The 115343-nt window shown below is 60.3% G+C and carries 94 protein-coding genes and 2 pseudogenes (2 of these 96 cut by a window edge); 39 read left to right on the forward strand and 57 right to left on the reverse strand.

Annotated features, from left to right (window positions below; translation table 11 throughout):
* The 6 genes from CKW11_RS06650 to CKW11_RS27670 all read right to left on the reverse strand — a co-directional run.
* Positions 1 to 416, reverse strand: partial view of a hypothetical protein gene (locus CKW11_RS06650; RefSeq protein ID WP_095136917.1) — the 5' portion only. 13 nt of this gene lie to the left of the window's left edge; the window shows 416 of its 429 coding nt (coding positions 1-416); the start codon lies at positions 414 to 416; its stop codon lies beyond the left edge, outside the window.
* 179 nt (positions 417 to 595) lie between these two features.
* Positions 596 to 3013, reverse strand: coding sequence for an endopeptidase La (gene lon / locus CKW11_RS06655; RefSeq protein ID WP_095136918.1), 2418 nt, complete (start codon positions 3011 to 3013; stop codon positions 596 to 598).
* Positions 3014 to 3915: 902 nt separating this feature from the next.
* Positions 3916 to 4281, reverse strand: coding sequence for a DUF6124 family protein (locus tag CKW11_RS06660; RefSeq protein WP_095136919.1), 366 nt, complete (start codon positions 4279 to 4281; stop codon positions 3916 to 3918).
* A gap of 507 nt (positions 4282 to 4788) precedes the next feature.
* Entirely contained in the window at positions 4789 to 7200 is a 2412-nt protein-coding gene (locus tag CKW11_RS06665; RefSeq protein WP_095136920.1) for a glucose/quinate/shikimate family membrane-bound PQQ-dependent dehydrogenase, read from the reverse strand.
* Positions 7201 to 7425: 225 nt separating this feature from the next.
* Entirely contained in the window at positions 7426 to 8787 is a 1362-nt protein-coding gene (locus CKW11_RS06670) for a carbohydrate porin (RefSeq protein WP_095136921.1), read from the reverse strand.
* 3 nt (positions 8788 to 8790) lie between these two features.
* Positions 8791 to 9057: a hypothetical protein gene (locus tag CKW11_RS27670; protein ID WP_143499939.1), complete on the reverse strand. Its 267-nt coding sequence runs from the start codon at positions 9055 to 9057 to the stop codon at positions 8791 to 8793.
* Positions 9058 to 9119: 62 nt separating this feature from the next.
* Here CKW11_RS27670 and CKW11_RS06675 point away from each other — a divergent pair, with 62 nt between their 5' ends.
* Both CKW11_RS06675 and CKW11_RS06680 read left to right on the forward strand, forming a co-directional pair.
* Entirely contained in the window at positions 9120 to 9350 is a 231-nt protein-coding gene (locus CKW11_RS06675) for a VF530 family DNA-binding protein (protein WP_027612109.1), read from the forward strand.
* Between the two features lies 1 nt (position 9351).
* Entirely contained in the window at positions 9352 to 9990 is a 639-nt protein-coding gene (locus tag CKW11_RS06680) for a Pr6Pr family membrane protein (RefSeq protein ID WP_095136922.1), read from the forward strand.
* A 106-nt stretch (positions 9991 to 10096) separates the two neighbouring features.
* Here CKW11_RS06680 and CKW11_RS06685 read toward each other — a convergent pair whose 3' ends face one another.
* Positions 10097 to 10882, reverse strand: a complete 786-nt coding sequence (locus CKW11_RS06685; protein ID WP_095136923.1) for a siderophore-interacting protein — start codon at positions 10880 to 10882, stop codon at positions 10097 to 10099.
* Complete coding sequence (locus CKW11_RS06690; RefSeq protein ID WP_047599328.1) at positions 10879 to 11460, reverse strand: PadR family transcriptional regulator; 582 nt, start codon at positions 11458 to 11460, stop codon at positions 10879 to 10881. The genes CKW11_RS06685 and CKW11_RS06690 overlap by 4 nt, the downstream gene beginning before the upstream one ends.
* Positions 11461 to 11975: 515 nt before the next feature.
* On the opposite strand from CKW11_RS06690, the gene CKW11_RS06695 reads away from it, so the two are divergent.
* The 5 genes from CKW11_RS06695 to CKW11_RS06715 all read left to right on the forward strand — a co-directional run bounded on the left by CKW11_RS06695 (position 11976) and on the right by CKW11_RS06715 (position 17677).
* A complete protein-coding gene (locus CKW11_RS06695) occupies positions 11976 to 12452 on the forward strand; it encodes a CS1 type fimbrial major subunit (protein ID WP_027612105.1) in 477 nt (158 codons plus the stop codon).
* A 105-nt stretch (positions 12453 to 12557) separates the two neighbouring features.
* On the forward strand, positions 12558 to 15080 hold the full coding sequence (locus CKW11_RS06700; RefSeq protein ID WP_095136924.1) for a CS1-pili formation C-terminal domain-containing protein: 2523 nt from the start codon (positions 12558 to 12560) through the stop codon (positions 15078 to 15080).
* A gap of 28 nt (positions 15081 to 15108) precedes the next feature.
* The gene (locus CKW11_RS06705; RefSeq protein WP_095136925.1) at positions 15109 to 16365 is read left to right on the forward strand and encodes a hypothetical protein; all 1257 of its coding nucleotides are present in this window, start codon (positions 15109 to 15111) and stop codon (positions 16363 to 16365) included.
* Between the two features lie 59 nt (positions 16366 to 16424).
* Positions 16425 to 17189 carry a pilus assembly protein gene (locus tag CKW11_RS06710; protein WP_095137386.1) on the forward strand — a complete coding sequence of 255 codons (765 nt, stop codon included), beginning with the start codon at positions 16425 to 16427 and terminating at the stop codon, positions 17187 to 17189.
* Entirely contained in the window at positions 17186 to 17677 is a 492-nt protein-coding gene (locus CKW11_RS06715) for a CS1 type fimbrial major subunit (protein ID WP_095136926.1), read from the forward strand. The genes CKW11_RS06710 and CKW11_RS06715 overlap by 4 nt, the downstream gene beginning before the upstream one ends.
* Before the next feature lie 48 nt (positions 17678 to 17725).
* Here the strand turns inward: CKW11_RS06715 and CKW11_RS06720 are convergent, their stop codons facing one another.
* The 3 genes and pseudogenes from CKW11_RS06720 to CKW11_RS06730 form a co-directional block, all read right to left on the reverse strand.
* Complete coding sequence (locus tag CKW11_RS06720) at positions 17726 to 22408, reverse strand: dermonecrotic toxin domain-containing protein (protein ID WP_095136927.1); 4683 nt, start codon at positions 22406 to 22408, stop codon at positions 17726 to 17728.
* A 165-nt stretch (positions 22409 to 22573) separates the two neighbouring features.
* Entirely contained in the window at positions 22574 to 25687 is a 3114-nt protein-coding gene (locus CKW11_RS06725; RefSeq protein ID WP_095136928.1) for a transglycosylase domain-containing protein, read from the reverse strand.
* Between the two features lie 341 nt (positions 25688 to 26028).
* Positions 26029 to 26486 (reverse strand): annotated as a pseudogene (locus tag CKW11_RS06730) (transposase).
* Positions 26487 to 26992: 506 nt separating this feature from the next.
* Here CKW11_RS06730 and CKW11_RS06735 point away from each other — a divergent pair.
* Positions 26993 to 28411 carry an amino acid permease gene (locus CKW11_RS06735; protein WP_095136929.1) on the forward strand — a complete coding sequence of 473 codons (1419 nt, stop codon included), beginning with the start codon at positions 26993 to 26995 and terminating at the stop codon, positions 28409 to 28411.
* Positions 28412 to 28656: 245 nt separating this feature from the next.
* A pseudogene (locus CKW11_RS06740) lies at positions 28657 to 29021 on the forward strand (GtrA family protein).
* A gap of 36 nt (positions 29022 to 29057) precedes the next feature.
* On the opposite strand, the gene CKW11_RS06745 reads toward CKW11_RS06740, so the two are convergent.
* Both CKW11_RS06745 and CKW11_RS06750 read right to left on the reverse strand, forming a co-directional pair.
* The gene (locus CKW11_RS06745) at positions 29058 to 30677 is read right to left on the reverse strand and encodes an FMN-binding glutamate synthase family protein (RefSeq protein WP_095136930.1); all 1620 of its coding nucleotides are present in this window, start codon (positions 30675 to 30677) and stop codon (positions 29058 to 29060) included.
* A 156-nt stretch (positions 30678 to 30833) separates the two neighbouring features.
* Positions 30834 to 31634 (reverse strand): LuxR C-terminal-related transcriptional regulator, encoded by an 801-nt coding sequence (locus CKW11_RS06750; RefSeq protein ID WP_095136931.1) that lies wholly within the window; start codon positions 31632 to 31634, stop codon positions 30834 to 30836.
* A 125-nt stretch (positions 31635 to 31759) separates the two neighbouring features.
* On the opposite strand from CKW11_RS06750, the gene CKW11_RS06755 reads away from it, so the two are divergent.
* From CKW11_RS06755 to CKW11_RS06775, 5 genes are all read left to right on the forward strand, one after another.
* Positions 31760 to 32581 (forward strand): carbon-nitrogen hydrolase family protein, encoded by an 822-nt coding sequence (locus tag CKW11_RS06755; RefSeq protein ID WP_095136932.1) that lies wholly within the window; start codon positions 31760 to 31762, stop codon positions 32579 to 32581.
* A gap of 206 nt (positions 32582 to 32787) precedes the next feature.
* Positions 32788 to 34113, forward strand: a complete 1326-nt coding sequence (locus tag CKW11_RS06760; RefSeq protein WP_095136933.1) for an APC family permease — start codon at positions 32788 to 32790, stop codon at positions 34111 to 34113.
* A 76-nt stretch (positions 34114 to 34189) separates the two neighbouring features.
* Complete coding sequence (locus CKW11_RS06765) at positions 34190 to 34624, forward strand: NUDIX domain-containing protein (RefSeq protein WP_095136934.1); 435 nt, start codon at positions 34190 to 34192, stop codon at positions 34622 to 34624.
* A gap of 24 nt (positions 34625 to 34648) precedes the next feature.
* On the forward strand, positions 34649 to 35287 hold the full coding sequence (locus CKW11_RS06770; RefSeq protein ID WP_095136935.1) for a LysE family translocator: 639 nt from the start codon (positions 34649 to 34651) through the stop codon (positions 35285 to 35287).
* Between the two features lie 2 nt (positions 35288 to 35289).
* Positions 35290 to 35787 carry a GNAT family N-acetyltransferase gene (locus CKW11_RS06775; protein ID WP_095136936.1) on the forward strand — a complete coding sequence of 166 codons (498 nt, stop codon included), beginning with the start codon at positions 35290 to 35292 and terminating at the stop codon, positions 35785 to 35787.
* Positions 35788 to 35899: 112 nt separating this feature from the next.
* Here CKW11_RS06775 and metR read toward each other — a convergent pair whose 3' ends face one another.
* Positions 35900 to 36817 (reverse strand): transcriptional regulator MetR, encoded by a 918-nt coding sequence (gene metR, locus CKW11_RS06780; protein ID WP_007968856.1) that lies wholly within the window; start codon positions 36815 to 36817, stop codon positions 35900 to 35902.
* Between the two features lie 120 nt (positions 36818 to 36937).
* Positions 36938 to 42103 carry a dermonecrotic toxin domain-containing protein gene (locus CKW11_RS06785; protein ID WP_095136937.1) on the reverse strand — a complete coding sequence of 1722 codons (5166 nt, stop codon included), beginning with the start codon at positions 42101 to 42103 and terminating at the stop codon, positions 36938 to 36940.
* 257 nt (positions 42104 to 42360) lie between these two features.
* On the opposite strand from CKW11_RS06785, the gene CKW11_RS06790 reads away from it, so the two are divergent.
* On the forward strand, positions 42361 to 43395 hold the full coding sequence (locus CKW11_RS06790; protein ID WP_095136938.1) for an alpha/beta fold hydrolase: 1035 nt from the start codon (positions 42361 to 42363) through the stop codon (positions 43393 to 43395).
* Between the two features lie 176 nt (positions 43396 to 43571).
* Here the strand turns inward: CKW11_RS06790 and CKW11_RS06795 are convergent, their stop codons facing one another.
* The 11 genes from CKW11_RS06795 to CKW11_RS06845 form a co-directional block, all read right to left on the reverse strand.
* Entirely contained in the window at positions 43572 to 43901 is a 330-nt protein-coding gene (locus CKW11_RS06795; protein WP_177439989.1) for a GlpM family protein, read from the reverse strand.
* Between the two features lie 8 nt (positions 43902 to 43909).
* A complete protein-coding gene (locus CKW11_RS06800; protein ID WP_095136940.1) occupies positions 43910 to 45238 on the reverse strand; it encodes a sigma-54 dependent transcriptional regulator in 1329 nt (442 codons plus the stop codon).
* On the reverse strand, positions 45235 to 47136 hold the full coding sequence (locus CKW11_RS06805; protein ID WP_095136941.1) for a sensor histidine kinase: 1902 nt from the start codon (positions 47134 to 47136) through the stop codon (positions 45235 to 45237). Before CKW11_RS06805 ends, CKW11_RS06800 begins: the two co-directional genes overlap by 4 nt.
* A gap of 219 nt (positions 47137 to 47355) precedes the next feature.
* Positions 47356 to 48090 carry an amino acid ABC transporter ATP-binding protein gene (locus tag CKW11_RS06810; RefSeq protein WP_095136942.1) on the reverse strand — a complete coding sequence of 245 codons (735 nt, stop codon included), beginning with the start codon at positions 48088 to 48090 and terminating at the stop codon, positions 47356 to 47358.
* Complete coding sequence (locus tag CKW11_RS06815) at positions 48087 to 48758, reverse strand: amino acid ABC transporter permease (RefSeq protein WP_003227756.1); 672 nt, start codon at positions 48756 to 48758, stop codon at positions 48087 to 48089. Before CKW11_RS06815 ends, CKW11_RS06810 begins: the two co-directional genes overlap by 4 nt.
* Positions 48758 to 49504: an amino acid ABC transporter permease gene (locus CKW11_RS06820; protein ID WP_095136943.1), complete on the reverse strand. Its 747-nt coding sequence runs from the start codon at positions 49502 to 49504 to the stop codon at positions 48758 to 48760. Before CKW11_RS06820 ends, CKW11_RS06815 begins: the two co-directional genes overlap by 1 nt.
* 190 nt (positions 49505 to 49694) lie before the next feature.
* Positions 49695 to 50621 (reverse strand): glutamate/aspartate ABC transporter substrate-binding protein, encoded by a 927-nt coding sequence (locus CKW11_RS06825; protein WP_095136944.1) that lies wholly within the window; start codon positions 50619 to 50621, stop codon positions 49695 to 49697.
* 464 nt (positions 50622 to 51085) lie between these two features.
* A complete protein-coding gene (gene glpD, locus CKW11_RS06830; protein WP_095136945.1) occupies positions 51086 to 52621 on the reverse strand; it encodes a glycerol-3-phosphate dehydrogenase in 1536 nt (511 codons plus the stop codon).
* A gap of 321 nt (positions 52622 to 52942) precedes the next feature.
* The gene (locus CKW11_RS06835; RefSeq protein WP_007916700.1) at positions 52943 to 53698 is read right to left on the reverse strand and encodes a DeoR/GlpR family transcriptional regulator; all 756 of its coding nucleotides are present in this window, start codon (positions 53696 to 53698) and stop codon (positions 52943 to 52945) included.
* A 95-nt stretch (positions 53699 to 53793) separates the two neighbouring features.
* A complete protein-coding gene (gene glpK / locus CKW11_RS06840) occupies positions 53794 to 55296 on the reverse strand; it encodes a glycerol kinase GlpK (protein ID WP_095136946.1) in 1503 nt (500 codons plus the stop codon).
* A gap of 77 nt (positions 55297 to 55373) precedes the next feature.
* A complete protein-coding gene (locus tag CKW11_RS06845) occupies positions 55374 to 56225 on the reverse strand; it encodes an MIP/aquaporin family protein (RefSeq protein ID WP_027612073.1) in 852 nt (283 codons plus the stop codon).
* A 361-nt stretch (positions 56226 to 56586) separates the two neighbouring features.
* Between CKW11_RS06845 and ybaK the strand changes: the two genes are divergently transcribed.
* Together ybaK and CKW11_RS06855 are read left to right on the forward strand one after the other, a co-directional pair.
* Positions 56587 to 57057, forward strand: a complete 471-nt coding sequence (gene ybaK, locus CKW11_RS06850) for a Cys-tRNA(Pro) deacylase (protein ID WP_003227741.1) — start codon at positions 56587 to 56589, stop codon at positions 57055 to 57057.
* 95 nt (positions 57058 to 57152) lie between these two features.
* Positions 57153 to 57935 carry a PhzF family phenazine biosynthesis protein gene (locus CKW11_RS06855; protein WP_095136947.1) on the forward strand — a complete coding sequence of 261 codons (783 nt, stop codon included), beginning with the start codon at positions 57153 to 57155 and terminating at the stop codon, positions 57933 to 57935.
* Positions 57936 to 58056: 121 nt separating this feature from the next.
* Here the strand turns inward: CKW11_RS06855 and CKW11_RS06860 are convergent, their stop codons facing one another.
* On the reverse strand, positions 58057 to 59166 hold the full coding sequence (locus CKW11_RS06860) for an ABC transporter ATP-binding protein (RefSeq protein WP_095136948.1): 1110 nt from the start codon (positions 59164 to 59166) through the stop codon (positions 58057 to 58059).
* Positions 59163 to 60083: an ornithine carbamoyltransferase gene (argF, locus tag CKW11_RS06865; RefSeq protein ID WP_095136949.1), complete on the reverse strand. Its 921-nt coding sequence runs from the start codon at positions 60081 to 60083 to the stop codon at positions 59163 to 59165. The genes CKW11_RS06860 and argF overlap by 4 nt, the downstream gene beginning before the upstream one ends.
* 404 nt (positions 60084 to 60487) lie before the next feature.
* Between argF and CKW11_RS06870 the strand changes: the two genes are divergently transcribed.
* The 3 genes from CKW11_RS06870 (at position 60488) to grxD (ending at position 63457) form a co-directional block, all read left to right on the forward strand.
* Positions 60488 to 60778, forward strand: coding sequence for a hypothetical protein (locus CKW11_RS06870; RefSeq protein ID WP_027612069.1), 291 nt, complete (start codon positions 60488 to 60490; stop codon positions 60776 to 60778).
* A gap of 134 nt (positions 60779 to 60912) precedes the next feature.
* Complete coding sequence (locus CKW11_RS06875; protein ID WP_095136950.1) at positions 60913 to 63018, forward strand: molybdopterin oxidoreductase family protein; 2106 nt, start codon at positions 60913 to 60915, stop codon at positions 63016 to 63018.
* Positions 63019 to 63115: 97 nt separating this feature from the next.
* On the forward strand, positions 63116 to 63457 hold the full coding sequence (gene grxD / locus CKW11_RS06880; protein WP_016773402.1) for a Grx4 family monothiol glutaredoxin: 342 nt from the start codon (positions 63116 to 63118) through the stop codon (positions 63455 to 63457).
* 184 nt (positions 63458 to 63641) lie between these two features.
* Here grxD and bfr read toward each other — a convergent pair whose 3' ends face one another.
* Together bfr and CKW11_RS06890 are read right to left on the reverse strand one after the other, a co-directional pair.
* Positions 63642 to 64115 (reverse strand): bacterioferritin, encoded by a 474-nt coding sequence (gene bfr, locus CKW11_RS06885; RefSeq protein ID WP_007963971.1) that lies wholly within the window; start codon positions 64113 to 64115, stop codon positions 63642 to 63644.
* Between the two features lie 200 nt (positions 64116 to 64315).
* A complete protein-coding gene (locus CKW11_RS06890) occupies positions 64316 to 64534 on the reverse strand; it encodes a bacterioferritin-associated ferredoxin (RefSeq protein ID WP_003227725.1) in 219 nt (72 codons plus the stop codon).
* 313 nt (positions 64535 to 64847) lie between these two features.
* Here CKW11_RS06890 and CKW11_RS06895 point away from each other — a divergent pair, with 313 nt between their 5' ends.
* Positions 64848 to 65450 (forward strand): peroxiredoxin, encoded by a 603-nt coding sequence (locus tag CKW11_RS06895; RefSeq protein ID WP_007963972.1) that lies wholly within the window; start codon positions 64848 to 64850, stop codon positions 65448 to 65450.
* Positions 65451 to 65525: 75 nt separating this feature from the next.
* On the opposite strand, the gene rnt is transcribed toward CKW11_RS06895, so the two are convergent.
* Positions 65526 to 66200 carry a ribonuclease T gene (gene rnt / locus CKW11_RS06900; protein ID WP_095136951.1) on the reverse strand — a complete coding sequence of 225 codons (675 nt, stop codon included), beginning with the start codon at positions 66198 to 66200 and terminating at the stop codon, positions 65526 to 65528.
* On the reverse strand, positions 66197 to 67243 hold the full coding sequence (gene pyrC, locus CKW11_RS06905) for a dihydroorotase (RefSeq protein ID WP_095136952.1): 1047 nt from the start codon (positions 67241 to 67243) through the stop codon (positions 66197 to 66199). Before pyrC ends, rnt begins: the two co-directional genes overlap by 4 nt.
* A 160-nt stretch (positions 67244 to 67403) precedes the next feature.
* On the opposite strand from pyrC, the gene CKW11_RS06910 reads away from it, so the two are divergent.
* Both CKW11_RS06910 and CKW11_RS06915 read left to right on the forward strand, forming a co-directional pair.
* Positions 67404 to 68312, forward strand: coding sequence for an OmpA family protein (locus CKW11_RS06910; RefSeq protein WP_095136953.1), 909 nt, complete (start codon positions 67404 to 67406; stop codon positions 68310 to 68312).
* A gap of 129 nt (positions 68313 to 68441) precedes the next feature.
* Entirely contained in the window at positions 68442 to 69659 is a 1218-nt protein-coding gene (locus CKW11_RS06915) for an argininosuccinate synthase (RefSeq protein ID WP_027612065.1), read from the forward strand.
* 150 nt (positions 69660 to 69809) lie between these two features.
* Here the strand turns inward: CKW11_RS06915 and CKW11_RS06920 are convergent, their stop codons facing one another.
* Positions 69810 to 70517 carry a hypothetical protein gene (locus CKW11_RS06920; RefSeq protein WP_095136954.1) on the reverse strand — a complete coding sequence of 236 codons (708 nt, stop codon included), beginning with the start codon at positions 70515 to 70517 and terminating at the stop codon, positions 69810 to 69812.
* A gap of 504 nt (positions 70518 to 71021) precedes the next feature.
* Here CKW11_RS06920 and CKW11_RS06925 point away from each other — a divergent pair.
* On the forward strand, positions 71022 to 71648 hold the full coding sequence (locus CKW11_RS06925) for a response regulator transcription factor (RefSeq protein ID WP_003227711.1): 627 nt from the start codon (positions 71022 to 71024) through the stop codon (positions 71646 to 71648).
* An 87-nt stretch (positions 71649 to 71735) separates the two neighbouring features.
* Here the strand turns inward: CKW11_RS06925 and CKW11_RS06930 are convergent, their stop codons facing one another.
* The 8 genes from CKW11_RS06930 to metG form a co-directional block, all read right to left on the reverse strand.
* A complete protein-coding gene (locus CKW11_RS06930; protein ID WP_095136955.1) occupies positions 71736 to 71915 on the reverse strand; it encodes a PA3496 family putative envelope integrity protein in 180 nt (59 codons plus the stop codon).
* Between the two features lie 107 nt (positions 71916 to 72022).
* A complete protein-coding gene (gene nth / locus CKW11_RS06935) occupies positions 72023 to 72661 on the reverse strand; it encodes an endonuclease III (RefSeq protein ID WP_095136956.1) in 639 nt (212 codons plus the stop codon).
* Entirely contained in the window at positions 72658 to 73239 is a 582-nt protein-coding gene (locus CKW11_RS06940; RefSeq protein WP_095136957.1) for an Rnf-Nqr domain containing protein, read from the reverse strand. The genes nth and CKW11_RS06940 overlap by 4 nt, the downstream gene beginning before the upstream one ends.
* Positions 73236 to 73841, reverse strand: coding sequence for an RnfABCDGE type electron transport complex subunit G (locus CKW11_RS06945; protein ID WP_095136958.1), 606 nt, complete (start codon positions 73839 to 73841; stop codon positions 73236 to 73238). Before CKW11_RS06945 ends, CKW11_RS06940 begins: the two co-directional genes overlap by 4 nt.
* Positions 73838 to 74821, reverse strand: a complete 984-nt coding sequence (locus CKW11_RS06950; protein ID WP_095136959.1) for an RnfABCDGE type electron transport complex subunit D — start codon at positions 74819 to 74821, stop codon at positions 73838 to 73840. Before CKW11_RS06950 ends, CKW11_RS06945 begins: the two co-directional genes overlap by 4 nt.
* Positions 74808 to 76022: an electron transport complex subunit RsxB gene (rsxB, locus tag CKW11_RS06955; protein ID WP_095136960.1), complete on the reverse strand. Its 1215-nt coding sequence runs from the start codon at positions 76020 to 76022 to the stop codon at positions 74808 to 74810. Before rsxB ends, CKW11_RS06950 begins: the two co-directional genes overlap by 14 nt.
* Entirely contained in the window at positions 76019 to 76588 is a 570-nt protein-coding gene (locus tag CKW11_RS06960; RefSeq protein WP_095136961.1) for an Rnf-Nqr domain containing protein, read from the reverse strand. The genes rsxB and CKW11_RS06960 overlap by 4 nt, the downstream gene beginning before the upstream one ends.
* A gap of 132 nt (positions 76589 to 76720) precedes the next feature.
* Positions 76721 to 78772 carry a methionine--tRNA ligase gene (gene metG / locus CKW11_RS06965; protein WP_095136962.1) on the reverse strand — a complete coding sequence of 684 codons (2052 nt, stop codon included), beginning with the start codon at positions 78770 to 78772 and terminating at the stop codon, positions 76721 to 76723.
* Positions 78773 to 79105: 333 nt separating this feature from the next.
* Here metG and apbC point away from each other — a divergent pair, with 333 nt between their 5' ends.
* Entirely contained in the window at positions 79106 to 80200 is a 1095-nt protein-coding gene (gene apbC / locus CKW11_RS06970) for an iron-sulfur cluster carrier protein ApbC (RefSeq protein WP_027612056.1), read from the forward strand.
* Between the two features lie 131 nt (positions 80201 to 80331).
* Here the strand turns inward: apbC and CKW11_RS06975 are convergent, their stop codons facing one another.
* Positions 80332 to 81090 carry an SDR family oxidoreductase gene (locus tag CKW11_RS06975; RefSeq protein ID WP_095136963.1) on the reverse strand — a complete coding sequence of 253 codons (759 nt, stop codon included), beginning with the start codon at positions 81088 to 81090 and terminating at the stop codon, positions 80332 to 80334.
* 164 nt (positions 81091 to 81254) lie between these two features.
* Here CKW11_RS06975 and CKW11_RS06980 point away from each other — a divergent pair, with 164 nt between their 5' ends.
* From CKW11_RS06980 to groL, 4 genes are all read left to right on the forward strand, one after another.
* Positions 81255 to 81986, forward strand: a complete 732-nt coding sequence (locus tag CKW11_RS06980; protein WP_095136964.1) for a HugZ family protein — start codon at positions 81255 to 81257, stop codon at positions 81984 to 81986.
* Positions 81987 to 82051: 65 nt separating this feature from the next.
* Positions 82052 to 82537, forward strand: a complete 486-nt coding sequence (locus tag CKW11_RS06985; protein WP_095136965.1) for an FxsA family protein — start codon at positions 82052 to 82054, stop codon at positions 82535 to 82537.
* A 258-nt stretch (positions 82538 to 82795) separates the two neighbouring features.
* Positions 82796 to 83089 carry a co-chaperone GroES gene (locus CKW11_RS06990; RefSeq protein WP_007916610.1) on the forward strand — a complete coding sequence of 98 codons (294 nt, stop codon included), beginning with the start codon at positions 82796 to 82798 and terminating at the stop codon, positions 83087 to 83089.
* Positions 83090 to 83139: 50 nt separating this feature from the next.
* Positions 83140 to 84786, forward strand: coding sequence for a chaperonin GroEL (gene groL / locus CKW11_RS06995; protein ID WP_007964008.1), 1647 nt, complete (start codon positions 83140 to 83142; stop codon positions 84784 to 84786).
* Positions 84787 to 84971: 185 nt separating this feature from the next.
* On the opposite strand, the gene CKW11_RS07000 is transcribed toward groL, so the two are convergent.
* Positions 84972 to 86921, reverse strand: a complete 1950-nt coding sequence (locus CKW11_RS07000) for an LTA synthase family protein (protein ID WP_095136966.1) — start codon at positions 86919 to 86921, stop codon at positions 84972 to 84974.
* A 204-nt stretch (positions 86922 to 87125) separates the two neighbouring features.
* On the opposite strand from CKW11_RS07000, the gene colR reads away from it, so the two are divergent.
* From colR to CKW11_RS07025, 5 genes are all read left to right on the forward strand, one after another.
* Positions 87126 to 87809, forward strand: a complete 684-nt coding sequence (colR, locus tag CKW11_RS07005; RefSeq protein ID WP_041068401.1) for a two-component system response regulator ColR — start codon at positions 87126 to 87128, stop codon at positions 87807 to 87809.
* The gene (locus CKW11_RS07010) at positions 87799 to 89073 is read left to right on the forward strand and encodes a HAMP domain-containing sensor histidine kinase (RefSeq protein WP_095136967.1); all 1275 of its coding nucleotides are present in this window, start codon (positions 87799 to 87801) and stop codon (positions 89071 to 89073) included. The genes colR and CKW11_RS07010 overlap by 11 nt, the downstream gene beginning before the upstream one ends.
* A gap of 150 nt (positions 89074 to 89223) precedes the next feature.
* Positions 89224 to 89892, forward strand: coding sequence for a class I SAM-dependent methyltransferase (locus CKW11_RS07015; protein ID WP_095136968.1), 669 nt, complete (start codon positions 89224 to 89226; stop codon positions 89890 to 89892).
* A gap of 4 nt (positions 89893 to 89896) precedes the next feature.
* Complete coding sequence (locus CKW11_RS07020) at positions 89897 to 90610, forward strand: lipopolysaccharide kinase InaA family protein (protein ID WP_095136969.1); 714 nt, start codon at positions 89897 to 89899, stop codon at positions 90608 to 90610.
* A 2-nt stretch (positions 90611 to 90612) separates the two neighbouring features.
* Complete coding sequence (locus CKW11_RS07025; protein ID WP_095136970.1) at positions 90613 to 90840, forward strand: hypothetical protein; 228 nt, start codon at positions 90613 to 90615, stop codon at positions 90838 to 90840.
* 1761 nt (positions 90841 to 92601) lie between these two features.
* Here the strand turns inward: CKW11_RS07025 and CKW11_RS07035 are convergent.
* The 10 genes from CKW11_RS07035 to CKW11_RS07080 all read right to left on the reverse strand — a co-directional run bounded on the left by CKW11_RS07035 (position 92602) and on the right by CKW11_RS07080 (position 106757).
* Entirely contained in the window at positions 92602 to 95628 is a 3027-nt protein-coding gene (locus CKW11_RS07035) for a multidrug efflux RND transporter permease subunit (protein WP_095136972.1), read from the reverse strand.
* Positions 95629 to 95641: 13 nt separating this feature from the next.
* The gene (locus tag CKW11_RS07040; protein WP_095136973.1) at positions 95642 to 96790 is read right to left on the reverse strand and encodes an efflux RND transporter periplasmic adaptor subunit; all 1149 of its coding nucleotides are present in this window, start codon (positions 96788 to 96790) and stop codon (positions 95642 to 95644) included.
* Between the two features lie 225 nt (positions 96791 to 97015).
* Positions 97016 to 98116: a DUF1513 domain-containing protein gene (locus tag CKW11_RS07045; protein ID WP_095136974.1), complete on the reverse strand. Its 1101-nt coding sequence runs from the start codon at positions 98114 to 98116 to the stop codon at positions 97016 to 97018.
* Between the two features lie 14 nt (positions 98117 to 98130).
* A complete protein-coding gene (locus CKW11_RS07050) occupies positions 98131 to 99195 on the reverse strand; it encodes an imelysin family protein (RefSeq protein WP_095136975.1) in 1065 nt (354 codons plus the stop codon).
* Between the two features lie 26 nt (positions 99196 to 99221).
* Entirely contained in the window at positions 99222 to 100649 is a 1428-nt protein-coding gene (locus CKW11_RS07055; protein WP_095136976.1) for a di-heme oxidoredictase family protein, read from the reverse strand.
* A 278-nt stretch (positions 100650 to 100927) separates the two neighbouring features.
* Complete coding sequence (locus CKW11_RS07060; RefSeq protein WP_095136977.1) at positions 100928 to 102271, reverse strand: imelysin family protein; 1344 nt, start codon at positions 102269 to 102271, stop codon at positions 100928 to 100930.
* A 230-nt stretch (positions 102272 to 102501) separates the two neighbouring features.
* Complete coding sequence (locus tag CKW11_RS07065) at positions 102502 to 104553, reverse strand: bifunctional diguanylate cyclase/phosphodiesterase (protein WP_027612474.1); 2052 nt, start codon at positions 104551 to 104553, stop codon at positions 102502 to 102504.
* A 420-nt stretch (positions 104554 to 104973) separates the two neighbouring features.
* The gene (locus tag CKW11_RS07070) at positions 104974 to 105570 is read right to left on the reverse strand and encodes a superoxide dismutase (RefSeq protein ID WP_003227660.1); all 597 of its coding nucleotides are present in this window, start codon (positions 105568 to 105570) and stop codon (positions 104974 to 104976) included.
* A 176-nt stretch (positions 105571 to 105746) separates the two neighbouring features.
* Entirely contained in the window at positions 105747 to 106349 is a 603-nt protein-coding gene (locus CKW11_RS07075; RefSeq protein WP_027612476.1) for a LysE/ArgO family amino acid transporter, read from the reverse strand.
* Between the two features lie 6 nt (positions 106350 to 106355).
* Positions 106356 to 106757, reverse strand: coding sequence for an ACT domain-containing protein (locus CKW11_RS07080; RefSeq protein ID WP_095136978.1), 402 nt, complete (start codon positions 106755 to 106757; stop codon positions 106356 to 106358).
* A 96-nt stretch (positions 106758 to 106853) separates the two neighbouring features.
* On the opposite strand from CKW11_RS07080, the gene CKW11_RS07085 reads away from it, so the two are divergent.
* The 4 genes from CKW11_RS07085 to CKW11_RS07100 all read left to right on the forward strand — a co-directional run bounded on the left by CKW11_RS07085 (position 106854) and on the right by CKW11_RS07100 (position 110844).
* Positions 106854 to 107747: a LysR family transcriptional regulator ArgP gene (locus tag CKW11_RS07085; RefSeq protein ID WP_095136979.1), complete on the forward strand. Its 894-nt coding sequence runs from the start codon at positions 106854 to 106856 to the stop codon at positions 107745 to 107747.
* A gap of 53 nt (positions 107748 to 107800) precedes the next feature.
* Positions 107801 to 108793 (forward strand): NAD(P)-dependent oxidoreductase, encoded by a 993-nt coding sequence (locus CKW11_RS07090; protein WP_095136980.1) that lies wholly within the window; start codon positions 107801 to 107803, stop codon positions 108791 to 108793.
* A gap of 116 nt (positions 108794 to 108909) precedes the next feature.
* Complete coding sequence (locus tag CKW11_RS07095) at positions 108910 to 109764, forward strand: ATPase (protein WP_095136981.1); 855 nt, start codon at positions 108910 to 108912, stop codon at positions 109762 to 109764.
* A gap of 234 nt (positions 109765 to 109998) precedes the next feature.
* The gene (locus CKW11_RS07100) at positions 109999 to 110844 is read left to right on the forward strand and encodes a cache domain-containing protein (RefSeq protein ID WP_095136982.1); all 846 of its coding nucleotides are present in this window, start codon (positions 109999 to 110001) and stop codon (positions 110842 to 110844) included.
* Between the two features lie 125 nt (positions 110845 to 110969).
* On the opposite strand, the gene CKW11_RS07105 is transcribed toward CKW11_RS07100, so the two are convergent.
* Complete coding sequence (locus CKW11_RS07105; protein WP_095136983.1) at positions 110970 to 112487, reverse strand: MDR family MFS transporter; 1518 nt, start codon at positions 112485 to 112487, stop codon at positions 110970 to 110972.
* A gap of 79 nt (positions 112488 to 112566) precedes the next feature.
* Positions 112567 to 113760, reverse strand: a complete 1194-nt coding sequence (pobA, locus tag CKW11_RS07110) for a 4-hydroxybenzoate 3-monooxygenase (RefSeq protein WP_095136984.1) — start codon at positions 113758 to 113760, stop codon at positions 112567 to 112569.
* 177 nt (positions 113761 to 113937) lie between these two features.
* On the opposite strand from pobA, the gene CKW11_RS07115 reads away from it, so the two are divergent.
* Complete coding sequence (locus tag CKW11_RS07115; RefSeq protein ID WP_095136985.1) at positions 113938 to 114822, forward strand: helix-turn-helix domain-containing protein; 885 nt, start codon at positions 113938 to 113940, stop codon at positions 114820 to 114822.
* Positions 114823 to 114958: 136 nt separating this feature from the next.
* Here CKW11_RS07115 and CKW11_RS28640 read toward each other — a convergent pair whose 3' ends face one another.
* Together CKW11_RS28640 and CKW11_RS07125 are read right to left on the reverse strand one after the other, a co-directional pair.
* Positions 114959 to 115135, reverse strand: coding sequence for a hypothetical protein (locus tag CKW11_RS28640; RefSeq protein ID WP_007964044.1), 177 nt, complete (start codon positions 115133 to 115135; stop codon positions 114959 to 114961).
* A 130-nt stretch (positions 115136 to 115265) separates the two neighbouring features.
* A protein-coding gene (locus CKW11_RS07125) for a LysR family transcriptional regulator (RefSeq protein ID WP_218235247.1) crosses the window boundary here: on the reverse strand, positions 115266 to 115343 show its 3' portion. 828 nt of this gene lie beyond the right edge of the window; 78 of the gene's 906 nt are visible here — the last part of the coding sequence; its start codon lies off the right edge, out of view; it ends in the stop codon at positions 115266 to 115268.

Here is a 115343-nt window from a genome sequence, read left to right on the forward strand (position 1 = left end):
ATTGTAGATGAGCAGATAACATGAAAACTTTCGTTACTGTCCTCTTTTGTGAAACTTATATCCATAGCATAGGAGTAGCAATGGGTGGCAGGGTCAAGGTTGAGAAAAATAACGCCTTCTCCCGGAATGGTCCTAAAAAAATCGGCGTTAAAATTTCCGTCATATTCGACTCTGATGTTTTCTGCAGGAAATTTATGCCAGCCATTGCGTGGATACTTCTGGTCATCTTTTGTCAGGAAAACCCTGACGTTTCTTGAAAAGTTCGGTTGCTCAGGACGGAGGTAGATTCCTTCCAGGGCCAGGGTTTCTTCATGAATATTTATGATTAGTTTATCGGTCGAGAAGTTGACGTCCTCTGGAATGTAGGCCACCAAAACACCGATAGCAGACGTCCTTGCATCTTTTGAATTACTCATCTTGAAGCTCCTGTGTCTAACTTGGGGGGAGAAACAAGGTAGAGCTTATTCAAGATGGAAAACTTCGGAACTGTCAGAAATGTCAGTTTTTTATATCGCTTGGCAATTAAGAAGTGCTCGGCTATGCGAAGAAGTATTGGTCGTTATCGTTGTTTGATTGATAACGACCAATGTCTGAATCAGAACAAAACTTTCGCTACATCCGCAAAGCGCTTGGCGAAGTGCACGGTAATGCCTTCCTTCAGATAATCCGGCAACTCTTCGAAGTTACCCCGGTTCGGCTCCGGCAGGATCAGTTCGAAGATCTTCTGTCGCCGCGCCGCAATCACCTTCTCGCGTACTCCACCAATCGGCAGTACGTGCCCGGTCAGCGTCAGTTCGCCGGTCATGGCCACGCCTTTTTTCGGTGGCTGATTGCGGGCGAGCGAGAGCAGGGCGCTGGCCATGGTCACGCCGGCGCTCGGGCCGTCTTTCGGTGTGGCACCTTCCGGTACGTGCAGGTGGACGAAGGCTTCGTCGAAGAATTTCGCATCGCCACCGAACTGTTTGAGGTGCGAGCTGACGTAGCTGTAGGCGATCTCCGCCGACTCTTTCATCACATCGCCCAGTTGTCCGGTGAGTTTGAAGCCGCGATTGAGCGTATGGATCCGCGTGGCTTCGATCGGCAGGGTCGCGCCGCCCATGCTGGTCCACGCCAGACCGGTGATCACACCGGTGCCGGACAGCACTTGTTCATTGCGGAACACCGGATGACCCAGCGAGGCTTCGAGGTCTTTCGGGCCGAGCTTGATCACCGCTTTCGGGTCTTCGATGAGTTTCATCACCGCTTTGCGCACCAGTTTGCCCATCTGTTTTTCCAGTTGGCGCACCCCGGCTTCACGGGCGTAACCGTCGATCAAGGCCTTGAGCGCGCTGTCGCTGATGCTCAGGCTGCCCTTGGACACGCCGGCCTTCTCCAGCAGCTTCGGCCACAGGTGGCGCTTGGCGATGGCGACCTTTTCTTCGGTGATGTAACCCGACAGGCGAATCACTTCCATCCGATCGAGCAACGGCCCGGGAATCGAATCCAGGGTGTTGGCGGTGCACACGAACAGGACTTTAGACAGGTCCATGCGCAGGTCGAGATAGTGATCGAGGAATTCGACGTTCTGTTCCGGGTCGAGGGTTTCCAGCAGCGCCGATGCCGGGTCGCCCTGGTAGCTCTGGCCCATCTTGTCGATCTCGTCGAGCATGATCACCGGGTTCATCACTTCGACGTCTTTCAGCGCCTGCACCAGTTTGCCCGGCTGCGCGCCAATGTAAGTGCGGCGGTGGCCCTTGATCTCGGCTTCGTCACGCATGCCGCCGAGGCTGAAGCGGTAAAACGGGCGGCCGAGGGATTCGGCGATGGATTTGCCGACGCTGGTTTTACCCACACCCGGCGGGCCGACCAGCAGCACGATCGAACCGCTGATTTCGCCTTTGTAAGCACCGACCGCGAGAAATTCGAGGATGCGGTCCTTGATGTCGTCGAGGCCGGCGTGGTGTTTGTCGAGAACCTTGCGCGCGTACTTGAGGTCGAGTTTGTCCTCGCCGTACACGCCCCACGGCACCGAGGTCGCCCAGTCGAGGTAGTTGCGGGTGACCGCGTACTCTGGCGATCCGGTTTCGAGGATCGACAGTTTGTTCATTTCCTCTTCGAGGCGTTTCTGCACCTGTGCCGGCAGGACTTTGCCTTCCAGGCGTTGTTCGAACTGTTCGAGATCGGCGCTGCGGTCGTCCTTGGTCAGGCCGAGCTCCTGCTGGATCACCTTGAGTTGTTCTTTCAGGAAGAACTCGCGCTGATGCTCGCCGATCTTGCGGTTGACCTCGGCGGAGATTTCTTTTTGCAGGCGCGCGACTTCGACTTCCTTGCGCAGCATCGGCAGGACTTTTTCCATGCGCTTGAGCATTGGCACGCAGTCGAGCACTTCTTGCAGCTCATTACCTGTCGCCGAAGTGAGGGCGGCGGCGAAGTCGGTGAGTGGCGATGGATCGTTGGGGCTGAAGCGGTTGAGGTAGTTCTTCAGCTCTTCGCTGTACAGCGGATTGAGCGGCAGCAGTTCCTTGATCGCGTTGATCAGCGCCATGCCGTAGGCCTTGACCTCGTCGGTCGGCTCGGTCGGCTGGTGCGGGTATTCGACTTCGACCAGGTACGGCGGGCGGTGGTGTTTGAGCCAGGTCTTGATGCGCACGCGGCTCAGACCCTGGGCGACGAACTGCAGTTTGCCGTTTTCGCGGCTGGCGTGATGGACTTTGACCAGGGTGCCGTATTCGGGAAGGGCGCCGGTGTTGAAGTGGCGCGGGTCTTCCTGGGGCGTGTCCATGAAGAACAGGGCCAGGGAGTGGTGGTCGGATTTGCTCACCAGATCGAGGGTTTCGGCCCAGGGTTCTTCGTTGACGATGACCGGCAGCACTTGGGCCGGGAAGAACGGGCGGTTGTGGATCGGGATGACGTAGACCTTGTCCGGCAGGTTCTGGCCGGGCAGGGCCAGGCCTTTGCCGGAGGAGGTGTGTTCGATGTGTTCCGCTTCGGTGTAGTCGTCTGGGTTGTCCGGGAATTCTTGCTGGTCGCTCATTGGGGCACCTGCGCAATGGAGTATGGGTCTTAGATGGGGCAGGCTTTGGGTGGTTTCAATGGGGGGCGGTGTTTCTGCTTGTGCGTTCAGGGTTTTGACAGGAGCTGCTCTGGATCTTGGCGGCCTTTGGGCCGACCAGGTTCTTGGTTTTTTTGTGTACATATCCGTTTTTTCGGTAACGGCTACTTAGGGTTTCGCCCTTACGGCGAGTCACCTTTTCCAGACGCCGAAAAGGTAACCGAAAAGGCTTGCTCCTGCGTGCGGCCCGCTCGCTGGGGCTCGGGGTTCCTTCGCTCCGGGACTGATCCGTGGGGCAGCGCCTCCGGTTTGCTTCGCTGCACCTCCTCTCGCTGTGTTTGGCTGCGCCAAACGGTCGCTGCGCTCCCAGCCCCGGATCAATCCCGGAACGAAGCCTTCCGACGTCGCCCGTGGATCAAGATCAAGAGCGGTACTCGAGCTTGCGCTCATTGTTTTGAGTGGGGCGGCTGCGCCGCATGGGGCATGCACAAATCAAAACTGTGGGAGCTGGCTTGCCGGCGATGGCGGCCTGACAGCCGACCAATCTCTACCTGAATGCACCGGGTTCAAACTGTAGGAGTGAGCCTGCTCGCGATGGCGGCCTGACAGCCGACCAATCTCTACCTGAATGCACCGGGTTCAAACTGTAGGAGTGAGCCTGCTCGCGATGGCGGCCTGACAGCCGGCCAATCTCTACCTGAATGCACCGGGTTCAAACTGTAGGAGTGAGCCTGCTCGCGATGGCGGCCTACGAGCCGACCAATCTCCACCTGACTCACCCAATTCCACTGTGGGAGCGGGCTTGCTCGCGAAAGCGGTGTGTCAGTCACCGCAAGTGTTGGATGTGCTGACGCTTTCGCGAGCAAGCCCGCTCCCACTATGGCTCAGCTGTGTGCCGCAGATTGGGTGATTTCCACATTATCCAGCACTCGGTTCACCGCCAGTTCGGCGAGCATGATGATTTGCTGAATGGCCAGTATCGTCCGGCGCTGCGGGATGTCGATGTACGCGGCGATGTCGCTGGTCATGAGGCTGGCTTGGGCCAGCGATTCGCAGGCGTGGACCAGCAGGCTTTCGTTGTCCATGTCCGGGGCGACCTGGAACATGCTGCTGGGTTTGTGGAATCTCACCGTGGCCGCGGAGGGTTTCAGGTAGTGATCCAGCGCACGCTCGGCGGCGTCGTGGAGTTTTCTGGAATCGAGGGATTCGTAGGGCGAGGTTTCTGGGGGATTGGGTGTGGGTTTGATCATGATGAATTCTCAGTTGGTGAAGTGGAGCTACCTTCAATTGCCGCGACGCAATCTGAGGTGGCAGCTGTACGCGGGTTCGCGGACCGATAACTGAGGAATCGGCATACCCCCAAAGAAGGTATCCCGCGCACAGCCGCCATGACACAACCAACAGGCATCCGAGGTGCTGTCAGGTTGGCGATTATGCATCAGTTATCAGGCCGCGACGCCCGGCCGCTGAATTTCCAGCGACCACCAGAGCCTATCCAGCCAACTTCCGAGGCACAACCGACGCGACTTGTCGGAAAACTCCCGCGTATAACGCGCTTCTGTAGGACGAACACCGTCCAGTGTGGGAGCGGGCTTGCTCGCGAAGGCGGTGTGTCAGCCGGCAAATTAATTGGCTGATACACCGCTTTCGCGAGCAAGCTCGCTCCCACAGGTTTCTCCGGTGGAATCAGAAATGGTGTGCACAAAAAAGGCGATGCCCCTCACGGAGCATCGCCTTTCCTTTACCGCCGCTAAAACTTATTCCGGCAGTTTGTACGCAATCACATAGTCACCCATCTTGGTGCCCAGCGAGCCGTGACCGCCAACAACCAGCAGCACGTATTGCTTGCCGTCCTTGCCGGTGTAGGTCATCGGGGTCGCTTGGCCGCCTGCAGGCAGACGCGATTTCCACAGCTCTTCACCGGTGTTCACGTCGTAGGCGCGCAGGTACTGGTCGAGGGTGCCGCTGAGGAAGCCGACGCCGCCGGCAGTGACCATCGAGCCGCCCATGCTTGGTACGCCCAGGGTGAAGCCGATCGGGATTGGCGAGCTGTCGCGGCTGGTGCCGTTTTTGCGTTTCCACACGACTTTGCCAGTGGTCAGGTCGATACCGGCGACGTAGCCCCAGGCCGGGGCCTGGCACGGAACGCCCAGTGGCGACATGAACGGGTGCATGATCACCGCGTATGGCGCGCCGGTGTTCGGTTGCACGCCAGCGGTTTCGCTCTCGCGTTTGCTGCCGGCGGCGACTTTCTCGCGTGGCACCATTTTCGAGACGAAGGCCATGTAGTTCGGGCTGGTGAACAGCATCTGGCGAACCGGGTCGACCGAGACGCCGCCCCAGTTGAACACGCCGACGTTACCCGGATAGATCAGGCTGCCCTGTTCCGACGGAGGCGTGTATTGGCCTTCGTAGCGCAGTTCCTTGAACTGGATGCGGCACAGCATCTGGTCGAACGGGCTAGCGCCCCACATGGCTTTTTCGGTCAGTTCCGGGGCCAGCAGGTTGAGGTCCGAACGGGCCTGGGTCGGTGCGGTGTGGTCGCCTTTCACGGCGCCTTGCGGAACCGGGATTTCCTTGATCGGGATGATCGGCGTGCCGTCACGACGGTCGAGGACGTACAGGCTGCCCTGTTTGGTCGGGGCGATCAGCGCCGGTTTCACGCCGTCGGCGGTTTTCATGTCGAGCAGGGTTGGCTGGCTGCCAACGTCCATGTCCCACAGGTCGTGGTGGGTGAACTGGTAGTTCCAGCGCACTTTACCGGTGGCCAGGTCCAGGGCGACGATGCCGGCGCTGAATTTCTCGGCGCCTGGAGTGCGGTCGGCGCCCCACTGGTCTGGAGTCTGGTTGCCCAGTGGCAGGTAAACCATGCCGAGTTTTTCGTCGACGCTGGCCAGCGACCACATGTTGGCCGAGTTGCGGCTGTAGGTTTCGCCCGGCGCCAATGGCTCGGTGGCGTCCGGCTTGTCGCTGTCCCAGTTCCACACCAGGTGACCGTCGCGCACGTCGAAAGCGCGGATCACGCCCGATGGCTCGTTGGTCGACTCGTTGTCAGTGACGTGACCGCCCATGATCACCAGATCACGAGTAATCGCCGCCGGCGAGGTGGAGTAGTAGCCACCGGCGGTGAACGGGCCGATGCCTTGGGTCAGGTCGACCACGCCGTTTTTGCCGAAGCCTTCGCAGATCTTGCCGGTGTCGGCGTTCAGGGCGATCAGACGGGCATCGGCGGTTGGCAGGTACAGGCGACGCGGGCAAGCCTGAGCAACGGCTTTGCCAGCTTCGGAGATAACGGCCGAGGCAGCGTTCTCAGACTTGGCGTAAGCGGCTTCGTCGTAGTACGACACGCCACGGCAGGTCATGTGGGCGAAGCCCTTGAAGCCCACCGGGCTCTTGATCTGCGGGTCGAAGCGCCACAGTTCCTTGCCGGTGTCCGGATCCAGCGCCAGAACTTTGCTGTGCGCGGTGCAGGCATAGAGCATGCCGTTGGCTTTGAGCGGGGTGTTTTCGTTGGTCAGCTCGACCGGGTCATCTGCGGTTGGCAGGTCGCCGGTCTGGATGCGCCAGGCTTCTTGCAGCTTGCCGACGTTGGCCGGAGTGATCTGCTTCAGCGGCGAGTAGCGGTCACCGAATTCGGTGCGGCCATAGGCCTGCCAGTCGCCTTCAGGCATTTGCGGTGCGGTACTGGTCATGTCCGCGGTGTCGCGGCCCAGTTCGCCAAAGGTTTCGCCCGGGTGGGTGAACAAGCTGGCCAGGGCAGTCACACCGGCCAGCACCACGGCCACGGTCAGGCCGCCCGTGCCCATCGGCGCAGGGCCTGCGAGCAGCAGCGGACGACGGAACCACGGCAGCAACATCACGAGGCCGAGAACGAACCACAGGGCCAGACGCGGTACCAGTTGCCACCAGTCCAGACCGACTTCCCACAGGGCCCAGACCGTGCTGGCGAACAGCACGATGGCGTACAGGCCCAGCGCTGCACGACGACGCAGCAGCAACAGAATGCCGCTCAGCGCAATGCCGATACCGGCCAGCAGGTAGTACAGCGAGCCGCCGAGCATGCTCAGCTTGACTCCCCCGGCCAGCATGGCCAGGCCCATCAGTAGAAGCAGAATGCCGAGCAGGCTCGGTAGCAGACGGCCCCGACTCGAAGCACTTTCGGTGCTCATAGTGTGATTCTCCGTGACGTTTATGTAGTCCCGCGCTGTAGTCACTTTAGATGACGATTGGGCACAGGTATGGTTCAGATAAAAACTTGTCTGGCTAACGAATTTCATCAATCCCTGTGGGAGCGGGCTTGCTCGCGAAGGCGTCGTGTCAGTCGATGCATCCGTCTCCTGACACACCGCTTTCGCGAGCAAGCCCGCTCCCACATTTGGGATTTGCGTAGATCTTTAGAACGAGGACTGGATCTTGATCCCGCCGATCAGGGCGTCGTCGACGTTGTTCACGCCACCGGGATGGCGGATGTACTGCAGGTTCGGGCGCACGGTCAGCCAGTTGGCGAGGTGCACGCCGTAATAGAGCTCGGCACTGTATTCGGTGTCCTGCGGTGGCAGGAAGGACGGGTCGTCGTAGTCGTAGACCGCCTGCGCCTGATTGCTCGCTTCGGCGTTTTTGCGAAAGGCCGGGTTGACGTGCACGCGGGCCAGGGCGAAACCGATGTCGTCTTTGGCGCGGGCATCGAACGGGCCTTTGTAGACGACGCCGGCCTGCACGTAGTTGTCGATCGCGTTGGTTTTCTTGTCGTGCATCGTCGCGTTGGCGAACACGCTCAAGCCGCGCGAATGGTCGCTGGCGATGCTGGTGACTTGCTGCTGGGCACCGAACCACATGCCGTGTTTGCTCGACGCGCTACGGTAGGCTTCACCGCTCAGCGCGGCAGGCTGGCCGTTCTGGTCTTTATAGACGTCAGAGGCCTTGGCACTGCTGTAGTAGTAACCGGCGCGGTATTCACCCGGTAGGTCGTTGAGTTTCGGCGTCCACACCAGCTCCACTGGCAGCACGGCGCCCTGGGTGCCGCTGCCGCTAAGTTTGAAGCCGTTGCCGCGATCGAGGTTTGACGGGTTCTGCTCGTAGGCGCCGACCTGCGCGTACAACTCTGGGGTCAGGTGATATTTGACCCGCAGCGCCCATTGGCTGACCGGCCAGTTGTACCAGATGCCGCCGACCCAGTTGCCGACCTGCGAGCCGCAGAACGCCAGGTTCTGGAAGTCGCACGGGAAGCTGTTGAAGTCTTCGCCTTCACCAAAGCGGCCGACCTTAATGTCGAGCTTCTGGTCGAAGAATTTTTGCTGGTACCACATCTGCGTCAGGCGCGTGGTCTGGCCACGGCCCCAGACTTCCTGGGCCGAAGTGAAGCCGCCCACGCGCGGATCGTTGATCCGGTCGTTGCTGATGTTGTTGCCACTGCGCTTGGTGATGGTCAGTTGAAATTCGGCATCGTCCCAGCCGAGGATTTTTTGCAGGTCCAGGTGCGTGCCCAGGCCGAACTGATCGCTGTAGCGCGCAGTGCGATCGTGGTCGTAGCCGCCGTGCAGATTGCTGCCCATTTCGCCGGTGTAGTCGAGTTTGAAGTCGTAGCCTTTTTCCGCCAGTTCGGTACGCGTGCCGTTCCAGTCACCGAGCATCCACGGTGAGTCGCTGTCGAAGGCGGGGGTCGCCTGGGCGTAGGTGGCGAAGCCGAGCGCGGTGCAGCCGCCGAGCAGGCGCAGGGCTGAGATAGCGCTGTCTCTGGAGAAGGAAAAATCAGGCATGGGTCAGTCTTTTTTTGGTGTTTTCCGGGGGTAAACCGAGCGCTTCAATTTGACGCAGGCAGTGAAGCGATTCAGCTGAAGGGCGGCAGGATAATGATCTGTAACAAAAAGACAAAGGGCTTTTGCAGACATGCAGCTTTTCGCAATCTGTAACAGTGGCAAAAGATCGCAGCCTTCGGCAGCTCCTACAGGTGTGCGCGTTCCAATGTAGGAGCTGCGGAACGCTGCGATCTTTTGACCTTGACCTACATTTGAAGGAAGGCCTTCCACCTGACCGGCCCCTCGGCTAAGGTGCGCGGCTTGTGCATTTTCACTCCGTCCAAAGGCCTGGCATGAACGACCACACTCCCGATCCGCTGCATGGCGTAACCCTCGAACAGATCCTCAATGCGCTGGTGGCGCATTACGAGTGGTCGGGGTTGGCCGAGCGCATCGATATCCGTTGCTTCAAGAGCGATCCGAGCATCAAGTCGAGCCTGACCTTCCTGCGCAAAACCCCGTGGGCGCGGGAAAAGGTCGAGCGCTTGTACGTGAAACTGATGCGCACCAAGCGACCGGTCTGAGATGGACGCCGTTGCGCGGCGACGCCTGATCACTGTCATCGCCAGCCTCGGCTGGGCCGGGCTGAGTATTCAGCTGTACCTGATTTTCCTCGCGCGACTGAGTGTCGATGCCAGCCTGTTGGGGGGGCTGGTGAGTTTCTTCAGTTACTTCACGGTACTCACCAACACCCTGGTGGCGACCGTGCTGACCTGCGCTGCCACCCGGCGTGAATCCGCCGCACAGCGCTGGTTTCTCCAGCCGTGGGTCAGCAGCGGGATTGCGGTCAGCATCGCGGTGGTCGGCCTGGCCTACAGCATTTTGCTGCGGCATTTGTGGCACCCGCAGGGCTGGCAGTTTGTTGCCGACGAATTACTCCACGACGTGATGCCGCTGCTGTTTCTTGGCTATTGGTGGTGCTGCGTGCCCAAAGGGACGTTGCGCCTGTGGCACCTGCCGCTGTGGCTGATTTACCCGTTGGTATATTTCATTTACGCGTTGCTGCGCGGGCATCTGCTCGGTGCGTATGCGTATCCGTTCATTGATGTGGCAATGCTCGGTTATGCACAGGTGTTCATCAATGCCGGAGGGATATTGGTGGGGTTTGTGCTGATTGGCTTGCTGGTGATCGGGATCGACCGCTGGCAGTCAGGACGAAGTTAAAAGGTCAATGTGGGAGCGGGCTTGCTCGCGAAGGCGTCAGGTCAGTCAACATCATGGTTGAATGATCGACCGCATTCGCGAGCAAGCCCGCTCCCACAAGGGCAAATCACTCTTCTGCGGAACCTTCGGCGCGCCAGTAGCCGACGGCTTTGACGAACTGCTCATTGAGCCCATGCTCATCCAGCAGCACCCGGCGAATCTGTCGCGAGACCTTGGTCTCGGTCGCCACCCATGCATACAGATTGCCCTTGGGCACCTGCAACTGTTTGACCGTGGTCAGCAGGTTGTCCTTGCTGCCCTCGCGCAGTACCCAGATCACATTGACCTGCGCTGCACTTTCCAGCACCTGTTGCTCGGCACCGTTTTCCACTTCGATGACCACCAGCGCCTTGCGATTGGCCGCCAGACCTTCGAGGCGGCGGGCGATGGCGGGCAGGGCGGTTTCATCGCCAATCAGCAGGTAGCTGTCGAAGATGTCCGGCACGATCATCGAGCCGCGTGGCCCACCGATGTGCAGGAATTGCCCCGGCGTGGCTTGTTCGGCCCAGGTCGAGGCAGGGCCGTCGCCATGCAGGACAAAGTCGATGTCCAGCTCGAGTTTTTCCAGGTCATAGCGACGCGGGGTGTAGTCGCGCATCTCGGGCAGCGGGCCGTTGTCCTTGCCGGCGCCGAGCACCATGGTCTCCAGTGTTGCAGCCTGTTCGGCGTTCTGGGGGAACAGCAGCTTCACGTGATCGTCGGTGCCCAGGCTGATGAACCCGGCCAGCTCCGGCCCGCCGAGGGTGATGCGGCGCATGCGCGGGGTCAGGTCGACCACGCGCAGGACTTCGAGTTTGCGGCGTTTGATTTCGTGCATCACACGATGGATGGTTTGGGTATCGACTGCAGTCATTCGGCTTTCTCCGGGGCAGTTTGAACGGCGGGGCCGTCGACGATGGCTTTGGCGGTGTCGTTGAGCAGCGTGGCAACCCGCTGGATTTCTTCCGCGCTCCAGCGTCCATGGTGCAGTTGCAGGGCGTGGCGCAGGTTGTGCACCGCCTCGTGGATTTCCGGCGGCCGGTCATGGCCACGCAACGAGCGTTTGCTGACGTCGATGCGCATGCGCACGCCATCCAGCGCTACCGCTTGCTCGCTTAGGGACAAACGACCGGCGTCGGTCACGCTGTAGCGTTTTTTGCCGGCCTCGGCGTCGCCGCTGATCAAGTCGCTTTCTTCAAGGAAGGTCAGGGTCGGGTAGATCACCCCGGGGCTTGGGCTGTAGGCACCGTCGAACATGCCTTCGATCTGGCGGATCAGGTCATAGCCGTGGCACGGCTGCTCGGCGATCAGCGCCAGCAGCAACAATTTCAGATCACCGGGGGCGAACACCCGTGGGCCGCGTCCGCCGCGTTCACGCCCGGGGCGTTTTTCGAAGCCGTCACGGCCGTCGCCGTGTTCGCGGTGATGATGGGGGGAATGATGGTCTCTCATTTTCCTGCTCTCTCGTCGTGTTTAGATACAACTTAAGATATATCTTTACGCGCTGACAAGGGCTCCTGACCAACGGCGCACACCTGACCGATCGAATCTGCGGTCGAAAAAACCGGAAAATGATCAAGAAAACGCAGTATTAAATCCCCCGGCAAAGGCGCAGATTAGTGCTGATTCTCTAATATTCCGTTTCGCCCTTTATTTCCGGGAAAGTGTGGTACATGTCTTACGGAAGTTGCTGTGAAGTTGTGGCGCGTGCAGTCATTAGGCTGGCGCGCTGTAGTCTGTATCTTACAGTTGGACTGGAACTTTCCTGAATTTCGCGGTTTTTTCTTTCTCATCTAATGGCGTCCAGGCTACAAGGTCGCAGGACGTTGCCTGCTTACTTTAAAGATAAATTGGTTGAACATTCTTCGGCGTTGAAAGTTAACGGTGAGCACTGACTGCTCGTGACTGTTCTGTTCGCCTTGACTGCTCGACGACTCAACTAATTTATATAAGACAGGTATTCAATGATGCTCAAGAAACTCGCCTTTGCCGCCCCTCTGACTGTCCTGGCCATGAGCGCCTCGATGGCGTTTGCCGCCACTGAAGCCAAGCACTCCATCAGTCTCGTGGCGCACGTACCGGCTGACGACTTCTATGCGGTGCCGGTGGATGCCGATCTGGTCAACAAGGATCAGGACATGAGCTACAACCCGGCCACCAATTCGATGCGCGAAGTCAACGGGCACTTCGACGTGCTGCACACGGCCGGCAAGGTTCATGCACGTCTGGAAGGGGTTCCGAAGCTGATTGGGGGTAGCAACACCATCGACCTGAAAGTCGAACTCAACGGCAAGACGCTGACCACCACCTCGCAGGAAGTAGTGGGTGATACCGAGTCCAATACGCGTTATCGCGCGCCCTTCAAGATCAGCGCTACCGGTGCCAAACCGGCCGCTGGCGACTACACCGGTGTGGTCATGCTGGTCGTCGAACCTTCGGTTTGATTCATAACGGCAATACCTGACGTTACTTGTCCAGTAACGTAACCGGCCGGCAACTTTGAAGTTGCCCGGCCGGGCTTTTACTTCCGGTAATCAGAGTATTAATCCATGTATCCGATGACGCCCATCGCGGCTGCGCTTGCGTTGCTTTTGAGCAGCAGCGTACTGGCGGCGCCGCCTCCAGTCGATAATACCCCGCGAAGTTTGCTGGCTCAGGCGAAAGGTCTTCCGGCGGACTTTGAAGAGCATTTCTTTGATGTGCCTTTGGCGGTTCGTGTCGAACTTGATCAACAACCGCTGGGCGAGGCAATGATTATATTGTCGCGCGATGATCGCATTACCTTGCTCGACTTCACCGACACCAGTGACAGCCGTATCAGCGCCGTCGAGCGCGAAACCTGGGCCAGTCTCCTCAAATCCGGCGTAGCGCTTGGCAGCTGCAGCGGGCAATGCCCCGAGCAACTGCTGGCGGTGCATTACAACCTGGAAAACTCACTGCTCTCGATCGCCACCGAAAATGCCGAGCGCGATCTGCAGACGCAACGCTTCCATGAGCAGCCCGAGGGGGGCAGCAGCGGTCTGATGCTGCGCAATCAACTGAACCTCAATGGCGGCCAGAATCAGGATCTGGGCGGACGTTTCGGTCTGGAAGCCAGTGCCAGTCTCGGCAACTGGAGCCAGGCCTTCAATATGCAACTGGCGCGCCTCGGCGGGCCGGACACCAAGACCTATCATGCGGTACACGAGCTCTACACTCAGCGCGAACTGCAGGGCAGTTTTTTCCGCCTGGGCTATTTCACCCCCAATTCCGAAGGCCTGACCCGCCAGCCCCGGTCGTTCGGCACCAGCCCGGACACGGCGGTGGGCGTGATGTATGGCAGCTCCGACAGCCTGGCGGTCGACAGCCCGCGACCCAGCGTCTACCCGATTTTCGTCACGGCCAATCGCCAGGCGTCGGTGGAGATCTATCGCGATGGCCTGTTGATCAACACGCAAGCCGTGCCGGCCGGTTTACAGACGCTGGATACCCGGCCCTTGCCCGGCGGCATCTACGAAGTCGAAGTGCGCCTGATTGAGGATGGCCAGACCACCGCGACCACTCAGGAGCTGGTCTACAAACCGGTGAACTGGCAAAACCTCGACCAGCGCTGGCGCTATAACGTGTTCGCCGGGCAGGAAAGCAAACTGCTGAGCAATTGGGAGGAACAGCAAAGCGGTGATCTCACTGCCGGCGCCGCGCTCAACTACCTGCTGCACCCGCGGGTGATCCTTGGCCTGTCGGCGCGTCAGGTACGCGACACCTTGCAGTACGGCACCTCGATCGACTGGAGCCTGGCCGACAGCATCAGCCTCTTCGCCAACCTCTATCAGACCGAAGACCATGGCACCGGCGCCGATGTGCAGGGCCTGTACAACTACGGCGCCGGCAGCCTGGTGGTCAGCCATAACCGCAGCTGGCTCGACACCCGCAACACTTACGACACGCTGCCCGACGGCACTCGCGTACGGCAGCGCAATGTGTTCACCGGCGAAACCAGCAACTCGTCGCTGGCGCTCAACCATCGCATCAGTCGCAAGAACTCGCTGAGTGCGCGGGTCTCGCACAGCACCGGCAACGTCGAAGGCGTGGGCATGGACCTGGGCTGGACGCAACGCACCGAGCTGTTTGGCAGCGATACCAACTGGCGCTTGTCGCTGTTCGACCGGCCGGGCAGTTACAGCAGCGGCGAGGCGCGTAATCGCGGGATCGACCTGAGCATCAACATGGCGCTGGGCGGCCCGGGCCAGCAGATTTCCGGCAGCATCGGCAGCCGCACCGCCCGCGATGGCGGGCGCGACAACAATGGCTCGATCGGCTACCGCAAGGATCTGCAGGATCACATTCTGCAAAGCGTTTCGGTCACGGCGCTGACCGACACCTACGGCGTCGGTCTTTCGAGCCTGGCCAACTTTCGTACCGACTGGGTCAATGGCGACGGCTTCGTGCAGCGCTCGTCCTACAACGGCAACTTCACCGGTGGCGTGAACCTCGACAGCAGCGTGATCGTCGGCGGTCAGCAACTGCTCATGACCAGCCAGCATCAGGGCCGCGGTGCCGGGATGATCGTCGATGTCGAGTCGGATATCGCCGGCATCGCCCTGCGCGCCGACGACCTCAGCGGTGGCAGTTCAGCGCTGCGCCCGGGGCGCAATTTCATCCCGCTCACGGCGTACCGCAACAGCTCGGTGGGCTTCGATTTCGTAGGCAATCACGTTCCGGCCGCCAGCATCGAACCGTCCCGTACCCGCTACCACCTGAACAAGGGCGGTGTGGAGTACCGCAAGGTGCGGGTGATGAAAACCGTCACCGTACTCGGACGCCTGCTTGACCCGCAGGGCCAGCCGCTCAAGGGCCATCACGTGATCAATCACGCCAGCCGCGGGGTCAGCGAAGTCGACGGGTTTTTCTCGATGGAAATGCACGCCGGCTCACCGACCCTCGAAGTGCGCTACGCCGATCAACTGCTATGCCAGTTCCGGCTCGACCCCGACCAACACCGTAGCGAAAACAACGTGCTGATGATCGGCGATTTGCGCTGCTCGCCGGACACGTTGGCCGACGTCACCCAAAAGGCCCACACCGCGGGTTGATGCGGCCTGCTTCAGGAGATTTGCAGACATGAACGTCTCACCCTTGGCTACATACCTGCGTCGCGGGCTGGCCGCTGTTGTGCTGGTCGCCGGCACGTTATCTGCGGCTCATGCCGAACAGGTGTCGATCACCGCCGAGTTCAAGCCGGACTCGTCTTATCCGCACCGCAACAAGTTCCAGAACACCACGCCCTCCAGTGGTTACTGCACCTACGATCCGGCGCAGTGCGAGCAGCACGAAATATTCAGCTTGCAGGTGCCGATTCAGTTCAACGCTCGTGCGCCGATTGCGGCGAATCACCCTTCACCGCGGCAAGGGGCAACGTTTCAGGTACCCGTGCAGTGGCGTGAGCTGACGGTCTATCACGAGACCACCCACGAGCCAAAAATCGTCAAGGTGCGGATCGTCGGTATCGGTTCGCGCTATGTGACCGACAAGGTGATGAAACTGGTGGAGGGCGCCGAAGACGATCGCAGCGCCCACAACCTGTTGTGGGGCTTGAGTTGGGTCTATGCACCCGCACCCTGTCAGTACAGCGGTGTGGGTTGGTATTCCCCCGATTCATACTCGTTTTTCTGGAAGACTCCCGCGGCCGCTGCCTGTACCAAACAGGCGAAGTTCGATGTGCCGTGGTTGCGTCTTGAGCACCTCGATTTTGCCTATGAACTGGTCACCCCAGATCCGCTGGGCATGTCGTCGGGGGACTACAGCGGTTCGCTGACCTACAGCGTCGGGCCGAATGCGGATTTCGATTTTGGCGATGTGATGTTGCCGTCGAGCTCGTCTCTGACCTTGAATTTCAATCTGAATGTGCAGCACACCCTCAAGGTTGAAATTCCTCCCGGTGGTGAAAAGATCCGCATGGTCCCCGTCGGTGGCTGGCAGAGCTGGCTGCAGGCCGGACGGCGGCCGGTCGGGCTGTTCCGCGACCAGACCTTCAACATCTCGGCGTCATCGCGTTTCAAGATGTCGATAGGCTGCGGCCCAGGATTGAATGGCGAATGCGCGTTGGAGGACCGTGAAGCTAACCGTCGAGTGGAGCTGTTCGTCAGCGTCAGCCTGCCCAACGGGATAACCGACCTTGCCGGCCAGCCTGTGAGGCGCTTGCGACTGAGGCCAGGACCAGGGAATGAGCAGTATTTCAAACCGGGTTTCTACGTGGATCGAACGCCGGGAACCCTGCACTTCGAAGTTCCGCCATATTCGATGGCCGGGATGCTGCAACCCGGTGCGGGAGGCTCGTATTCCGGCATCGTCATTGTGATCTGGGACTCGGATATCTGATGGGCTGCGTATCGATGAGTCGATTCGGCATTGTGTTCAACGACCAAGGAATCAAGGTGATGAAGCGTCTGGTGTTAGCAATGGTTTTGAGCGGGCTGCCCTTTGCCCTGCAGGCCGGCCCGCAGATCAATGTCGGGACGGTCTACGACTACCTCGACGGCGACAAGAGCACGTACCTGAAACGGGTATTCAACAGCGGCGACAGCACCGCATTCGTCAAGGTCAACATCCTCGAAATCCTCTACGACGCCGACGGCACCTCGCGGGAAATCGAGGTCAAGAGCCAGGCCGACATGAGCAGTCGAGACGGCCTGATGGCCAGCCCCGCGCGACTGATCGTGCCGGCCAACGGCATGCAGGGTACGCGTCTGTTGATGATGGGCGAGCGTGACCGGGAGCGCTATTTCCGCGTGCGGTTCATCCCCGTTGTCCCGGAAAAGGAAGACGAATTCGCCGTGTCCGCCGAGGAGCGTGAGCAATACAAAACCACGCTGTCGGCCGGGGTCAACGTCATGACCGGTTTCGGTACGGTGTTCTTTGTGCGCCCGAAAGACAGCCGTTTCGACAGCGTGATCGAAGACACCCCGACAACCTATCGAGTGCGCAATAACGGCAACACCGTGGTGTTGATTGACGAGTTCCGCAATTGTGCGCTGAAAGACGAAACCGCTTGCCAGCCGACCACCAAACACCACATCCGCGCAGGCAACAGTTTCGAGTTCGACAAGCAGGCCGGACGTGAATACCGCTTCAATCTGGTGGAGGGCGACAGCAAGAAGTCCCTGCGCGTAGCCGGCCTCTCATCACGGGGTGACCTGAGATGATCAAGCCATCGTTGATGACTCTGTGTGCGGGCGTTCTGACCCTGTTCAGTGCAGAATCGTTTGCGGCACGCGAAGAGCACCGGTTCGAGGTGTCGGTGGATATTCCGACGCTGGGTTTTTATGTGATACCGGCCGAAACGGACTGGATTCATCGTGCGCAGATTCTGCCGTGGAATATCAGCACCAAGAGCCTCGGCGGAATGCGCAAACACTTCGACCTCAGGCACGACACCAGTGCCATCGAGGCCCGCCTGGAGAACGTAGCGTTTCTGTCCAATGGTCGCGAGGAGCAGAACATTTATCTGCGCGTCAGCTTCGCCGATACCGTGCTGACTCACGAGACGCCACGTCAGGTGGTTTCTGCGGAGCAGGCCAGGGCCGGCGGACGTTATGCGCTGGAGATCCAGCCGATCACGCCCGCCGGCGGCTACAAGCCCGGGAGTTACTACGGCAACGTGCACCTGATCTTCAATGCGGCGGCGCCCTGAGGTCGCCCGGCCTGCCCGATGTGCAACGGGCAGACCGGCGCGCCGTTATCAAAGCCCGGCGCGGGTCAGGGCTTCACGGGTCAGGCGACGCGCGAGCTCTTTTTCGTCATCCGCCAGATCGACCAGCAGCCGCTCGAACAGCGTGTCGCTGATCGGCTCCTCATTGAACACCACGGTAGCCGGCGCCGGCAGATCGTTCATCAACGTCTTGAGCTGTTCGCGCAAGGCTGCGCGTTCCTCGGCCACGGTCGATTGCACCCACTGGAGCTGGATTTCGCGCAGCGATTCAAGGGCTTCGTAGCGGTGCTGGAACAGACGCTTGTTGCTTTCCAGGCGCACGGGATAGCGCTCGCTCAGGTACTCTTTCCAGAAGTCGAGCTCAAGCATCTGGTTGACCAGGCCATCGCCTTCACCCAGCGCCAGTACCGTGTCGCAGGCCTGATCGATCATCACGTCAGTGACGCCGGACACCGGCCGGTACAGCATGCCCTCGGACTGCCAGGGCAAGCCGAGACGTTTGGCCAGGCCGGTCTGGTAGGCCAGATAAACCTCCACGTCGTCGGGGTTGCCGCCACGGCTGGCGACATCGGCCCGGGCGATTTCGTTGACCTGTTCCAGGCGCGCCGCGCCTTTGGCCAGCGTCACCAGTTTCAGTTCCAGTTCCTTCGGCTCGACCGAATAGGTATGCGCCTCGTAGGCCAGCACGTTCACCCCCATGTGGTTGAACAGCTGCGCACCGGCATCGGCGCAGTCCACCGGCGCCACCACCATGGTGAACAGTTTTTCGCGCAAGCGACTGTCGACGTGCACGGCGTCGAGCATGCGCCAGACGCGTTGCATCAACTGCTCGCGCGCCGTTCCGCCAGCGCGGAAATCGGCAAACTCACGCACGCTGAGCAACGTCGCCATGAACGGTTCGGCCATGGGATCTTCCACCAGTTCTGTCCACGGTGTTTCGCGATCAACGCCCCAGCCGGGCACGTCGGACCAGTAGTCGGCGCCGTAGTTGGAAATGATCGAGGTACCCGGGATGGCGACCGGCATGATCGGCTCCGGTGGCAGTGCCATCGAACGGCGACTGTCCTGGTAACGCAACTGGTTGAGATCAGACAGGGCGGCGACGTCCAGACGCGTGCGCGCCACCAGCCATTGCGCATCGGAACCGCTCGGCACGTCGGGGATTACGGTCAGCGGGTTGCCGCGCAGATCGAGCAGCAAACCGCGTGGCCGTGGCTTGGCCAGAATGCCGTCCGGCCAGGTGGTCAGCCCGGTGTTCTTCAGCGCCACCACCTTGAGGCGCGGCATGCGTGACAGATCAGGCGACAGCCCCAGCGGGTTGTCGTCCATTCTCAGCACTTCGAGGTAGGTCAGGTTGCCCAGCCGTTCGACGGCGGCGCGGTCCAGCACAATGTGGTTGTTGTTCAGGCGCAGGCGTTCGAGGCGGCGCATCGTGGTTCCGATGCGATCCGGCAAGCGCGTCAGCTCGCAGTATTTGGCACTCAGCTCGACCACGTTCGGAAAATCCTTGAGCAGGCCGTTGGCGTCGGGGGAAAACCGCGCGTTGTCGAGATTGAGCAGCGTGACCTTGTCGAGAAACTTCTTCAGCGGCGGACGTTTCGCCCACCAGGTTTCCAGATCCGTGGAGAGCAGCTCCCGCGACAGGTCCAGCGCATAGGCCGACGGATCGGCACGGTTGCCCAGGTGCGCGTTCTTGCGTTCGAAGCAGTTCAGCAGACTTTCGTAAATATGCAGCCCGCCACCGTCACGGAACCCCTGACTGCCTGGCCCCCAGCTCTCCGGTTGCTGATAGCGCCAGCGATGGACGATGACCCGCAGTTCATCAAGTTCGTCTTCATGTGCCTCGATGGCCTTGAGCGGCTCGCCGCGTTCGGTCAGGGCATTGGCAAACACTTCGACCTCGCTCGGGCTGAAATGCGGATGCAGATCCTGGATGCGTTGCTCCAGTGTGGCGGCATTGCGGCTCAGGCCCGGGCCGCGCACCAGAAACAGGGTGTTGTATTCAGCGATCGGGCGGATCGGCGGGCTGGCGAGTAGCGTGCGCCGCTCGCTGGGGGCCTGGGTTCTGGCGATGATCCACTGCTTGAACGGTTCGACGTCGTCGGTTCGATACCCCAGGGCACTGCGGCCATCGTGATTGATCGCCTGCAGAATTGCCTCGTACAAGCCACTGGCGGGGTGGATCGGCAGGTCCGCGCCATCGCGCACTTGATAGCGATCGGCAGCGACCCGCACCAGCACCCGCACGCGCTCGGCGACCGGTGCTCCGGCCTCGCAACGCAACTCGCCGTCGAACGTGCCTTCACGGATTTCGATCCGCAGCGCCCCGAAGGTATCGCTGTAATGCCGCAGTGCGCCGAGGATCAGCCGTTCGCTGTCGATGTTGCTCAGGGCTTCCTGCTGCAGACCCTGGGCGGCGCGCACGGACTGCAATTCAAACTGCACCTCGCGGGCGCTCGTGCGCAAACGCAAGGGCAAACGGCGTTGCGTCGTGGCTTGCTGCTGTTCCATTGGCCGGGCATGGGACACCACCCGTTCGGCGAGAACCGGCGTCAACTGTGGACAATCCACCAGCACCTGGCTGGCCGCCGGCGACAGTGGCGCGTCGGGCTGCACCGCGCTCGCCGGGCCGAGACGCTCCAGTGTGTCGCTGAGCAACGGTGGCGGCGGGGTGTTGTCGACATGCATGCGACGCAGCATGTCCTCGTCGGTGCCGGTCAGCAGGCGCATGTGCTCCAGTTGCGCGTCGCTGAAACCATCGGTGCGATGACCGATGCGCCGCATCAGTTTTCGCCCGTCCCACAGACGCGGGTCTTCCGTTTCACAGACCCAGGCCCCGTCGGCGTTGTGCGTAAGCGTCGGCGCGTAGGCCCGGGGACGTCGCGGATGGCGCAGGCGGTGTTTCCCGGAAACCGGATCCTTGGTCACCTCGAACAGGTGTTGATCCAGGCGCAGCAGCTGTTTGTCCCCCAGCGTATGAACGCCGTGCGCATCGGGGCGGGCCGGGCTCGGCAGGGTCTGTTCCGGCAGACGATAGGGCGCCAGATCCGGATTCCACAGGCGGGTCTGGCCATCGGCCAACTGCACCGGTTTCAGGCCTTCGACAAACGACGACAGCTTGACCCGTGCGACGCGTCCCAGGCTGGCGCCAGCGGCGAAGGCACCGAGCTGGACGATGCTTTGCAGCACGCCGATGGCTTGCTCACCCGCTTCGGCCAAGTGCCCTTCGGCCATGTCGACGATGCCTTCAAAGACGCCATCGAGCAGTTGATACGTGGTGTACGCCAGCATCAACTCGCCGAGCCCCGGCACCAGCGGGGTCACCACCAGCAGCGCCACGTTGAAGATATCCGAGAGGATTTTCCCCAGGTTGTCCCACCAGGCCCAACGGGCCATGCGGTCGGCATACTCGGTCGAAATGGCGATCTCCCGCGCGTCATTGAAAATCTTGTTGAGCTTCTGCTGATGGAAGTAAGCCCAGAGACTGCCGGTGTAACGGGTATCGCGGTCGTCCTGGATTTTCGTCAGGCGAAAGCGCAGGTCGGGGTGATCCACAGGCGTTTCGCGCCAACTGGGCAGGTTGGTTCCCGGCGGTACGGCGTGCCATTTCACGGTGCTCAGGCGGGCGTTCAAGCCTGCAAAAAAATGCCCGCGCTGCTGATGGTTGACGAACTGGCTGAAAAACCGCTGATAGCTGCCGGCAGCGTCGCGGTCGCGCAGTTGCCGCGTCAGTTCCGCCATGAAGTCCAGCGCCGAGGCGTATTGTCTGAGCGGATGCTCCGGGTCATGGGGCACATAGGCAATCACCGGAACCGGGGCATTGGCGGAGTCCACGTCAGGGGCGATGAGGGTGATGCCGGTCAGCGCCGTATCCATCATGGCGAGGTTGTAGTAGTTGATCGCACGCCCGCGCCAGCGCAGGTTGCGGCGATCATCGAGCATGCCCTGGATGACCTCGTAGGCATCGCGGTCAATGTCCTTTTTCGCCAGGGCCAACTGGGCACAGACGCTCAATGTACTTTTCTGACTGAAGATGATCCGGTACTGCAAAACCTGGCGGGCCACGCGGTTGCCCGAGCGCAGAAACTCGTGCAGATGCTGCTCGTATCGGGCGCCGATATTCAGCTCGCGGCACAGTGACTTGAACTGCTCGATACTCAGTTTGTGCTTGAGCGGCCTGACCGTGAAGTGGCCGTTGGCATCGGGGCGGGTGATGAACTCCGAGTCGGGACTGAACGCTTCATCACGGGAGAAATTATGTAATGCAGCGTCGAGCAGCGAGACAGTCCGGCTGGTGGTTGCGCCGGCAAAGTCATGGGCCCACCACGCGCTGTTGACGGGGGCGTACAGGCGCAGCCAGGTGTTCTCGACATCGTCCTCGACGCCGAAACGCTGGTGCAGTGCCTGCTGTAATAACGGTTTGGCAAAGGCGTAGACGTCTTGCAGACTGCTCAGGGCCTTATCCACTTCGTTTTGTGCTTTCCAGGCATTCTGCATCTGCTGTTGCAGACGCAGATGCTCGGCGTCCGATACCTCTTGATACCAGGCCGGCAGCTTCAGTCGGTGCAGCTGCAATTCATTGACCCGCTTGGCTGAGCTTGCGCGCAGCCAGGCCGGGATGGCTTTTTCGATCGTCTGATAATGAACACTGACATCCGGTGAGACGAGGTGCGCCGTGCGTGGCGGTTGCCCCTGCGGGGAAAGGGTGGGCATTGCTGGATCGTCCTTGATCAAAAATGGAGCGATCAGCCTAGGCAAGGACAGTGGGTGAAAAAAGCGCAAATACCCGGTTGAAACCGCCGGGGTTGCGCATGGAGGCTTCGAAAAACAGGGAGTGAAAAATACACAGTTACCACCACGTCACAGTGCTTTCGTGGCTTAGCGGGCGGCGGTGACCTCCGGCGCCTGGCACATCGTGTGCGTACCCGGTTGCAGGTACGGCGAAAGGATCGGCGCCATGCCCTTGAGCACTTGCACCGGCAGCGCCGAGGTGAACTTGAAGTTCTCCGCCGAGCGTCCGGGGACGAACGCGGTGAGCGTGCCGAAGTGGTTGTTGCCGATGTAGAACACGAATGTCGCGGTACGGTTGATCGACTTCGAACTGAGGATGCGCCCGCCGGAGCCGATGGCTTCGATGCGGTTGTCGCCGGTGCCGGTCTTGCCGCCCATGACCAGCGGTGTGCCGTCGGCGATTTTGAAACTGCCGGAAACGCGTTTCGCTGTGCCCGAGTCCACCACTTGCGAAAGGGCTTCGCGCAATGCCGTGGCGACCTCCGATGGCATTACCCGTTTGCCCACGTGCGGGTCGTTGGTCAGGCGTGTTTCATACGGAGTTCCAGCGGCAAAGTGCAGGCTGTCGATGCGCAGGGTGGGCATGCGCACGCCATCGTTGAGGATGGTGCCGATCAGCTCCGCCAGTGCCGCCGGGCGGTCGCCGGAACTGCCGATGGCGGTGGCCAGCGACGGTACCAGGTGGTCGAACGGATAGCCGACTTTCTGCCAGCGCTGGTGAATTTCCAGGAACGCCTCGATCTCCAGCATGGTGCGGATGCGGCTGTCACGGGCGCCCTTGTGTTTGCTTTTGAACAGCCAGCTGTAGACCTCCTGACGCTCGAACTGGCTGGCCTTGACCACCTGACTGAAGGTGGCGTCCGGGTTGTGCAGCAGGTAGCCCATCAGCCACAGGTCCAGCGGGTGGACCTTGGCAATGAAGCCCTGATCCGGCAGATCGTAGGTACCCGGGCCGTAAGCGTCGTATAGCCGGATCAGACGGTCGTCGGTGAGTTTCTCGTTGAGCTTGGCGCCTTTGAGGTGCGCGCGCACGAAGCTGTTGAAATCTTCCTGACTGGCATCGGGCAGCAGATAACGGTGCACGGCGGCCATGCGGATCGGCGTTGGGCGCATGCTGTCGAGGAAGGTGTCGAGGCGCGCCTGGGTGTCCTTGTTCCTGTACTTCTTCCAGAACTTGAGCAGGAACGAAGTGCCCTCGCGATCGGCAAAACTGGCGAGGTATTCCTGACGTCGCGGGTCACGGTCGTCCTTGAGCAACTCGGCGCTGCTGTTGGGGCCGGAGTAGGTGACGTAGCGCACCACGTCGCGCATCAGGCGAATGAATGGCAGGTTGATCGACTCGCGCAACGCATCGCGCAGGGTCGGCAGGCGGCCGTTGTCTTCCTTGCGGAAGTTGTTGAACACGTGCAGGCCGCCACCGGTGAAAAACGCCTCGCCGGGGCTGGCCGAGTACTTGCGGTCGAGCGCGGCGCCGAGCATTTTCGACAGATCGTGATCCTTGTTCTGGATCAGGTAATCGATTACCCATTGGCTCAAGCGATCCTGATCCGGCACTTCGATTTTCTTCAGTTCCGGCACACTCATGGCGCCGTACTTGTCGTGCAGCTCAGAGATGATCTGCAGATAAGTGGTGAGCACGCGCATCTTCGCCGTCGAACCGAGTTCCAGTTTGCTGCCTTCGTTGATGTCGAACGGCTGGTCGGTGCTGTCGGTCTGCACGCGTACGCGCGAACCGTCCGGGGTCAGTTCGAACAGGGTGAAGCTGTAGCGCACCTGGGTGGTGCTGGTGGGGGTGAGCAGGCGTTCGCCGATCAAACCGATCTGCCCGGCAAACGTGGGGTCGGCGAGTTTTTTCAGGTAGTCGGTGGCCTGGGTCTGCAATTCGCCCTGCAAGGTGCTGGTGGCCGACAGGTCGAGGCGATCGAGGTCATACAGCGGACGGTTGAGCATACTCGCCAGACGGCTGCGGGCGACGCTGATGCCCTTGTTGGTTTCGATCGGCTGGATGGTCGGCTGGGTCTGCCAGTCGCGGTAGGTGACCTTGCTCGCCAGTGCGGCATCGGCCAGCGCAGCGTCGATCACGCCGTTCTGCTTGAGCAGGCGCAAGTGGCTGTCGGTGAGGTTGGCGAGTTCTTCACGGCCCTTGTTCAGGTAATGCGAAGGGCGACGCTGGGCGATCATCAGCGAGAGCATTTCGCGCAGGGCCAGACCTTTGTCGGCCATGGCTTGCGGATCAGTGGCCGGGCTGTTCAGCTGTGCATTGGCCTGGTTGAAATCGCTGCCGTACCAGACCCGCAAACCTTCGGCCATGCCGTGTACTTCGCCATGCCCCGGCACGGCGGAGAGGGGCACGCTGTTGAGGTAGTCGCGGATGATGTTCTGCCGCGCGCCGAGGGTTTCCGGCCCCGGCTGATAGGCGCGCACGCTGGCGGAAATCATCTGACGGATCTTCTCGGCGCCGGACACCGTCAGGCCATCGGGCGAGTGCCGGTACTTTTCCAGTTGCGTCGCCAGGGTGCTGCCCCCCGCCGATTGCCCCGGCAGGCTCAATAACTTCGCCACCTGCGACCAGGCGGCCATGCCGAAGCGCGGCCAGTCCACCGCCGGGTTGGCCAACGGTTGTCTGGGGTCGAGCAGAAAGCGGTTTTCGATGAACAGCAGACTGCTGACCACCACCGGCGGAATCGCCGCGAAACTCGAATACAGCTGCTGCGGGTACTTGTACTGATACAACGGCGCAGCGCGGCAATCGGTAATCGACAGCCCGGCCTGGATTTTTTCCGAATAGGGCACGAACAGGCCCTTGTCGGTGTAGCTCAGCAGCGCGGGCGAAAACCGGGACTGCTCGGTGATCACGTAATTGCGCTTGAGCAGACGCGGCAGGAATTCGTCGAGGGAGCTGTAGCCCAGACGCAAATCGAACGGCCCATTGCCCGGATAGCGGATCGCTTCGCTGGGGCCGGGTTCCAGCTGATATTTGAGCGAGGCGGCGTATTGGCTGAGCTCACGGGACTGGAAGCGCGAGGTGCGCATTTCCTTGCTCGCGGCCAGACCCACCACGATGGCGATAATCAGCAGCAACAACCAGAACGCCTTCCAGCCATGTCGGCTGCGGCGTTTTTGGGGGGGAACAGGCGCTTCATCCACACGTTCAGTCGGAACCACGGCTTTACTCGAATCGGTTTGCCACAAAGCGCCCATAGTCGATTGATCCATTCACGCAGATTGATCGGACTTGACTGAAGCTTAGACGGTGGTTGGTGATGGGGGAAAAAAAGTACGGGGAAGCCATCTGAACAAAACTGAAGTCGCTGGCTATTTTGAGTAGGGGGTTAACTGTGGTGAGGGGACTTATCTGTGGTGAGGGGATTTGAATGTGGTGAGGGGATTTATCCCCGATGGGGCGCGAAGCGGCCCCTGAACAAGGGGCTACGCATTTTAATAGCTGGGCCTGCTGCGCAGTCCATCGGGGATAAATCCCCTCGCCACAGATAAATCTCCTCACCACAGATGAATTTACATGTTGAGTTTCGGTAATGGATCTAGAGCCAGCAGGCGTCCCAAAGCGGGTAGTCGCCAATCCGCTCTACCAATCCCGCCCGTAGCGGATTGGCGATGATGTACCGGGCGAATGGCTTCAAGTCTTCACCATCACGGATAGCGCGGTCGTGGAAACCGGCTTGCCACAATTGACGCGACGACCGGTTTTCCTGTTAACGGCTTGGGTGCAGCGCGCCTTTACCGCGCCAATGACTGTCCCAAGGTTGTCGCTTTTCAACTGCATCAACCAATGAAAGTGATCAAGCATGACCACCCAGGCGATGGACTCCACTAAGCCTTGTTCATGGGCGTGGCGGAACTCTGTAACCAATAAACGGCCTGTGCGCCAGTCGGAAAATACGGGTTGGCGGTCATACACAACTGAAGTGACGAAATAGGCTCGGCCTGTTTCGGAATGTCGGCCTAATCGAAGACGGTAAGTATTTGGTTTGACTGGCATGTTCGCTCCCTGCGTTCAGTAATCAGGTCTGAAGGCTAGTAGCGCATTACTTGAGCCGGATCTGTAAATGCCGTAGGAATTTTCGGTTTGCGAGGGGGAGGGAGTCCTTCTGACACAAGAAATTTGAATCTGATCTGAGCAGGTTGGCGTAGATGGCCGGACTAGAGCCGTCCCCCACGCAATACCACCAAAGCAGGGCCATGACGGTGCACCATCATCGTGCAATACTCGCCGGCCTTTTTTGTGGTGAATATTCCTACGCATATCAGGTAATATCTCTCCGCAAAGCGGCTTTTTGCCGAGACTTCTAACTGAATGTTGTTGATTATAGAGTGAAAAGCCCTGTATCAAGCTTTCTATACTGCACGCCCCGCTGATCTTGCAGGCAGGGTCCTGCATGACGCGTCTGCCCACGAAGCAGGCGCGGTGTCGGGAAGCTGAGGCCTATCGGTCGAGGCTTCGACACACGGTGGTCATATCCAATAACAAGACGAGGTTGTATCCCTATGCCAGTCGGCAATCACCTGCCCCATGGCGAGACCGCTCACGGCGGCCCGCTTAAACGCGAACTCGGCGAACGGCATATTCGCCTGATGGCACTCGGTGCCTGTATCGGCGTCGGCCTGTTCCTCGGCTCGGCCAAGGCCATTGAAATGGCCGGCCCGGCGATCATGCTGTCTTACATTCTCGGCGGTCTGGCGATCCTGGTGATCATGCGCGCCCTCGGTGAAATGGCCGTACACAACCCGGTGGCCGGCTCGTTCAGCCGCTACGCCCAGGACTACCTCGGCCCGTTGGCGGGCTTTCTCACCGGCTGGAACTACTGGTTCCTGTGGCTGGTGACCTGCGTCGCGGAAATCACCGCCGTCGCCGTGTACATGGGCATCTGGTTCCCCGATGTACCGCGCTGGATCTGGGCCCTCGCGGCGCTGATCAGCATGGGCTCGATCAACCTGATCGCGGTAAAAGCCTTCGGTGAATTCGAGTTCTGGTTCGCCCTGATCAAGATCGTCACCATCATCGCCATGGTCATTGGCGGCGTCGGCATCATCGCTTTCGGTTTCGGCAACGACGGCGTGGCGCTGGGGATTTCCAACCTGTGGGCCCACGGCGGCTTCATGCCCAACGGCGTGACCGGTGTGCTGATGTCCCTGCAAATGGTCATGTTCGCCTACCTCGGTGTCGAGATGATCGGCCTGACCGCCGGTGAAGCGAAGAACCCGCAGAAGACCATTCCCGATGCCATCGGCTCGGTGTTCTGGCGCATTCTGCTGTTCTACGTCGGCGCGCTGTTCGTGATCCTGTCGATCTACCCGTGGAACGAAATCGGCACTCAGGGCAGCCCGTTCGTGATGACCTTCGAGCGTCTGGGGATCAAGACCGCCGCCGGCATCATCAACTTCGTGGTGATTACTGCGGCGCTGTCGTCGTGCAACGGTGGCATCTTCAGCACCGGGCGCATGCTCTACAGCCTGGCGCAGAACGGCCAGGCTCCGGCCGGGTTTGCCAAGACCTCCAACGGCGTGCCACGCCGCGCGCTGCTGCTGTCGATTTTCGCGCTGCTGATCGGCGTGCTGCTCAACTACCTGGTGCCGGAGAAAGTCTTCGTCTGGGTCACTTCGATCGCCACCTTCGGCGCGATCTGGACCTGGGTGATGATCCTGCTGGCGCAACTGAAATTCCGCAAAGGCCTGAGCGCCAGCGAACGTGCCGGCCTGAAATACAAGATGTGGTTGTACCCGGTCAGCTCGTACTTCGCGCTGGCGTTCCTGGTGCTGGTCGTCGGCCTGATGGCGTACTTCCCGGACACGCGCGTGGCGCTGTATGTGGGGCCGGTGTTCCTGGTGCTGCTGACCGTGTTGTTCTACGTGTTCAAGTTGCAGCCGACCGGCGAAACGCAGGGTGCGGTGCGTTCGGCTTCGTAAGCTGAAAGTGCGGTCATGAAGAAGCCTCGGCCCATTGGTCGGGGCTTTTTTCATGGACGCTACAGGGGCTTTAACCACGGGTCTGAAAGAGCGATACAACCTCTCAGCAAGACAGATTGCTGGAGTGGTGAACCTGACCGTTTGTCGCAATCCACCCTGTACCTGTAATTTCTGACAGTAGACCGCTCAAGCGCCTTGCCCTAGCTTCAAAAGTCAGCCGAACGAAGCCATGGCAAGGAATGAACATGAAAGGATTTCCAGCGCTGACAGTGATTGGAATTGCCGATGCATTTATCCACTGGCAGATGTTTTTTGTTTTGTGCAGCGCCGTCGCGGGTTGACCCAGGCGGCCAGTAACTTCGCCGCGTTTTGCGTGGCGGCGGCGTTCTCGTTTTACGTGAATATGCTCTACACCTTTGACAGCAAAACGTCGGTATTCGGTTATTTGCTGTTTATGTGTCTGATGGGAGGAGCAAGCTTCGGCATCGGCTCGATTGCCGATACCCGCGGCTGGCATGGCTTGCTGACGGTGACGGTGTTTACCGCGCTGAACCTGACGTTGGGCTACGGCTTTTTCCGCTTCGTGTTGTTTCGCCAGCAGCGGAGCTGATGCGCCAGCCTGCCGATCGGACCGGCGCATCGATCATCATGCTGCCGCCACTTCCTGCGGCTCGAAACTGTCCGCCCGCGCCATCTGCCACATCCGCGAATAGAACTCGCCATTCACCTCACCTGTGAGCAATTCCCCCGGTTTCAGAAACACATGCAGCTGCGAGAACAGTTTGATCTCGGTCGCCGACATGCGGCGCACCAGGTGCTTGGCCGACAGTTGCGACGGATGCTCAAGGCCTGCGGCGGCGAGCATTTCCGCCAGCGCCTTGAGCGTGTTGCGGTGGAAGTTGTAGACGCGCTGAGCCTTGTCCGGGACGACGAGGGCGCGTTGGCGCAGAGCGTCCTGGGTGGCGACGCCGGTCGGGCATTTGTTGGTGTGGCAGCTCTGCGACTGGATGCAGCCGATGGCGAACATGAAACCGCGTGCCGAGTTGGCCCAGTCGGCGCCGATGGCCAGCACGCTGGCGATGTCGAAGGCGCTGACGATCTTGCCACTGGCGCCGAGTTTGATCTTGTCGCGCAGGTTCAGGCCCACGAGGGTGTTATGCACGAACAGCAAGCCTTCGCGCATCGGCACGCCGATGTGGTCGGTGAACTCCACGGGCGCTGCGCCGGTGCCACCTTCCTTGCCGTCGACCACGATGAAGTCCGGCAGGATGCCGGTTTCCAGCATGGCCTTGGCGATGCCCATGAACTCCCATGGATGTCCGAGGCAGAACTTGAAACCCACCGGTTTGCCGCCGGACAGTTCACGCAGCTGCTGGATGAAATGCATCATTTCAATCGGCGTGGAGAACGCGCTGTGGCGTGACGGCGAGATGCAGTCTTCGCCCATCATGATGCCGCGGGTGTCGGCGATTTCCTGGGTGACCTTGTGCTTGGGCAGGATCCCGCCGTGGCCGGGTTTGGCGCCCTGGCTCATCTTGATTTCGATCATCCGCACCTGTGGATTCTGTGCCTGAGTGGCGAAGCGTTCCGGGTCGAAACGGCCGTCGCTGGTGCGGCAGCCGAAGTAGCCGCTGCCCAGTTCCCAGGTCAGGTCGCCGCCGTGTTCGCGGTGATATGGGCTGATGCTGCCTTCGCCGGTGTCGTGGGCGAAGTTGCCGAGTTTGGCGCCCTGATTCAGCGCGCGGATGGCGTTGGCGCTGAGCGAGCCGAAGCTCATCGCCGAGATGTTGAACACCGAGGCCGAATACGGCTGCGTGCACTGCGGCCCGCCGACGGTGACGCGGAAACTGCTCGGGTCACTCAACGGCGCCGGGCGCATCGAGTGGCCGATGAATTCGAAGCCCGATTGATAGACGTCGATCAGCGTGCCGAAAGGTTTGTCGGCGCTCTCATTTTTCGCCCGCGAATACACCAGCGAGCGCTGGGCGCGGGAAAAGGGCAGGGCGTCGCTGTCGGATTCCAGCAGGTACTGGCGGATCTCCGGGCGGATGCCTTCGACCAGATAACGGATGTTGCCCAGGATCGGGTAGTTGCGGCGCACCGCGTGCGGGCTCTGCAGCAAGTCGAACAGACCGAGCAGGCTCAGCACGCCGGTGACGGCGGTGATCGGCCACAGCCAGTCGTGTTCGAGAAAGGGCAGGCTGGCGAGGGTGAAAATCACGCAGACGGCAAAGAAGGCGTAGCGGCTCAGGAGTGACAGGCTCATACGGTTTCCTTGGTTCGGACTTGGATTGTTCAGCGCCGCAGATCCTTGTGGGAGCGAGCTTGCTCGCGAAAGCGGTGGGCCAGTCAACGCATATGTCGGTTATGACGGCTCTTTCGCGAGCAAGCTCGCTCCCACAGAAAAGCTCACAGCGCTGTATCAGGCGTTCTGCGCCTGGAGAAAAATCGAAAACAGCTCCGACTGGGATTTGATCCCCAGCTTGCTGTAAATGTGTTTCTTATGGACTTTCACGGTTTCTACGGAGATTTCCAGCTTACGGGCGATTTCTTTACTGGAGCAACCGCTGAGCATCAAACGCCCGACATCCAGCTCCCGGGCGGTCAGTTGTGCACCCTTGAGTTGTTGCACCGACGCTTCCAGTTGCACCCGCCAGTCAGCGGGTGCAGGTGCGGCAGCGAGGGCCACGGTCTGGTTGATCTCGTACGGCAGGCGCTGACGCAACAGGCCCAGTACCCACGGCTGGATCAATGACAGCAAGGCAATCTGTTCGCCAGTGAAACGTTTTTCACTGCCCAGCGACAGGCACAACGTGCGTTCGCCTTCGAGCTGGCAATTGAACTGGATTTCGTCGGCGACCACATTCAGACGAAAGTATCGCTGGTAATACTCGGTCAGCTCGAAATGCTCCGGCGCCACCTCCGACAGGCGGAAAAGCCCGGTGCGCGACTGCTCACGGCAGGCGATGTAGAACGGATCGAGCAGGTACAACCCGCGCAGATAATCCTGAAACAGCGGGTCGGGACTGCCGTCCTCGCCGGGGCATTCGGCGAACACCTGCGGGTGCTGATCGGCACTGAACAGCAGCACCACCCAACTATCGAACGCCACGTACTGGTCGAGCAGACGCACCAGTTGCGCCCAGAAATTCGGCTTGTCCAGCGCGTCGATCAATTGCCCGACGGCGCGGTGCCAGGTGATGTCATCAAAAGAAACGGACATGGATCTACCCCTATCGGGTTACCCCGGCCGCGTGATTCCTTGGCCGGTTGCTTGCTGCGCATACTGGCCCACAGACAGCCACCGGGCAATCTTTCAGCGCCCGGCCATGACCACAAGGACTCGCGATGAAAGTCGAACTCGCCCAACTGGCGGGCCGTGACAAAGACACGGCGTACAACCTCGAACGTGCCCTCGCGGCGATTGCCGCGTGCGCCGCCGACACACAATTGATTGTGTTCCCGGAAACCCACCTGATGGGCTTCCCGAGCGCCGATACCGTGGCGCAGATTGCCGAGCCGCTAGATGGCCCGACCGTCCGTGCCGTGCAGGCCGCCGCCCGCGAGCGCAACATCGCCGTGGTGATCGGCATGGCCGAAAGCGCCAACGGTCGCTTCTACAACACCACCCTGCTGATCACCCCGGAAGGCATCGCGCTCAAATACCGCAAGACCCACCTCTGGGCTTCGGATCGCGGCGTGTTCGAAGCCGGTGACCGCTATGTCACATGCGAGTGGAACGGTGTGCGCGTCGGCCTGCTGATCTGCTACGACATCGAGTTCCCGGAATCCGCTCGCGCACTGGCGCAATTGGGCGCCGAATTGCTGATCGTGACCAACGGCAACATGGATCCGTATGCGCCGACCCACCGCACCGCAATCATGGCCCGCGCCCAGGAGAATCAGGCGTTTGCGCTGATGGTCAATCGCGTTGAGGCGGGGGACGACGGTTTGATGTTTGCCGGTGGCAGTGCGCTGGTCGATCCGTTGGGGGAATTGCTGTTCGAAGCGGGGCGGGAAGAGGGGCAGTTCAGCGTCGAGCTGGATTTCGACCGGTTGGTGATTGCGCGCAAGGATTACCGCTATCTGGATGATCAGCGTTTGAAACTGCCGGGGGAGGTGGTGGAGCACGCTTCTGGATTGCGTGAGTTGCTGATTCCTTTGTGTTGATCCGAATTGCGTGTCGAGCGCGCTGACGCCTTCGCGAGCAAGCCCGCTCCCACAGGGGAACGCGGTCACTGTGGGAGCAGGCTTGCTCGCGAAGAGGCCAGTCCAGACAACACGCCTGTTTGATCCAAAAACAACAAAGCCACACCCGAAACATTCGCCGAACTCGGCTCTGCCATAAATCCAATAACATTCGGAGTAAGTCGCCCATGGCTCGTTTGCAACGCACCCTGTCATTAGGGTCGGTGGTGCTGTTCGGCATCGCCTACATGACGCCGATCATTGTCCTCGGCACTTTCGGCATCCTCGCGCAATCCACCGCCGGCATGGTCCCGGCCGCGTATCTGGCGGCACTGGTGGCGATGTTCTTCACCGCCATGAGCTACGGGCGCATGGCCGCCGCATTCCCGGTCGCCGGTTCCGCCTACAGCTACGTGCGTAAGGCGATCAGCCCCAAGCTCGGCTTCATCGCCGGTTGGGCGGTGCTGCTCGATTATCTGTTCTTGCCGATGGCGATCTGGCTGATCGGCGCGGCGTACCTCGCTTCGGCGTTCCCGTCGATCCCGCAGTGGATCTGGGTACTGGCGTTCATCGGCATCACCAGCGCGATCAACATCGTTGGCCTGAAACTGGCCAACGGCATCAATGCCTTGCTGATGCTGGTGCAATTTCTGGTGCTGATCGCTTTCGTCGCGCTGTGCGTGCACTACGTTGGCGGCGATGCGCGCACGCCGTTGTGGTCGATCAAGCCATTCTTCAACGGCGATATGCAGATGCCGCTGATCATGAGCGGCGCGGCCATCGCCTGCTACTCGTTCCTTGGCTTCGATGCGGTCAGCACGCTGACCGAAGAAACCCGCGACCCACGCCGCACCATTCCACGGGCGATCATGCTGATCACCCTGATCGGCGGACTGATTTTCGTCGGGGTGTCGTACTTTGTGCAGATCGCCCATCCGTCGTTCCAGTTCGACAGCGTCGACTCGGCGGCCTATGAAATTGCACGCAACATTGGCGGCGATCTGTTCGTCTCGATCTTCCTCATCGGCCTGATCGTCGGCCAGTTCGCCTCGGGGCTATCTGCTCAGGCCAGCGGGTCGCGCCTGCTGTTTGCGATGGGCCGCGACGGCGTGTTACCCAAGTCGTTTTTCGGCACCTTGCATGCGCGCTTCGGCACACCGGTCAACAGCATCCTGCTGTGTGCAGTGGTGGCGTTGCTGGCACTGAAACTCGACGTGACCACGTCCACTTCGTTTATCAACTTCGGCGCGTTCCTGGCGTTCAGTCTGGTCAACCTGTCGGTGATCTTTCATTACTGGATCGGCGGCGAGAAAAAGGGCCCGCGTGAGCTGGTGCTGTTTGTGGTCTTCCCGTTCATCGGGCTGGTGGCGGACTTGTGGTTGATGGTCAGCCTTGATCACCTGGCGGTGTATCTGGGTCTGAGCTGGCTGGCGATTGGCGTGGTGTATCTGGCGGTGCTCACCGGCGGCTTTCGTCGTCAGCCGCCGGAGATGGATTTTCAGCAAGCCACGTAAAATCTTCGGCAGTGGCTTTGCTCGGTAACGGCAAGCATGTGATGCTTGCCGTTTTTGCGCCAAAGGCTTTTCTTGTATGTCGACTTTTCCCACTCAGCCTTCCGGCCTCATTCGAATTGCCGCTGCGCTGCTGCTCAATGCCGAAGGCCAGACCCTGCTGGTGCGCAAGCGCGGCACCACGGCGTTCATGCAACCGGGCGGCAAGATCGAAGCCCATGAGTTGCCGGTGCACGCACTGGCCCGCGAGCTGGAGGAAGAGTTGGGCCTGCAGATCGACCCGGCGCAGGCCTGCTTCCTTGGCCAGTTCTCGGCACCGGCCGCCAACGAGCCGGGGTTTGTGGTGCAAGCGGAGATCTTTCAGCTGACCATCGACGCCGATGTGACGCCCGCTGCCGAAATCGAGGAAGTGATCTGGATCGATCCGGCCACTGACGCGGGTCTGGTTCTGGCGCCATTGACACGCGACCTGATCCTGCCGTTTTATCGCAGCTCACTGACCGCGATCGCCTGATCCTCCACGCACAGGACGCCCACCATGATCCCGCTTCAAGACCTGCTGATCTTCGCCGCCGCGGCGCTGTTGATGGTGCTGACGCCGGGGCCGAACATGATCTACCTGATCTCGCGTTCGATCTGCCAGGGACGCAAGGCCGGGGTCACGTCATTGCTCGGTGTGGTGGCCGGTTTCTTCGTGCACATGTTTGCTGCAGCGGCGGGTTTGACCGCGGTGTTTCTGGCGGTGCCGATGGCTTATGAAGTGCTGAAGTGGGCCGGTGCGCTGTACCTGCTGTGGCTGGCTTGGCAAGCGGTCAGACCCGGTGCGCGCTCGCCGTTCGAAGCGCAGCAACTGCCGGCGGACTCGTCACGCAAACTGATCACCATGGGCTTTCTTACCAGCGCACTGAACCCGAAAATCGCCGTGTTCTATCTCTCGGTGTTTCCGCAATTCATCACCCCCGAACACGGCTCGGTGTTCACCCAGAGCATCATTCTTGGCCTGACCCAGATCAGCGTCAGTTTCAGCGTCAATCTGCTGATCGCACTGTTCGCGGCGGGCATCGCGTCGTGGTTCGTGCGCAACCCGACATGGCTGGCGCTGCAACGTTACTTCATGGGGTTTGTGCTGGGTGGCCTTGCCGTGCGTCTGATGCTTGAACAACGCAGGTCGGCCTGAGCATGTGGATCGAACGCCTCGACGCCAGTCATGCGCTGGCTTACCGCGAGCTGATGCTCGAAGCGTATGACCGGCATCCGCAGGCGTTCACCTCCAGCGTGCGCGAGCGCGCGGTGATGCCGCTGAGCTGGTGGGAAGCGCGGCTGACCAGCAAGCTCGACGCGGTGTTCGGCGCGTTCGAAGACGGTCGGCTGGTGGGCATCGTCGGCCTGGCGTTCGAACCTCGGGAAAAGGCCCGGCACAAGTCGACCCTGTTCGGCATGTACGTATCAGCTGATTTTCGCCAGCACGGTCTGGGCCATGAATTGGTGCAGGCTGCCATCGCCGAAGCGCACACCCATCCGGCACTGAAACTGATCCAACTGACCGTCACCGCTGGCAACGACGCCGCGTTCAAGCTGTACCAGCGCTGCGGCTTCATCCAGTTCGGACTGGAGCCGCTGGCGGTACGGGTCGGCGAAGACTACTTCGACAAGATTCACATGTGGCGACAACTCTGATTTCTCACTGAGCCCTTGTGGGAGCGGGCTTGCTCGCGAAGGCAATCGGTCAGTTGATATCCCTGTGACTGAGACACCGCATTCGCGAGCAAGCCCGCTCCCACAATGCAGTTCAACGCACCGCGCTGACCCCATCCAGCGTCGAGAAGGAAGTGTCCTTGGCCGTCAGCAGGAAATCGCGCATGTACGGTGCATCGAGCATGTCGGCGCGGATCGCCGCGTACAGCGTGGCAAACAGACCTTTCTCGCCCAGGCGCTTGGCTTTCACGTAACCGCGCGAGCTGTATTCGTGCAGCGCCCAGTGCGGCATGCCGCAGACGCCACGGCCGCTGGCGACCAGTTGCATCATCATCACCGACAGCTCCGAGGTGCGCACTTGCGCCGGTTCGATGTCGGCCGGTTCGAGGAAGCGGGTGAAGATGTCCAGCCGATCGCGTTCCACCGGGTAGGTGATCAGCGTTTCCGTCAGCAGGTCTTCGGGGACGATGTACGGTTTGCTCGCCAGCGGGTGCTGGTTGGCCACCGCGAGCATCGCTTCGTAAGTAAACAGCGGCACGTAAGTGATGCCGGCGATGTCCAGCGGATCGGAAGTCACCACCAGGTCCAGATCGCCGCGGGCCAGCGCCGGCAGCGGGGCGAAGGCGAAGCCCGAGGCGAGGTCGAGTTCGACTTCCGGCCAGGCGTCGCGGAACTGGTCGATGGTCGGCATCAGCCACTGGAAACAGCTGTGGCATTCGATCGCCATGTGCAGGCGCCCGGCGGTGCCACCGGCCAGACGACTGATGTCGCGTTCGGCGGCGCGCAGCAGTGGCAGGGTCGCATCAGCCAGTTGCAGCAGGCGCAGGCCGGCGCTGGTGAAGCGCACCGGTTTGGTCTTGCGCACGAACAATGGCATACCCAGGCGTTCCTCCAGTTCCTTGAACTGGTGCGACAGCGCCGATTGGGTCAGGTGCAGGCGGTCGGCGGCATCGACCAGACTGTCGGCCTCGCGCAGGGCGTGCAGGGTTTTCAGATGACGGATTTCAAGCACGGCTGGCCCCATGAGGAAAATTTGTGACAAATTCGAAGACGGTGAGTTTGTCTCATGTTGAAGGCGCTGTCGACCGCTCAAACAGCAGCGGGGCACAGTCAGTGCCCCGCCGGTTTTGCTCTAGAGATCAGCGAAGTGCTGGATGCCCAGCGGTTTGCCGATGTCGCCGCGCCAGATCGTCTCGACCTGTGTGCCGCCGGCAGCCTGGGCCTGCTGCCATTGCAGGCCGAGATTGCGTTGCTCCGGCAATTTCAGATGCGCTTTAACGAAGTCGGCGAACGGCACCTTGTCCGAGGTGTAGTGAAAGTGCGCATACCACAACGTGCGCGGGGGCGTGCTGGTGAGGTCGCGCACCTGGTATTCCTGAAGGAAATCCTTGCGTCCGTCAGCGCGTTTGCCCAATGCCCGCAGCGATCCTTCCTTGCGAATCTCCACCACTTGCTGTTGCAGCAAATAATCCAGATAGCCTTCGGTGGGTGTCTTGCTGCGCAGTGACTGATCAATGCGCAGGGTACGACCGCTACGTCGCAGTTCATCGGCCATGGCGCGCAATTGCAGCACCAGCGGTTCGCTCGGCGACAGCCGTTCGATGGCCTGGGCGCGGGTGCTCAGCTCGGTCGCTTCGCTGCTGAACATGTGTTCCAGATCCACCGGCAACATGTCCTGACGAGTGTAGCCCTGCACCTTGGCGCTGTAGGCCGCAACCGCCTCCAGACGTTTGCGCGCTTCGGCAAGCAACGGCTGAACGTCGGTCGGCAGCGTTGTTGCGGCGGGTGCGGGGCGGGCTTGCAGATGATATTTGCCGCTGGAGCGCGGCAGCCAGGTTTCGCGGAAACCGTCGATGCCTTCGACGGTGAAGCGTTTTTCCCGGGTGCCGGCGTCGATGCTTTCGGTACCGATCAGCAATTGGTTGTCCTCGGTTTCGAACAGTTGCTTGCCGCCCGGCTCTCTCGGTCTGATCGGCGGGCGCTGTTTGATCGAGTGCCGCGCGTGTGCTTCGACCTTGGTCAGGCCATCGAGGAATGGCCCGACCTGTTCCAGATCCAGATGCTGCGCATAACCCAGCGTCCAGGCGTTGAGCTGACGACGGAAACCGGCATAGATCTGCAGGCAATCCTCGATCACCTGTTTGCGCTCGACCAGGCTGGCGCTGACTTCTGGCAGGTGATGCTGGGTCAGGAGCGCGCGCCCGACCTTGACCCGGGCGTCTTTGAGCTGGGTATGAAAATACACCCAGGACAGGTCGCTGACCGCGTCATAGCGGGTAATGATTTCCAGCAGATGCGCAGTCCTCAGGTAGTGGTGCGTGTTGTCGCCAAGGTTGCGGTTGAGCGCGCTCATGTCTTTCGCCATCCGGACTTTCTGCGCTTGTTTGCTGATGCGGTTGTTCCACAGGTTGGCCTGCTCGGTGATCGCGTGCAGTTGATCGAACTCCTTGAGGAAATCCTTGCGTACCTGCTTGCGCCGGGCCATGAGTTTTATATGGGTCGCTGTATTGTCGAAGGGGGTAGCATCGGACTCGGCGACCAGCGCGTCGATCCGGTTCAGGTGTTCCAGCAAGCGGTCGCGGGCGACGGTGACGCGCTGCACGGCGCGGTCGACCACGATCCAGGCACAGCGGCTGCGGATGTCTTCGATCTGCAGACGCTTGCGGCCATGGCTCAGGGGCAACAGTTCGGCAAGGTTGTCGTATTGGGCGATCGCGAGGTCGATGTCATTCAGGCATGCTGCGTCGATTGCTGTGTGTAGTGGCTTGCGCTGGGCAACGTCGAGTTTCTGGTAGTTCTCCAGCAACTGGTTGGAAGCACGTGTCTGGGTATCAAGGCGCCGGGTATAGGCGTCGGCGGTGTTGGTCAGGGTCAATTGCCGGCGCAGTTGCCGATCGGTCCACCAGCGCGGCAACCACTGGCGAATTGGCGCGGGCCAGAGCGGGTCCATGCCGTCGGCAAGATGTCCAAGCACGGCGCCACCGCCTGCACCGCCACCGTCCATAACGGTGCCGTACACCGCGTAGTGGGTGTTCCACTGGCCGTTTTCTTCGAGGGCGATCGGTTGTTTGTAGCTGCGCATCCATGTGCCGTAAAGCCTCCAGCCACGTGGCGCATCGCTGAGCTGAACCCGATAGATGCGGCCCTGACGAACGATGAAGTCACCATCGGCGTGGCGGTAGACGTTGCGATAGACACCTTGGGTGGCCGGGTGCAGGCCGGCGAGGGAGATGTCGAATTCGTACTCGTAACCCTTGAAACGCTCGAGCGACTGCCGTGCCCATTGCCAGGATGTGGGCATCGCGGCGGATCTGCCCAGTGCCGCGCGTTGCCGCTGGCGGCTGGCCAGACGTGCGGCTGCGGGGGCCGAGACGGTTCCGGGAAGCACATCCATTGCCGCGTCGATCAGCGACAGCAGCACCGCCTCCACCTCCGCCAGCCCATGCCCGAGTTCGCCGCGCAAGAACGCCGCGACGGCCAGATTGGCGCTGTTCCAGGCGTCATACAGGGCCACCGCCGTGCCCACGAACGGCAACATGCCGATGGCCATTTTCAGATAGTTGAACAACGCCCCGGACTTCAGTGCACAGCGTTCGAGATACAACGCATCGTTGGAACGTGAACTGCTGCGATGGGCCTCCAGCAACCGGCCCATGTGCACGTTCAGTAAATGAGTGGCCAGCGATGTGGTCGCCGGCCAGGCCATCCCGACGCCGATCAGCGCATCGAAATTGCGCAGTTGTGCCTGGTTGATCCGGCTGACATGGCTGGCAAACTCGCCGCTCACCGCGCGTCCGGCCAGGTAGCTGACCATTTTGCTGTCCACACAACGCTTGAACAGATCCACCCGCGCCTGTTCCAGTGTTTCGTACTGACGCAGGAAGATGGCGTCGGTGCTGTCGGGCAAGTACAGCAGGGTCAGGCCACTGGTTTGCTCGACAATGAACGTGACACCCGCGAGCGTGCTCGGCCCCTGATGCGCGGTGTCCTCTCCACCGACCCTCAGGTGCACCGGCAGCAGCGCGATGCGTTGTCCATTAACGGCATACGCCTGAGGTGTAGTCGCATCGATGGCGACCTTCAGCACGGCATGGCCGGCACTGTCGATGTGCCGTTGCAGCAGGGCGAATTCACCTTGCAACCGGAGCATCAGCCGCCACGGTTCGCTCAGGCATTCACGGCGCCAGGCCTGCTGAAACGCCGGTTCTCCCGGCGCGCCGAAAAATGCCTGGCGAATCAGTTCTTCGTAACGTCCGGGCAGATCCAGCTCCGTTACCAGTTTGCGCAAATAGACCGGGGTGATCCCGGCTTCGAGGCGCTGTCGATCAGTGGCGTTCTCGGCGCTGATCCTGACCCGCATGAAGGACAGGCGCCACTCCATGTCCTGATCGATGTTTTCCTGTGCCAGTTGTTCAAGGGTGAGCTCGCCGCGCTGGTCGCTCGCGGTCACAATATTGCGTTGCGGTGTGCCAGGCGCGGCGCCTTCCATCACGGTCTTTTGCCAGAAAGTCGAGTCGGGCAGATCGAGGCTCACGCTCACGCTTTGTTTGAGCGCGAAGTCTGCGCGCAAGCGGGTGTCGATGCGCTGTTCGGCGAAGGCCTGACGCGGCGGTAATTCCCGTTCGAGCAACGCATGAGCGCGTTGCATGGCGCCGAGGTACTGGCTGATCAGCGTTTTGATCCGTGCACGTGGCGCATCGTCCAGCTTTTCAATCCATGCCGGCAGGTTGCCGGCCAGTGTGGCGCTGCGGTCTTGCGCCTGACGTTCGGCAAATGCCTGTTCGCGGGCCTGTGCGACCGCTACGGTCAGGCGTGGCAGGTGTTGTTCGCGCAGCTTTTCCATCTCGGCCCGGCGTTCGTCGGCACGGCCGGGCAGCGGGTTGTCCCGCAGTACCTGCGCGGCCTGTTGTTCGCATTCATAAAGCTGTCGATCAAGGGACCAGGCCAGAGGGTCCCCCGTGAGCGGCGTCAGGTACAGGGTCAGCCCGCCGTCGTTCGGCGAATGTTTGAACAGGTCCTGTTCCAGCGCTGTACGTGAAGTAAAACGTTGCAGCCCGCCGAACTCGCCCGGCCAGTAAACCAGCAGGCTGTCGCTCGACTCAGGCTCCAGTGCCGCGGTCGTCGCTATGATCAGTACGCCATGCAGCTCCTCGACGGCGGTATTGTTCTGGTCTGGCGCCGCCAGCGATAGGCGGGCGATAACCCCGTCCGCTGTCGGCAGATGGCGCCCCGGTGCGTCCAGCATCGCGATGATTCGCCGATGCTCCTCGACGGTCAGTTGATCCAGCGCCCTTTGCAGTTCGACCTCGGCGCGCAGCCCGGCGACACGGGCCTGAAGCAGGGCGTGGTGATGGGCATTCGTGGCATGGCGCAGCTCGAGCATTTTCAGCGGATTGCGGCTTTCGAACAGTGCTGATGCCGCAGCGTGGCTGGCTTGCCGGGCTTCACTCAGCGCGTCGAAATGCTGCGCCAGTTGTTGGCGTTGCGGGTTGTTCAGCTCTGCCGCAGCGGTTTCGCCGAGCAAGCGTTCGAGGGCCCGCTGCTCAACGTCAAGCGCCCGACTGCGCTGGCTGGAAGGAATGTCCGGACTCAGCAGACCGAACAGCGCGACGTCGTCGGAGGCAGGCAATGCGTCGATCGAATGTTCGGACGGTGCGCCGATCAGCTTGGGGAAATCGCTCGTCGACGCTGAAGCCGTGAACAGCATTTGCAGGTTGAGGCGCAGCGGATCCTGACCGAGCACCGGCTCGACCAGCGTCACCGCCTCCAGCTGTGAGTATTGCCCGCTCTGCCGGTAATGACTGATCAGCCAGTCCTGCAGATCGGCGTGTTGCCGGAACAGCTGCAGTGCCGGGTCGTGCGAGGGCAGATACAGTAAATGTTGCGTCGGGTCGAGACGAATCAGCAGCGCCCCGGGCAAGGTGAGCTGGCTCTCATCACGACGTGCGAGCCGTGGCTGACGGATGGCAACGTCGCTGTGTGTGGTCTGCGGGTCAACGCTGGTCAGCAGCCTCTGCAGGGGCGCAGCCTGCAGAGTTCCTTGTGCATGGGCATACAGGCAGCTCGCCTCGAAATGCTGGCGATAGATAAGCAGCGCCTGATCCCGACGCGAAAACGGCGTGCCGGTTGCGCGCCGATCCCAGTCGTCGCGTGTGGCTTGCGCCATCAATTCCAGCCACTGCCTATGACAATCGCGCAGACGCGCGCTGGCCTGTTGGTAGAGGTTCTGATCGAGGTTCTTCGGCAACGAATGGGGCAGGCCGAAATCGACCGTGGCGGGGGTGGGGAGGTCGAACATGACGAAAGGATTCCAATGACTTGAAAGGCCGGGCTGAGCCGGATTTCAAGCCATTAGAGGTCAGCCGACGGAGGCGGGTGCGGTACTCGGGTATCGCTTTGCAGTGGTCTGTTTGCAGAGTGTGCCCGCCTGCTGAACGGCCTGCACAAATGACCGCTCGGCAATCTTCATCAAACTGTCACGTAACTGTGGCAGCGCGCTTGAACAAACTTCATCAGACTCGCGCTCTACTGGGGTTCTGCGTTTCGGTGTTTTTCATGATCAAGGGATTTTTTTCGCTCGCGGCCGTTTTGGCCGCGTTTTTATTCGGTACGTCAGCGTTCGCGGCGGCGCGTTGCGACGTGAATGTGCCGACCGAGCATGTCGATCTGCAACAAGTGAGCATTGCCTACCAGAGCATCGGCCGTGCTTCGGATCCGGCGCTGTTGCTGGTCATGGGCCTGGGCGGTCAGTTGATCCACTGGCCGGACGAAGTGGTGGTTGCGCTGTGTCAGCAGGGCTTTCGGGTGATCCGTTATGACAACCGCGATGTCGGCCTGTCGACCTGGCGTCAGGCACCGGTCGAGGCCAACCTGACCTTTGAAGTGCTGCGCTACAAACTCGGCTTGCCGGTGTCGGCGCCCTATTCGCTGACGGACATGGCCGACGATGCGCTGGGCTTGATGGACGCTTTGCACGTCGATCAGTTTCACGTTCTGGGCGCAAGCATGGGCGGGATGATCGCCCAGCATATGGCGGCAATGGCGCCACAACGGGTGGAGAGCCTGACGCTGATCATGACCAGTTCCGGCGCCGAAGGTTTGCCGGCGCCCAGTGCTGCACTGGTGCAATTGTTGGCCCGGCGTGGCGCGCCGAATCGCGAGGTGGCGCTGGAGCAGCAGGCCGATCTGCTGGCCGCGCTCGGCAGCCCCGCGGTGACCGATGACCGGCAGGCGTTGTTGCATCAGGCGGCGGAGGCCTACGACCGGGCGTTCAATCCTGAAGGTGTGAAACGGCAAATCATGGCGATTCTCGCCGAGCCGAGCCGGGTGGCCTTGCTCAATCAATTGCGCGTGCCGACGCTGGTGGTGCACGGCACGGCCGATCCGCTTTTGCCGGTGATGCACGGCGTGCATCTGGCGGCGCACATCCGCGGCAGTCAGTTGAAACTGATTCCGGGGCTGGCCCATCGTTTTCAGGAAGCATTCAAGGCACCCTTGCTGGCGGCGGTGTTGCCGTATTTGCAAGAGCACCGTGAAGACACGTCGCACTGGGCGCAGATCGAACCGGTGGCAGGCGGCAAGCTGTTATAGCTGAGGTTTTGGCGGTGTTGATTCGGGCCTTTTCGCGAGCAAGCCCGCTCCCACAAGGGGAGCGCATTTCAAATGTGGGAGCGGGCTTGCTGGCGAAGAGGCCACCACGGTCACTCAAAGAGTAGGCAGTGTATCCGGGGCGATCGGGCAGATCATGAGTGAAGCCCAGGCTGTGATCAGCTGTGCAGGCGTACCCAGACCGTGACCAGCACGGTCGCCGCGATCAACCACGCGACCACCGCCACCGCCAGTGAAGCCTCCAGACGCATGCGGTCAACCATCACGTACAGCGTCGCCAGATAGATGAAGTACGGAATGATCGACCACATGCCGAACACAATCGTCGCCTTCAGATCGTCGATCGAGCGGCCCTTGCCGACGATGTAATGGGCGATCAGGGCAAAGGTCGGAAACAGCGGCACCAGTCCGGCGATGTAGTAGTTTTTGGTTTTCGACAGTGCGGCGAGGATCACCACCACCGCCGCGCCAAGGGCGGCTTTGAGAATCAGATCCATCAGTGGCTCAACCCGTATTTTTTCACTTTGTCGAACAGCGTGGTCTTGGCCATGCCCAGTTCCAGACTGGCCTGGGTCAGGTTGCCGCCGCTGCGTTGCAAGGCGTCATTGAGAAGGTTGCGTTCGAACGCTTCCACTGCTTCGGCAAATGCCAGACCCTGACCGCCGCCGCTGGCGCCGGATTTCTTGAAGGCCGGCAGGCCGAGGGCAAAGCGCTCGGCGACGTTACGCAGTTCGCGCACGTTGCCCGGCCAGTCGTGGCTCATCAGGTTCGACAGGGTCTGGTTGTCCAGCTCCGGCAACACCCGGTCGAAACGCAGCGCCGACTGCTGGCTGAAGTGCTCGAACAGTTGCAGGATGTCTTCACGGCGCTCGCGCAGTGGCGGCAGTTCCAGGGTCACCACGTTGAGGCGGTAGTACAAGTCGCTGCGGAACTCACCGGCCTTGCTCGCTTCGTCGAGGTCGGATTTGGTCGCGGCAATCACCCGGCAATCCACCGCCACGCTCTGGTTCGAACCGAGGCGTTCGAGGGTGCGTTCCTGCAATACCCGTAGCAGCTTGATCTGCATCGGCAGGGGCATGCTTTCCACTTCATCGAGGAACAGTGTGCCGCCGTCGGCGTGTTCGATCTTGCCGATGCGCCGTTTGCCGGCGCCGGTGAAGGCGTTGGCCTCGTGGCCGAAGATCTCGCTTTCGAAGAGGTTTTCCGGCAGGCCGCCGCAGTTCAGCGCGACGAACTGCTTGCTGTGGCGGCGGCTGAAGTCGTGCAGGCAGCGGGCGACCAGTTCCTTGCCGGTGCCGGTCTCGCCTTCGATCAGCACGTTGGCCGAAGTGTCGGCGACGTTGGCGATCAACTCGCGCAGGTTCTGCATGGCGGGTGAACGACCGATGATTCGGCCTTCGAGAGAATCGCGTTCGGCCAGTTGCCGCCGCAGCGAGGAGACTTCGCGGGCGAGGCTGCGTTGCTCCAGTGCGCGACGAGCGACGTCCACCAGCCGCTCCGGCGAGAACGGTTTCTCCATGAAATCGTAGGCGCCTTTCTGCATTGCGCCGACGGCCATGGAGATATCGCCATGACCGGTGATCAGCACCACCGGCAGGCTGCGGTCGCGTTGCTTGAGGCGGGTCAGCAGTTCCAGGCCATCGATGCCGGGCAGGCGAATGTCACTGATGACGATCCCGGCAAAGTTGTCGCCGACCCGCTCCAGCGCTTCTTCGGCACTGCCGACACCGATGCAGGGAATGTCTTCCAGGGTCAGCGCCTGTTGGCAGCCGAGCAGTACATGGGGGTCGTCTTCGACAATCAGCACACTAAGGTCGTGGTTCATATTGGCTCGGCAGGAGTAGGGCTTACCAACGGTAAACTGAGGACGAAGGTGGTGCCACCGCTGGCCGGGTGTTCGACACCCAGGTGCCCGCCGGTGGCGGCCGCGAGGCTGGCGGAGAGGGTCAGGCCGAGGCCCAGACCCTGTTCGCCGGGTTTGGTGGTGAAGAACGGCTCGAACAGATGCTTGCGTGTTTCGGCATCGACGCCGTGGCCGTTGTCGCGCACCCGCAGGCGATATTTGCCGTTGAACTCTTCGCCTTCCAGCCACAGCTGCGGCGAAGGTTGCGCTTGCATGGCGTCGAGGGCGTTGCCGATCAGGTTGACCAGAATCTGTTCGAGGCGGGTCTGGTCGATCTGCACCTGCACGTCGAGAAATTGCCGATGCAGTTGCAGTGACGCGCTCTCGACCCGGGCACCGAGCACTTGCAGCGTGGCGTCCACCGCTTTGCCGAGACTGGCCTGGCCTTTGTCATCACCACGGCGGGCGAACGAGCGCAGGCTGGCGGTGATCCGGCCCATGCGGTCGATCAGGTCATTGATGGTCTTGAGGTTGGTGCTGGCGACGTCGAGCTGGCCGCGTTCCAGAAAGCGAATGGTGTTGCCGGACAGGGTGCGCATCGCCGCCAGCGGCTGGTTCAGTTCGTGGGCGATGCTGGTCGACATCTGGCCGATGGCCGCGAGTTTGCCGGCCTGCACCAGTTCGTCCTGAGCGCGACGCAGGGTCTCTTCGGCCTGGCGGCGCTCGCGGATCTGGCTCTTCAGCCGTTCGTTGCTGGCGCGCAGGTCGCCGGTGCGTTCGGTGATCCGCCGCTCCAGCTGATTGTTGGCTTCCTGCAAGGCTTCGCGGGCCGCAAGGCGGGTGGCGATGACCTTGCGCCGCTCGTTCCAGGCGATCAGCAGGAATGCCACCAGCGCGAAAGCCACCGCCACCAGGATTGCCTGATTGATCGCTTCGCGGCGCAGGTCCTGCAACGGCGTGAGCAATGTGAAATTCCACGGTGTGTCGCTCAGCGGCCGGGTCTGCGCCAGGTAGCTGATGCTGTCGTCATCGGCGCTCAATTCGCTGTTGGCCGGGAAGGTCAGTTTCTCCACACCGTCGGCCAGGGTTTCGCGGGCCAGCGGTTGCAGTTCGTTGAGCGGAAACCAGTAATACTGCAGGCTGCGGGCGAGCTTCTCTTTGGTTTCATCACTCAGCGGGACCACCGATTTCAGGCGCCGCGCCGGATCGCTGGAGAGAATGATGATGCCGTTCTCGTCGCTGACGAAGGCTTCCAGGCGTGCGCGCTGCCAGCGTTCTTCCAGCGCTTCGAGGCGCACCTTGACCACGGCGACGCCGATGATCTTGCCGTGTTCTTCCAGGCCATGGGCGAGGTAGTAACCGGGTTCGCCGCTGGTGCTGCCGATCCCGTAGAAACGTCCGGGCTCGCCGCGCACGGCGTTCTGGAAATAGGCGCGAAAGGACAGGTCTTCACCCAGATAACTGTCGACGTCGCGCCAGTTGCTGGTGGCCATGACGCGGCCGGTAGTGTCCATCACGTAGATGGCCCGACTGCGGCTGCGCCGGTTCAGGCCTTCAAGGTAAGCATTGACCGTTTGCCGGTGTTCCGGGGTCGGGTCGGCCAGCAGTTGCGGGACACTGCTTTCCAGTTCCAGCAGGCTGGGCAGGTAGGTGTATTTGCTGATCTCGCTTTCGACCGTGCGCGCGTGCAGTTCGAGCTGACGCTGGCCGTTTTCGCTGAGGCTGCGGATGCCGAAATGTTCACTGGTCCAGAAGCCGATGTAACCCAGTCCGATCATCAGGATGATGATCAGCGGCGGCAGGAACAGATGGCGAATCAGACGGGGCTTCACGGCAAGTGATGGCGGCGCTGCGCGATAGAGATTGGGGTCGCATTTCATCACAGTTGCCTTGGGTCAACCACCACACTTATTGGTGAATCCGCGCTGGTTTCGAGGTGGACTCTGTGGCGAGGGGATTTATCCCCGATCGGCTGCGCAGCAGTCGTCAAACCATTACATGCGGTCTGACTTTGGAATGCTGGGGCCGCTTCGCAGCCCATCGGGGATAAATCCCCTCACCACAGAAGCTCCCTCACCACAGAGTTCAGTGTGTTGCTTTTAGTGCTGCAGGATTTTCTCGAGGAAGTGCTGCGCGCGTTCGGAGCGGGCACTGATGTCGCCGAAGAACTCCTCTTTCGGGCAGTCTTCGATGATCTTGCCGGCGTCCATGAAAATCACCCGGTCAGCCACTTTGCGGGCGAAGCCCATTTCGTGGGTCACGCACATCATGGTCATGCCTTCCTGGGCCAGTTGCACCATGACGTCGAGCACTTCGTTGACCATTTCCGGGTCGAGCGCCGAGGTCGGTTCGTCGAACAGCATGACGATCGGGTCCATGGCCAGTGCACGGGCAATCGCCACACGCTGCTGCTGACCGCCGGACAGTTGCCCCGGATGCTTGTGGGCGTGTGCCGACAGACCGACGCGTTCCAGCAGTTGCAGACCTTTCTTGGTCGCCTCTTCCTTGCTGCGGCCCAGCACCTTGATCTGCGCGATCGTCAGGTTCTCGGTGATGGTCAGGTGCGGGAACAGCTCGAAATGCTGGAACACCATGCCGACGCGCGAGCGCAGTTTCGGCAGGTTGGTCTTGGAGTCGGCAATCGAAGTGCCGTCGACGACGATGTCGCCTTTCTGGAACGGCTCCAGCGCGTTGACGCACTTGATCAGGGTCGACTTGCCCGAACCCGACGGGCCGCAGACCACGATCACTTCGCCTTTCTTGACCTCGGTGCTGCAATCAGTCAGCACCTGGAAGTCGCCATACCACTTGTTGATGTTTTTGATAGAGATCATACGGCGAACCTTTTTTGCAGACGCTTGACCAGCAGCGAGGCGGAAAAGCTGATGATGAAGTAGACGACACCGGCAAAGATCAGGAACTCGTTGGAGCGACCGATGATGTCGCCGCTGGAACGGGCGGAGTTGAGGAAGTCCACCAGGCCCACGGTGTAGACCAGCGAGGTGTCCTGGAACAGGATGATCGACTGTTGCAGCAGCAACGGGGTCATCTTGCGGAACGCCTGGGGCAGGATGATCAGACGCATGGTCTGGCCATAGGTCATGCCCATCGCTTGCGCGGCGGCCATCTGGCCTTTGGGGATCGACTGCACGCCGGCCCGGACGATCTCACAGAAGTACGCGGCTTCGAACATCATGAAGGCCACGACGCAGGAGGTGAAAGCACCGATCGGCGTGTCTTCGCCAGTGATCCAGCGCAGCACGAACGGTACCGCCAGGTAGAACCAGGTGATCACCAGCAGCAGCGGGATCGAGCGGAAGTAGTTCACGTAGGCGCCGGCCACGCGCGACAGCAGTTTGCTGGACGACAGGCGCATCAGCGCGAGGATCGTCCCCAGCACGATGCCGCCGACCACGCCCATGACCATCAACTGCAAGGTCATGACCATGCCGTTCCACAGGCCCGGAATCGCGGGGATGATGCCGCTGAAATCGAAGTCCATTATTTACCCCCCACGGAGATCAGGCCGGGCACGGCAACTTTCTTCTCGACCATGCGCATCAGCAGCATCAGGCTCATGTTCAGGGTGAAGTAGATCAGCGTGGCCAGGGTGAAGGCTTCAAACAGGTTGGCCGAGAACTCGGCGGTCTGTTTGGTTTGCGCCAGCAGTTCCATCAGGCCGATCAACGACGCCACGGAGGAGTTCTTGAAGACGTTGAGGAATTCCGAGGTCAGCGGCGGAATGATGATGCGGTAGGCCTGCGGCAGCAGCACGTTCCAGTAGATCTGCGGCAGCTTGAAGCCCATGGCGCGGGCGGCGGATTCCTGGCCGCGTGGCAGCGCCTGGATCCCGGTGCGCACTTGCTCGCAGACTCGGGCAGCGGTGAACAGACCCAGGCAGATGACGACACTCAGGTAGGCCGAGGTGGTCGGGTTCAGATCCTGCTTGTACCAGTCCTGCAGGTTCTGCGGCAGCAGGTCGGGCACCAGGAAGTACCAGATGAACAGCTGCACCAGCAGCGGCACGTTGCGAAACAGTTCGACGTAGCAGGTCGCGATGCCCGATACGAGGCGGTTCGGCACCGTGCGCATGACCCCCAGAATGGAGCCCAGCAACAAGGCGATGATCCATGCCACGATGGCGATGGCAATGGTCCAGCCCAGGCCGGCGATGTACCAGTCGAGATAAGTCTCGCTGCCAACGCCGGTGGACTTGAAGAACACGCCCCAGTCCCAGTTGTAATTCATTAGGGTCTCCCCTCGAAATCGATCGATGTACAAGCACCCGCTTGGGGAAGATCCTTTCCCGTCCGACGTTGAACGCCGGGCACACGCGATCGGCTCGAAAACCGCCAGGTCGAGTGTTCCACTGTAAAACCAGCAGGTAACAGACGCCTGAGGGAGGATGGCTCCCTCAGGTGATAAGGTTAGTCAGGAATCAGATTTTTACGTCAGGCGCCGGCTTGTCGCTCGGGTTGGCGATCAGATCTTTTACCTTGTCGCTCATCGGGAAGTTCAGGTTCAGGCCTTTTGGTGGAATCGGGCTCTCGAACCACTTGCTGTAGATCTTGTTGATCTCGCCGGACTTGAACAGGCCGACGATGGCGTCATCCACAGCCTTCTTGAAGGCCGGGTCGTCCTTGCGAACCATGCATGCGTAGGCTTCGAACGACTGCGGCGTACCGGTGATGATCCAGTCGGCCGGCTTCTTGGCCTTGGCTTCTTCACCGGCCAGCAGGGCGTCGTCCATCATGAAAGCAACGGCGCGGCCGCTTTCCAGCATGTTGAAGGATTCACCGTGGTCCTTGGCGGAGATGATGTTCATGCCCATCTGCTTGTCGGCGTTCATCGCTTTGATGATGCGCTCGGACGTGGTGCCGGCGGTGGTCACGACGTTTTTGCCTTTGAGGTCGGCGAAGTCTTTGTAGGACGGGTTGCCATCCTTGTCTTTCTTGACCAGCAGACGGGTGCCGATTTCGAAGATGTTGACGGTGAAGTCGACTTGCTGGGCGCGCTCGGCGTTGTTGGTGGTGGAACCACACTCGATATCCGCGGTGCCGTTCTGGATCAGCGGGATACGGGTTTGCGAGGTCACCAGATTGTATTTGACCTGCAGGTCTGGCTTGTTCAGGTCTTTTTTCAGGGCTTCAACGATGGCCAACTGAATATCGTGGGAGTAGCCAACGGGTTTGCCGGAAGCATCCGCGATGTAGGAAAACGGGATGGAACTGTCGCGGTGAGCGAGGGTGACGGTGCCGGAATCGTTGATTTTCTTCAGGGTGCCGGTGAGTTCGGCGGCGAAAACTGGCGTGCTGATCAGAGCGGCCGCAATGGCTGCGCCCAGGATATGGGGAACGATGCGCATCAAATTTTCCTCGAATTGTTTTTTTTATGGAGCCAGTTCGTCGGCCCTTTTGTGCTTCGAATGCCTGACGGCTCCTGAAGTGTTGGCACAGCAGGCATTCGTCGAGAGAGTGTAGAGCATGAGTCGTGCCAGACCAGTCGATAGTGGCTAATGGCTTGATTTATAAGGTGATTAAAGTTTTGTGTCGGTGTTTTTGGCTGACGCTGATCCGGTTATCCGAATTGACCGGGAGGTCGCGTTCGGAAATCCGAACGATCTGTCGTCGGTTGTTTTCGGCAGCGCGACCTTTGTGGCGAGGGAGCTTGCTCCCGCTGGACTGCGCAGCAGGCCCGCTTTCATAAATGGGGCCGCTACGCGACCCAGCGGGAGCAGCTCCCTCGCCACAGGTAAAGTGGCCAGCCCGGATAAACAAAAAAGCCCCTGAATCGTGAGATTCAGGGGCTTCGTTTCAAGCGCTGTAAACGTCAGGCCGCTTCAGTCTTGCGGTTCTGCTCGACCTTGCCCAGGTACGCCGCCAGTTTCTCTTGCTCGGCCGGGGTGGTGAACAGGCCCAGTTTGCTGCGGCGCCACAGAATGTCGTGCGCAGTGGTGGCCCATTCTTCGCTGCACAGGTAATCGACCTCGCGGGTGTAGAGCCCGCCACCGAGGTGTTCGCCCATGTCGGCGAGGGTTTCCACACCTTCGAGCATGCGCCAGGTGCGGCTGCCGTAGGTGGTGGCCCAGCGGCGGGCGATCTCGGTCGGGACGAAGTCGAACTTGTCGCGGATCTGCGCGCTCAAGGCTTGCGGGGTAGTCATGTCCTCACCGCCGGGCAGGGTCGCGGTGGCGGTCCAGCTCGGGCGCATCTGGGTGAAGTACGGCATCAGTTGGGCCATCGCCGACTCGGCGAGTTTGCGGTAGGTGGTCAGCTTGCCGCCGAACACTGACAGCAGCGGTGCTTCTTCGCCGCCACCGGACAGCGCCAAGGTGTAGTCGCGGGTCACGGCAGACGGGTTGTCGGATTCGTCATTGCACAGCGGACGCACGCCCGAGTAGCTGTGCTGGATGTCGTCGCGGCTGATCTGCTGCTTGAAATGGGCGTTGACCACTTTCAGCAGGTAATCGGTTTCGCCGTCGGTGATTGCCACTTTCGCCGGGTCACCGGTGTATTCGCGGTCAGTGGTGCCGATCAGGGTGAAGTGATTCAGGTACGGAATGGTGAAGACGATGCGCTGATCTTCGTTTTGCAGAATGTGCGCGTGATCGCCTTCGTACAGCTTCGGCACGATGATGTGGCTGCCCTGAATCAGACGGATGCCGTACGGCGATTCCATTTTCAGGTCGTCACGGATGAACTTGGCGACCCACGGGCCGGCGGCGTTCACCAGTGCTTTGGCGGTGATCGAAAACAGGCTGCCGTCAGCGCGTTCCAGGTTCAGGTGCCACAGGCCCTTGGCACGGCGGGCGCTGACGCAACGGGTCTGGGTGTGCACATGGGCACCTTTTTCCCGGGCGGCCATGGCGTTCAGAACGACGAGGCGGGCGTCATCGACCCAGCAATCGGAATATTCGAAGCCTTTGGTGATTTCGCTTTTCAATGCGCTGTCGGCACCGAACTTCAGGCTTTTCGAACCTGGCAGCTTTTCACGCTTGCCGAGGTTGTCATAGAGGAACAGACCGGCGCGGATCATCCACGCCGGGCGCAGGTGCGGACGGTGCGGCAGCACGAAACGCATCGGCTTGACGATGTGCGGCGCCTTGGCCAGCAGCACTTCGCGCTCGGCCAGCGCTTCACGCACCAGACGGAATTCGTAATGTTCGAGGTAGCGCAGGCCACCGTGGATCAGCTTGCTGCTGGCCGACGAGGTGTGGCTGGCCAGGTCATCCTTTTCGCAAAGGAACACCGAAAGCCCGCGACCGGCGGCATCCGCTGCGATCCCCACGCCATTGATCCCGCCGCCAATCACGGCAACGTCGTAGATCTCGGAGATAGGGGGCGTACGCAAGGTAGATGTAGACATCGGCTGGCCTCGGGCTCTTTTGATTTTCTGTCTTGGAAATCGAACATAAATGTTCATTTGCGAAAATGGTAGCCCATAAAGACGCGCGCAGCCAGTCACGTTCGATTGAAAAAACTCATCGAAGGGCGGCTAAAAGAAAATTTTCGAACATTATTGAGGTGGGGATGATCTTTGTGGCGAGGGGATTTATCCCCGATGGGCCGCGTAGCGGCCCCTCAATCAACTACCGTGGGGTATCAGGCACACCGCATTGGGTGGTTTTGGGACTGCTTCGCAGCCCATCGGGGATAAATCCCCTCGCCACAGGGGAATGTTGAGGGTTTAAACGACTTCCAGACGAATCTTGTGCTGGCTCAGCAACTGCGCCAATGCCGGCACCGGCTGCTGATCGGTCACCAGGCAGTCGATCAGGCTGATCGGACCGAGGCGGATCATCGCGTTACGCCCGAACTTGCTGGAGTCCGCCGCCAGAATCACCTGCCGTGCATTGGCGATGATCGCCTGGGAAACGCGCACTTCCTGATAATCGAAGTCGAGCAGGCTGCCGTCTTCGTCGATGCCGCTGATACCCACCAGCGCGAAATCGACCTTGAACTGGTTGATGAAGTCCACGCTCGCCTGACCCACCACACCGCCGTCACGGCGCACGTTGCCGCCGGTCAGCAGCACATCGAAATCATCCTTGGCACTGAGCATCGAGGCGACGTGCAGGTTGTTGGTGATGATCTTCAGATGGTTGTGATTGAGCAGAGCGCGGGCAATCGATTCGGTGGTGGTGCCGATGTTGATGAACAGTGAGGCGTGATCGGGGATCTGCGCGGCGATGGCTTCGCCGATGCGTTGTTTTTCGTCGCGCATCTGGTCGGCGCGCATCGCATAGGCGGTGTTTTCGACGCTGGAATCATAGGCCGCGCCGCCATGGTAGCGGCGCAACAGATTGGCTTCCGCGAGCTGATTGATGTCGCGGCGGATGGTTTGCGGGGTAACAACGAACAGCGTGGCCATTTCCTCGATGCTCACATAGCCGCGTTCGCGGACCAGCTCGAGGATTTGCTGCTGACGGGGAGGCAGATTCATGGGGCTTCCTTTGGGCTGCCGTGCAAAATTTGCCCATGATGCCGCAGGAATCCGCTCCCGACCAGTTAGTTGCCTATCAGTCTCTGAAGGTTGGCTTATTCAGCGTCTTCACGCGCCCAGTCACGGGTGCGGCTGACGGCTTTTTTCCAGCCTTTGTACAGTTTCTCTTTCTCGACTTCTTCCAGGCTCGGTTCGAACTCACGCTCGATCACGGCCTTGCCGCGCAGTTCGTCGAGGCTGCCCCAGAAACCGCACGCCAGACCGGCCAGATACGCTGCGCCGAGAGCAGTGGTCTCACGCATTTGCGGACGCTCGACCTGAGTGCCGAGGATGTCGGCCTGGAACTGCATGAGGAAATTGTTGGCCACTGCGCCGCCGTCCACACGCAGGGCCTTGAGGCGTTCGCCGGAGTCCTGTTGCATGGCGTCGAGCACGTCGCGGGTCTGGTAGGCGATCGATTCCAGCGCTGCGCGAATGATGTGGTCCACGCGCACGCCACGCGTCAGGCCGAACAGTGCGCCACGGGCATACGGGTCCCAGTAAGGAGCACCGAGACCGGTGAAGGCCGGTACCAGGTACACGCCGTTGCTGTCCTTCACTTTATTGGCGAAGTATTCGGTGTCGTGAGCGTCGTTGACGATCTTCAGTTCATCGCGCAGCCACTGCACGGTCGAACCGCCGTTGAACACCGCACCTTCCAGGGCGTACGCCACTTCGCCACGTGGGCCGCACGCGATGGTGGTGAGCATGCCGTGCTGCGATTTCACCGCTTTGTCGCCGGTGTTCATCAGCAGGAAGCAGCCGGTGCCGTAGGTGTTTTTCGCCTGACCCGGCTCGACGCACATCTGGCCGAACAGTGCCGCTTGCTGGTCACCGGCGATACCGCCGATGGCGATGCCGCTCTTGGTGCGACCATAGATTTCCGAAGAGGCTTTGACCTCCGGCAGCATCTCGCGCGGGATATCGAGAATTTCCAGCATCTTCGAATCCCACTCCAGCGAATGGATGTTGAAGAGCATGGTGCGCGAGGCGTTGGTGTAGTCGGTGACGTGCACCTTGCCGCCGGTGAATTTCCAGATCAGCCAGCTATCGACGGTGCCGAACAGCAGTTCGCCGTTGCGCGCACGCTCACGGCTGCCTTCGACGTTGTCGAGGATCCACTTCAGCTTGGTGCCGGAGAAGTACGGGTCGGTGACCAGGCCGGTGTTGTCGCGAATGTACTCTTCGTGGCCGTCGCGCTTGAGCTGCTGGCAGATCTCGGTGCTGCGGCGGCACTGCCAGACGATGGCGTTGTACACCGGACGACCAGTGGTCTTGTCCCAGACCACGGTGGTTTCACGCTGGTTGGTGATACCGATGGCGGCCACCTGATCGTGATGCAGACCGGCCTGGGCCAGTGCTTCGACCATCACCGCGCTCTGGGTGGCGAAGATTTCCATTGGATCGTGTTCGACCCAGCCGGCTTGCGGGTAATGCTGGGCGAATTCGCGCTGGGCGGTGCAGACCACGTTCGCGTCGCGGTCGAAAATGATCGCGCGGGAGCTGGTCGTACCCTGATCGAGGGCAATGATGTAGTTCTTATTCTGAATGTCGGTCATGTCGATTGCCTTGGACGAAATAAGGGAGAGTGGGCCGTGGCGCGGGCTCTAAAGGGCAGGAACCCGCGCCGACTGTTTCAAGAGGTTCTTGGTTTGCCGTCAATGGCCGGTTCTGCATCCTTTGTAGCAGGTGTGGCGCCGGTCAGGTGACGGGCGATGAGCCCGCGATACCCGGCAGCGCCGAGGCAGGCACCGACAATCGGTGCAAAAATCGGAATCAGGAAGTACGGAATATCGCGGCCGCCAGTGAAGGAAATTTCACCCCAGCCGGCGAAGAAAGTCATCAGTTTCGGACCGAAGTCACGCGCCGGGTTCATCGCGAAACCGGTCAGCGGGCCCATCGAGCTGCCGATCACCGCGATCAGCAAGCCGATCAGCAGCGGTGCCATCGGGCCTTTCGGCAGACCGTTGTTGTCATCGGTCAGGGCCATGATCACGCCCATCAGGATCGCGGTGATGATCATCTCGACCAGGAATGCCTGAGCGGTGGACAGTACCGGATTGGGGAAGGTCGAGAATACCGAGGCCAGCTCAAGGCTGGCGGCGGTGCCACGCACCATGTGGTGAGTTTGTTCGTAATCGAAGAATAGATTGCTGTACAGCGTGTACACCAACAGCGCACCGCAAAACGCGCCGGCGATCTGCGACAGGATATAGAACGGCAGTTTGCGCTTTTCGAAGTCGGCGAAAATGCTCAGGGCAATGCTCACGGCGGGGTTCAGGTGCGCGCCGGAAACCCCGGCGGTCAAGTAGATCGCCATGCTCACGCCGACGCCCCAGATGATGCTGATTTCCCACAGACCGAAGCTGGCGCCCGCGACTTTGAGCGCGGCGACACAGCCGGTGCCGAAGAAGATCAACAGTGCAGTCCCCAGAAACTCGGCCAGACATTGGCCGGAAAGCGAAGGTTGCTGTAAAGCAGTTGTCATTGAAAACCTCGATTTTTGTTGTTGTCTGGCGCGTTCGCCGTCAGGGCAAGGCGCGATTTTCCCCGGGGCAGGATCCCCATCCTGTTCCCGGTTACTGCTGGGTGCTGCGGTGATGATAATTCTTACATTATTCAGATTCGAAAAAATATAGACAAGAAACAAACCTGTCAAAGGTCGAAAGTGAACCGCCGGTCACAATTAAACTATCAGCCTGCTGAATGATCCTGCGAGTGAACGCGGCGCTAGTTCGGCGATATGCCCGCAAAGCCCGGAAAACGGGGCTTGCGCTAGAGCCTTTTGCGAGGTGATGGCCTAGAATCCGGCGCAGGATTTTTCTGTTGATGCCGAGCCTGGAGCTGCCATGACCCCTGCGTTGGACTTGTTGAAAAAAGTTCGTGCCGAACATCGCGTGCACAGTTACGAACATGACCCGAAAGCCGCATCCTATGGGCTGGAGGCCGCAGAGAAGCTGGCGCTGGAGCCGGCGCAGGTGTTCAAGACGCTGCTCGCTGCCAGCGAAAAAGGTGAATTGCTGGTGGCGGTGGTGCCGGTCGTCGGAAGTCTTGACCTCAAAGGCCTAGCCCACGCGGCGGGCGTGAAGAAAGTCGAAATGGCTGACCCGGCTGCGGCGCAGCGTTCCACCGGTTATCTGTTGGGCGGCATCAGTCCGCTGGGGCAGAAGAAGCGTCTGCGTACCTTCATCGATAACTCGGCCCAGGGCTTTGCGACTATTTATGTCAGCGCCGGCCGACGCGGCCTGGAAGTCGAGTTGGCGCCGGCGGTTCTGGCTGAACACACCCAGGCCAAATTCGCCGACATCGGTCGTGCATGACCTTGCGTTCTGTATGAAGAAAATTGCCCGGTTCTGTCACTGGCGCTGAGCGCAGCGCGGCTGCATGCTCTGCCGACTCATTCAGGGAGAAGGTTATGCAGCTCGAATTTCATCAGGTTGATGCGTTCAGTGATCGGCCGTTCAGTGGCAACCCGGCGATGGTGTATCGGCTCGATGCCTGGCTCGCGGACGATTTGATGCAGAAGATCGCCGCCGAACACAACCTGGCGGAAACCGCGTTTGTGGTGCGCGAAGGCGCAGCGTGGCACATCCGCTGGTTCACCCCGACCACCGAGGTGCCGTTGTGCGGGCATGCCACACTGGCCAGCGCCTATGTGTTGTTCGAGGTCTACAAGGAAAACGCCGAGCGTCTGGACTTCACCTGCAAGTCCGGGCCGCTGAGCGTCAGTCGCGAGGGCGATCGCCTGTGGCTGGACTTCCCGTCGATTGTGCCGTCAGAGATTGGCGTGACGCTGGATGTCGAGCGCGCGCTGGGCGTCGAGGCGGTGGATGTGCTCGGCTCCAACGAGTTGTTTGTGGTGCTGGAGTCGGAGCAGGCAGTGCTCGACTGCAAACCGGACATGGTCGCGCTGGCGAAACTGCCGTGGCTCGGCGCCATCGTGACCGCGCGCGGCAACCAGCATGATTTCGTCTCGCGCTACTTCGCCCCGGCGATCGGCATCAATGAAGATCCGGTGACCGGCTCGACGCATTGCAGCCTGATACCGTACTGGTCGAAACGCCTGGGCAAATCCAGTTTGACCGCGTGCCAGCGCTCGGCGCGGGGCGGGGAGCTGTTCTGTCGGCTGGAGGGGGAGCGGGTGAAGATCGGCGGGAATGCGGCGCTGGTGGCCAGTGGCACACTGATCTTGGGCTGAACCAAAAACCAAATGTGGGAGCGGGCTTGCTCGCGAATGCAGGGTGTCAGTCACCTTCATCGTTGACTGACACAGCGCATTCGCGAGCAAGCCCGCTCCCACAGTTTTGATCCAGCGCGGATCAGAGGGCAGTGCTGTAGCGGCGCACGCCGTTTTCCACTGCCGGGACTTGTGCGGCGGTGCTGCCCGATGCCTGGAACAACACCAGATGTTCAGCCGCTACGCGAATCCCCACCTCCGCACCCACCTGATGGTCGGCATGGCTGGGGAAGATCGATTCCAACTGTGCACCGGTCGGCAGTTGCAGGCGATACAGGGTCGAGGCACCGAGGAAGGTCTTGCCGACGATGCGTGCTTTCAACGCACTGTCCGGCGCATAAACGATGTCATCCGGACGCAGCAACACATCCACCGAACCGCCCACCGGCCAGGTGTAGGCCCGGTTGCCGCGCAGTTCGCCGAGTTCGGTCTGCACCGATTCCGGGCTGCCGAGCTGGCCGCGAATGAAATAGCCCTGACCGATGAAACTCGCCACAAACGGTGTCGCCGGTTCGTGATAGAGGTTGTACGGCGTATCCCACTGTTCCAGCCGACCTTCCTTGAACACACCGACGTGATCGCTCACGGCGAAGGCTTCTTCCTGGTCGTGGGTCACCAGAATCGCACTGGTGCCACGGGCCTTGAGGATGTCACGCACTTCGTGACTGAGCTTGCGGCGCAGTTCGCCATCGAGGTTGGAGAAGGGCTCGTCGAGCAGCAGCAATTGCGGCTCCGGCGCCAGGGCGCGGGCGAGGGCAACGCGCTGTTGCTGGCCGCCGGACAGCTCGTGCGGGAAGCGCTTGCCGAGGTTCTTCAGGTTGACCAGTTCCAGCAGCTCTTCGGTGACACGCTCCTTGTTCGGGTGCTTGCGGATACCGAAGGCAATATTGTCCGCGACGCTCAGGTGCGGGAACAGCGCGTAATCCTGGAACACCATGCCGATCCGGCGTTTCTCCGGCGCCAGGGTGAAACCGGCGCTGGAGATGGTCTCGCCGCCGAGCTGGATTTCCCCTTCGTGCACCGGTTCGAAACCGGCAATCGCGCGCAGGGTGGTGGTCTTGCCGCAACCGGACGAGCCGAGCAGGCAGCCGATGTCACCGGCGTTGAGGTGCAGATTGAGGTTCTGCACCACGCGTTGATCTTGATAGCCGCAAGCGAGGTTGCGCAGGTTCAGCAGTAGTTCATGGCTCATGCGTGGTGATATGCCGGTTCGACGAGGAACTCGAGCAGGGCCTTCTGTGCGTGGAGACGGTTTTCTGCCTGATCCCAGGCGACGGAACGCGGGTCATCAAGCAGGTCGAGGCTGATTTCTTCACCGCGGTGCGCTGGCAGGCAGTGCATGAACAGCACATCTTCAGCCGCCAGATCGAGCAGGGCGCGGTTCACCTGGAACGGTGCGAACAGTTTCAGGCGCTTGGCAGTTTCCTCTTCCTGACCCATCGAAGTCCAGACATCGGTGCTCACCAGATGCGCACCGCGCACGGCGTCTTGCGGATCGCGGACGATGGTCACGCGATCGCCTGCACGTGCGACGAATTCAGGATTGGGCTCGTAGCCTTGCGGGCAGGCAACGCGCAACTGGAAGTCGAACTGGATCGCCGCTTCTATATAGCTGTTGCACATGTTGTTGCCGTCGCCGATCCAGGCCACGGTCTTGCCCTGGATCGAGCCACGGTGCTCGAGGAAGGTCTGCATGTCGGCCAGCAACTGGCACGGGTGCAGGTCATCGGACAGGCCGTTGATCACTGGCACGCGCGAGTTGGCGGCGAATTCGGTCAAGGTGCTGTGGGCAAAGGTACGGATCATCACCGCGTCGAGCATGCTTGACATGACGATGGCGCAGTCGCCGATCGGCTCGCCACGTCCCAGTTGGGTGTCACGCGGCGACAGGAAGATCGCCTGGCCGCCGAGCTGGATCATGCCGGCCTCGAAGGAGATCCGGGTACGGGTCGAGGATTTCTCGAAGATCATCCCCAGGACGCGGTTTTTCAGCGGCTCGAACAGTACGCCGCGGTTACGCAGGTCCTTGAGCTCAACGCCTCGACGGATCACGCTGACCAGCTCTTCGGGCGTGCAATCCATCAGGGAGAGAAAGTGCCTTGCGCTCATCATTGACTACCTTTTTGCTACAGACCGCAGATGCTCAAAGCCTTGTTTAACGGAACAACGGGCGAGACCTGCGGCGTAAGCCGCACGGGGCGACGAAATAGGGGAAGGCGCGATATTGACACTAAATGTCGCGTTACGCCAATAGGCTACGGTTTTTGCGGGATTCGGAGAGCGCACTGGATGTTGCAGCTGCGCATATGAAGCCGGGTTCAGGACAGCCGCGAGCCTCTTTGTACACCGGCCTCGCCGGGCTTGGCAATGCGCCGTGGCGGGGATCAGGTCGACCAGGTCGGTTTACGAGCGTGGCGCCACGCCATCACTTGGTCGGATGCTCAGACTGAAACATTTGCTAAAGCAAAGTGCTGGGTTATAAATAAGTTTCGAGCGACGCAGGAAGCCTCCGCATGGAATCGAAAGAAAAACTGTTAATGGAACTGCTGGGCCACACGGCTCGCTCACTGACCCATCTCACCGCGTCGGTCACTTCAATGTCCTTCGAACTGCTGCGTAGCGAGGACGAAGTGGTCAAGACCGCCGGCCGCCACATGATCGATCGCATGGCGACCATCAGTGCCGGGCTCGACGAGCACTGGCGGTTGATCGGCGAACTCACCGGCGTGCATGTCGCCCACGAGCAGATCGAAACCATTCAGGAAATTCAGCTGGCTGCGCCGCCGCAGCTGCCGTCGAACTGATCATGGCGGTTTATCGGCTCGCCTGATAACCGTCGATTCACAAGACGAACGTCGCTGGCGCAGGATCTGCGTCGGGGCCATAGTTTTGTTCCCGCGGGCGTGATTGCCTGCCTAGAACAAGACAGAGACTGGCCATGACCAAGACTCTCCATCACCGTGCCTGCCACTTGTGCGAAGCCATCTGCGGTCTGACTATCGAGACCACCGAAACCGATGGCAACGTCGCGATCACCTCGATCAAGGGCGATGCGCTCGACAGGTTCAGTCGTGGGCACATCTGCCCCAAGGCCGTGGCCCTGCAAGACATCCAGAATGATCCCGACCGCCTGCGCCAGCCAATGCGCCGGGTCGGCAGCGAATGGTTGCCGATCGAGTGGGAAGAAGCCTTTGCACTGGTGGCTGAGCGTCTGGCGGCGATTCAGCAGCGTCATGGGCAGAACGCGGTGGCGGTCTATCAGGGCAACCCCAGCGTGCACAACTACGGGCTGATGACCCACAGCAATTACTTTCTTGGCCTGCTGAAGACGCGCAACCGCTTCTCGGCGACTTCGGTCGATCAGTTGCCGCATCACCTGAGCAGTTACCTGATGTACGGCCACGGCTTGTTGTTGCCGATCCCGGACATTGATCACACCGATTTCATGCTGATCCTCGGCGGCAACCCGCTGGCGTCGAACGGCAGCATCATGACCGTACCGGATGTCGAGAAACGCCTGAAGGCGATTCAGGCGCGCGGTGGCAAAGTGGTGGTGGTCGACCCGCGGCGCAGCGAAACGGCAGCCATCGCCGATCAGCACTTGTTTGTGCGGCCGGGTGGCGATGCGGCCTTGTTGTTCGGGGTGCTCAACACCTTGTTCGAAGAAGGCCTGACCCGTGACAGTCACTTGCCGGTTGATGGCCTCGATGAAGTGCGCGCAGCCGTAGCCACGTTCACTGCCGAAGCCATGAGTCCACTGTGCGCCGTGCCAGCCGAGCAGATCCGCCAACTGGCGCGGGATTTCGCCGCTGCGCCGAGCGCGGTGTGCTACGGGCGCATGGGCGTTTCAACGCAGGCGTTCGGCACCCTGTGCCACTGGCTGGTGCAGTTGATCAATCTGGTCACCGGCAACCTCGACCGGGTTGGCGGAGCGTTGTGCACCGAGCCTGCGGTGGATCTGGTGGCATCGACCTCGGGCGGGCATTTCAACAAGTGGCAGAGCCGGGTCTCCGGACGCCCCGAGTACGGTGGCGAGCTGCCGGTGTCGGCGCTGGCCGAAGAAATGCTCACCGAAGGCGAAGGGCAGATTCGCGCGCTGATCACTGTGGCCGGCAATCCGGTGTTGTCGACGCCAAACGGCCGGCAACTGGAGCAGGCGCTGGATGGCCTGGAGTTCATGCTCAGCATCGACCTGTACATCAACGAGACCACGCGTTACGCCGATCTGATCCTGCCGTCGACCTCGGCGCTGGAGAATGATCATTACGACACCACCTTCAATCTATTCGCGGTGCGCAATGTCACCCGCTTCAACCGCGCGATTCTCGCCAAGCCCGACGGCGCATTACACGACTGGGAGATCTTTGTCGGTCTGGCCAAGGCGTTTGCCGAGAAGACTGGCAAGGAGCTGAAACCGACGATGCCGCCGGCGAAGATGATCGACATCGGCCTGCGCATGGGGCTGTATGGCGATGCATCCGAGCAAAAGCTGTCATTGGCGGCATTGTTCGATCATCCGCACGGGATTGATCTTGGGGCGTTGAAGCCTAATCTGGCTGCACGCCTCAAAACGCCGAATCAACGGGTGCAGGCCGCACCACCGGAGATCCTCGCAGACCTCGCACGCTTCGCGGCCTTGCAGGCGCCAGCCGCTGATGAGCTGTTGATGATTGGCCGTCGGCATGTGCGCAGCAACAACTCCTGGATGCATAACTACCATCGGCTGGTGAAGGGCAAGCCACGGCATCAATTGCTGATGCACCCGGATGACCTCGCCAGCCGTGGGCTCAACGATGGTCAGTTAGTTCGCGTCAGCTCGCGGGTAGGGCAGATCGAGGTCGAGGTGCTCGGCAGTCTGGACATGATGAAAGGCGTGGTCAGCCTGCCGCACGGTTGGGGGCATGCGCGGCCAGGTGTGCAAATGGCAATCGCCAGTGGGCAGCCAGGTTCGAGTGCCAACGACCTGACCGATGAGTGTCAGCTTGATGAACTGTCGGGGAACGCCGCGCTCAATGGCGTGCCGGTGACCGTGGCAGCGGCCTGAACATGACCGTCGGGGAGACCGAGCATGGCGCTCGGGATTCCGTTACAATGCGTCACCGTGCCGACCCATGAGTCGGAAAGTTCAGCCGAGGTGCTCCATGGATATCATCGAAACGATTAAAGAGCAGATTGCCAACAACACCATTCTGCTTTACATGAAAGGCTCGCCGAATGCCCCGCAGTGTGGCTTCTCCGCGAAAGCTGCGCAGGCCGTGATGGCGTGTGGCGAAAAGTTTGCGTACGTGGATATCCTGCAGAACCCGGAAATCCGCGCCAATCTGCCAAAGTACGCCAACTGGCCGACTTTCCCGCAACTGTGGGTTGGCGGTGAGCTGGTCGGCGGTAGCGACATCATGACCGAGATGGCTGCAGACGGTTCGTTGCAAAGCACCATCAAGGCGGCCGTCGAAGCGGCTGCTGCGAACAAGTCCGAAGCCTGATCCCGCTTCACTCGGCGCTGGTTCCTCCTGTAGGAGCTGTCGAGTGAAGCGAGGCTGCGATCTTTTGATCTGCAGCCAATAAAAAAGCCCCGCATCTCGAAAGAGGGCGGGGCTTTTTAGTGCGCTGGAAAAGTTAATGCGAGCTGCCAGTGCAATCTGAAAAGATCGCAGCCTGCGGCAGCTCCTACTCTTCGCCCATCTGCGATTGCAGATAGTTTTCGAGGCCGACTTTATCGATCAGGCCCAGTTGGGTTTCCAGCCAGTCGATATGCTCTTCTTCGGATTCAAGAATGTCTTCGAGCAGTTCACGGCTGCCGAAGTCGCCAACCGATTCGCAATGTGCGATGGCGGCTTTCAGATCGGCGTGGCCAGTCTTCTCGATACGCAGGTCACATTCCAGCATTTCCCGGGTGTGCTCGCCGATGTGCAGCTTGCCCAGATCCTGGACGTTCGGCAGACCTTCGAGGAACAGGATGCGCTTGATCAGCTTGTCCGCGTGCTTCATCTCGTCGATCGATTCGTGGTACTCGTGCTTGCCCAGCTTGTTCAGGCCCCAATCTTCATACATGCGTGCATGCAGAAAGTACTGATTGATCGCGACCAGTTCATTGGCAAGGATCTTGTTGAGATGCTGGATGACTGTAATGTCGCCTTTCATGATGGGAGTCCTGCCCTGTATTAGCTGTATATAAGGCGGAGTTTGAGCTTGGTATTTATAAGTGTCAAACCTAAGTTATTGAATAATAAATGAAATTAAATCTGAATAAGAATGTTTGTGTTCCGCGTCTAGCGCCTAAGCGCTTGATTTGCAGGCATAAAAAAACCGGACATATGTCCGGTTCTTTGAAATAGGGGTGATTATGCCGCGGTAAATTCTACGGGGTAGGGGATCGCAGCCTGAGCGGTTTGCAGCTTGGTCAGGGTTTCGCGAACCACTTCCTTGGCAAGGCACGCACATTTGCCGCATTGGCTGGCGACGCCGGTGGCCTGGCGGACTTCTTTGTAGCTGCAGCAACCTTCATAGATTGCTTCGCGGATCTGTCCGTCGGTGACGCCAGTGCAGAGACAAACATACATAAGTGAGAACCGTCGCTGGTTGTGACTCAATTGCGATGGATCTTAATGTTAACGAGAATGATTGTCAAAGTGCTTTCTGAATGGTTTTCGATCGAAAGGCTGGTCACTGACGAACGGTGATTAATGGCGAATTGCCTGGCCCCGAAAATGCTGGTCCGTTATCCGCATTGGGCAAAAAACCGTTAAGGACAGGCGAAAAACGCAGTGTATGATGGTCGGCCCTTGCGAAGAGGGTTCGTGTCACAGGGCTGTCGCCTCAGGGTGGCAGGCTGGCCCGGACCCTGAACTTCAAGTTATTCACCAGGAGATATCCATGAGCGTACTCGTAGGCAAACAAGCCCCAGACTTCACCGTCCCGGCCGTACTCGGCAATGGCGAGATCGTTGACAGCTTCACCCTGTCCTCGGCCATCAAAGGCAAATACGGCCTGGTGTTCTTCTACCCACTGGACTTCACCTTCGTCTGCCCGTCCGAGCTGATCGCTCTGGACAACCGCATGGCCGACTTCAAGGCGCGCAACGTGGAAGTGGTCGCCGTGTCGATCGACTCGCACTTCACTCACAACGCCTGGCGCAACACCCCAGTGAACAATGGCGGCATCGGCCAGGTGAAATACACCATGGCTGCCGACATGAAGCACGAAATCGCCAAGGCCTACGACGTTGAGTCCGAAGGCGGCGTGGCTTTCCGTGGCGCGTTCCTGATCGACGACAAGGGCGTTGTCCGCTCGCAGATCATCAACGACCTGCCGCTGGGCCGTAACATGGAAGAGCTGATCCGTCTGGTTGACGCGCTGCAATTCCACGAAGAGCACGGCGAAGTCTGCCCTGCCAACTGGAAGAAAGGCGACAAAGGCATGAACGCTTCGCCAGAAGGCGTCGCGGCTTACCTGACCGAGAACGCTGCAGCCCTGTAAGGCGCAACGTCGCGGTACAAAAAAAACCGGCCCATGTGGCCGGTTTTTTTATGCGCGGGAAATATCCGGCGAGGATCAGTCGTCGAAATCTTCCCAGCCGCCCATCTGTTTCCAGCGGTTGACGATGCCGCAGAACAGCTCGGCAGTCTTCTCGGTGTCGTAACGCGCCGAGTGCGCTTCACGGCCGTCGAAGTCGATGTCCGCTGCCTGACAGGCCTTGGCCAGGACGGTTTGACCGTAAGCCAGACCGGCCAGTGTCGCGGTGTCGAAGCTGGAGAACGGGTGGAACGGGTTGCGCTTCATGTCCAGACGCGCAACCGCAGCATTCAGGAAGCCAAGGTCGAAACTGCTGTTGTGGCCGACCAGGATCGCCCGTTTGCAGCCATTGGCCTTCAGCGCCTTGCGGATGCCACGGAAGATGTCGGTCAGCGCGGTTTCTTCGCTGACGGCCATGCGCAGCGGGTGATCGAGCTTGATCCCGGTGAACTCCAGCGCGGCTGCTTCGATGTTGGCGCCTTCGAACGGCTCGACACGGAAGAAGTAGGTGTGATCCGGGTAGACAAACCCCTTTTCATCCATGGCGATGGTGGTCGCGGCAATCTCCAGCAGAGCGTCGGTGGCCGAGTTGAAGCCACCGGTCTCTACGTCGACAACAACCGGCAGGTAGCCGCGAAAACGCGCTGCCATTGGATGACGGGAACCGCCGCCACCTTGACCGTCCAGTTCATCGTCGAAATGGTCTTCACTCACGCGTGTTCCTCCAGCAGGCGCCAGCGCAGTTTTTCACCGGCGCGCAGCGGGATAACGTTCAGCTCGCCGAATGGCAGGCTGGTCGGGGCGGTCCATTCTTCGCGAACCAGGGTGATGCGATCGGTGTTGGTCGGCAGACCATAGAAGCGCGGGCCGTTGAGGCTGGCGAATGCTTCGAGCTTGTCCAGCGCATTGCGCTGTTCGAACGCTTCGGCATACAGCTCGATGGCGGCGTATGCGGTGTAGCAGCCGGCGCAGCCGCAGGCGGCTTCCTTGGCGTGCTGGGCGTGCGGCGCCGAGTCGGTACCGAGGAAGAACTTGGCGCTGCCGCTGGTGGCGGCGTCGAGCAGGGCTTCCTGATGGGTATTGCGCTTGAGGATCGGCAGGCAATAGAAGTGTGGCCGTATCCCGCCCACCAGCATGTGGTTGCGGTTGTACAGCAGGTGATGCGCGGTGATGGTGGCGCCGACGTTGGCCGAAGCCTCGTTGACGAACTGCACGGCGTCGCCGGTGGTGATGTGTTCGAACACGACTTTGAGCGTCGGGAAACGCTCGACCACACGGCGCATGTGCTCATCGATGAAAATCTTTTCGCGGTCGAAGACATCGACATCGCCACGGGTGACTTCGCCGTGGATCAGCAGCGGCATGCCGACTTCAGCCATGGCTTCCAGCGCCGGGAAGATCTTGTCGATGCTGGTCACGCCGGAATCGGAGTTGGTGGTGGCGCCGGCCGGGTACAGTTTGGCGGCGTGCACGAAACCACTGGCCTTGGCCTCACGAATTTCTTCGGGCTGGGTGCGGTCGGTGAGGTACAGCACCATCAGCGGTTCGAAGCGACTGCCGGCCGGGCGGGCAGCGAGAATCCGCTGGCGATAGCCGTCGGCTTCAGCGGCGTTGCGCACCGGTGGTACCAGGTTGGGCATGATGATGGCGCGGCCAAAGGTGCGCGCAACATCGGCAACGGTATTGGTCAACACGGCACCATCGCGAAGATGAATGTGCCAGTCGTCGGGACGCAGCAGGGTCAGGCGGTCGGACATGAGGGGATTCCAGGCGGGTCAAACTGAGGGGAATGCTACCGGAAAAGACTCTTGCAGGCACCCGCTATCAAGTTTTGCAGGAACCTTCCGATATCCCGTAGGTATGCCGTAAACATAGTGTGAATCGGTCTTTGTGTGACAGAAGCCAATGGAGCCTCCCGTGCGCCAGCGATATTTAGCCTTGCTCAGTGTGTTTGCCAGCCTCCCCGCGATGGCGCTGACTTACCAGACGCGTCTGGAGAACATTGAGTGGACAGTCGAGGGCGACAAGTTCGAGTGCCGCCTGACCCAGCCGATCACCGATTTCGGTTCGGGCCAGTTTGTGCGCAAGGCCGGCGAGCAGGCGATATTCCGCCTCAATGCCTACAACGCCATGCTCGGCGGTGGTTCGGCGACGTTGCTTGCTGCGGCGGCGCCATGGCAGCCGGGGCGCAACGACATCAACCTGGGCAGCGTCAGGATCGGTACCGGCAACGTGCTGTTCAACAGCTCACAAGCCCAGGCCGGCGGATTGATCAGCGGTCTGCTCGATGGTCGCAGTCCGGTGGTGCGCCGTGCGTCTGGCGATGGCCGGGTTTCGGAAGTGCGTCTGCTGCCGGTTAAGTTCAGCAAAGCGTTCAATGATTACCAGACGTGTGTGGCGAAATTGCTGCCGCAGAATTTCGATCAGGTCAAACAATCGCAGATCGGCTTCCCCGGTGAAGGCACCGATCTGGATGCCGCCGCCAAAGCCAAGTTGCAGGTAATGCTCGAGTTCATGAAGGCCGATCCGACGGTCAATCACATCGAGCTCGATGGCTACTCCGACAACAGCGGCAACCGTCTGACCAACCGTGAACTGTCGCGCCGTCGCGCGCTGGCAGTGGTCGATTTTTTCAAGGCCAACGGTATCGCCGAATCGCAAATCACCGTGCGTTTCCATGGCGAGCAATACCCGCTGGTGCCAAACAACAATGCGGCCAACCGGGCGAAGAATCGCCGGGTCAGCGTGAAGCTTGCGCGAGTGGCGCCGACTACCGCGCCAGCGCCACAAGCCAGCACACCAGCCAATGCTGCGGCGACTTCCTGACCCATCGGTCATCGTCGCGCTCTCGACAGATTCTGTCGCTTTGTCGTCTTAAGCTGTCGCGCCTCTGTAAATTATTGCATTTGAGCGGTAGACTCCTCGGCTTTCCGTAGAACCCCGTGGAGTGATGGCATGGCGGACGTAAACAAGGTCGTTCTGGCGTATTCCGGCGGCCTGGACACTTCGGTGATCCTCAAGTGGCTGCAGGATACTTATAACTGTGAAGTGGTGACCTTCACCGCTGACCTGGGTCAGGGCGAAGAGGTCGAGCCGGCTCGCGCCAAGGCTCAGGCCATGGGCGTCAAAGAAATCTACATCGATGACCTGCGCGAAGAATTCGTGCGCGATTTCGTGTTCCCGATGTTCCGCGCCAACACCGTTTACGAAGGCGAGTACCTGCTGGGTACTTCCATCGCACGTCCGCTGATCGCCAAACGCCTGATCGAAATCGCCAACGAAACCGGCGCCGACGCCATTTCCCATGGCGCCACCGGCAAGGGCAACGACCAGGTGCGTTTCGAACTGGGTGCCTACGCACTCAAGCCTGGCGTGAAAGTGATTGCGCCATGGCGTGAGTGGGACCTGCTGTCCCGCGAGAAGCTGATGGACTACGCCGAGAAGCACGCGATCCCGATCGAGCGTCATGGCAAGAAGAAGTCCCCGTACTCGATGGACGCCAACCTGCTGCACATCTCCTATGAAGGCGGCGTGCTGGAAGACACCTGGACCGAGCACGAAGAAGACATGTGGCGCTGGACCGTCTCCCCGGAGAAGGCTCCCGACACCCCGCAATATCTGGAACTGACCTACCGTAACGGCGATATCGTCGCGCTGGACGGCGTCGAAATGACTCCGGCCACTGTACTGGCAACGCTGAACAAGATCGGTGGCGCTCACGGTATCGGTCGTCTGGACATCGTTGAAAACCGTTACGTGGGCATGAAGTCCCGTGGCTGCTACGAAACCCCGGGCGGTACCATCATGCTGCGCGCGCACCGCGCCATTGAATCGATCACCCTGGACCGCGAAGTCGCTCACCTCAAAGACGAGCTGATGCCGAAATACGCCAGCCTGATCTACACCGGTTACTGGTGGAGCCCGGAGCGTCTGATGCTGCAACAGATGATCGACGCTTCGCAAGTCAACGTGAACGGTGTGGTTCGCCTGAAACTGTACAAAGGCAACGTGATCGTTACCGGCCGCAAGTCCGACGATTCGCTGTTCGACGCCAATATCGCGACCTTCGAAGAAGACGGCGGCGCCTACAACCAGGCCGACGCGGCGGGCTTCATCAAGCTCAACGCGCTGCGCATGCGCATTGCTGCCAACAAAGGCCGCAAGCTGTTCTAAGCCTTACAGGGCTGTAAAAATGGCGGCTTGTCTCAATGACAATGCCGCCATTTTCATTTCTGTGTTTGTCTGGCGTTAATCCATAGCTTTGATCGTTACCGTTAACTCCGGCATTTTCTTGAATGTCCACTTCTGGCATCTACTCTGCGTTCATGCTCCTTTCAAAACCGTGGTGCTTTGCGTGCTCACGTTGTAAGCAACGAGAAGTTTGGCGCCTCCGCTTTTTTTCGACTGTTTGATAAGGCCGGGGATAATTTGCTTGAGCAAAACTTCGCACGCGGTGTCGGTCAGAAATACCACTGCCCTGGGCGGTTGCTTGCCAAGATGCGGAAAGTGTTCGACCAGCGCATTGAACGCCTGAGCGCTGCTCAACCGCCGTACATCTATGGCACACAATGTGCCGATGGATTTAGGCAGCTGAATGTTGTGCTCAATCCACGGTCGCTCCGCGCAGGATTCGCCAGCGCCGCCAGGGGGGAGTTGCCTGAGGTCGATGCTATGGACAAACAAAGTCCATTCCAATCCGTTTGCAGCTGATGTTTCGCCTGCTCCCACAAACGCTTTTGCTGGAGGCGAGCAGGAGTGCAGCTCGCGCTGTTTCAACTCCTCGAAATTTTTCAGGAAGCTGTCGTCCTTATCGAAATCCGAAGGGGCATAAAGCGAACGGTAGTTGAAGTTCAGCGTTAAAAAGAATAGCAGCAACAAGTAGAACGGAAAGCTGATCAGAAACCAGATATAGACCTCCCTTTCGGTGTTATCAAGGAAGGGCAGGGAAATGGCAGCTGATGATTCGGAAATAAATGCAAATATCGCAATTACAGTCATGGGGTTGGTTATTTTTCTTTTGATTTTTATCATGGGGAGTGCTCATTAAATATGTTTCCAGTGCTTATGTTGAATTGTTTTGTATGGAGGGCTACAACTTGGTAGTTGGGCTATTTTTATATTAAAAAAAATCGCTTGGGTAGAAGTATCTTGTTTCAGACGTTGATTTTTCAAAGTGTTTTTTATGGGTTTCATGTTGTTTTTTACAATTTATAATCCGCCGGGGGCTGACGGTGCGTAGCGAAGCGCAGTCAATGAATTATCGCGTTATTTTCAGTCGCTCACAGAGTCGTTTGCTTCAAAGGAGGAGTACGCGTGGCTTTCAGGACGCCATGTTTTTCGCGTCGATGTGAAGGCGGGAAGTTACGTCAGCCCATTTAAAAATCGCCTGTATGGATTTTTTTGTAGGAATAATCTTTATTTGCTGTAGGGAATGTCCTTTGCTGGGATTGCAATGAAACTCTCTTGTGCCATGTCAGAAGTGACTGGGCTATTGTGCGTGCTCTAAAAATTCGAACAGCGAAACTGGACTTGCCCATGAATAAAGTGCTGATCGTGGATGATCATCCCGTCATTCGTCTTGCTGTGCGTATGCTGATGGAACGTCATGGCTACGAAGTCATTGCAGAAACGGATAATGGTGTGGATGCTTTGCAACTTGCACGTGAACAGATGCCGGATATCGTTATTCTGGATATCGGAATACCGAAACTCGATGGTCTTGAAGTTATTGCGCGTCTGAACTCGACACCCATGCCGTTGAAAGTTCTGGTATTGACCTCCCAGGCACCGGGGCATTTTTCAATGCGCTGCATGCAGTCGGGTGCTGCGGGGTATGTATGTAAACAACAGGATCTGACTGAGTTGCTGAGTGCGATCAAAGCTGTACTGTCCGGCTACAGCTATTTTCCAAACCAGGCCCTGCACACCGTGCGTACCAGTCTTGGTAATGCCAGTGAGGCCGATATGGTGGATCGCCTCTCCGGGCGCGAAATGATGGTGTTGCAGCAATTGGCGCGTGGCAAGACCAACAAGGAAATTGCCGATGGCATGTTTCTCAGCAACAAGACGGTCAGCACTTACAAGACCCGTCTGTTATTGAAGCTCAATGCCCGCTCGCTGGTGGACCTGATTGAATTGGCACAACGCAACGGACTGGTCTGATGATCATGAATGCCGACGGGGCATGGGCCGCTCAGTGTCGGATTGTGCAGAAAGTAAAAAGCCTCCGGTTCGGGAGGCTTTCAAGTGTCAGAGATCAAAATCGTAATCGGCCAATTGCTTTTGCAGTCGGCGCTCCTCAAGCATGTTATCGATGGTGCGACGTTTGCTCAGATTGGTCTTGGCGACCTCGACCACCGGTTCGGCGTCGTCGCTTTCCACCGCGGTAAACTCTTCATCTACGTCCAGTTGTTCTTTGCTGTCAGTCATAAGGTGAACTCCAGGCTAAGACTGCCTTTGGCGCTCCTTATATCGATATTCCTGCTGCGGGTAAAAAAGATTTTTTCAATCGAAGAATCAATTATTCCAATAGCCAATCAATCGTCCGAGGTTTTGTGTTTGTACTCGCACAGATCTTCGATCCGGCAGCTGCCACAGCGCGGCTTGCGCGCCAGGCACACATAGCGACCGTGCAAAATCAGCCAGTGGTGGGAGTCCAGCAGGTAGTCTTTTGGCACAAACTTCATCAGCTTCTTTTCCACTTCAACCACATTTTTGCCCGGGGCAATGCCGGTGCGGTTGCTCACGCGAAAAATGTGCGTGTCGACCGCCATGGTCAACTGGCGAAAAGCGGTGTTGAGGACCACGTTGGCCGTCTTGCGACCCACGCCTGGCAGCGCTTCCAGTTCTTCACGGGTCTGCGGGACTTGGCCATTGTGCAGCTCGACCAGCATGCGGCAGGTCTCGATCACGTTTTTCGCTTTGCTGTTATAGAGGCCGATGGTCTTGATGTATTCGGAGAGCCCTTCGACGCCCAGCGCGTGGATCGCAGCCGGGGTATTGGCCACCGGGAACAGTTTGGCCGTGGCCTTGTTGACGCCAACGTCGGTTGATTGCGCCGAGAGAATGACCGCGATCAACAATTCGAACGGCGAGGAATAGGCCAGCTCGGTCTTCGGCTCGGGATTGTCTTCATGAAGTCTGCGGAAGATTTCCAGACGTTTTGCGGCATTCATGGGTGATGTGTTTCCTTGGAGAGAGCGTTCGAGCGAGTCCATGCCTGGCGGGCAGCGAGCAGTAGCCCGAGCAGGATGAAGGCTCCGGGAACCAGGGTGAGCAAGTGAAGCCCGTCGCTGAACAGAATCAGGCCTTGCCAGTGTTCCGACAGGCCACGGCCGATGTGGCCCTGACCGAACAGTTCACGCAGTGCCGCCAGCGCCAGTAGCAGCCCGCTCGACAGGCCAAAAAACTTAAGGCGCTGGGCAAACGCCTGACGAAAGAATCCATTGTATTCCAGCACCACACACTGCAAGGCGATCAGCCCGGCATAGATTCCGACTGACTGTTGCCACTGCAACGCCCAGCGCTGCGCGAGGATATTGGCGCAACTGGTCAGGGTGGCGGCCAGCAGCACACTGGCCAGCATCAGGTTGTTGCCAGTCAACCGCGAGCGCAGCGGGCCGATGCATGTGCCGTAAACCACCACCACAGCGCTCGCCATCAACAGCATCCCCAGCGCGCCCGGCAGGGTTGCGCTGGTGCCAAGCAGCAGCATCAACATCAACGTGTTTGTCAGATTCGTTGGCCGGCTCATGATCCGCTCCCCAGCAAGGTTGCCCGATGTTCGTCAAAGTAGCGCAGGGCGTCATGAATGGCATTGACGGTGGCCCGGGACGTGATGGTCGCGCCCGCCAGTTGATCGAACTGTCCCTGATCTTTTTTCAGGGCCCAGCCCGCATCGTCAGGTGCGTTGCGCGACTTGCCGGTAAATGTCGCCAGCCAGTGATTCGGCCAGTCGCCGATAAGTCCGCCGAGCGCCGGTGTTTCATTGTGCCGCAAGGTTTTTACCCCCAGCAGCCTGCCGTGGGCATCAATGGCGATAAGCAGTTCGATAACGCCGGCATAGCCCTCGGTCCGCGTGCGCATCAACACCGCCACCGGCTGCCCCAGTCTGGTAGCGCGGTAACCTGCCAGCAGGGTGCTGTGGCTCAACGTCGTATCAGTCAACGCCAGCGGCTGTTCCAGCGGCTGATTGTCGTAGGCATCGGGCGCGAGCACATCCAGCAATTTGCGGCTGTCGAGCAGGCGTTGTTCGTTGGCAATCTGCGGTGCACTGACGCGCTGCACCATATAGGTCAGGCCGAGACCGGTGCCGGCCATCAGCACCAGCGTAATGACAGAGGCCGCGCGGTTCATGAGTTCACCTGCGTCTGGCGGGTGGCCGCAAAGCGTTCCATGGCCGGCACGCAGAGGTTCATCAGCAACACCGCAAACGCAACACCGTCCGGGTAGCCACCCCAGGTGCGGATCAGATAGGTCAGCAAGCCGACACCCACACCGAACAGCAGCCGGGCCAGCGGACTTTTGGCGCCGGACACCGGTTCGGTAATGATGAAAAAGGCACCGAGCATGGTCGCGCCGCTCAGCAGATGAAACAGCGGCGAACCATGGGAATCCGAACCTGAGCCGTTCCAGCACAGCAGGCTGACGACAAACAGACTGCCCAGCATGGCGACCGGCGCGTGCCAGGCAATCACCCGGCGCTGCAATAAAAACAGTCCACCGGCGAGAAACGCCAGATTGATCCATTCCACACCGCGTCCACCGAAACGGCCGAACGCCGGGTTGGCCGCGAACAGTTCATCCATGGTCAGGCTTTTGTTGATGCGCAGGCTGTCCAGCGCGGTGGCCTGAGCCCAGGCGTCCGGGGCCTGCCCCAGATTCAAGACCTGTGCAAAAGCGGCCTGCAGACTCATGCCATGCGCTGGCCAGTGGGTCATCGGCTGCGGGAACAGCAGCATCGCCAAGGCGAAACCGAGCATCGCCGGGTTGAACGGATTCTTGCCGATGCCACCGTACAAATGCTTGCCGAACAACAGACCCGAAGCCACCGCCGTCACGGTCAGCCACCACGGGCAATAAGGTGGCAGGGCGGCGGCCAGCAGTGTCGCACTGACCAGTGCGCTGCCATCGCTGAGCGTTGGTTGCATTGGCTGTTGGCGCAGGCGCGCGACGCCGGCCTCGATCAACAGCGCGGTGCTCGCCGCCAGGATCAGGTTGATCAACACCCCCCAGCCGTAAAACCAGAATAACGCCAACAGCCCCGGCAGCGTGGCCAGCAGCACCATCTGCATCGCCTGTTGCAGGCGATCGTCCGGTGCTTCACGGGGCGACATGATCTTCCACCTGACGCTCGGCGGCCTGCAGGCGAGCGCGGGCCTTGTCGAGGATGTCGTTCGGCGTGTCGGCGCGGCGTTCGAGTTTGTTCAGGTCGGCGCGGGCGTAGGCCAGTTCGGTTTTCAACTGGCGGAGCTGGTTGTCGATCGGGCGCTTTTCCACCCGCACCAGGTCGGGCGCAGGCTGCTCGCTCGCCGTCTCGGCGGCGTGAAGGGCTTGCTCGGCGTCACGCAGTGCCTGTTCCAGTGTGGCAATTTGCTCGGCTGGCGCTTCGGCGGTCTGGGCCTTTTTCAATTCGGCGCGCCGCATGGCCAACTGGATTTTCGCCCGTTTCAGGTCGGCGTCTTTCGTCGGAACCGGGGCCGCAGCGGCTGGAGTGGCGGCGGCGCTGCTTTCGAGTTTCGCCAACGCCTGTTCGGCGGCTTCAAACTGCTGTTGCAACACAATCAGTTGCGATTGCTGTTCGAAGGTCGGCGGATGGCCGAAGGCTTTCAGCGATTTGTGCAATTGCGCGCGGCTCATGGCGACATCGATCTTGGCTTTCTTCAATGCCGCGTCGGCGGTCGCGGCTTTCTGCGCGCGCACCCGTTCAAGAGCGGCCTGCACCGGATCGAGAGTGGCCACCGCCGGTTGCGCTGCGCGTTGCGCCCGGGCTTCGCGCTCAGCCTGTTTCTGCTGTTCTTCGCGTTGCAGGCGGGCGTTGCGGCGTTCAAAACGCTGGCGCGCATGATCGCGTTTAGCTGCGCGCGCGCGCTGTTCTTCAAGGCTTAACGCCAGGCCACCGACCACCGGCAAGGTGCCGAGCGGCAGCGGGTGCATTTCGATGCAGTCCACCGGGCACGGCGCCACGCACAGGTCGCAACCGGTGCATTCGTCGATCAGCACGGTGTGCATCAGTTTCGCCGCGCCGACGATGGCGTCGATCGGGCAGGCCTGGATGCACTTGGTGCAGCCGATGCACTCGGCCTCGCGGATGTACGCCACTTGTGGCGGTGCCGAGCCACGGCTGACGTCCAGTTCCAGCACCGGCACGTTCAACAGTTCAGCCAGGGCGGCGACGGTTTCGTCACCGCCGGGCGGGCACTTGTTGATCGGTTCGCCATCGACGATGCCTTGCGCATAGGGCTTGCAGCCGGGGTGGCCGCATTTGCCGCACTGGGTTTGCGGCAGGAGGGCATCGATGAGTTGAATCAGACTCATGTTTTGATCAGTCCACTGAATCCGAGAAAAATCACTGCGATCAGTCCGGCGCCGATCAGGTCGATCGGCAAGCCGCGAAAGGGCAGGGGAATGTCGTTGTCCGCCGTGCGTTCCCGCAAGTCGCTGAACAGGCTCAGCACCAGCCAGAAGCCCAGCCCGGCACCCAGGCTCAACGCCGTCGCCTGCAGCAGGCCGCGATCATTTTGTGCGTTGATCAGGGCCAGCCCGAGCACGCCGGCATTGCCCAGCAACAACGGCCATAGCCCATCGAACGGCCAGTCAGGCAGTCCGCGAGCCAGCAGCTTCAGCAGCGGTGCGATCAGCAGCACGCTGAGCGGCAGGAACACGAACAGGTGCAGGGCCTGCAGTTGCAGCGGCACCAGCAGCCAGTGCCAGAGCGCGTAACCGATGAAGCCGACGCTCAGCATCAGGCACGCCGTCGCCAACCCCAGCGCATGCACCTGGCGCCGACTGCCGGCCAGCAGCGGATCGACACCCAGCGGCCAGTGCAACACGAAGTTGTTGAGCAGGGCGGCACTGATCAGCGTAAGCGCAAGTTCGGTCATGGTTCTGCCGGCAGCAACGGGCGGGTGTCACTTAAGGTTAGGCATTATCCGGCACCCGCGATGGGTGGGCCAGATATGAAAAATCCCACAGGCCTGCAGAACATGCCTGTGGGATCGTTTCAGCGCTGGGTCTTACTTGATGCGTTGACCCGGCTTGGCGCCGCTGTCCGGGCTCAGCAGGTAGATTTCTTCACCGCCAGGGCCGGCGGCCATCACCATTCCTTCGGAAATACCGAACTTCATTTTCCGCGGCTTGAGGTTGGCGATCATCATGGTCAGGCGACCGTCGAGTTTCGACGGGTCCGGGTAAGCGCTCTTGATTCCGGAGAACACGTTGCGCTGCTCGTCACCGATGTCCAGCGTCAGGCGCAGCAGCTTGTCGGCGCCCTCAACGTGTTCAGCCTTGACGATCAAAGCCACGCGCAGGTCGACGGCGGCAAAGGTGTCGAAGTCGATTTCCGGCGACAGCGGATCCTTGGCCAGTTCGCCGTTGCCCGCAGGCGCGGCGGCACCGGTGTCGGTCTGGCTGGCGGTCAGGTCTTCTTTCGAGGCGTCGGTCATGGCTTGTACTTTTACCGGGTCGATGCGGGTCATCAACGGTTTGAACTCGTTCAACTGATGGTTGGCCAGCAACGTGGTGTGGTCGTTCCAGGTCAGCGGGGCGACGTTGAGGAAGGCCTCGGCGTCGGCGGCCAGCAGCGGCAGCACCGGTTTGAGGAAGATCACCAACTGGCGGAACAGGTTGATGCCGGTGGCGCAGATCGCCTGGACTTCATCCTGCTTGCCTTCCTGCTTGTTCAACGACCATGGGGCCTTGTCGGCGATCCAGGCGTTGGCGCGGTCGGCCAGGGCCATGGTTTCACGCATGGCGCGGGCGAAGTCGCGGGCTTCATAGGCGTCGGCAATGCTCGGCGCAGCGGCGAGGAATGCTTCAGTCAGCTCTGGCGCGGCATTGTTGTCGACCAGCAGGCCGCCGTTGCCCTTGTGGATGAAACCGGCGCAGCGGCTCGCGATGTTGACCACTTTGCCGACCAGGTCGGAGTTGACCTTCTGCACGAAGTCTTCGAGGTTCAGGTCGAGGTCATCGACGCCACGGCCCAGTTTGGCCGCGTAGTAGTAGCGCAGGTATTCTGGCGACAGGTGATCCAGGTAGGTACGCGCCTTGATGAAAGTGCCACGGGACTTGGACATCTTCTGGCCGTTGACAGTCAGGTAGCCGTGCACGTTGATTCCGGTCGGCTTGCGGAAACCGGCGCCTTCGAGCATGGCAGGCCAGAACAGGGCGTGGAAGTTGACGATGTCCTTGCCGATGAAATGGTACAGCTCGGCGGTCGAATCCTTGCCCCAGAACGCGTCGAAGTCCAGTCCCGGCGTGCGGTCGCAAAGATTCTTGAAGCTGGCCATGTAGCCGATCGGCGCGTCCAGCCAGACGTAGAAATACTTGCCCGGCTCGTCCGGGATCTCGAACCCGAAGTACGGCGCATCGCGGGAGATGTCCCACTGCTGCAGGCCGGCGTCCAGCCACTCGGCGATCTTGTTGGCCACGGCGTCCTGCAGGGTGCCGCTGCGGGTCCAGGTCTGCAGCATCTGCTGGAAGTCTGGCAGTTTGAAGAAGAAGTGCTGGGAATCCTTGAGCACCGGAGTGGCGCCGGAGATAGCCGACTTCGGATCCTTCAGATCGGTCGGGGCGTAGGTCGCACCGCATTTTTCGCAGTTGTCGCCGTATTGGTCTTCAGTGCCGCATTTCGGGCAGGTGCCCTTGATGAAGCGATCGGCCAGGAACATTTTCTTTTCCGGGTCGAAATACTGGGTGATCGAGCGCTGGGCAATGTGCCCGGCGTCACGCAGCTTCAGGTAGATCTGGCTCGACAGCTCACGGTTTTCTTCAGCGTGAGTGGAGTGGAAGTTGTCGAAGTCGACCAGGAACTCGGCAAAGTCGGCGCTGTGTTCAGCCTGCACGTTGGCGATCAGTTGTTCCGGGGTGATGCCTTCCTTTTCCGCGCGCAGCATGATCGCCGAACCGTGGGCGTCGTCGGCGCAGACGTAAATGCATTGATTGCCGCGATGCTTCTGGAAGCGCACCCACATATCGGTCTGGATATATTCCAGCATATGGCCAAGGTGAATCGAACCGTTGGCGTAGGGCAGGGCGCTGGTGACGAGGATCTTGCGTGGTTCGGACATGTGGGGCTTCGCTACTTGATGAAACGGAGGTCGGCCACTATAAAGCGCTGGCGCATATTTTTCACCCTGTGCACCTGTTTCCGGATGCGGCCACTGCAATAACCGGATGGACTGACTGCAATACATTGTGGCGAGGGAGCTTGCTCCCGCTGGGTGGCGAAGCCGCCCCATCCCGGCAATGTCGGATAAGCCTGATTGCGCCTGCTGCGCAGTCGAGCGGGAGCAAGCTCCCTCGCCACAAAGTCGAGTCAAAGCATAAATCGCCTGACCACAAATCAATCTGCGGGGTACGATACCCGCCATCTTTTCCCAGTCTTGTTATCGGAGTTGCCCATGAGTGCCGTCACTCGCGCAGCGGTGGAAGCCGTCCTCAGCCAATACACCGACCCCTACCTGAACCAGGACCCGGTCAGCGCCGGTTGCGTGAAGCACATCGAGATCGTCGGTGATCGCGTCAATGTGCAGCTGGAAATCGGTTACGCCGCCGGTCTGTTCAAGAGCGGCTGGGCGCAGTTGCTGCAACTGGCCATCGAAAACCTCGATGGGGTGACGATCGCCAAGGTCGAGGTCAACAGCGTGATCGCCGCGCACAAGGCCCAGGCCCAGATCCCGGGGCTGGCCAACGTCAAGAACGTGGTCGCCGTGGCTTCGGGCAAGGGCGGCGTGGGCAAGTCGACCACTGCGGCCAACCTCGCGCTGGCGCTGGCCCGCGAAGGCGCCAAGGTGGGGATTCTCGACGCCGACATCTATGGCCCGAGCCAGGGCATCATGTTCGGCATCCCGGAGCGCACCCGCCCTGAGGTCAAGGATCAGAAGTGGTTCGTGCCGCTCAAGGCCCACGGTGTGGAAGTCATGTCGATGGCGTTCTTGACCGACGACAATACGCCGATGGTCTGGCGCGGGCCGATGGTCTCCGGCGCGCTGCTGCAACTGGTTACGCAAACCGCGTGGGGCGATCTGGATTATCTGGTCATCGACATGCCGCCAGGCACTGGCGACATCCAGCTGACCCTGGCGCAGAAAGTCCCGGTGGCCGGCGCGGTGATCGTCACCACGCCGCAGGATCTGGCGCTGCTGGACGCGCGCAAAGGCGTGGAAATGTTCCGCAAGGTCAACATTCCGGTGCTGGGCGTGGTGGAAAACATGGCGGTGCACATCTGCTCGAACTGCGGACATGCCGAGCATCTGTTTGGTGAGGGCGGCGGCGAGAAGCTGGCGACTCAATATGGCGTCGAGCTGCTGGCCTCGCTGCCGCTGTCGATGCTGATCCGCGAGCAGGCCGATGGCGGCAAGCCAACGGTGATCGCCGAACCGGACAGCCAGATTGCCATGGTCTATCAGGAACTGGCCCGCCACGTCGGCGCACGCATTGTGTTGCAGGAAGCGGCGACACCGGCGATGCCTAATATCAGCATCAGTGACGATTGATCAATCGGTAACGCTGAAAACCTGTAGGAGTGAGCCTGCTCGCGATAGCGGATTAACATTCAACGAAAATGTTGAATGAATGACCGCAATCGCGAGCAGGCTCACTCCTACAGTTGGTTTTGAGGTGGCGCTTAGATCCGCAACCCGCCATCCATCTCCAGAATCCGCCCGGTGTAGTAGTCGTTCTCGAAGATGTACGCCGCCGAATGGGCGATCTCTTCCGGCTTGCCCATGCGCTTGAGCGGAATCCCCGAGGTCATCTTCTCCAACGCTTCCGGCTTCATGCCCAGAGTCATCTCGGTTTCGATGAAGCCCGGCGCAATGCCTGCCACACGAATACCGTAACGCGCCAGTTCCTTAGCCCAGGTCACGGTGGCTGCGGCCACGCCAGCCTTGGCGGCAGAGTAGTTGGTCTGGCCGACGTTACCGGCACGGGAGATCGAGGAAATGTTGATGATCGCGCCGCTGTTCTTCAGCTCGACCATTTTCGCCGCGACTTCACGGGTGCACAGGAACACGCCGGTCAGGTTGACGTCGATCACCGCCTGCCACTGGGCCAGGCTCATCTTGGTCATTTCGCCGTCCTTGACCTTGAGCAGCAGGCCGTCACGCAGGATCCCGGCGTTGTTGATCAGGCCGTGGATCGCGCCGAAATCTTCGGCAACCTGGGCGACCATGTGCTCGACCTGTTCTTCATTGGCCACGTTGCACAAATAGCTGCGCGCCTCGACGCCCTTGGCCTTGCAGGCCGAGACCGCGTCGTCGAGTTTTTCCTGATTGAGGTCGACCAGTGCCAGCTTCGCGCCCTTGCAGGCGAAATACTCGGCCATGGAGCGGCCCAAACCCTGGCAACCGCCGGTGATAATGATTACTTTGTCGTTGAGTTGCATTCGCATGCCCCGATAGCCGGTCTGAGTGGTTTTTGTTATTGGCGACGCTCGATCCGTACCGGTTATGGCCAGATTGCACATGAGCATTGCCCGATGGCGTGACCGGGACTTATCCCCAGGCGCCTGTCCGTTTTTTCGACGGATTCTATTTAAGGAGTCATAAATTGAGCGTTGAAGCGGCCAAGAATGCCCGAGAATTGCTTCTCAAGGAATACCGTGGCGTATTGTCCACTCACTCCAAATCGATGCCCGGTTTTCCGTTCGGTTCGGTGGTGCCGTATTGCCTGGATGACCAGGGCCGCCCGCTGATCCTGATCAGCCGCATCGCCCAGCACACCCACAACCTGCAGAAAGATCCGAAATGTTCGCTGCTGGTGGGTGAGCGCGAGGCCGACGACGTGCAGGCCGTTGGTCGCCTGACCTATCTGGCCGAAGCGCAGAAGCTCGAAGACCCGGCTGCCATCGAAGCCGCCGCCGAGCGTTATTACCGGTATTTCCCCGACTCGCAGAACTACCACAAGGCCCACGACTTTGATTTCTGGGTGCTCAATCCGGTGCGGCACCGCTACATCGGCGGTTTCGGCGCGATTCACTGGGTCGATCAGCTGACCTTGGCCAATCCGTTCGCCGGCAAGGCCGAAGTCAGCATGGTCGAGCACATGAACAGCGATCACGCCAAAGCCATCGCGCATTACGTGGAACTCAGCGGCCTACCGAAAACCGTACCGGCGCAACTGGCCGGAATCGACAGCGAAGGCATGCACCTGCGCATCGGTCAGGCGTTGTACTGGCTACCGTTTCAAGCACCTTGTCATACGCCGATACAAGTGCGCGAAGCCTTGGTTTCTCTGGCTCACGCCGAGGTCTGGCCAAAAAATGCGGTGACCGACGCTTGAATTCACGAAAGGGCGACGTCATCTAAGGCTTACTGCAAGGCATTTCTTGCGTTGAGGAATCTTTGATGCGCCCTTTTTTGTTGCTCTTTCTGCTCTTTCTGCTGTTTCCGGTGCTGGAGCTGTTCGTATTCGTCAAAGTGGCAGGGGCGATCGGGTTTTTCCCGGCCCTGCTGCTGATCATTCTCGGCTCGATGTTCGGTGTGTTCGTACTGCGCGTCGCCGGTCTGGCCACGGCACTGCGTGCCCGTGAAAGCCTGAATCGCGGTGAATTGCCCGCGCAGACCATGCTTGAAGGCCTGATGCTCGCCTTGGCCGGTGGCCTGTTGATCCTGCCGGGCTTCATCAGCGACGTGGTCGGTCTGGTGATGCTGTTGCCATTCACCCGTCGTCTGCTGGCCAATAAAATGCGTCAGCGCGCCGAAGAACAGGCGATGCGTCAGCGTGCCTTTGCCGACGACCTGCAACCCCGTGGCGGTCCTGCACCGCGCCAGCCTCTGGGCCGCGAGGGTGATGTGATTGAAGGCGAGTTCGAACATCGCGACAGCAAGTAACCCCTGCATCGACACGGCACCTTCGGGTGCCGTTTCTTTATGCGCGGCATTCAAGGGGCAACCGATGAAAAATTTTCTGCCCTCGCCCTTGTAATAAGCATATGCGCCCTTATGTATCGGTCACCGAAAGGTTTCCGGCATTTGAGTCGGACAGACTTCCGCGGCTCGCTCGACGAACCGCAACCGGCGCAGGCCGGATTTGTTAAACCCGCCGGGACTACACCGGCCGATGAAAACCACAATTAGGAGAGATCGACAATGAAGCTTCGTCCTCTGCATGACCGCGTCGTCATCCGTCGCAGCGAAGAAGAAAAGAAAACCGCTGGCGGTATCGTCCTGCCAGGTTCGGCTGCTGAAAAAGCCAACCACGGTGTGATTCTCGCTGTAGGCCCGGGCAAGGCTCTGGAAAACGGTGAAGTGCGTGCACTGTCCGTGAAGGAAGGCGACAAGGTTGTGTTCGGTCCTTACTCCGGCAGCAACACTGTGAAAGTCGACGGCGAAGACCTGCTGGTAATGAGCGAGAACGAAATCCTCGCTGTTATCGAAGGCTGATACCCCCGTTCATTTTCCCGTTACTACAAAGTATTTAAGGAATATCGATCATGGCTGCTAAAGAAGTTAAGTTCGGCGATGCCGCTCGCTCCAAGATGCTCAAAGGCGTCAACGTTCTGGCTGACGCGGTAAAAGCGACCCTGGGCCCGAAAGGCCGTAACGTGATTCTCGAGAAGAGCTTCGGCGCTCCGACCATCACCAAGGACGGCGTTTCCGTCGCCAAAGAAATCGAACTCGAAGATCGCTTCGAAAACATGGGCGCGCAGCTGGTCAAAGACGTTGCCTCCCGTGCCAACGATGACGCTGGTGACGGTACTACCACCGCTACCGTTCTGGCTCAGTCGATCGTCAACGAAGGCCTGAAAGCCGTCGCTGCCGGCATGAACCCGATGGACCTCAAGCGCGGTATCGACAAAGCGACCATCGCCATCGTCAAAGAGCTGAAAGCCCTGTCCAAGCCATGCGCTGACACCAAGGCTATCGCTCAGGTAGGTACCATCTCCGCCAACTCCGACAACTCCATCGGCGACATCATTGCCGAAGCCATGGAAAAAGTCGGTAAAGAAGGCGTGATCACCGTTGAAGAAGGCTCGGGCCTGGAAAACGAACTGTCGGTTGTAGAAGGCATGCAGTTCGACCGTGGCTACCTGTCCCCGTACTTCGTCAACAAGCCGGACACCATGGTTGCCGAGCTCGACGGCCCGCTGATCCTGCTGGTCGACAAAAAGATCTCGAACATCCGCGAAATGCTGCCAGTGCTGGAAGCCGTTGCCAAAGCCGGCCGCCCACTGCTGATCGTTGCCGAAGACGTTGAAGGCGAAGCCCTGGCGACTCTGGTTGTGAACAACATGCGTGGCATCGTCAAGGTTGCAGCCGTCAAGGCTCCAGGCTTCGGCGACCGTCGCAAGGCCATGCTGCAGGACATCGCCGTTCTGACCGGCGGTACCGTGATCTCCGAAGAGATCGGTCTGAGCCTGGAAAGCACCACCCTGGAGCACCTGGGTAACGCCAAGCGCGTGACCCTGTCCAAGGAAAACACCATCATCGTTGACGGTGCTGGCGTACAAGGCGACATCGAAGCGCGTATCGCTCAGATCCGTGCCCAGGTTGCCGAAACTTCCTCGGACTACGACCGTGAAAAACTACAAGAGCGTCTGGCCAAGCTGTCCGGCGGCGTTGCAGTGATCAAGGTTGGCGCTGGTTCCGAAGTTGAAATGAAAGAGAAGAAGGCCCGCGTTGAAGACGCCCTGCACGCAACCCGTGCAGCCGTTGAAGAAGGCGTGGTACCTGGCGGTGGCGTTGCGCTGATCCGTGCTCTGGAAGCTCTGACCGAACTGACCGGCGACAACGCTGACCAGAACGTCGGTATCGCTGTACTGCGTCGCGCTGTTGAAGCGCCGCTGCGTCAGATCGCTGCCAACTCCGGTGACGAGCCAAGCGTAGTCGTCAACGAAGTGAAGAACGGCAAAGGTAACTTCGGTTACAACGCTGCTTCGGGCGAATACGGCGACATGATCGAAATGGGCATCCTGGACCCAACCAAGGTCACCCGTTCCGCTCTGCAAGCTGCAGCCTCGATCGGCGGTCTGATCCTGACCACCGAAGCAGCTGTTGCTGATGCACCGAAGAAAGAAGGCTCGGCTGGCGGCGGTATGCCAGACATGGGCGGCATGGGTGGCATGGGCGGCATGATGTAAGCCAGCCTTGACCCTGTAACGCAAAACCCCGCCTGCGATGAGCAGGCGGGGTTTTTTATCGCCCGGATTTCAGGCTTCACGTCCCCTGTGGGAGCGAGCCCGCTCGCGAAAGCAATCACCCCGTCACCACAGCTGTGATTGATACAGCGCATTCGCGAGCAGGCTCGCTCCCACACTATTGACAGTTACTGTTGGCTGACCTGGACAATGCTGTCCTTTGCCGGCTTCCAGCTCAATAACTGCTGTTTGAAATCATAACTGGCGGTCTGGTAGTAGGAGATCGCCCGGTCGATCAGCGGATCGTCACTGCTGACCCGCGATTCGCGGCTTTCAGTCAGCGCATCGTCATGCCGGCGCAAGCCCTGGCGCGGGCTGAGGATCGCCAGATCCTTGCCGTCGAACAGACCCAGATGCTGATAGTTGCCGACCACCACGCGCGGTGGCAGCGGGTTGTCCTGCAGCAGGTTGCGACCGAAGAACGTCGAGGTGTAATCCAGGTTCAGCAAGCCCAGCAGCGTCGGGGCCAGATCGATCTGGCTGGCCAGTTGTGCGCTCTCGCGTGCCTCGATGATTTTCGGCGCGTAGATGAACAGCGGGATCTGATAGTTGGCGATCGGCAAGTCTTCTTTGCCGGCGCTGCCGGCGGTGTGGTCGGCGACGAAGATGAAGATCGTGTTGTCGAACCAAGGCTTCTGCCGCGCCTGCTCAAGGAACTGACCAATCGCATAGTCGGTGTACTTCACCGCGCCATCACGACCGTTACCGGATTTGATGTCGATCCGGTTGTCCGGGTAGGTGTAAGGACGATGGTTGGAGGTGGTCATCAGTTGCAGCAGGAACGGTTGCTGTTTGGCGTAATCGGCATCCGCCAGTTTCAAGGTCTGGCGATACAGATCTTCGTCGGCCATGCCCCAGGCGTTCTTGAAGTGGATCTCGGCTTCATCGACGCTGCTCTGATCGACGACGCGATAGCCGTTGCCGCTGAAGAACGCGTTCATGTTGTCGAAGTAGCCGCGTCCGCCGTAGACGAAAACGCTGTCGTAACCCACCGCGCTTAACTGCTGGCCAAGGCTGGCGAAACCGCTTTCACGGCCGATGCGTTTGACGATCGAGCGCCCCGGCGTCGGCGGGATGGCCAGGGTGATCGCTTCCAGACCGCGGTCGGTGCGGGTGCCGGTGGCGTAGAAGTTGTTGAAGTACAGGCTCTGCTTGCGCAAGGCGTCGAGGTTGGGCGTCAGGTTGCGACCGTCGCCATTGCTGCCCAGGTACTTGGCGCTGAGGCTTTCGATGGTCACCAGCACAATGTTCGGCTGGCGCGGGGTTCCCGGGTTGTCGATCACCCGACGGATGTCCTCCGGGTCCTGGCCGACGAAGCGCGCGTTGCTTTCGCTCAATTCGGCACGGATCTGGCTGGCGACTTTTTCCGCCGGCAGGCTTTGGTAAAACTGGGTGTAGTCCAGTTCATTGTTACGGAACGCGGCGAAGAACTGATACGGGCCATTGCTGGCCAGTTCGTTCTGGTAGGCGTTGCCGCCCTGGGCACGCGGGGCATCCTGACTGAGCAGTTGCAGGCTCAGACCTGCGACGATCAACAGGCCCAACGCACAGAGCAGACGCCCGTGCAGCGCTGGCAGCGGCGCATTCATCGCGGCATTGAACGGCTTGCGCAGGGCAAAACTGATCACCACGGCCAGCACCGCAAGGAGGCTCAGCAGTTTGCCGATCGGGTACGACTCGAGGACGTTGTTCAGCACTTCATCCGAGTACACCAGGTAATCGACGGCGATGAAGTTGAAGCGCACGCCGAACTCGTCCCAGAACAGCCATTCCGCCACTGCCACGAAGAGCATGGCGAACAGGCTGATGGTCAGCAGAGCGCGCAGAAATCCGCGATGTCCGCGTCGAATCCACAGGCCTGGCGGGCACAGCAGCAGGTACAAGCCCATCGGCAGCGCCGCGTATGCCAGGAAACCGAGGTCGTAGAGCGCGCCGATGCCGAACACCGAAAGGGCAAGGCCACCGGCCTCATCCAGGTGAGTCAGCAGCAAGACCGCTCGAGTCAGGAGAAAAATCATCAGCCAGGCGCCGCTGATAAGCAGCAGAAAGCGCATGGGCGCTGTCTTGAAAGAGTCCATTGTCTCGTTTTTCCTCAGGTCAATGGCGCGGGAGTGTCGCGGCGCCGCTGTCGCCAGGTTGTGAATCGATGGTGAAAACTTCGTTGTTTATTTGATTTGGTCGGGCAAGTGGACTTGCGCGCATGCCGGCCCTAGCCCTGAACCGGCGATGGCCTTAAGCTGCGCGGGCCATGACGGCCGTCACTGTGTACGGAGGAGATGCCAATGCGAATTCTGTTGGTCGAAGACAACCGCGATATCCTGGCCAATCTGGCCGATTACCTGGGGCTCAAAGGCTATACCGTCGATTGCGCCCAGGACGGCTTGTCGGGCCTGCACCTGGCCGCCACCGAGCATTACGACCTGATCGTGCTCGATATCATGCTGCCGGGAATCGACGGCTACACCTTGTGCAAGCGTCTGCGTGAAGATGCCCGGCGTGACACGCCGGTGATCATGCTCACCGCCCGTGATCAACTGGACGACCGTCTGCAGGGCTTCAAGTCCGGGGCTGATGATTACCTGGTCAAACCGTTTGCGCTGTCCGAGCTGGCGGCGCGGGTCGAGGCGGTCATGCGCCGGACTCAGGGCGGCGGCCGCCGTGCGCTGCAGGTCGGCGACCTGTCCTATGACCTCGACACGCTGGAAGTGACCCGCGAGGGCAAGTTGCTCAAACTCAACCCGGTCGGCCTCAAGCTGCTGGCGGTCTTGATGCAGAAGAGCCCGCACGTCCTGCGGCGGGAAATTCTCGAAGAAGCGCTGTGGGGCGATGACTGCCCGGACAGCGACAGCCTGCGCAGCCACGTCCACCAATTACGTCAGGTGATCGACAAACCATTCGCCAAGCCGTTGCTGCAAACCGTGCACGGCGTGGGTTACCGCTTGGCCGAGGGGCGTGATGGAGTTTAAGCAAAGCCTGTCCCAGCGGATCATCATCGCTTTTGCACTGATGAGTGCGCTGGTGGCCGGGGCCTTCGCCATGGGCATCGTGGCGACCGTGCACCTGGTAGAGGAAAAGCTGATTTCGGCGGGACTGGGCGGCGACCTGCAGCGCCTGCTGCTGATGGACAACGTCTCGGACTGGAGCCATCGCCCGGAACCGGATCAGTTGTTCTATTTCAGCGGCGGGCCGGGTGATTTCGAACTGCCCAAGGATCTGCGTCACCTCGATGCCGGCTTCCACGAAGTGTTCCGCGAGCAGCTGTCGTATCACGCGATGGTCGAGATCGTCGACGGTCGTCGTTACGTGTTGCTGCAGGATCAAAGCGATTTCGAAGAGCGCGAACGCGTGCTGTTCGCTGTGGTGCTGGTGGGCTTCGTGCTCAGTCTGGCGCTGGCGGTGTTCCTCGGCTGGGTATTGGCGCGCAAGGTCATGGCACCGGTGGTGCGCCTGGCGCGACAAGTGCGGCATCGCGATCAGTTGCTGGGATTGGCGCCGCCATTGGCCCCGGATTATGCGGCTGATGAAGTCGGTGAACTGGCAGTGGCGTTCGATGCCACGCTTGGTCGTCTGCGTCAGGCGTTGACCCGCGAGCGGCTGTTCACCAGCGACGTCAGCCACGAACTGCGCACGCCGTTGATGGTGCTGGCCAGTTCCTGCGAACTGCTGCTGGAAAACCCGGGGCTGGATCAACGCGGCCGGGCTCAGGTCGAGCGAATTGCCCGAGCCTGCGAGGAAATGCGCGAGCTGGTGCAGACCTTCCTGATGCTTGCCCGCGCCCAGCGTGAAGACGCCGGTTCCGCGCCGCAGCAGAACCTTGCCCAAGTGGCCGACGGACTGCTCAGTATCTGGCGCGAACCGATCGAATCGAAAGGGCTGCAGCTGTTGTTTGAGCCGGGCAACCCGCCGGACACGTGCTTCAACGCCACCCTGCTCGGCGCGGTCATGGGCAATCTGCTGCGCAACGCCTGCCACTACACCGAACACGGATTCATTCGCCTGACACTCATCGACCACGGCTTCATCGTCGAAGACTCCGGCGTCGGCATTCCCGAGGAAAAGCGCGAAGCCATGTTCCAGCCCTTTGTGCGTGGTAATGAAAAGCGCGGCGAAGGCCTGGGTCTGGGCTTGTCGCTGGTGCAGCGGATCTGCGAGAACCAGGGCTGGGAAGTGAGGTTGAGTACTGTGGAGCCCAATGGTTGCCGTTTCGAGGTGACGCTGGGGCTGCGCTGACAATAGTTGATGGCCCCGCGCTATTGCTTTCTCCCTGTAAAACCCTGTAATACTTCGCCGGTTTACCTGACGTAATTTTCACAAAGGGACGACCTGACGCTGACATGCCTCTACCTATGGTTGGGGCATCAGTTATTCAGGAGTTCCGCAATGAGCAGACCGATCAAGCTCGATTTTTCCGAAAAGTATGATGACCAGCATGCACAAAAATATTTGCGCAAGCACCAGCACGGTTTAGGTCGTCGGTTGTCTCATTGGCGCGACGAGCAGTTGGCCCGCAAGGCGTTGACGCTAGCGGGCGAGCCGGGGCTGGTTCTGGATCTGCCATGCGGTGCAGGGCGTTTCTGGCCGTTGCTGGCGGAAAAGCCCAACCGGGTGATCATTGGCGCGGACAACTCCGAATCAATGATCAAGACCGCGATGCAGGCGCAACCGGCCGACGTCGTGAAACGGGTACAACCTTTGCACACGTCAGCGTTCGACATTGCTTTGCCCGATAACGCCGTCGACAGCATTTTCTGCATGCGTTTGCTGCACCACATCGGTGAAGCCGAGCATCGACGGGCGATTCTGCGCGAATTCGAGCGTGTCACCCGTGACAGCGTCATCATTTCGTTGTGGGTAGACGGTAATTTCAAGGCCTGGAAACGCAAGCGCGCCGAACAGCGTCGTGGGCAGGAGGGTTACCAGAACCGGTTTGTGTTACCGGCTGTGACAGTAGAAAAAGAATTCGAAGCGGCAGGTTTTCGCATTCAGGAACAACTGGATTTTATTCCGCTCTATGCCATGTGGCGGGTCTACGTATTACGCAAGAGGTAACAGGATGGCGGTGCAAATAGCAGCCGAAACGGAAGTCGCTCCCCAGGATCGCTTCGATTACTACTGGAACCAGCGCGGTGAATGGGTGGAAGAACCCAACGTACGCCGAGGCGGGGAAAGTGGTGTGCAACGAGTCGTGGGCAGTGACGGCCAGTTACTGTATGCCAAGCGCCAGACCGGACATATCTATCGCAGTTGGCTGCACCCGTTTGGGCGGCCGACAGTCTTGCGTGAGCTGGATGCGCTGACCGGTGTCAGCCGTCTCGGTGTGCGTGTACCGCAAATCGTCTTTTGCGGCGCGCAGCCCGATCCACAGTACAAGTGGCGTGCGCTGCTGGTGACCAAGTCGCTGGACGGTTTCGACGAACTGGAAAAGTGGGAAGCCGCCGGCGGCCGTGCCCAATATGGCGAAGCCGTTTACGAGCGCGTCCTTAAAGACCTCGCCGAAAACCTCGCGCGCATGCACAAGGGCCGTTGGCAGCACAGCTGCATCTACATCAAACACGTTTTTGTACGGGTGACCGGCGAAGGTGATTCGGCACAGGTCGAAGTGGCATTGATCGATCTGGAAAAATGCCGCCAGCGTCTGACCGCTTATCGCGCGGCCTCCCATGACATGAAGCAATTGCGGCGCCATTCGTCGTTCAGCGATACGGACTGGAAAAAACTCGTCTACTTTTACGAGACGGCGTTTGGCAGCGCTATCAAAGGTTTATAGCGATGAAACTCGAAATTGCACGAGGTTTGTTTCTGGTTGGAGCCTTGGCAGTTGCTTCATTGGCGGTGGCAGCCTGGGAGCAGCCCCGCATGCAGGTGATCGGTGCTACTACAGGCGATGCTCACTGCGCAGTACCACGGGTGGCGAAAGCCTCCGTGGCCACTCAACCTGATCATGATTTATTGCTGTTCATGTTCGGACTTTCTCAAGGGATGAGGCCACAGAGTTGAACCGATTGAAGCCAAAATGAAAGGCCTCGCAGATGCGAGGCCTTTTTTATTGCGTGTCTTCCAGGGATCACATCATTCCTCTGTGGGAGCGTCGATGGATGGCAGATTTGTGGCTGGCCGCTCTCACCGGGGATTGCTGGCGGGTGAAGAATTCGGGGCTGGCCACGATCAAGGGTGGGAGTGGGCTTGCTCACGAAGGGGCCGGCACATTCAGTATTGCTGTTGACTGACCTGACGCCTTCGCGAGCAAGCCCGCTCCCACAAGGGAGCGTCGATGGATGGCAGATTTGTGGCTGGCCGCTCCCACTGGGTATTGCTGGTGGATGAAGAATTCAGGGCTGGCCACGATCAAGGGTGGGAGTGGGCTTGCTCACGAAAGGGCCGGAACATTCAGTGTTGCGGTTGACTGACCTGACGCTTTCGCGAGCAAGCCCGCTCCCACAAGGGAGCGTCGATGGATGGCAGATTTGTGGTTGGCCGCTCCCACTGGGGATTGCTGGTGGATGAAGAATTCAGGGCTGGCCACGATTAAGGGTGGGAGTGGGCTTGCTCACGAAAGGGCCGGAACATTCAGTGTTGCGGTTGACTGACCTGACGCTTTCGCGAGCAAGCCCGCTCCCACAAGGGAGCGTCGATGGATGGCAGATTTGTGGCTGGCCGCTCCCACCGGGGATTGCTGGTGGATGAAGAATTCAGGGCTGGCCATGATCAAGGGTGGGAGTGGGCTTGCTCACGAAGGGGCCGGCACATTCAGTATTGCTGTTGACTGACCTGACGCCTTCGCGAGCAAGCCCGCTCCCACAAGGGAGCGTCGATGGATGGCAGATTTGTGGCTGTCCGCTCCCACTGGGGATTGCTGGTGGATGAAGAATTCGGGGCTGGCCGCGATCAAGGGTGGGAGTGGGCTTGCTCACGAAAGGGCCGGCACATTCAGTGTTGCTGTTGACTGACCTGACGCCTTCGCGAGCAAGCCCGCTCCCACAAGGGAGCGTCGATGGATGGCAGATTTGTGGCTGTCCGCCCCCAACGGGGATTGCTGGTGGATGAAGAGTTCGGGGCTGGCCGCTCCCACTGGGGATTGCTGGTGGATGAAGAATTCAGGGCTGGCCACGATCAAGGGTGGGAGTGGGCTTGCTCACGAAAGGGCCGGCACATTCAGTGTTGCTGTTGACTGACCTGACGCTTTCGCGAGCAAGCCCGCTCCCACAAGGGAGCGTCGATGGATGGCAGATTTGTGGCTGGCCGCTCCCACTGGGGATTGCTGGTGGATGAAGCATTCGGGGCTGGCCGCGATCAAGGGTGGGAGTGGGCTTGCTCACGAAGGGGCCGGCACATTCAGTATTGCGGTTGACTGACCTGACGCCTTCGCGAGCAAGCCCGCTCCCACAAGGGAGCGTCGATGGATGGCAGATTTGTGGCTGGCCGCTCCCACTGGGGATTGCTGGTGGATGAAGAATTCAGGGCTGGCCATGATCAAGGGTGGGAGTGGGCTTGCTCACGAAGGGGCCGGCACATTCAGTATTGCTGTTGACTGACCTGACGCCTTCGCGAGCAAGCCCGCTCCCACAAGGGAGCGTCGATGGATGGCAGATTTGTGGTTGGCCGCCCCCACTGGGGATTGCTGGTGGATGAAGAATTCAGGGCTGGCCACGATCAAGGGTGGGAGTGGGCTTGCTCACGAAGGGGCCGGCACATTCAGTATTGCTGTTGACTGACCTGACGCCTTCGCGAGCAAGCCCGCTCCCACAAGGTAAATCGCTGTTATTTCGGATCGGGTTTCGCCAATAGGGTGTAGATGCACGGCAGCACGAACAGCGTAAACAGGGTGCCGATTGACATCCCCGTTGCAATCACGGTGCCGATATCGAACCGGCTCACGGCGCCCGCACCGGTCGCCAGAATCAGCGGTACCATGCCGAACACCATCGCCGCCGTGGTCATCAACACCGGGCGCAAGCGGATTGCCGCCGCTTCTTCGACTGCTTCGCGCGCGGTCAGACCCTTGTCCTTGCGTAACTGGTTGGCGAATTCGACGATCAGGATCCCGTGCTTGCTGATCAACCCGATCAGGGTCACCAGCCCGACCTGGGTGTAGATGTTCATGCTCGACCAGCCAAGGAACAGCGGAATCAACGCTCCACAGATCGACAGCGGCACCGTCACCAGAATCACCAGCGGATCACGGAAGCTCTCGAACTGCGCCGCCAGCACCAGGAAAATGATCGCCAGCGCCAAGGCGAAAGTTACCCACAGTGCGCTGCCCTCCTGTACGTACTGGCGTGAGGCGCCGCCATAGTCGAAGGCAAAACCGGCTGGCGCTTCTTCCCGGGCAATCTGCAGTACGGTGTTAATGGCCTCGCCCATGCTGACCAACGGGAATCCGGAAATCTTCGCCGCGTTGAGTTGCTGGAACTGGTTGAGCTGGCGCGGTCGCGCCCGGTCGCTGACCTTGATCAGGGTCGACAGCGGCAGCAGCTCACCCTGGGTGTTCTTCACGTAGTAGTTGTTCAACCAGCCGGGGTTATCGCGAAACGGTCGCTCGACCTGGGCAATCACCTTGTAGCTGCGGCCTTCAATGGTGAAACGGTTGATTTCCGCCTCGCCCAGCAGCGTCGCCAGGGTACTGCCGAGATCAAGCATCGACACGCCCATCTGCGCGGCTTTGGCACGGTCGATATCGACCACCACTTCCGGCTTGTCGAACGCCAGATCAAGGTCGACGAAGGCGAACTTGCCGGACTCCATGGCGCGTTTCTTGATCCGGTCGGCCACTTGCAGCAGCAACTCGTAGTCGTTGGCGGTGTTGACCACAAACTCGAACGGCAGGCCTTCACCGGTGCCGGGCAGGGAGGGCAGGTTGAAGCCAAAGATCTGCAAGCCCGGGATGCCTTCCAGTTTGCCCTGCACCTCGGGCAGGATCTGCATCTGCGTGCGACTGCGCTCGTTCCACGGCTTGAGCAGGAAGCCACCGATGCCCGCTTGTACGCCGTTGTAGCCGTTGATCTGGAACGAGGAGTAGTACTCCGGGAACTCCTTGAAGATCTTGATGAATTCGTCGGTGTAGGTGCTCAGGTAATCAAGGTTGGTCGGCTGTGGGGCCGTGGCCATCATGAAAATAATGCCTTGGTCCTCATCCGGTGCCAGTTCCGACTTGGTGAACTTGAGAAACACCGGGATCAGGCACAGCACGATCACCGCGAACACCAGCACCACCGGCCGCGTATTCAATGTGCCGTGGAGCATGCTCTGGTAGCGGCGCTTGAGACCGTCGAAAATGCGGTCGAGGCGGTGCGCCAGACCACTGGGGTTTTCTTCGTGGCGCAACAGCAGGGCGCACATCATCGGCGACAGGGTCAGGGCGACGACCCCGGAGATCACCACGGCACCGGCCAGGGTCAGGGCGAACTCCTTGAACAAGGCCCCGGTCAGGCCGGTGAGGAAGCCGATCGGCGCATACACCGCCGCCAGGGTGATGGTCATCGACACCACCGGCATGGCGATTTCCCGTGCACCTTCCAGCGCGGCTTCCAGCGGCGTCTTGCCTTCCTCGATGTGTCGGTGAATGTTCTCCACCACCACAATCGCGTCGTCCACCACCAGACCGATGGCCAGCACCATCGCCAGCAGGGTCAGCAAGTTGATCGAATAGCCCATCATCTGCATGAAGAACATCACGCCGATCATCGACAGCGGGATGGTCACCACCGGGATCACCACCGAGCGCAGCGCGCCAAGGAACAGGAACACCACGACGATGACGATCAGCACCGCTTCGAACAGGGTTTTCACCACTTCATCGATCGAGGCCTGAATAAACAGCGTGGCGTCGTAGGCGATCTCGCTCTTGAGGTTGGGCGGCAGCTGCGCTTCCAGTTCCGGCATCAGCTTGCGCACTTCCTTGATCACATCCAGCGGGTTGGCGCCGGGCGTGGCCTTGATGCCGATGTACACCGACGGCGTGCCGCCGAACGAACTGATCGAATCGTAGTTTTCCGCGCCCATCTCGACCCGCGCGACATCGCTGAGCAGCACGCGGCTGTCACCACTGACCTTGAGCGGAATGGCGGCGAAGGCTTCGGCGGACTTCAGTTCGGTGTTGGCGTTGATGCTGGTGACCACGTACTCGCCTTTCACCTCGCCAGCGGCGGAGAGGAAGTTGTACTGGCGCACCGCGTTGGTCACGTCGCTGGCGCTGAGGCCGAAACCGGCGAGCTTCACCGGGTCGAGCCACAGGCGCATGGCAAACACCTGATTGCCGAGAATCTCCGCCTCGGCCATGCCCGGTAGGGTCGCCAGTTTCGGCTGGATCACCCGCGACAGGTAGTCGGTGATCTGCGGGTTGCTCAAGTCCTTGCTGAAGAAGCTGATGTACATGAGCGCCGAGGCGTCGGCCGACTCCTTGCTCAGCACCGGGTCTTCGGCGTCCTGCGGCAGTTTGTTTTTCACCTCGTTGGCCTTTGCCAGCAGTTCGGTGAACAAACGGTCGGTGTTGGAACCGATGCGCGCGTAGATCGAAATCACCGAGAAGTTCTGGCGGCTGACCGAGGTCATGTAGTCGATGCCTTCGGCACTGGCCAGGCTTTGCTGCATCGGTTGGGTGATGTAGCCCTGAATGGTCTCGGCGTTGGCCCCGGGGTAGGCGGTGGTCACCGTGATCAGGGCGTTTTCCATTTGCGGGTACTGGCGCAGCGGCAGCTTGCTCCAGGCCTGGAAACCCAGCAGCACAATCAGCAGGCTGACCACGGTGGCGAGCACCGGGCGGCGGATGAACGGATCGGTAAAAGCCATGGGGATTCCTTGATCAGTCGGCGCGAGGCGGACTGTTCTGCTCGCCGAGGGTCTTGTCGTCGCTGATGGCAATGTGTGCGCCGTTGTCCAGTTTGATCTGGCCGGCGGTCACCACTTGTTCGCCGCTCTGCACGCCCTTGTTGATCATCACCAGGCCATCGCGGCGCTCACCGGTCTCGATGAAACGGCGTTCGGCGATCAGTACCGGCTGGCCCTTGTCATCTTTTTCGACGCTGCCGTCCTCGGCCTTTTTCTGCCCGACCACGTACAGCGAGTTGCCGTACAGGGTGTAGGTGATCGCGCTTTCCGGGACCACGATGTGTTTCTGCGGATCGGGCAGCAACACCTCAAGGCTGGCGAACATGCCCGGCAGCAATTTACCGTCGGGGTTGGCCAGGGTTGCGCGCACCAGAATATTGCGCGTGGTGCTTTCGACAATCGGGTTGATCGCGCTGATGGCGCCGGGAAAGTTCTGCCCGGGATAGGCTGCGACGCCGATCTGCACCGGTTGACCGATCGCCAGTTTCGGCACCGATTGCTCCGGCACATAGAAGTCGGCGTAGAGGCTGCTCAGATCCTGCAGGGTGGCGATTTTGGTGCCGCTGGCGAGGTAGTCGCCGACATCCACCTGACGGATGCCGATAGTGCCGCTGAACGGCGCAAGGATGCGTTTTTTCGCCAGCGAAGCGTTGAGCTGATTGACCGTGGCCTTGTTCTTTTGCAATACGGCGGAGAGACGGTCGTACTCGCCTTTGGAGATCGCGCGGCTGTCGACCAGTTGGCTGCCGCGACCGAAATCCAGTTGTGCCAGTCCCAGGTCAGCCTTGGCGGTTTCCAGCAGAGCGGTCTCGACCGCGCTGTCGAGTTGCAGCAGCGGTTGCCCGGCCTTGACCTTCTGTCCGGATTCGAATTTGAGTTCGGTGACGGTGCCGGCGACTTCCAGGCTCAGCTCGACGCCTTGCAAGGCCTTCAGTGAGCCGACGGTGGGCAAACGCATCTGCCACGGCAGTTCGCTGGCGCGGGCCACGGCGACACTGATCGGCGGTTTTGGTTTGGAGAAGCCCTGGATCATGGTGTAGATCGAAAAGGCTTTGTACCCGCCCAATACCAGGACGACCAGCAAGACAACACCCAACATGATCAGCATGCGGCGACGCAGCATATTTCCAGTTCCTTGGATAAATCAGGTGAGACAGGCGGGCACATTACTCCGAGTCAGGTAGGGATTCCAACTGGCAGTTATTACAGTGAGGACGAATAAAACCCCTGTGGCGAGGGAGCTTGCTCCCGCTGGACTGCGCAGCAGTCCCATGCTTTTGAGTTAAAAAGCGGGGCCGCTTCGCGCCCCAGCGGGAGCAAGCTCCCTCGCCACAGTTACAGCGTTGATTCAGGCCATCAGGTGCAGATGGTTGTCCCAGAGCCCTGCCGGTAATTCCAGCGGTTTGGCCAGCAGTTGATCCTGACGGCAATCGTAGTAGCGGCAACGGCCTTGACCCGAGGTGACGACGAAGCCGTCCTTGACCGCACCGACGCCGGCGCAATCGGGCAGCGGCGCGTCGAGACGCACTTCGCCGCTGTCCAGGTCCCAGATGAAGAAGCGATTGCCACGCGGCGCGGTCAGCGCCACCAGCCGCAGTTCGCTGTGGACCGCGACGCTGGCGGTGTAATGACCCATCGATTGCAACTGATGCTCCGGCACCGGGAACGCCACGAAGGGCTGGCCCGGACGCTTGATCGCCAACAGTTCGGAGCGCTCATGCGAGGCGCCCATGAACTGTTGGCCGGCGACGATGGTGCCGTCGCTGGCAATGCCCAGATGACGCACGCTGTTCATCTGCTGGGAAAGGGTTTCCTTGCTCAGCAGGGGGCCGTCGCGCTGCATCAGCACCAGGCTCGGTTCCATGGCGTTGAGGTTCATGTCGACGCGGCTTTCGGCCTCGGTTCGGATCCCGCCGTTGGCCACCACCAGGGTTTCACCATCGGGCATCCATGACACCTGATGCGGGCCGAGGCCATGGGTGGAAATCTCGCCGCTGTGCACCAGCCGCTCGCCTTCGAACTTGTACACCCCGAGCAGGCCACGCCCCGGATCCGTGGTGTCGTTCTCGGTGGCGTACAGGTATTCGCCGTCCTTGTGCACCACGGCGTGGCCGTAGAAATGCCGGTTCGGCTGCGAAGTCACGGTTTGCAGCAACGTCCCGTCGCGCAGATCGATCAGGTAGCTCTCGGTGCCCGGGCGGCGGGCGACGAACAGCGCGATCGGCAGCGTCGGGTGGTTGATGATGTCGTGGCAGCGCTGGCCGACTTCGGTGGCGAACACCCGAGTACCGTCCAGCCGATAACCGACGGCGTAATGCCTGCCGTCGGTGTCGTCGCGCGCCGAGAGCAACAGCGGGCTCTGATCCTTGCGCTTGAACAGCGTCCAGCCGCCCAGTGTCACTGCTCCCAGCAGCAAACTACCTAAAGTCAGAGCCTGGCGTCGCAGCATGGCACTTGCCCTCATCAGTCACCGTCGTTGGCGTTGAAGCCCAGTTGGATGCCCAGCGCCTTGGCCAGTTCGCCTTCGTGCAGGCGATGGACGACGTTGAGGCTGTCATAGAGATCGTTGAGTTGTTGACGACCGGCGTCGTCCTGAAGCATTTCGGTCAGCGAGCGCTGGCTGCTATCGAACAGTTTCAGCGACGCGGCGTAGGCAGCGTCGATCTTGTCCGCCAACGGTTTCTGCTCGGCCGGCAACAGACCGCGCAGGCCTTTGTTGTCGACGCCTTCCCAAACGGTTTTGGCTGCGGCCAGACTGGCTTGCAGCGCGGTCAGCGACGACTGGCTGCGCCACGCATCAGCCTGGAACGGTTGCGGCACGCCTTTGCTCTGGCGGCCCATTGGCGTGCCGAGTTTTTTCTTCAGGGTGTCGAGTGCGGTGACCTGTACACGCAGCAGATCGGCGATCGCTTCGTGGGAGTCGGCGTAGCGCTGGTTGGGGAACTTGCTCATTTGCGCGAGCATGCCGTCGGTGTTGTTCCAGCTCTGCAGAATCTCTTCGGCCAGTTGCTTCTGACGCTCGCCGATGGCGATCAGCAGTGGGCAGTATTTGGCTTTCTGCTCGGCGTTGGCGACGTCAGGTTTTTCATCGAACAGGATGTACTCGTAAGCCGACAGGCCCTGCACCACGACGCTGGATTTGGCCAGTGCGGCGGCGTCGATCTGCGGTTGCGCGACCACCAGTTGCTCGACCTGACGGCCAACGAGGTTTTTCTTGTCCGGCCAGAACTGCACCTGCCACGAACGGTTGCCCTCGGCCAACGGCCCGATCAGCAACGGTTGCAGCTCGGCCCAGGCTTTCTGCGCGTGCAGGAAGTCGGCGCGGGCGGTTTCCAGGGTTTCCTTGCCCTGGCAGTAGGCGAGGGCGCTCACGGCCAGTTGCTTGTCAGCTTCCACCCAACGGGTGTAGGTCGGCAGGATCACCGATTTGGCGATGGCCGCCGACGTGACCGCTTGCGGGTCCTGCGGCGAGCAGGCGCCGAGGGCGAGTGCAGCAAGGCTGGTGAACAACAACTTGGGACGGAACATGTCGGGCTCCCGATTCTTTTAAGTGTTTAAAGTGAGTTCAAGAACGCCAGCAGCGCGGCACGCTGTTCGGCGTTGAAAGACAAAACCTGTTGCTGCGCCTGCTGCGCTTCGCCGCCATGCCAGAGCACGGCTTCGAGCAGATTGCGGGCGCGGCCGTCATGCAAGAACTGAGTGTGGCCGCTGACTGCCTGCGTCAGACCGATCCCCCACAACGGCGGGGTGCGCCAGTCGCGGCCGGAGGCCTGGAATTCGGTGCGGTTGTCGGCCAGACCATCGCCCATGTCATGCAGCAGCAGATCGCTGTACGGGCGAATCACTTGATTGGCCAGTTCAGGTTCGGCGGCGTTGGCGGCGGTGGTGTATTTCGGTGTGTGACAGGACTGGCAGCCAGCCTGGAAGAACAGATTCTTGCCGGCCAGTACTTGTTCGTCGTTGACGCCGCGACGTGCCGGCACTGCGAGGTTGCGCGTATAGAACAGCACCAGGCGCAGGATGTTGTCGCTGACTTCCGGTTCGCCATCCGGGCCATTGCCGTTGGGTGCCTGTCTGCACGCGGTTTGCGCGTCGGTGCAGTCATCGAAGGGTCTGAGGCTGGTGGTCAGGCCCATATCTCCGGAAAACGCATGGACATTCTGCTGATTGAGATTGGGTTGCCCGGCTTTCCAGCCAAAACGGCCGGCCACGGTTTTATGTAACTCATCGTCCCAGACCCGATTTACGCGACCCTTAATGCCGTTGTTCTCTTTGGCCTGCGCGGCGGCGTTGGCGAGGATCGCTTCTTCGGGAATGGCTTCGAGCAGGCCGAGGCCGATCATCGGCGGCGCGACCCGGGCCGAGAAGCGCGTGTCCGGGTGCATCGGGCCGTAGCCCAACTGAGTGAATTGCAGAACCGGTTTGCGCAGCTCCACTTCGGTGCCGTCCTTGAAGCGGATCGGCACCGGGGTGTACTCGACGCGCACCTTGCCTTCCGGGGTGACCCCGGGCACGGCCATGTCCTGGAATTGGCCGCCGTAGACCGGCTCCGGCACCACGCCGACTTGCTCGATGACTTTGGCATAGGCCGGTGAATCGGGAATCGACAGACGCACCAGCATCGACACCGCGTTCGCCGCATCCGGCGCTGGCGGGTGCCCACGACCATCCTTGATGTGGCAGTTCTGGCAGGCGTTGGTGTTGAACAGCGGGCCGAGGCCATCGCGGGCGGTGGTGGTCGACGGGGCGATCACCCACGGACTGCGGAAGAAGCTGTTGCCGACGCTGAAGTCGACCCGACGCGACGGCGGCAGGTTGGCCGAGGGCAGGGAGAACGCATTCTGATCGGTCTTGCGCACGGTCGCCGCCCCGCCCGAACGCGCTTCACCCGGCTCAGCCTTGGTAAAGCGCGGGGCGTCATCGCAGGCACTCAGGCCCAGGGCCAGAAACAGTGCGGACAAGCGAAGCGGCAGCGAGGGCATCAGACATCCTGCGGACGGGCGAAAACAAAGGCGCAAAGTCTAACAGGGCGAGGGGGTTTGAATAAGAGGAATTATCGTTTGCTTGATATGGCGCAGTGATTTGGAGAAACGCAGTCCCCCCTGTGGGAGCGGGCTTGCTCGCGAAAGCGGTGTGTCAGTCAATTCATCTGTGTCTGACCCAGCGCTTTCGCGAGCAAGCCCGCTCCCACAGGGTTTTGTGTATGGCAAGCATGAAAAAGGCGACCCGGGGGTCGCCTTTTTCAGTCGAACGGGCGTGATCAGAACTCGTGATCAGCGTTGTCCGGGTTCAGGTCGCTGATGCCCAGTTTGCCGGCAGCGGCTTCGATCGAACCGGTCTGCTTGACCAGAGAGGCGATGGCGTCACGTACGATCTGGTTGCCGGCGGTGTTGCCGGCCGCGATCAACTGGTCGTAGTGCTCACCCTTGTTGGCGTGATCGACCATGACCTGGATCTTGGCTTCGGTAGCGGCCAGATCGGCTTTCAGCGCGGTGTCGGCTGCCGGGTCGGCCTTGGCCACCAGCGACGACAGGCTGGCGCCGGTCATTTTGGTGCCGTCGGTGCGGCTGTATTCGCCCAGGTACACGTTACGAATGCCTTTGGCATCGTAGAAGTGCGAGTTGTGGGTGTTGTCGCTGAAGCAATCCTGTTCGTCTTCCGGGGAGTTGGCTTCCAGGGAGACCTTCATGCGCTCGCCTGCCAGTTCGCCCAGCGACAGACTGCCCATGCCGAACAGCATTTTGCGCAGACCGGATTCGCCCGGTTCGGCTTCCAGGGTGGCGCGGTAGTTGTCAGCCACGTTCGGCTTCCAGTTGCCGACCATTTCTTCCAGGTCGCTGACCAGCAGTTGGGTCACGGCTTTCAAGTAAGCACGGCGACGATCGTTGTGACCGCCGGTGGCGCCTGCGCCTTCCAGGTAGTCCGAGGCCGGACGGTTGCCGGCGCCCGGGCCGGTGCCGTTCAGGTCCTGGCCCCAGAGCAGGAATTCAATCGCGTGGTAGCCGGTGGCGACGTTGGCTTCGGAACCGCCCAGCTCGTTGAGACTGGCGAGTTTTTCCGGGGTGATGTCCTTCACGTCGACCTTGTCTTCGCCGACCTGCACTTCAGTGTTGGCGATGATGTTGGCGGTGGCGCCCGGGTTGCCCAGCGCGTGCTCGTAGGATTTGTCGACGTAGTCGATCAGGCCTTCGTCCAGCGGCCAGGCGTTCACCTGACCTTCCCAGTCGTCGATGATGGTGTTGCCGAAGCGGAACACTTCGCTCTGCAGGTAAGGCACGCGCGCAGCGACCCAGGCAGCCTTGGCGGCTTTCAGGGTGTCGGCGTTCGGCTTGGCGAGGAAGGCGTCGACGGCGGTTTGCAGGGTTTTCGCAGTGGATTCGGCATCGCTGTAGACGGCGAAGACCATGTCGGCGTAGTGCGCGACCACAGCCTTGGCGGCGGCTTCATCGACTTTACCGGCAGCGGCAGGTGCTGGCGCGGCAGCGGTGCTGGCGGCTGGAGTCGGCGCGGCCGGGGCGGCAGCCTTGTCTTTGCCTTCGCCGCAACCGGCGAGGGAAATAGCGATGGCCAGCAGACTGGCGGTAGCCAGAGGCATACGAATCATGGCGAACATCCTGCTTCGATAGTTGAGTGGACTCGCGCTGGGGGTGCGCAAAACTGCGACATAATGCAAATCTTTCGCATTATGTGTAAAGGGCTGTGGCTGGAAATATTTCTTATTTACGCCAGTGTGATGGCGCAGATCAAAAGATCGCAGCCTCGTTTCACTCGACAGCTCCTACAGGGGCACGCGATCCCTGTAGGAGCTGCCGCAGGCTGCGATCTTTTGATCTTCTAGAGAATGGCAGCATTGGTGCGTTGGGCTTGCTTGAGGTAGGCCGTCAGCTCCCGGGCAGGCAGCGGCTTGCTGTAGTGGTAACCCTGACCTTCGTGACAGCCTTCGGAGATGATGTAGGACTCCTGCTCGGCGGTTTCCACGCCTTCGGCAATCACTTGCATGCCCAGGCTTTTGCCCAGTTGGATGATCGCGCGAACGATGGTCGCATCGTCGTCGTCATCCAGCAGATCCTGAACGAAGCTCTTGTCGATCTTGATCTTGTCCAGCGGCAGGCTCTTCAGATAACTCAATGATGAATAGCCGGTGCCGAAGTCGTCGATGGCGATCAGTGCGCCGGAGCGGCGCAGGCTCAGCAGATGCTGGGCGGCGGTGCTGATGTCTTCCATCAGGCCGGTTTCGGTGACTTCCAGTTCCAGGCTGCGCGGCGGCAGGCGGTAGATCTGCAGCAGGTTGTTGACCACCCGCGGCAACTCGGCGTGGTGCAGTTGCACGGTGGACAGGTTGACCGCCATGCGCAGATCGACGAAGCCCTGATCGTGCCATTCGCGCAACTGCTTGCAGGCCTGATCCAGCACCCACTCGCCAATGGCGATGATCGTACCGTTCTGTTCGGCCAGCGGGATGAACAAGTCCGGCGGCACCAGACCGTGTTCCGGATGCTGCCAGCGAATCAACGCCTCGACGCCGACCACGCGGTGATCGCGATAGCTGATCTGCGGCTGATAGACGAGGTAGAACTGGTCGCGAATCAGCGCGTCACGCAGGTCTTTTTCCAGCTCGCGACGGCGACGCATCTCGCTGTCGACGCTGGCGATGTAGAACTGATAGCGGTTGCGTGAGCGGGTCTTGGCCAGCGTCATGGTCTGCTCGGCCTTCTGCAGCAGCTTCTCGGTGCTGTCGCCGTCCTCGGGGAACAGTGTGATGCCGATGGTCGCGCGCAGGCGGATTTCCTGATGGTCGAGGGCGAACGCCGCTTCCAGATCATCGAGGATGCTTTGCGCCAGCTCTGCCGCTTCGTAAGGTTGCTCGATATCGGCCTGCACCAGGGCGAACTGGTCGCCGCCAAGGCGGGCGAGGGCGCCGAGGCGACCGCTGTGGGCGCGCAGCCGGTCGGCCAGCGCCAGCAGCAACTGGTCGCCGGTCTGGTAGCTGAACTGCTCGTTGATCCCTTTGAAATCATCCAGCCCCACACACAGCACTGCGACCCGGCGTTGCAGCTTGCCGGCGTCGACCAGAATCTTGTCCAGTTGCTGCTGCAATTGCTGGCGGTTCGGCAGGCCGGTGAGGAAGTCGTACTGAGCCATGCGCAGCAGGCTGTTTTCCGCTTCGTGACGCAGGTGGGTGTTGCGTTCGATGGATTCAAGCAACTGGTTGGCAGTATTGATCCAGATGCCGAGTTCATTCTTTTCGTGACCCTTGAGCTGCGGAATCTTGTGCTCGCTGGGGCGATCGGGATTGATTTCGGTGAGGTGCTCGATGATCCGCGACAGCGGCTTGGTCAGCAGCCAGTGATAGACCAGATACAGCACCAGGCCCATGGCCAGGGCGCGCAAGACGCCGGAAATGAAAATGATCACCGAGCTGACGATGAAACTCTCGCCATAGGTGGCCGTGTCGAGGGTGATGCTCAGGTCGCCGTAATATTCGCTGTATGGGCCGCGACCGACCAGTTGGGTGGTGAAGGTGCGTTCCTGACCGAGAATCAGGTCAGTCAACCAGCGGCTGTTGGAGTGCTGCAACTCACGGGATTTTTGCGCGAGCATCGCTTCGTTGGGATGGCCGATGGACGCCTGGCGCACCGCGTCGTCCTGAAACAGGCCTTCGATCACCTGCATGCCCATTTCCCGGTCCAGGCTGTAGACCGCCTGAGTGGATGGGTCGCGGAACATGTCGAGGATACGCTGGGCGTCGCCGGCCACCGCCTGGCGGGTTTTATAGGCATCGAAAACGATCTGGGCGCAGCTCAAGACCACGCCGACGATCAATGCCGAAAGGAGCACGACCCGGAGCAACTTCACCGACAAGCTGTTCTTGAGTTCCAGCTTCAAAGGGTTATTCCTTGTTCCGTGCGGGTAGCGTCAAGTTGCCATGAGTATTGGCAATCCCGTGTTGGCAGTCAAAGGGACAATCAAGTCCCGAGATATTTGCCCGTGGCGTTGCCGAAATACAACGGCCTGGAGTGTCAGCTCTATTTGTACTGTGTCGGTAGTTTCAGTCCTCAACTTGAGCAGTCCGGAACAAATTTTCGCTGATTTGATGGTAGCCCGCTGTGCAGCCCCGGCAAACGGCGCGCAGCTGCTTTCATGGCAGGAAACAGGCTTTTCTGTGTAGGAGCTGCCGCAGGCTGCGATCTTTTGACGTTGATTGTAAAAAACAAGATCAAAAGATCGCCGCCTGCGGCAGCTCCTACAGAAAGCGAAGGCATAAAAAAACCCGGCCGTAGCCGGGTTTCTTATCTGGCGCGCAGCTTAAGCGGTGAAGGTTTTGCCTTCGAACTGCTCAGCGACGAACTTCCAGTTGACCAGGTTCCAGAACGCTTCAACGTACTTCGGACGCAGGTTGCGGTAGTCGATGTAGTAAGCGTGTTCCCAGACGTCGCAGGTCAGCAGCGGGGTGTCGCCGCTGGTCAGCGGGTTGCCGGCGCCGATGGTGCTGGCCAGGGCCAGGGAACCGTCAGCCTTTTTCACCAGCCAGCCCCAGCCGGAACCGAAGGTGCCGATCGAGGTTTTGCTGAACTCTTCCTTGAACTTGTCGAACGAACCGAAGGCTGCGTTGATGGCTTCAGCCAGTGCGCCGGTTGGTTGACCGCCGGCGTTTGGCGCCAGGCAGTTCCAGTAGAAAGTGTGGTTCCAGACCTGAGCGGCGTTGTTGAAGATGCCGCCCGAGGAAGTCTTGACGATCTCTTCCAGGGTCTTGCCTTCGAACTCGGTGCCTGGCACCAGGTTGTTCAGGTTCACGACATAGGTGTTGTGGTGCTTGTCGTGGTGAAATTCCAGGGTTTCCTTGGAAATGTGCGGCTGCAGGGCATCGTGTGCGTAAGGCAGCGGCGGCAATTCGAAAGCCATGATGATTCTCCTAATCAGGTCTGTTGCGGTGAGCGCAAGGCCGATCACGGGCGGCCAGAAATGCACCGACGAGTTTTTACTCTTTGCGGCGCAGGGTTCGGATCATAGCACCGGGGTCAAGGCTTAACCACGCAACAACTGTGTGGGATAGAGGTTCCAGAGCCTTTTGGAATAAATCAGTTGGCGATAATCAATTGGCCCGCCACCGTGAACATCATCACTGCCACCAGAAGATCAAGAATCCGCCAGGTACTCGGCCGCGCCAGCCACGGTGCAAGCCATGCCGCACCAAGGGCGAGGGTGAAAAACCACAGCAGCGAAGCACTCGCCGCGCCCACGACATAAGCCCCCGGTACTGACTGCTGCGCACCGAGGGAGCCGATCAGCAATACGGTATCCAGATAAACGTGCGGGTTGAGCAGCGTCACCGCCAGCGCGCTGAGCATCACCGCGCGCAACGAGCGTACGGTGTGGTTTTCACCCTGATCCAGACTCTGTTTCGAGAACGCCCGGCGCAGCGCCTGGCTGCCATACCAGATCAGAAAGACGGCGCCGCCCCAGCGTGCCACCGCGAGCAATGTCGGGTTCTGCGCCAACACGGTCGCCAGGCCGAATACGCCCGCAGCAACCAGTAACGCATCGCAGGCGACGCACAGCGCGGCGACGGGCAGGTGATGTTCGCGGCGCAAGCTCTGCGCCAGCACAAAAGCGTTCTGTGTACCGATCGCCATGATCAGCCCCAACGCCACCAGCAATCCGTTCACATAGCTTTGCCACATAAAGAGTTACTCCGCTTTGGCTGCCAGATCGCGCAGTACTTGCATGGCGCGCTCGGCGTCGGCCTGACCGACAAACAAATGATCGTGGTAGTAACCGGCGATCACGTTGCAACTGATTCCGGCCTTGCCCAGCGCGCTGGCGAACGCGGCGGTGAGGCCGACTGCTTCCAGTGCCGAATGCACGTTGAGGGTGATCCACGCCGCGACATAATCGAAACTGAACCCGGCGAGTTCAGCCTGGGAGCGTTCGAGGATCACGGTCAGGCCTTCCTGTTCGCGAAAGCTGCCGACAATCTCTACACCGCTCGGCAACTGGTCGTCACGCAGGGTGCAAAACACATATTCGCCGGCGTTGAGCTGCGGGCTCATGCTGCGCAGCAAGGTCGTGAGTGAGGTTTCGCCAGCCATTGCAGTGTTCCTTGATAAAAAGTGCTTGCTGGCTATTCTCCGGTCGAAAGCGGTATAAGAAAAACCAATAGTGCTGATCGCTCATTAGGAAAACTGATGTTCGACTACAAATTACTTTCCGCGCTGGCCGCCGTGGTCGAACAGGCCGGATTCGAACGCGCCGCGCAGGTTTTGGGCTTGTCGCAATCGGCGATTTCCCAGCGGATCAAATTGCTGGAAGCGCGGGTCGGCCAACCGGTTCTGGTACGCGGCACGCCGCCATCGCCGACCGAGATTGGCCGGCGCCTGCTCAACCATGTGCAGCAGGTGCGCCTGCTCGAACGTGACTTGCAGACCCTGGTGCCGGCGCTCGACGAAGAGGGGCTGCCGGAACGTCTGCGCATCGCCATCAACGCCGACAGCCTCGCCACCTGGTGGGCCGAAGCCGTGGGCGATTTCTGCGCCGAACAGCATTTATTGCTGGATCTGGTGGTGGAAGATCAGACCGTCGGCCTCAAGCGCATGCGTGCCGGGGAGGTTGCGGCGTGTGTCTGTGCCAGTGAACGCCCGGTGGCCGGTGCGCGCAGTGTGTTGCTCGGGGCGATGCGCTATCGGGCGCTGGCCAGTCCGGCGTTTATCGAGCGGCATTTCCCCGACGGCGTGCGCGCCGAGCAGTTGCCGCGCACGCCTGCGCTGGTGTTCGGCCCGGACGATTTTCTCCAGCATCGCTACCTCGCATCCCTGGGCGTCGATGGCGGATTCGAGCACCACTTGTGCCCGTCCTCCGAAGGATTTGTGCGCCTGACCGAAGCCGGGTTTGGCTGGGGACTGGTGCCGGAACTGCAAGTGCGCGATCAACTGCAACGCGGCGTATTGCGCGAACTGTTGCCAGATAAACCGATCGATGTGCCGTTGTACTGGCATCATTGGCGCAATGGCGGTCAGTTGCTGGCCTTGCTGACCGAGCAATTGCTACGTTCTTCACCGCGCTGGCTGGTGCCCTTGGGCTGACGGTCAGCGTCAAGACAGACGTATCAGGTAAACGAAAGACATCGGAGCGTTACATGAAAATTCTGGTCACCGGCGCAAGCGGCTTCATTGGCGGACGCTTTGCGCGTTTCGCTTTGGAGCAGGGCCTGGACGTGCGGGTCAACGGTCGCCGGGCCGAAAGCGTCGAGCATCTGGTGCGCCGTGGCGCCGAGTTCGTTCCGGGCGATCTCACCGATGCGGACCTGGTGCGCGAGCTCTGCGCCGACGTCGACGCCGTGGTGCACTGCGCCGGCGCCGTTGGCTTGTGGGGGCGCTATCAGGACTTTCATCAGGGCAACGTGCAGGTCACCGAAAACGTCGTCGAAGCCTGCCTCAAACGGCGCGTGCGGCGGCTGGTGCATCTGTCGTCGCCGTCGATCTATTTCGATGGCCGCGATCACCTCGGCCTGACCGAAGAGCAAGTGCCCAAGCGCTTCAAACATCACTACGCGGCGACCAAATACCTGGCCGAGCAAAAGGTCTTTGGCGCACAGGAATTCGGTCTGGAAACCATCGCCCTGCGCCCGCGTTTCGTCACTGGCGCCGGCGACATGAGCATCTTCCCGCGCCTGCTGAACATGCAGCGCAAGGGGCGTCTGGCGATCATTGGCGACGGTCTGAACAAGGTCGACTTCACCAGCGTGCAGAACCTCAACGAAGCGCTGCTCAGCAGTCTGCTGGCAGCCGGTTCCGCATTGGGCAAGGCCTACAACATCAGCAATGGCGCGCCGGTGCCGCTGTGGGATGTGGTCAATTACGTGATGCGCAAGATGGAAGTGCCGCAGGTCAGCAAATACCGTTCGTACGGCCTGGCCTACAGCGTTGCGGCGCTCAACGAAGGCGTGTGCAAACTCTGGCCGGGACGCCCGGAGCCGACCCTGTCGCGGTTGGGCATGCAAGTCATGAAGAAAAATTTCACCCTCGACATCAGTCGCGCCCGGCATTATCTGGACTACGATCCGAAAGTCAGCCTGTGGTCGGCCCTCGACGAGTTCTGTGGCTGGTGGAAAGCCCAGGACATCCGTTGATACAAGTCGCCCGGCCGGCAATGAACCGCACTGTCGCTTGAGGGTCAATCCCTGCGGCTGCGGCGGTTATACTTCGCAGCATTTAGCCATCACCGCGTTCCACAAAGGTTGCCTCAATGTCCATGCGTAACGATGCCAACGACGATTTCGACGATGTACCGAGCCTGCGGGCCGACACCTTTGACGACGATGACATTCCGCCCACCGCCCGCACCTCCGTGCACTCGCGCACGCCGCCGGTGGTCAAGGTCAAGGCCGCGAGTACCGGGCCGCTGTGGGCGCTGGTCGGCGCATTGTTCTTTGCCTTCATCGGTCTGGCCTGGTGGAGTTTCCAGCAGATCTCGTTGATGGAGCAGCAATTGGTCGCGACTCAGGAAAGCTTTGCGCGCATCAGCGAGGAAGCGGCGGGACGCCTGCAGGACATTTCCGGCAAGGTGGTCGCCAGCCAGAGCAACGTCAACAGCGACAGCGAAGCCCTGAAGCTGCAGATCAAACAGCTGGAAACCCAGTTGCTGGATCAGAGCAAACAGCAGCAAGGCGTGGTCGGTCAGACCAGCGATCTGGATAAGCGTCTTGCGCAGATGACCGCGCAGACCACCGAACAACAGAACGCCAATACCCAGTTGCAGGCTCAGGTCAAAGCCTTGAGCGCCGAACTGGCAACCCTGAAAAGCGCCCCGGCCGACACCGGCAAGGTCGATGCCCAGCTCAAGAGTTATGACGCCCAACTGAAAAGCCTCGGCGCTGATATCACCGCGCTGAAAAAGCAGGGCAACCCTAGCGCGGCGATCGAGCGCCTGGAGCAGGAAATCGTCGTCCTCAAGAGTGAACAGGACAATCGCCCGGCCGCTGCCCAGGGTGGCGGCAATACCGCCGAGTTCGACGCATTCCGCGGGCAGATGACCCGCAACATCAACACCCTGCAGGCGCAGATCCAGAACCTGCAGCAGCAGATCAATGCCCGGCCGTAGGACCTGACTCAGGAACCTTTGTGGCGAGGGAGCTTGCTCCCGCTGGAGTGCGAAGCGCTCCCCTGCTTTCGTTCAGGTAGAGCGCATTTGCAGGTTTTGCGACTGCTTCGCAGCCGAGCGGGAGCAAGCTCCCTCGCCACAGGAAATGCGGCAACTTCCGGATTCATCTTCGACCTCCGTCCGACCCCAAGCCGTCTACGCTCTTGAAACACCAACAAGAACGAGGGATGCGTTATGGGGTTTTTGCATAAAGTGGCGTGGTTCGGGGTGATGCTTTTTGTGGGGGCAGGGCAGGTCAACGCCGCCACACAAAAGGACGACAGCAAGGCTGCCATCGCTTTGCTGGAAAAGGCGCTGGCCTATTACCACGACAATGGCGACAAGGCCTTCGCCGCGTTCAGCCGTCAGGGTGAGTTCGTCGACAAGGATCGCTATGTGTTCGTGGTCGACACCAAAGGCGTGATGCTCGCCAGCGGTGGGCCGTCCTCAGCCTTGATCGGCCGTGACGTCAGCGAAGTGCTTGCGCCGGATTTGCAGAAAGCCTTCAAGGACGCCTTGCTGGTGCCGGAAGGCAACGGCATCCAGCAAGCCGAATACCGCTGGCAGAACTGGGCGGACGGCAAGGTCGAGCGCAAGCATGTCTACTATCAGCGCATCGGCCAGCGCATTCTGGCAGTCGGTTATTACCTGCCGCGTGCATCAGCCGAGCAGGCCAAGGCACTTCTCGACAAGGCTGCAACCGATCTGGGGAAAAACGAGAAGGGCACCCTGACGGCCATCAACTCGCTCAAGGGCGGTTACCTGCAGGATGACCTGTATGTATTCGTGGTCGATCTGGATACCCAACGCTACGTTGCCCACGGCACCAACCTGCGCTTGATCAACACGGATTTCAGCAAGATCAAGGATCCGGAAGGCAAACCGGTGGGCGAGCCGATTCTGGCGCTGATCGCCAAACAGGATGACGGCGAATACGAATACCGCTGGAAAAATCCGGTGACCGGCAAGGTCGAAGACAAGCACGCCTACCTGAAGAAGGTCGGGCATTTTCTGGTGGCGGTGGGTTACTACAGTCCTTGAGTGAAACATTCGCTACTGTGGGAGGGGGCTTGCTCCCGAAAGCGGTTCGTCATTCAGCAAAGATGTTGGCTGATCCACCGCTTTCGGGAGCAAGCCCCCTCCCACAGGGTTTTAAGGTGTTGCTGTTATTTGGCGCCATGCTCGCGCCCGCGCAACAGGTTGTTCGGCATCGCAATCGCGGCCGCCAGCCCCAGCAATGACACCGCGGTACTCACCCACAGCAGATGCCGGAAGGTCACCGAGAGCTCGGCGCGCAAGGCGTTCTGCGCATCGCCTGGTGCGGCGTTCAAACCGTCGAGCAGCACGTTGCCCGAATGCCCCTCGCTGAGCAGCGAGTTGCTCGCCAGATGGGCAAAACTCGAATCCTGCAACAAGGCCAGCAACAACGCCGACATCAACGCCACACCCACCGCGCCACCCAGTGAACGGAACAGGTTGGTGGTGCTGGTGGCGACGCCGATGTCGCGTTGCTCCACCGAGTTCTGCGTACCGACCAGTGAAGTCGGGAACTGCATGCCGCCGGCAATCCCGCTGAGCAGCATGAACACGCCACTGAGCAACGTCGCTTCCGGTGGACTGAAGGCCATGCCGAGAATCGACAGCGGCATCAGGATCGCGCCGGTCAGAATCTGCGGTTTGTAGCGCCCGGTGATCGACGTGCGCCGGCCGGCGAAATAGGCACCGATCGGCAAGCCCATGGCCAGCGGTAACAGATGCAGCGCGGCACTATCGGCCCCGGCGCCGGTGACACTCTGAAAGCGCAGCGGTATCAACACGATCAGCGAAATTGCCTGAAAACTGGTAAAGAAAATCGTGCACCAGCACAGCAACGCATTGCGGTTGGTGAACAGGTGCATCGGCAGCAGCGGCTCGCGCGCCCGGCGTTCATGCCAGACGAACACCGCCAGCACCAGCACCGCACAGGCGAACAGGCCAAGCACCTCGCTGCTGCGCCACGAATGCCCCTGGCCGACCTGGGTGATGGCCAGCAGCAGGGCGGTCAAACCAATGATCATCAACAGCGTGCCGAGGTAATCGATGATCGGTTTGCGCTGCGGAATCGGCAGCCCGCGCAGATTGCGATTGGCAACCCACCAGGCGCCCAGCCCCAGTGGCAGATTGATCAGAAATACCCAGCGCCACGACAGGTATTCGGTCATGTAGCCGCCGAGCACCGGCCCGGCGACGCTGGCCACCGCGTACATGCTGCTGAAGTAACCCTGATAACGGCCGCGTTCGCGCGGCGGGACGATGTCGCCGATGATCGCCTGACTCACCGAGATCATCCCGCCGGCACCGATGCCCTGGAGAATCCGCGCCAGTACCAGTTGTTCCATGCTTTGCGCCATGCCGCAGAACAGCGAGGCGAGGGTGAACAGGCCCATGCCAAACAGCATCAGTTTGCGTCGCCCGTACAAATCGCCGAGCTTGCCGTAGATCGGCACCGCCACGGTCATTGCCACCATGTACCCGGAAATCACCCAGGCCAGCAGGCTGACGTCCTTGAATTGGGCAGAGATGGCGGGCATCGAGACGGCGACGATGGTCTGGTCCAGCGCGCCGAGAAAAATCGCCATCATCAACGCGACCAGCACGCTGCGAATGGCCGGTTTGGGCGTTTCAGGGTGATTGAGATTGGTCACGGGCGAGCCTGCGGGCAGTGATGGACCCGCACGGCCATTGCGCGCGGGTGGATGCTCGCCAGTGTAAGTCGGTAGCAGGCTATTCGATAGCCTCGTACGGAAGTCCGACGTAATTTTCTGCAATGGTTTTTCGACCGGCTTCTGAACTGACAAAGTAGTCCAGTTCCGAGGCGCTGATGCGCTGGCTGAAATCATCGTGCTCGTCGAAGCGGTGCAGCATCGAGGTCATCCACCAGGAGAAACGTTCGGCTTTCCATACCCGGCGCAGGCAGATTTCCGAGTATTTCTCCAACAAATCGATGCGGCCGTCGCGATAAACCTTCAGCAGAATGTTGAACAACGTGCTGACATCGCTGGCGGCCAGGTTCAGGCCCTTGGCGCCGGTGGGCGGCACAATGTGCGCGGCATCGCCGAGCAGAAACATCCGCCCGTACTGCATCGGCTCGACGACAAAACTGCGCAGCGGCGCGATGCTTTTTTCAATCGACGGGCCGGTCACCAGTTTTTCGGCAAGCTCGGCGGGCAGGCGGGTTTTCAGCTCAGCCCAAAAGCGCTCGTCGGACCAGTCCGCGACGTTTTCTTCAGCCGGTACTTGCAGGTAGTAACGGGTGCGCGTGGCCGAACGCATGCTGCACAGGGCGAAGCCGCGTTCATGCCGGGCGTAGACCAGTTCTTCGTGCACCGGCGGGGTGTCGGCGAGAATCCCCAGCCAGCCGAACGGATAGACCCGTTCGAAGATCTTCAGGCAGTCCTCCGGAATCGACTGCCGGGCGACGCCGTGGAAACCATCGCAACCGGCAATGTAATCGCAATCGACGCGCCAGGTTTCGCCATCCTTTTCGAAGGTGACAAACGCCTCGTCGCTTTTCATGCCGTGAGGAACGACATGGCTCACTTCATAAAACGACAGTGCGCCGGCCTCCCGACGAGCGGCCATCAGGTCGCGAGTGACCTCGGTCTGACCGTAAACCATGACGGTTTTGCCGCCGGTCAAACCCTGCAGATCGATGTGCGCCAGACGTCCATCCAATGCCAGATCGAAGCCGGAGTGCACCAAGCCTTCGGCATCCATGCGTGCGCCTACGCCGGCCTGGCGCAACAGCTCTACCATGCCTTGTTCAAGCACGCCGGCGCGAATCCGCCCGAGGACATAGTCGGGTGACTGGCGTTCGAGAATCAGGGTGTCGATGCCGGCGTTGTGCAGCAACTGACCGAGGAGCAATCCGGACGGACCGGCGCCAATGATGGCGACTTGGGTTTTCAGCGTTTTCATTGTTTTTATGACTCGCAAGCTTCACGCGACAGAAGGCGGTGAATGATTTTTATGGATCGAGTGCTTGCATTTTTCCCTTGCGGGTCTGTCAATTGAAGGTGAAAACTGAGCCGATACCTGTACATTCTGCCAATCGGTGCGATTATCGCCCGCAACCTCGAGGCCTGGATTGAAGTGATGAACAAGCCTGCCCTGCCTTCGATTCCGGTGTTCAAGCTCTACGGTGAAAGCCTGGACTGGCCGACCCCTGACTTGCTGCACTGTGAAACCATTTCCAAACGCAGCCGCGAACATCAATGGGAAATCAAACCCCACCGCCACGCCGATTTGTGCCAGTTGCTCTTCGTCTTCAAAGGTCAGGCAGAGCTTGAAATCGAAGGTCAACGCACGCAGCTCAACGAACCCGCCATACAAGTCCTGCCACCGTTGTCGGTGCATGGCTTTCGTTTTTCCGAGGACGTCGAAGGATTCGTTGTCACCCTCGCCAACCCGCTGATCAATCACCTGCAGGCGCAACTGGGCAGTTCGGTGCACGCACTGGCCCAGGCCGAGCACTACCCGGCGGGCCAGGACGCGGAGTACCTGAACAGTCTGTTTTCAGCGTTGCAGGCCGAGTACAACGGCCATCAACCCGCGCGGGAAATGCTCATGCATTCGCTGGTCAGCGTGATCATGGTCTGGGTCAGCCGACAGGCGCTCGTGCGCCATAACGCCAGCCAGCGGCCGCAACGACAGCGCGAATACCTCAACGGGTTCATTCAATTGGTGGAGGAGACGTACCGCCAGCATGTGAAGGTCGAAGACCTGGCCCATCGCCTGGGGATTTCGGTGTCACACCTCAACGGCACCTGCCGCGAACTGGCCGGGCAGCCGGCGCTGCAGATCATGCACGAACGCCAGTTGCTGGAAGCCAAACGTTTGCTGACCTACACCAGCATGACCATTTACGAGATGTCGGAGCTGTTGGGGTTTTCCGATCCGACCAACTTCACGCGCCTGTTCCGGCGCAGGGTGGGGATTTCGCCAAAAGCCTTTCGCGACCGTCTCAAGGCCGAGCTGTGATCCTGTAAACCCGGCGATATCCTGTGGGAGGGGGCTTGCTCCCGAAAGCGGTGTATCAGTGTGCATCAATGCTGAATGACGCACCGCTTTCGGGAGCAAGCCCCCTCCCACAGGATTGCATGCCAGCTCAGATCATTCAGCGCAGCGCATTAAGCGTCGCGTTGTGCGGAATACAGCGCTCGAAATTGCAGCTGGCGTATTCGCGCGGCAGTTGTCGCAACTGCTCGACCCGCCAGGCCGCGGTGCCGTACAGCGCCAGCGTGGCAGCGCAGGTGATGAAAATTGCGAAGTACCTTCTTGTTCTGATGTTCATGGCGTAGACCTCTGAACGCATACCCTGCGGTATTACTTTCAGCATAGAACAAGATCAAAAGATCGCAGCCTGCGGCAGCTCCTACCCATAACCCTGTAGGAGCTGCCGAAGGCTGCGATCTTTTGCTTTTCTACAGCCCCACATCCCACTCTGGATTCTCGGGAAATCGCTGCACCAGGAAATCCAGCATGCTGCGCAGTGCCGCCGG

It is taken from the genome of Pseudomonas sp. Irchel s3a10 (assembly GCF_900187525.1).
Taxonomy (GTDB): Bacteria; Pseudomonadota; Gammaproteobacteria; order Pseudomonadales; family Pseudomonadaceae; genus Aquipseudomonas; species Aquipseudomonas koreensis_G.

What these genes read in the sequence shown, in the direction of transcription:
- CKW11_RS07040 (WP_095136973.1), bottom strand. Translation starts at nt 96,790, where the DNA reads ATGCTGCGTCGCCGCATGCTGATCATGTTGGGTGTTGTCTTGCTGGTC.
- CKW11_RS06725 (WP_095136928.1), bottom strand. Translation starts at nt 25,687, where the DNA reads ATGGGCGCTTTGTGGCAAACCGATTCGAGTAAAGCCGTGGTTCCGACT.
- CKW11_RS07085 (WP_095136979.1), top strand. Translation starts at nt 106,854, where the DNA reads ATGTTCGACTACAAATTACTTTCCGCGCTGGCCGCCGTGGTCGAACAG.
- CKW11_RS06930 (WP_095136955.1), bottom strand. Translation starts at nt 71,915, where the DNA reads ATGACTGACAGCAAAGAACAACTGGACGTAGATGAAGAGTTTACCGCG.
- CKW11_RS06960 (WP_095136961.1), bottom strand. Translation starts at nt 76,588, where the DNA reads ATGACCGAACTTGCGCTTACGCTGATCAGTGCCGCCCTGCTCAACAAC.
- CKW11_RS06915 (WP_027612065.1), top strand. Translation starts at nt 68,442, where the DNA reads ATGGCGGACGTAAACAAGGTCGTTCTGGCGTATTCCGGCGGCCTGGAC.
- CKW11_RS06950 (WP_095136959.1), bottom strand. Translation starts at nt 74,821, where the DNA reads ATGTCGCCCCGTGAAGCACCGGACGATCGCCTGCAACAGGCGATGCAG.
- CKW11_RS07060 (WP_095136977.1), bottom strand. Translation starts at nt 102,271, where the DNA reads ATGATTCGTATGCCTCTGGCTACCGCCAGTCTGCTGGCCATCGCTATT.
- glpK (WP_095136946.1), bottom strand. Translation starts at nt 55,296, where the DNA reads ATGACCGACATTCAGAATAAGAACTACATCATTGCCCTCGATCAGGGT.
- CKW11_RS06770 (WP_095136935.1), top strand. Translation starts at nt 34,649, where the DNA reads ATGATCCCGCTTCAAGACCTGCTGATCTTCGCCGCCGCGGCGCTGTTG.
- CKW11_RS06890 (WP_003227725.1), bottom strand. Translation starts at nt 64,534, where the DNA reads ATGTATGTTTGTCTCTGCACTGGCGTCACCGACGGACAGATCCGCGAA.
- CKW11_RS06775 (WP_095136936.1), top strand. Translation starts at nt 35,290, where the DNA reads ATGTGGATCGAACGCCTCGACGCCAGTCATGCGCTGGCTTACCGCGAG.
- CKW11_RS06805 (WP_095136941.1), bottom strand. Translation starts at nt 47,136, where the DNA reads ATGAAATGCGACCCCAATCTCTATCGCGCAGCGCCGCCATCACTTGCC.
- CKW11_RS06870 (WP_027612069.1), top strand. Translation starts at nt 60,488, where the DNA reads ATGGAATCGAAAGAAAAACTGTTAATGGAACTGCTGGGCCACACGGCT.
- CKW11_RS06785 (WP_095136937.1), bottom strand. Translation starts at nt 42,103, where the DNA reads ATGTTCGACCTCCCCACCCCCGCCACGGTCGATTTCGGCCTGCCCCAT.
- CKW11_RS06810 (WP_095136942.1), bottom strand. Translation starts at nt 48,090, where the DNA reads ATGATCTCTATCAAAAACATCAACAAGTGGTATGGCGACTTCCAGGTG.
- CKW11_RS07015 (WP_095136968.1), top strand. Translation starts at nt 89,224, where the DNA reads ATGAGCAGACCGATCAAGCTCGATTTTTCCGAAAAGTATGATGACCAG.
- CKW11_RS06800 (WP_095136940.1), bottom strand. Translation starts at nt 45,238, where the DNA reads ATGAACCACGACCTTAGTGTGCTGATTGTCGAAGACGACCCCCATGTA.
- CKW11_RS06835 (WP_007916700.1), bottom strand. Translation starts at nt 53,698, where the DNA reads ATGAATCTGCCTCCCCGTCAGCAGCAAATCCTCGAGCTGGTCCGCGAA.
- CKW11_RS06710 (WP_095137386.1), top strand. Translation starts at nt 16,425, where the DNA reads ATGAAGCGTCTGGTGTTAGCAATGGTTTTGAGCGGGCTGCCCTTTGCC.
- CKW11_RS06790 (WP_095136938.1), top strand. Translation starts at nt 42,361, where the DNA reads ATGATCAAGGGATTTTTTTCGCTCGCGGCCGTTTTGGCCGCGTTTTTA.
- CKW11_RS06815 (WP_003227756.1), bottom strand. Translation starts at nt 48,758, where the DNA reads ATGGACTTCGATTTCAGCGGCATCATCCCCGCGATTCCGGGCCTGTGG.
- CKW11_RS06685 (WP_095136923.1), bottom strand. Translation starts at nt 10,882, where the DNA reads ATGACTGCAGTCGATACCCAAACCATCCATCGTGTGATGCACGAAATC.
- CKW11_RS06715 (WP_095136926.1), top strand. Translation starts at nt 17,186, where the DNA reads ATGATCAAGCCATCGTTGATGACTCTGTGTGCGGGCGTTCTGACCCTG.
- lon (WP_095136918.1), bottom strand. Translation starts at nt 3,013, where the DNA reads ATGAGCGACCAGCAAGAATTCCCGGACAACCCAGACGACTACACCGAA.
- CKW11_RS06665 (WP_095136920.1), bottom strand. Translation starts at nt 7,200, where the DNA reads ATGAGCACCGAAAGTGCTTCGAGTCGGGGCCGTCTGCTACCGAGCCTG.
- CKW11_RS07100 (WP_095136982.1), top strand. Translation starts at nt 109,999, where the DNA reads ATGGGGTTTTTGCATAAAGTGGCGTGGTTCGGGGTGATGCTTTTTGTG.
- CKW11_RS06875 (WP_095136950.1), top strand. Translation starts at nt 60,913, where the DNA reads ATGACCAAGACTCTCCATCACCGTGCCTGCCACTTGTGCGAAGCCATC.
- CKW11_RS07050 (WP_095136975.1), bottom strand. Translation starts at nt 99,195, where the DNA reads ATGTTCCGTCCCAAGTTGTTGTTCACCAGCCTTGCTGCACTCGCCCTC.
- CKW11_RS07025 (WP_095136970.1), top strand. Translation starts at nt 90,613, where the DNA reads ATGAAACTCGAAATTGCACGAGGTTTGTTTCTGGTTGGAGCCTTGGCA.
- CKW11_RS06855 (WP_095136947.1), top strand. Translation starts at nt 57,153, where the DNA reads ATGCAGCTCGAATTTCATCAGGTTGATGCGTTCAGTGATCGGCCGTTC.
- CKW11_RS07010 (WP_095136967.1), top strand. Translation starts at nt 87,799, where the DNA reads ATGGAGTTTAAGCAAAGCCTGTCCCAGCGGATCATCATCGCTTTTGCA.
- CKW11_RS06660 (WP_095136919.1), bottom strand. Translation starts at nt 4,281, where the DNA reads ATGATCAAACCCACACCCAATCCCCCAGAAACCTCGCCCTACGAATCC.
- CKW11_RS06750 (WP_095136931.1), bottom strand. Translation starts at nt 31,634, where the DNA reads ATGTCCGTTTCTTTTGATGACATCACCTGGCACCGCGCCGTCGGGCAA.
- CKW11_RS06695 (WP_027612105.1), top strand. Translation starts at nt 11,976, where the DNA reads ATGCTCAAGAAACTCGCCTTTGCCGCCCCTCTGACTGTCCTGGCCATG.
- CKW11_RS06825 (WP_095136944.1), bottom strand. Translation starts at nt 50,621, where the DNA reads ATGCGCATCGTTCCCCATATCCTGGGCGCAGCCATTGCGGCCGCTCTG.
- groL (WP_007964008.1), top strand. Translation starts at nt 83,140, where the DNA reads ATGGCTGCTAAAGAAGTTAAGTTCGGCGATGCCGCTCGCTCCAAGATG.
- CKW11_RS07045 (WP_095136974.1), bottom strand. Translation starts at nt 98,116, where the DNA reads ATGCTGCGACGCCAGGCTCTGACTTTAGGTAGTTTGCTGCTGGGAGCA.
- CKW11_RS07000 (WP_095136966.1), bottom strand. Translation starts at nt 86,921, where the DNA reads ATGGACTCTTTCAAGACAGCGCCCATGCGCTTTCTGCTGCTTATCAGC.
- CKW11_RS06745 (WP_095136930.1), bottom strand. Translation starts at nt 30,677, where the DNA reads ATGAGCCTGTCACTCCTGAGCCGCTACGCCTTCTTTGCCGTCTGCGTG.
- CKW11_RS06940 (WP_095136957.1), bottom strand. Translation starts at nt 73,239, where the DNA reads ATGAGCCGGCCAACGAATCTGACAAACACGTTGATGTTGATGCTGCTG.
- CKW11_RS06760 (WP_095136933.1), top strand. Translation starts at nt 32,788, where the DNA reads ATGGCTCGTTTGCAACGCACCCTGTCATTAGGGTCGGTGGTGCTGTTC.
- CKW11_RS28640 (WP_007964044.1), bottom strand. Translation starts at nt 115,135, where the DNA reads ATGAACATCAGAACAAGAAGGTACTTCGCAATTTTCATCACCTGCGCT.
- CKW11_RS06895 (WP_007963972.1), top strand. Translation starts at nt 64,848, where the DNA reads ATGAGCGTACTCGTAGGCAAACAAGCCCCAGACTTCACCGTCCCGGCC.
- CKW11_RS06735 (WP_095136929.1), top strand. Translation starts at nt 26,993, where the DNA reads ATGCCAGTCGGCAATCACCTGCCCCATGGCGAGACCGCTCACGGCGGC.
- CKW11_RS07055 (WP_095136976.1), bottom strand. Translation starts at nt 100,649, where the DNA reads ATGCCCTCGCTGCCGCTTCGCTTGTCCGCACTGTTTCTGGCCCTGGGC.
- grxD (WP_016773402.1), top strand. Translation starts at nt 63,116, where the DNA reads ATGGATATCATCGAAACGATTAAAGAGCAGATTGCCAACAACACCATT.
- CKW11_RS06820 (WP_095136943.1), bottom strand. Translation starts at nt 49,504, where the DNA reads ATGAATTACAACTGGGACTGGGGCGTGTTCTTCAAGTCCACCGGCGTT.
- CKW11_RS06920 (WP_095136954.1), bottom strand. Translation starts at nt 70,517, where the DNA reads ATGATAAAAATCAAAAGAAAAATAACCAACCCCATGACTGTAATTGCG.
- CKW11_RS06765 (WP_095136934.1), top strand. Translation starts at nt 34,190, where the DNA reads ATGTCGACTTTTCCCACTCAGCCTTCCGGCCTCATTCGAATTGCCGCT.
- apbC (WP_027612056.1), top strand. Translation starts at nt 79,106, where the DNA reads ATGAGTGCCGTCACTCGCGCAGCGGTGGAAGCCGTCCTCAGCCAATAC.
- CKW11_RS07070 (WP_003227660.1), bottom strand. Translation starts at nt 105,570, where the DNA reads ATGGCTTTCGAATTGCCGCCGCTGCCTTACGCACACGATGCCCTGCAG.
- rsxB (WP_095136960.1), bottom strand. Translation starts at nt 76,022, where the DNA reads ATGAGTCTGATTCAACTCATCGATGCCCTCCTGCCGCAAACCCAGTGC.
- nth (WP_095136956.1), bottom strand. Translation starts at nt 72,661, where the DNA reads ATGAATGCCGCAAAACGTCTGGAAATCTTCCGCAGACTTCATGAAGAC.
- CKW11_RS07090 (WP_095136980.1), top strand. Translation starts at nt 107,801, where the DNA reads ATGAAAATTCTGGTCACCGGCGCAAGCGGCTTCATTGGCGGACGCTTT.
- CKW11_RS06985 (WP_095136965.1), top strand. Translation starts at nt 82,052, where the DNA reads ATGCGCCCTTTTTTGTTGCTCTTTCTGCTCTTTCTGCTGTTTCCGGTG.
- CKW11_RS06700 (WP_095136924.1), top strand. Translation starts at nt 12,558, where the DNA reads ATGTATCCGATGACGCCCATCGCGGCTGCGCTTGCGTTGCTTTTGAGC.
- CKW11_RS06990 (WP_007916610.1), top strand. Translation starts at nt 82,796, where the DNA reads ATGAAGCTTCGTCCTCTGCATGACCGCGTCGTCATCCGTCGCAGCGAA.
- glpD (WP_095136945.1), bottom strand. Translation starts at nt 52,621, where the DNA reads ATGTCTACATCTACCTTGCGTACGCCCCCTATCTCCGAGATCTACGAC.
- CKW11_RS06720 (WP_095136927.1), bottom strand. Translation starts at nt 22,408, where the DNA reads ATGCCCACCCTTTCCCCGCAGGGGCAACCGCCACGCACGGCGCACCTC.
- CKW11_RS06860 (WP_095136948.1), bottom strand. Translation starts at nt 59,166, where the DNA reads ATGAGCCATGAACTACTGCTGAACCTGCGCAACCTCGCTTGCGGCTAT.
- CKW11_RS06925 (WP_003227711.1), top strand. Translation starts at nt 71,022, where the DNA reads ATGAATAAAGTGCTGATCGTGGATGATCATCCCGTCATTCGTCTTGCT.
- CKW11_RS07075 (WP_027612476.1), bottom strand. Translation starts at nt 106,349, where the DNA reads ATGTGGCAAAGCTATGTGAACGGATTGCTGGTGGCGTTGGGGCTGATC.
- CKW11_RS06680 (WP_095136922.1), top strand. Translation starts at nt 9,352, where the DNA reads ATGGACGCCGTTGCGCGGCGACGCCTGATCACTGTCATCGCCAGCCTC.
- CKW11_RS06755 (WP_095136932.1), top strand. Translation starts at nt 31,760, where the DNA reads ATGAAAGTCGAACTCGCCCAACTGGCGGGCCGTGACAAAGACACGGCG.
- CKW11_RS06675 (WP_027612109.1), top strand. Translation starts at nt 9,120, where the DNA reads ATGAACGACCACACTCCCGATCCGCTGCATGGCGTAACCCTCGAACAG.
- metG (WP_095136962.1), bottom strand. Translation starts at nt 78,772, where the DNA reads ATGTCCGAACCACGCAAGATCCTCGTCACCAGCGCCCTGCCCTACGCC.
- CKW11_RS06670 (WP_095136921.1), bottom strand. Translation starts at nt 8,787, where the DNA reads ATGCCTGATTTTTCCTTCTCCAGAGACAGCGCTATCTCAGCCCTGCGC.
- ybaK (WP_003227741.1), top strand. Translation starts at nt 56,587, where the DNA reads ATGACCCCTGCGTTGGACTTGTTGAAAAAAGTTCGTGCCGAACATCGC.
- CKW11_RS07020 (WP_095136969.1), top strand. Translation starts at nt 89,897, where the DNA reads ATGGCGGTGCAAATAGCAGCCGAAACGGAAGTCGCTCCCCAGGATCGC.
- colR (WP_041068401.1), top strand. Translation starts at nt 87,126, where the DNA reads ATGCGAATTCTGTTGGTCGAAGACAACCGCGATATCCTGGCCAATCTG.
- argF (WP_095136949.1), bottom strand. Translation starts at nt 60,083, where the DNA reads ATGAGCGCAAGGCACTTTCTCTCCCTGATGGATTGCACGCCCGAAGAG.
- pyrC (WP_095136952.1), bottom strand. Translation starts at nt 67,243, where the DNA reads ATGTCCGACCGCCTGACCCTGCTGCGTCCCGACGACTGGCACATTCAT.
- pobA (WP_095136984.1), bottom strand. Translation starts at nt 113,760, where the DNA reads ATGAAAACGCTGAAAACCCAAGTCGCCATCATTGGCGCCGGTCCGTCC.
- CKW11_RS06845 (WP_027612073.1), bottom strand. Translation starts at nt 56,225, where the DNA reads ATGACAACTGCTTTACAGCAACCTTCGCTTTCCGGCCAATGTCTGGCC.
- CKW11_RS07035 (WP_095136972.1), bottom strand. Translation starts at nt 95,628, where the DNA reads ATGGCTTTTACCGATCCGTTCATCCGCCGCCCGGTGCTCGCCACCGTG.
- CKW11_RS06690 (WP_047599328.1), bottom strand. Translation starts at nt 11,460, where the DNA reads ATGAGAGACCATCATTCCCCCCATCATCACCGCGAACACGGCGACGGC.
- CKW11_RS06945 (WP_095136958.1), bottom strand. Translation starts at nt 73,841, where the DNA reads ATGAACCGCGCGGCCTCTGTCATTACGCTGGTGCTGATGGCCGGCACC.
- CKW11_RS06975 (WP_095136963.1), bottom strand. Translation starts at nt 81,090, where the DNA reads ATGCAACTCAACGACAAAGTAATCATTATCACCGGCGGTTGCCAGGGT.
- CKW11_RS06705 (WP_095136925.1), top strand. Translation starts at nt 15,109, where the DNA reads ATGAACGTCTCACCCTTGGCTACATACCTGCGTCGCGGGCTGGCCGCT.
- CKW11_RS07080 (WP_095136978.1), bottom strand. Translation starts at nt 106,757, where the DNA reads ATGGCTGGCGAAACCTCACTCACGACCTTGCTGCGCAGCATGAGCCCG.
- CKW11_RS07095 (WP_095136981.1), top strand. Translation starts at nt 108,910, where the DNA reads ATGTCCATGCGTAACGATGCCAACGACGATTTCGACGATGTACCGAGC.
- bfr (WP_007963971.1), bottom strand. Translation starts at nt 64,115, where the DNA reads ATGAAAGGCGACATTACAGTCATCCAGCATCTCAACAAGATCCTTGCC.
- CKW11_RS07115 (WP_095136985.1), top strand. Translation starts at nt 113,938, where the DNA reads ATGAACAAGCCTGCCCTGCCTTCGATTCCGGTGTTCAAGCTCTACGGT.